The sequence below is a fragment of the Pseudohalocynthiibacter aestuariivivens genome (assembly GCF_018457175.1).
GTDB lineage: Bacteria > Pseudomonadota > Alphaproteobacteria > Rhodobacterales > Rhodobacteraceae > Pseudohalocynthiibacter > Pseudohalocynthiibacter aestuariivivens.
Genome location: NZ_JAGFNU010000002.1, coordinates 1 through 115,343, shown reverse-complemented (window position 1 = coordinate 115,343; position 115,343 = coordinate 1). Strand labels below are relative to the sequence as shown.

106 protein-coding genes and 1 pseudogene (1 of these 107 running past the window's edge) are annotated in these 115,343 nt (G+C 51.6%); 47 read left to right on the top strand and 60 right to left on the bottom strand.

The window, feature by feature from the left end; all coding sequences use genetic code 11:
• On the top strand, positions 1-1,082 hold the 3' portion of the coding sequence (locus tag J4E70_RS04430; protein ID WP_213887882.1) for a methyl-accepting chemotaxis protein. The gene continues 325 nt to the left of window position 1, outside the view; only the last 1,082 of its 1,407 coding nucleotides appear in the window; its start codon lies beyond the left edge, outside the window; it ends in the stop codon at positions 1,080-1,082.
• A 170-nt stretch (positions 1,083-1,252) separates the two neighbouring features.
• On the opposite strand, the gene J4E70_RS19505 is transcribed toward J4E70_RS04430, so the two are convergent.
• The 5 genes from J4E70_RS19505 to sciP all read right to left on the bottom strand — a co-directional run bounded on the left by J4E70_RS19505 (position 1,253) and on the right by sciP (position 6,889).
• Complete coding sequence (locus J4E70_RS19505; protein WP_281414279.1) at positions 1,253-1,375, bottom strand: hypothetical protein; 123 nt, start codon at positions 1,373-1,375, stop codon at positions 1,253-1,255.
• Between the two features lie 107 nt (positions 1,376-1,482).
• Positions 1,483-3,573, bottom strand: a complete 2,091-nt coding sequence (gene recG, locus J4E70_RS04425; protein WP_213887881.1) for an ATP-dependent DNA helicase RecG — start codon at positions 3,571-3,573, stop codon at positions 1,483-1,485.
• The gene (ligA, locus tag J4E70_RS04420) at positions 3,570-5,687 is read right to left on the bottom strand and encodes an NAD-dependent DNA ligase LigA (protein WP_213887880.1); all 2,118 of its coding nucleotides are present in this window, start codon (positions 5,685-5,687) and stop codon (positions 3,570-3,572) included. The genes recG and ligA overlap by 4 nt, the downstream gene beginning before the upstream one ends.
• A 116-nt stretch (positions 5,688-5,803) precedes the next feature.
• Positions 5,804-6,517, bottom strand: coding sequence for a response regulator transcription factor CtrA (gene ctrA, locus J4E70_RS04415; protein WP_213887879.1), 714 nt, complete (start codon positions 6,515-6,517; stop codon positions 5,804-5,806).
• 93 nt (positions 6,518-6,610) lie between these two features.
• Positions 6,611-6,889, bottom strand: coding sequence for a CtrA inhibitor SciP (gene sciP / locus J4E70_RS04410; protein ID WP_213887878.1), 279 nt, complete (start codon positions 6,887-6,889; stop codon positions 6,611-6,613).
• Between the two features lie 120 nt (positions 6,890-7,009).
• Between sciP and mnmA the strand changes: the two genes are divergently transcribed.
• Complete coding sequence (mnmA, locus tag J4E70_RS04405) at positions 7,010-8,158, top strand: tRNA 2-thiouridine(34) synthase MnmA (protein WP_213887877.1); 1,149 nt, start codon at positions 7,010-7,012, stop codon at positions 8,156-8,158.
• On the opposite strand, the gene lpxB is transcribed toward mnmA, so the two are convergent.
• From lpxB to pyrH, 12 genes are all read right to left on the bottom strand, one after another.
• Entirely contained in the window at positions 8,155-9,327 is a 1,173-nt protein-coding gene (gene lpxB / locus J4E70_RS04400) for a lipid-A-disaccharide synthase (RefSeq protein ID WP_213887876.1), read from the bottom strand. The genes mnmA and lpxB overlap by 4 nt on opposite strands.
• Positions 9,327-10,166: an LpxI family protein gene (locus J4E70_RS04395; RefSeq protein ID WP_213887875.1), complete on the bottom strand. Its 840-nt coding sequence runs from the start codon at positions 10,164-10,166 to the stop codon at positions 9,327-9,329. Before J4E70_RS04395 ends, lpxB begins: the two co-directional genes overlap by 1 nt.
• A 9-nt stretch (positions 10,167-10,175) precedes the next feature.
• A complete protein-coding gene (lpxA, locus tag J4E70_RS04390; RefSeq protein WP_213887874.1) occupies positions 10,176-10,973 on the bottom strand; it encodes an acyl-ACP--UDP-N-acetylglucosamine O-acyltransferase in 798 nt (265 codons plus the stop codon).
• Between the two features lie 2 nt (positions 10,974-10,975).
• Positions 10,976-11,434, bottom strand: a complete 459-nt coding sequence (gene fabZ / locus J4E70_RS04385; RefSeq protein ID WP_213887873.1) for a 3-hydroxyacyl-ACP dehydratase FabZ — start codon at positions 11,432-11,434, stop codon at positions 10,976-10,978.
• A 79-nt stretch (positions 11,435-11,513) separates the two neighbouring features.
• Entirely contained in the window at positions 11,514-12,077 is a 564-nt protein-coding gene (locus tag J4E70_RS04380; RefSeq protein ID WP_213887872.1) for an OmpH/Skp family outer membrane protein, read from the bottom strand.
• A 1-nt stretch (position 12,078) separates the two neighbouring features.
• Positions 12,079-14,418 (bottom strand): outer membrane protein assembly factor BamA, encoded by a 2,340-nt coding sequence (gene bamA, locus J4E70_RS04375; protein ID WP_213887871.1) that lies wholly within the window; start codon positions 14,416-14,418, stop codon positions 12,079-12,081.
• Positions 14,419-14,769: 351 nt separating this feature from the next.
• Positions 14,770-16,107, bottom strand: coding sequence for an RIP metalloprotease RseP (gene rseP / locus J4E70_RS04370; RefSeq protein ID WP_213887870.1), 1,338 nt, complete (start codon positions 16,105-16,107; stop codon positions 14,770-14,772).
• Positions 16,108-16,118: 11 nt separating this feature from the next.
• Complete coding sequence (gene dxr / locus J4E70_RS04365) at positions 16,119-17,291, bottom strand: 1-deoxy-D-xylulose-5-phosphate reductoisomerase (protein ID WP_213887869.1); 1,173 nt, start codon at positions 17,289-17,291, stop codon at positions 16,119-16,121.
• Positions 17,292-17,294: 3 nt separating this feature from the next.
• On the bottom strand, positions 17,295-18,080 hold the full coding sequence (locus J4E70_RS04360) for a phosphatidate cytidylyltransferase (RefSeq protein WP_213887868.1): 786 nt from the start codon (positions 18,078-18,080) through the stop codon (positions 17,295-17,297).
• Complete coding sequence (uppS, locus tag J4E70_RS04355; RefSeq protein WP_213887867.1) at positions 18,077-18,802, bottom strand: undecaprenyl pyrophosphate synthase; 726 nt, start codon at positions 18,800-18,802, stop codon at positions 18,077-18,079. The genes J4E70_RS04360 and uppS overlap by 4 nt, the downstream gene beginning before the upstream one ends.
• 31 nt (positions 18,803-18,833) lie before the next feature.
• Complete coding sequence (gene frr, locus J4E70_RS04350; protein ID WP_213887866.1) at positions 18,834-19,400, bottom strand: ribosome recycling factor; 567 nt, start codon at positions 19,398-19,400, stop codon at positions 18,834-18,836.
• 54 nt (positions 19,401-19,454) lie between these two features.
• On the bottom strand, positions 19,455-20,192 hold the full coding sequence (gene pyrH / locus J4E70_RS04345; RefSeq protein WP_213887865.1) for a UMP kinase: 738 nt from the start codon (positions 20,190-20,192) through the stop codon (positions 19,455-19,457).
• Positions 20,193-20,342: 150 nt separating this feature from the next.
• On the opposite strand from pyrH, the gene miaA reads away from it, so the two are divergent.
• The 6 genes from miaA (at position 20,343) to J4E70_RS04315 (ending at position 28,571) form a co-directional block, all read left to right on the top strand.
• Complete coding sequence (gene miaA, locus J4E70_RS04340) at positions 20,343-21,221, top strand: tRNA (adenosine(37)-N6)-dimethylallyltransferase MiaA (protein ID WP_213887864.1); 879 nt, start codon at positions 20,343-20,345, stop codon at positions 21,219-21,221.
• 128 nt (positions 21,222-21,349) lie between these two features.
• Positions 21,350-22,156, top strand: coding sequence for an AraC family transcriptional regulator (locus J4E70_RS04335; protein WP_246531610.1), 807 nt, complete (start codon positions 21,350-21,352; stop codon positions 22,154-22,156).
• Positions 22,157-22,411: 255 nt separating this feature from the next.
• Positions 22,412-24,076 (top strand): ABC transporter substrate-binding protein, encoded by a 1,665-nt coding sequence (locus tag J4E70_RS04330; RefSeq protein ID WP_213887863.1) that lies wholly within the window; start codon positions 22,412-22,414, stop codon positions 24,074-24,076.
• Between the two features lie 179 nt (positions 24,077-24,255).
• Positions 24,256-25,302, top strand: a complete 1,047-nt coding sequence (locus J4E70_RS04325; protein ID WP_213887862.1) for an ABC transporter permease — start codon at positions 24,256-24,258, stop codon at positions 25,300-25,302.
• A 12-nt stretch (positions 25,303-25,314) separates the two neighbouring features.
• On the top strand, positions 25,315-26,475 hold the full coding sequence (locus J4E70_RS04320; protein WP_213887861.1) for an ABC transporter permease: 1,161 nt from the start codon (positions 25,315-25,317) through the stop codon (positions 26,473-26,475).
• An 11-nt stretch (positions 26,476-26,486) separates the two neighbouring features.
• Complete coding sequence (locus tag J4E70_RS04315) at positions 26,487-28,571, top strand: dipeptide ABC transporter ATP-binding protein (protein ID WP_213887860.1); 2,085 nt, start codon at positions 26,487-26,489, stop codon at positions 28,569-28,571.
• A gap of 75 nt (positions 28,572-28,646) precedes the next feature.
• Here the strand turns inward: J4E70_RS04315 and J4E70_RS04310 are convergent, their stop codons facing one another.
• Entirely contained in the window at positions 28,647-29,237 is a 591-nt protein-coding gene (locus J4E70_RS04310; RefSeq protein ID WP_213887859.1) for a lytic transglycosylase domain-containing protein, read from the bottom strand.
• 137 nt (positions 29,238-29,374) lie between these two features.
• Between J4E70_RS04310 and ssb the strand changes: the two genes are divergently transcribed.
• Positions 29,375-29,869 (top strand): single-stranded DNA-binding protein, encoded by a 495-nt coding sequence (gene ssb / locus J4E70_RS04305; RefSeq protein WP_213887858.1) that lies wholly within the window; start codon positions 29,375-29,377, stop codon positions 29,867-29,869.
• Between the two features lie 84 nt (positions 29,870-29,953).
• On the opposite strand, the gene aroB is transcribed toward ssb, so the two are convergent.
• Together aroB and J4E70_RS04295 are read right to left on the bottom strand one after the other, a co-directional pair.
• Positions 29,954-31,066, bottom strand: coding sequence for a 3-dehydroquinate synthase (gene aroB, locus J4E70_RS04300; protein ID WP_213887857.1), 1,113 nt, complete (start codon positions 31,064-31,066; stop codon positions 29,954-29,956).
• Positions 31,059-31,613 (bottom strand): shikimate kinase, encoded by a 555-nt coding sequence (locus J4E70_RS04295; protein WP_213887856.1) that lies wholly within the window; start codon positions 31,611-31,613, stop codon positions 31,059-31,061. The genes aroB and J4E70_RS04295 overlap by 8 nt, the downstream gene beginning before the upstream one ends.
• 132 nt (positions 31,614-31,745) lie before the next feature.
• Here J4E70_RS04295 and J4E70_RS19500 point away from each other — a divergent pair, with 132 nt between their 5' ends.
• From J4E70_RS19500 to J4E70_RS04280, 4 genes are all read left to right on the top strand, one after another.
• The gene (locus J4E70_RS19500; protein ID WP_281414278.1) at positions 31,746-31,880 is read left to right on the top strand and encodes a hypothetical protein; all 135 of its coding nucleotides are present in this window, start codon (positions 31,746-31,748) and stop codon (positions 31,878-31,880) included.
• On the top strand, positions 31,870-33,414 hold the full coding sequence (locus J4E70_RS04290) for a hypothetical protein (RefSeq protein ID WP_213887855.1): 1,545 nt from the start codon (positions 31,870-31,872) through the stop codon (positions 33,412-33,414). Before J4E70_RS19500 ends, J4E70_RS04290 begins: the two co-directional genes overlap by 11 nt.
• Complete coding sequence (locus J4E70_RS04285; protein ID WP_213887854.1) at positions 33,415-34,341, top strand: tyrosine recombinase; 927 nt, start codon at positions 33,415-33,417, stop codon at positions 34,339-34,341. It abuts the gene before it with no gap.
• A 106-nt stretch (positions 34,342-34,447) separates the two neighbouring features.
• A complete protein-coding gene (locus J4E70_RS04280; RefSeq protein WP_213887853.1) occupies positions 34,448-35,755 on the top strand; it encodes an HlyC/CorC family transporter in 1,308 nt (435 codons plus the stop codon).
• 72 nt (positions 35,756-35,827) lie between these two features.
• Here the strand turns inward: J4E70_RS04280 and J4E70_RS04275 are convergent, their stop codons facing one another.
• Positions 35,828-37,369: a helicase HerA-like domain-containing protein gene (locus J4E70_RS04275; RefSeq protein WP_213887852.1), complete on the bottom strand. Its 1,542-nt coding sequence runs from the start codon at positions 37,367-37,369 to the stop codon at positions 35,828-35,830.
• A 413-nt stretch (positions 37,370-37,782) separates the two neighbouring features.
• Between J4E70_RS04275 and J4E70_RS04270 the strand changes: the two genes are divergently transcribed.
• On the top strand, positions 37,783-38,409 hold the full coding sequence (locus tag J4E70_RS04270; protein WP_213887851.1) for an invasion associated locus B family protein: 627 nt from the start codon (positions 37,783-37,785) through the stop codon (positions 38,407-38,409).
• 477 nt (positions 38,410-38,886) lie between these two features.
• On the opposite strand, the gene J4E70_RS04265 is transcribed toward J4E70_RS04270, so the two are convergent.
• The 4 genes from J4E70_RS04265 to J4E70_RS04250 are packed head-to-tail and all read right to left on the bottom strand — an operon-like array spanning position 38,887 to position 43,140.
• Positions 38,887-40,095, bottom strand: coding sequence for a beta-ketoacyl-[acyl-carrier-protein] synthase family protein (locus J4E70_RS04265; RefSeq protein WP_213887850.1), 1,209 nt, complete (start codon positions 40,093-40,095; stop codon positions 38,887-38,889).
• Positions 40,095-40,358 carry an acyl carrier protein gene (locus J4E70_RS04260; protein ID WP_213887849.1) on the bottom strand — a complete coding sequence of 88 codons (264 nt, stop codon included), beginning with the start codon at positions 40,356-40,358 and terminating at the stop codon, positions 40,095-40,097. The genes J4E70_RS04265 and J4E70_RS04260 overlap by 1 nt, the downstream gene beginning before the upstream one ends.
• A 26-nt stretch (positions 40,359-40,384) precedes the next feature.
• Positions 40,385-41,476 carry a UDP-3-O-(3-hydroxymyristoyl)glucosamine N-acyltransferase gene (lpxD, locus tag J4E70_RS04255; protein ID WP_213887848.1) on the bottom strand — a complete coding sequence of 364 codons (1,092 nt, stop codon included), beginning with the start codon at positions 41,474-41,476 and terminating at the stop codon, positions 40,385-40,387.
• Between the two features lie 47 nt (positions 41,477-41,523).
• Entirely contained in the window at positions 41,524-43,140 is a 1,617-nt protein-coding gene (locus J4E70_RS04250; RefSeq protein ID WP_213887847.1) for a L,D-transpeptidase family protein, read from the bottom strand.
• A 317-nt stretch (positions 43,141-43,457) separates the two neighbouring features.
• On the opposite strand from J4E70_RS04250, the gene mepK reads away from it, so the two are divergent.
• Complete coding sequence (mepK, locus tag J4E70_RS04245; protein WP_213887846.1) at positions 43,458-44,027, top strand: peptidoglycan L,D-endopeptidase MepK; 570 nt, start codon at positions 43,458-43,460, stop codon at positions 44,025-44,027.
• A 113-nt stretch (positions 44,028-44,140) separates the two neighbouring features.
• Here mepK and J4E70_RS04240 read toward each other — a convergent pair whose 3' ends face one another.
• Positions 44,141-47,161 (bottom strand): aminotransferase class III-fold pyridoxal phosphate-dependent enzyme, encoded by a 3,021-nt coding sequence (locus J4E70_RS04240; protein ID WP_213887845.1) that lies wholly within the window; start codon positions 47,159-47,161, stop codon positions 44,141-44,143.
• Between the two features lie 191 nt (positions 47,162-47,352).
• Between J4E70_RS04240 and J4E70_RS04235 the strand changes: the two genes are divergently transcribed.
• The 4 genes from J4E70_RS04235 to J4E70_RS04220 are packed head-to-tail and all read left to right on the top strand — an operon-like array spanning position 47,353 to position 50,548.
• Positions 47,353-48,525 carry an NAD(P)/FAD-dependent oxidoreductase gene (locus tag J4E70_RS04235; protein WP_246531609.1) on the top strand — a complete coding sequence of 391 codons (1,173 nt, stop codon included), beginning with the start codon at positions 47,353-47,355 and terminating at the stop codon, positions 48,523-48,525.
• Complete coding sequence (locus J4E70_RS04230) at positions 48,500-48,808, top strand: (2Fe-2S)-binding protein (RefSeq protein ID WP_247076795.1); 309 nt, start codon at positions 48,500-48,502, stop codon at positions 48,806-48,808. Before J4E70_RS04235 ends, J4E70_RS04230 begins: the two co-directional genes overlap by 26 nt.
• Entirely contained in the window at positions 48,801-50,204 is a 1,404-nt protein-coding gene (locus tag J4E70_RS04225; protein WP_213887843.1) for an NAD(P)/FAD-dependent oxidoreductase, read from the top strand. The genes J4E70_RS04230 and J4E70_RS04225 overlap by 8 nt, the downstream gene beginning before the upstream one ends.
• Complete coding sequence (locus J4E70_RS04220) at positions 50,204-50,548, top strand: RidA family protein (RefSeq protein ID WP_213887842.1); 345 nt, start codon at positions 50,204-50,206, stop codon at positions 50,546-50,548. Before J4E70_RS04225 ends, J4E70_RS04220 begins: the two co-directional genes overlap by 1 nt.
• 69 nt (positions 50,549-50,617) lie before the next feature.
• Here the strand turns inward: J4E70_RS04220 and J4E70_RS04215 are convergent, their stop codons facing one another.
• Positions 50,618-51,310, bottom strand: coding sequence for a winged helix-turn-helix transcriptional regulator (locus J4E70_RS04215; RefSeq protein ID WP_213887841.1), 693 nt, complete (start codon positions 51,308-51,310; stop codon positions 50,618-50,620).
• A gap of 158 nt (positions 51,311-51,468) precedes the next feature.
• Between J4E70_RS04215 and J4E70_RS04210 the strand changes: the two genes are divergently transcribed.
• Positions 51,469-51,795: a DUF1330 domain-containing protein gene (locus J4E70_RS04210; RefSeq protein WP_213887840.1), complete on the top strand. Its 327-nt coding sequence runs from the start codon at positions 51,469-51,471 to the stop codon at positions 51,793-51,795.
• A 189-nt stretch (positions 51,796-51,984) separates the two neighbouring features.
• Here J4E70_RS04210 and J4E70_RS04205 read toward each other — a convergent pair whose 3' ends face one another.
• On the bottom strand, positions 51,985-52,602 hold the full coding sequence (locus tag J4E70_RS04205) for a TetR/AcrR family transcriptional regulator (protein ID WP_213887839.1): 618 nt from the start codon (positions 52,600-52,602) through the stop codon (positions 51,985-51,987).
• 188 nt (positions 52,603-52,790) lie between these two features.
• Between J4E70_RS04205 and J4E70_RS04200 the strand changes: the two genes are divergently transcribed.
• Positions 52,791-53,750: a homocysteine S-methyltransferase family protein gene (locus tag J4E70_RS04200; protein ID WP_213887838.1), complete on the top strand. Its 960-nt coding sequence runs from the start codon at positions 52,791-52,793 to the stop codon at positions 53,748-53,750.
• Positions 53,751-53,805: 55 nt separating this feature from the next.
• Positions 53,806-54,384, top strand: a complete 579-nt coding sequence (locus J4E70_RS04195) for a GNAT family N-acetyltransferase (protein WP_213887837.1) — start codon at positions 53,806-53,808, stop codon at positions 54,382-54,384.
• Positions 54,385-54,520: 136 nt separating this feature from the next.
• Here J4E70_RS04195 and J4E70_RS04190 read toward each other — a convergent pair whose 3' ends face one another.
• From J4E70_RS04190 to J4E70_RS04175, 4 genes are all read right to left on the bottom strand, one after another.
• Complete coding sequence (locus tag J4E70_RS04190) at positions 54,521-55,759, bottom strand: saccharopine dehydrogenase family protein (protein ID WP_213887836.1); 1,239 nt, start codon at positions 55,757-55,759, stop codon at positions 54,521-54,523.
• A 39-nt stretch (positions 55,760-55,798) separates the two neighbouring features.
• A complete protein-coding gene (gene nspC / locus J4E70_RS04185; RefSeq protein ID WP_213887835.1) occupies positions 55,799-56,902 on the bottom strand; it encodes a carboxynorspermidine decarboxylase in 1,104 nt (367 codons plus the stop codon).
• Between the two features lie 90 nt (positions 56,903-56,992).
• Complete coding sequence (locus tag J4E70_RS04180) at positions 56,993-57,541, bottom strand: pseudouridine synthase (protein ID WP_213887834.1); 549 nt, start codon at positions 57,539-57,541, stop codon at positions 56,993-56,995.
• Between the two features lie 66 nt (positions 57,542-57,607).
• Positions 57,608-58,579 carry a LysR family transcriptional regulator gene (locus J4E70_RS04175; RefSeq protein ID WP_213887833.1) on the bottom strand — a complete coding sequence of 324 codons (972 nt, stop codon included), beginning with the start codon at positions 58,577-58,579 and terminating at the stop codon, positions 57,608-57,610.
• 120 nt (positions 58,580-58,699) lie between these two features.
• Between J4E70_RS04175 and J4E70_RS04170 the strand changes: the two genes are divergently transcribed.
• From J4E70_RS04170 to J4E70_RS04155, 4 genes are read left to right on the top strand one after another with little or no spacing between them, the layout of a single operon-like run.
• On the top strand, positions 58,700-60,259 hold the full coding sequence (locus J4E70_RS04170) for a trimethylamine methyltransferase family protein (protein ID WP_213887832.1): 1,560 nt from the start codon (positions 58,700-58,702) through the stop codon (positions 60,257-60,259).
• 1 nt (position 60,260) lies between these two features.
• Positions 60,261-62,660, top strand: a complete 2,400-nt coding sequence (locus J4E70_RS04165; RefSeq protein ID WP_213887831.1) for a GcvT family protein — start codon at positions 60,261-60,263, stop codon at positions 62,658-62,660.
• Positions 62,657-65,068: a GcvT family protein gene (locus tag J4E70_RS04160; protein ID WP_213887830.1), complete on the top strand. Its 2,412-nt coding sequence runs from the start codon at positions 62,657-62,659 to the stop codon at positions 65,066-65,068. Before J4E70_RS04165 ends, J4E70_RS04160 begins: the two co-directional genes overlap by 4 nt.
• Before the next feature lie 18 nt (positions 65,069-65,086).
• Positions 65,087-66,412 (top strand): aspartate aminotransferase family protein, encoded by a 1,326-nt coding sequence (locus J4E70_RS04155; RefSeq protein WP_213887829.1) that lies wholly within the window; start codon positions 65,087-65,089, stop codon positions 66,410-66,412.
• A gap of 7 nt (positions 66,413-66,419) precedes the next feature.
• On the opposite strand, the gene J4E70_RS04150 is transcribed toward J4E70_RS04155, so the two are convergent.
• The 9 genes from J4E70_RS04150 to iscR all read right to left on the bottom strand — a co-directional run bounded on the left by J4E70_RS04150 (position 66,420) and on the right by iscR (position 74,696).
• Positions 66,420-67,640 carry a cysteine desulfurase gene (locus tag J4E70_RS04150; protein ID WP_213887828.1) on the bottom strand — a complete coding sequence of 407 codons (1,221 nt, stop codon included), beginning with the start codon at positions 67,638-67,640 and terminating at the stop codon, positions 66,420-66,422.
• A gap of 2 nt (positions 67,641-67,642) precedes the next feature.
• Entirely contained in the window at positions 67,643-68,239 is a 597-nt protein-coding gene (locus J4E70_RS04145) for a hypothetical protein (RefSeq protein ID WP_213887827.1), read from the bottom strand.
• A 46-nt stretch (positions 68,240-68,285) separates the two neighbouring features.
• Positions 68,286-68,789 (bottom strand): YIP1 family protein, encoded by a 504-nt coding sequence (locus tag J4E70_RS04140; protein WP_213887826.1) that lies wholly within the window; start codon positions 68,787-68,789, stop codon positions 68,286-68,288.
• Between the two features lie 10 nt (positions 68,790-68,799).
• Positions 68,800-70,089: a Fe-S cluster assembly protein SufD gene (gene sufD, locus J4E70_RS04135; protein ID WP_213887825.1), complete on the bottom strand. Its 1,290-nt coding sequence runs from the start codon at positions 70,087-70,089 to the stop codon at positions 68,800-68,802.
• Positions 70,089-70,844: a Fe-S cluster assembly ATPase SufC gene (gene sufC, locus J4E70_RS04130; protein ID WP_213887824.1), complete on the bottom strand. Its 756-nt coding sequence runs from the start codon at positions 70,842-70,844 to the stop codon at positions 70,089-70,091. The genes sufD and sufC overlap by 1 nt, the downstream gene beginning before the upstream one ends.
• Positions 70,845-71,153: 309 nt before the next feature.
• The gene (locus tag J4E70_RS04125) at positions 71,154-71,573 is read right to left on the bottom strand and encodes a hypothetical protein (protein WP_213887823.1); all 420 of its coding nucleotides are present in this window, start codon (positions 71,571-71,573) and stop codon (positions 71,154-71,156) included.
• A 51-nt stretch (positions 71,574-71,624) separates the two neighbouring features.
• The gene (sufB, locus tag J4E70_RS04120; RefSeq protein ID WP_213887822.1) at positions 71,625-73,148 is read right to left on the bottom strand and encodes a Fe-S cluster assembly protein SufB; all 1,524 of its coding nucleotides are present in this window, start codon (positions 73,146-73,148) and stop codon (positions 71,625-71,627) included.
• A 46-nt stretch (positions 73,149-73,194) separates the two neighbouring features.
• Positions 73,195-74,238 carry a cysteine desulfurase family protein gene (locus J4E70_RS04115; RefSeq protein WP_213887821.1) on the bottom strand — a complete coding sequence of 348 codons (1,044 nt, stop codon included), beginning with the start codon at positions 74,236-74,238 and terminating at the stop codon, positions 73,195-73,197.
• A complete protein-coding gene (gene iscR, locus J4E70_RS04110; protein ID WP_213887820.1) occupies positions 74,235-74,696 on the bottom strand; it encodes a Fe-S cluster assembly transcriptional regulator IscR in 462 nt (153 codons plus the stop codon). Before iscR ends, J4E70_RS04115 begins: the two co-directional genes overlap by 4 nt.
• A 158-nt stretch (positions 74,697-74,854) precedes the next feature.
• Here iscR and J4E70_RS04105 point away from each other — a divergent pair, with 158 nt between their 5' ends.
• From J4E70_RS04105 to J4E70_RS04090, 4 genes are all read left to right on the top strand, one after another.
• Positions 74,855-75,508 (top strand): alpha/beta hydrolase, encoded by a 654-nt coding sequence (locus tag J4E70_RS04105; RefSeq protein ID WP_213887819.1) that lies wholly within the window; start codon positions 74,855-74,857, stop codon positions 75,506-75,508.
• A gap of 26 nt (positions 75,509-75,534) precedes the next feature.
• Positions 75,535-75,759 carry a hypothetical protein gene (locus J4E70_RS04100; protein WP_213887818.1) on the top strand — a complete coding sequence of 75 codons (225 nt, stop codon included), beginning with the start codon at positions 75,535-75,537 and terminating at the stop codon, positions 75,757-75,759.
• Positions 75,756-76,343 (top strand): HD domain-containing protein, encoded by a 588-nt coding sequence (locus J4E70_RS04095; RefSeq protein ID WP_213887817.1) that lies wholly within the window; start codon positions 75,756-75,758, stop codon positions 76,341-76,343. Before J4E70_RS04100 ends, J4E70_RS04095 begins: the two co-directional genes overlap by 4 nt.
• Before the next feature lie 108 nt (positions 76,344-76,451).
• On the top strand, positions 76,452-77,666 hold the full coding sequence (locus J4E70_RS04090; RefSeq protein WP_213887816.1) for an NADP-dependent isocitrate dehydrogenase: 1,215 nt from the start codon (positions 76,452-76,454) through the stop codon (positions 77,664-77,666).
• A 166-nt stretch (positions 77,667-77,832) separates the two neighbouring features.
• On the opposite strand, the gene J4E70_RS04085 is transcribed toward J4E70_RS04090, so the two are convergent.
• Entirely contained in the window at positions 77,833-78,039 is a 207-nt protein-coding gene (locus J4E70_RS04085) for a DUF6356 family protein (protein WP_213887815.1), read from the bottom strand.
• A 118-nt stretch (positions 78,040-78,157) separates the two neighbouring features.
• Between J4E70_RS04085 and J4E70_RS04080 the strand changes: the two genes are divergently transcribed.
• The 3 genes from J4E70_RS04080 to typA all read left to right on the top strand — a co-directional run bounded on the left by J4E70_RS04080 (position 78,158) and on the right by typA (position 80,892).
• A complete protein-coding gene (locus J4E70_RS04080; RefSeq protein WP_213887814.1) occupies positions 78,158-78,616 on the top strand; it encodes an Lrp/AsnC family transcriptional regulator in 459 nt (152 codons plus the stop codon).
• Positions 78,617-78,634: 18 nt separating this feature from the next.
• The gene (locus J4E70_RS04075; RefSeq protein ID WP_213887813.1) at positions 78,635-78,970 is read left to right on the top strand and encodes a DMT family transporter; all 336 of its coding nucleotides are present in this window, start codon (positions 78,635-78,637) and stop codon (positions 78,968-78,970) included.
• A 101-nt stretch (positions 78,971-79,071) separates the two neighbouring features.
• Complete coding sequence (gene typA / locus J4E70_RS04070; protein ID WP_213887812.1) at positions 79,072-80,892, top strand: translational GTPase TypA; 1,821 nt, start codon at positions 79,072-79,074, stop codon at positions 80,890-80,892.
• Positions 80,893-80,949: 57 nt separating this feature from the next.
• Here typA and J4E70_RS04065 read toward each other — a convergent pair whose 3' ends face one another.
• From J4E70_RS04065 to recA, 6 genes are all read right to left on the bottom strand, one after another.
• Positions 80,950-81,471, bottom strand: coding sequence for a peptide-methionine (R)-S-oxide reductase (locus J4E70_RS04065; protein ID WP_213887811.1), 522 nt, complete (start codon positions 81,469-81,471; stop codon positions 80,950-80,952).
• A 295-nt stretch (positions 81,472-81,766) separates the two neighbouring features.
• On the bottom strand, positions 81,767-82,159 hold the full coding sequence (locus J4E70_RS04060) for a DUF1348 family protein (protein ID WP_213887810.1): 393 nt from the start codon (positions 82,157-82,159) through the stop codon (positions 81,767-81,769).
• Positions 82,160-82,335: 176 nt separating this feature from the next.
• The gene (locus J4E70_RS04055) at positions 82,336-82,821 is read right to left on the bottom strand and encodes an MOSC domain-containing protein (protein ID WP_213887809.1); all 486 of its coding nucleotides are present in this window, start codon (positions 82,819-82,821) and stop codon (positions 82,336-82,338) included.
• Positions 82,822-82,847: 26 nt separating this feature from the next.
• Positions 82,848-83,132 (bottom strand): DUF1330 domain-containing protein, encoded by a 285-nt coding sequence (locus J4E70_RS04050; protein ID WP_213887808.1) that lies wholly within the window; start codon positions 83,130-83,132, stop codon positions 82,848-82,850.
• A gap of 1 nt (position 83,133) precedes the next feature.
• Entirely contained in the window at positions 83,134-85,791 is a 2,658-nt protein-coding gene (gene alaS / locus J4E70_RS04045) for an alanine--tRNA ligase (protein WP_213887807.1), read from the bottom strand.
• 126 nt (positions 85,792-85,917) lie between these two features.
• Entirely contained in the window at positions 85,918-86,985 is a 1,068-nt protein-coding gene (gene recA, locus J4E70_RS04040) for a recombinase RecA (protein ID WP_213888145.1), read from the bottom strand.
• 200 nt (positions 86,986-87,185) lie between these two features.
• On the opposite strand from recA, the gene J4E70_RS04035 reads away from it, so the two are divergent.
• Positions 87,186-87,806, top strand: coding sequence for a sulfotransferase family 2 domain-containing protein (locus tag J4E70_RS04035; RefSeq protein ID WP_213887806.1), 621 nt, complete (start codon positions 87,186-87,188; stop codon positions 87,804-87,806).
• 1 nt (position 87,807) lies between these two features.
• On the opposite strand, the gene J4E70_RS04030 is transcribed toward J4E70_RS04035, so the two are convergent.
• The 4 genes from J4E70_RS04030 to J4E70_RS04015 form a co-directional block, all read right to left on the bottom strand.
• Positions 87,808-89,766, bottom strand: coding sequence for an ATP-binding response regulator (locus J4E70_RS04030; RefSeq protein ID WP_213887805.1), 1,959 nt, complete (start codon positions 89,764-89,766; stop codon positions 87,808-87,810).
• Positions 89,767-90,215: 449 nt separating this feature from the next.
• A complete protein-coding gene (locus J4E70_RS04025; protein ID WP_213887804.1) occupies positions 90,216-91,406 on the bottom strand; it encodes an RsmB/NOP family class I SAM-dependent RNA methyltransferase in 1,191 nt (396 codons plus the stop codon).
• Between the two features lie 56 nt (positions 91,407-91,462).
• Positions 91,463-92,917 (bottom strand): IMP dehydrogenase, encoded by a 1,455-nt coding sequence (gene guaB / locus J4E70_RS04020; protein ID WP_213887803.1) that lies wholly within the window; start codon positions 92,915-92,917, stop codon positions 91,463-91,465.
• A gap of 138 nt (positions 92,918-93,055) precedes the next feature.
• Positions 93,056-93,832: an HpcH/HpaI aldolase family protein gene (locus J4E70_RS04015; protein ID WP_213887802.1), complete on the bottom strand. Its 777-nt coding sequence runs from the start codon at positions 93,830-93,832 to the stop codon at positions 93,056-93,058.
• A gap of 158 nt (positions 93,833-93,990) precedes the next feature.
• Here J4E70_RS04015 and J4E70_RS04010 point away from each other — a divergent pair, with 158 nt between their 5' ends.
• The 7 genes and pseudogenes from J4E70_RS04010 to J4E70_RS03985 all read left to right on the top strand — a co-directional run bounded on the left by J4E70_RS04010 (position 93,991) and on the right by J4E70_RS03985 (position 99,223).
• Positions 93,991-94,980, top strand: coding sequence for a glucokinase (locus tag J4E70_RS04010; protein WP_213887801.1), 990 nt, complete (start codon positions 93,991-93,993; stop codon positions 94,978-94,980).
• A 112-nt stretch (positions 94,981-95,092) separates the two neighbouring features.
• Positions 95,093-95,368 carry an STAS domain-containing protein gene (locus J4E70_RS04005; protein ID WP_213887800.1) on the top strand — a complete coding sequence of 92 codons (276 nt, stop codon included), beginning with the start codon at positions 95,093-95,095 and terminating at the stop codon, positions 95,366-95,368.
• A complete protein-coding gene (locus tag J4E70_RS04000; RefSeq protein WP_213887799.1) occupies positions 95,365-95,730 on the top strand; it encodes a response regulator in 366 nt (121 codons plus the stop codon). The genes J4E70_RS04005 and J4E70_RS04000 overlap by 4 nt, the downstream gene beginning before the upstream one ends.
• Before the next feature lie 8 nt (positions 95,731-95,738).
• Positions 95,739-97,892, top strand: coding sequence for a chemotaxis protein CheA (locus tag J4E70_RS03995; RefSeq protein WP_213887798.1), 2,154 nt, complete (start codon positions 95,739-95,741; stop codon positions 97,890-97,892).
• A 3-nt stretch (positions 97,893-97,895) separates the two neighbouring features.
• Positions 97,896-98,363, top strand: coding sequence for a chemotaxis protein CheW (locus J4E70_RS03990; protein ID WP_213887797.1), 468 nt, complete (start codon positions 97,896-97,898; stop codon positions 98,361-98,363).
• 23 nt (positions 98,364-98,386) lie between these two features.
• Positions 98,387-98,551, top strand: a pseudogene (locus J4E70_RS19680) (chemotaxis protein); the annotation flags it as partial.
• A 39-nt stretch (positions 98,552-98,590) separates the two neighbouring features.
• Positions 98,591-99,223 carry a CheR family methyltransferase gene (locus J4E70_RS03985; protein ID WP_246531608.1) on the top strand — a complete coding sequence of 211 codons (633 nt, stop codon included), beginning with the start codon at positions 98,591-98,593 and terminating at the stop codon, positions 99,221-99,223.
• Between the two features lie 267 nt (positions 99,224-99,490).
• Here the strand turns inward: J4E70_RS03985 and J4E70_RS03980 are convergent, their stop codons facing one another.
• Positions 99,491-101,650: a methyl-accepting chemotaxis protein gene (locus tag J4E70_RS03980; RefSeq protein ID WP_213887795.1), complete on the bottom strand. Its 2,160-nt coding sequence runs from the start codon at positions 101,648-101,650 to the stop codon at positions 99,491-99,493.
• A gap of 228 nt (positions 101,651-101,878) precedes the next feature.
• Between J4E70_RS03980 and J4E70_RS03975 the strand changes: the two genes are divergently transcribed.
• The 3 genes from J4E70_RS03975 to mmsB are packed head-to-tail and all read left to right on the top strand — an operon-like array spanning position 101,879 to position 104,938.
• A complete protein-coding gene (locus J4E70_RS03975; protein ID WP_213887794.1) occupies positions 101,879-103,024 on the top strand; it encodes an acyl-CoA dehydrogenase family protein in 1,146 nt (381 codons plus the stop codon).
• Positions 103,021-104,058: an enoyl-CoA hydratase/isomerase family protein gene (locus tag J4E70_RS03970; RefSeq protein WP_213887793.1), complete on the top strand. Its 1,038-nt coding sequence runs from the start codon at positions 103,021-103,023 to the stop codon at positions 104,056-104,058. Before J4E70_RS03975 ends, J4E70_RS03970 begins: the two co-directional genes overlap by 4 nt.
• Positions 104,059-104,062: 4 nt before the next feature.
• Positions 104,063-104,938, top strand: a complete 876-nt coding sequence (mmsB, locus tag J4E70_RS03965) for a 3-hydroxyisobutyrate dehydrogenase (protein ID WP_213887792.1) — start codon at positions 104,063-104,065, stop codon at positions 104,936-104,938.
• Positions 104,939-105,232: 294 nt separating this feature from the next.
• On the opposite strand, the gene J4E70_RS03960 is transcribed toward mmsB, so the two are convergent.
• From J4E70_RS03960 to J4E70_RS03950, 3 genes are all read right to left on the bottom strand, one after another.
• Positions 105,233-105,649: an Hsp20/alpha crystallin family protein gene (locus J4E70_RS03960; RefSeq protein WP_213887791.1), complete on the bottom strand. Its 417-nt coding sequence runs from the start codon at positions 105,647-105,649 to the stop codon at positions 105,233-105,235.
• Between the two features lie 167 nt (positions 105,650-105,816).
• Positions 105,817-106,689, bottom strand: a complete 873-nt coding sequence (locus J4E70_RS03955; protein WP_213887790.1) for a DMT family transporter — start codon at positions 106,687-106,689, stop codon at positions 105,817-105,819.
• Between the two features lie 199 nt (positions 106,690-106,888).
• On the bottom strand, positions 106,889-107,872 hold the full coding sequence (locus J4E70_RS03950) for a threonine ammonia-lyase (protein WP_246531607.1): 984 nt from the start codon (positions 107,870-107,872) through the stop codon (positions 106,889-106,891).
• A 228-nt stretch (positions 107,873-108,100) separates the two neighbouring features.
• On the opposite strand from J4E70_RS03950, the gene J4E70_RS19275 reads away from it, so the two are divergent.
• On the top strand, positions 108,101-108,244 hold the full coding sequence (locus J4E70_RS19275; RefSeq protein WP_246531606.1) for a hypothetical protein: 144 nt from the start codon (positions 108,101-108,103) through the stop codon (positions 108,242-108,244).
• A gap of 98 nt (positions 108,245-108,342) precedes the next feature.
• Positions 108,343-108,768, top strand: a complete 426-nt coding sequence (locus J4E70_RS19270) for an ureidoglycolate lyase (RefSeq protein WP_247076830.1) — start codon at positions 108,343-108,345, stop codon at positions 108,766-108,768.
• Here J4E70_RS19270 and J4E70_RS03940 read toward each other — a convergent pair.
• The 4 genes from J4E70_RS03940 to uvrA form a co-directional block, all read right to left on the bottom strand.
• Positions 108,765-109,400 (bottom strand): sulfotransferase family protein, encoded by a 636-nt coding sequence (locus tag J4E70_RS03940; protein WP_213887788.1) that lies wholly within the window; start codon positions 109,398-109,400, stop codon positions 108,765-108,767. The two genes, J4E70_RS19270 and J4E70_RS03940, sit on opposite strands and share 4 nt — an antisense overlap.
• Positions 109,401-109,546: 146 nt before the next feature.
• Positions 109,547-110,503, bottom strand: a complete 957-nt coding sequence (locus tag J4E70_RS03935) for an ornithine cyclodeaminase family protein (protein ID WP_213887787.1) — start codon at positions 110,501-110,503, stop codon at positions 109,547-109,549.
• The gene (locus J4E70_RS03930; protein ID WP_213887786.1) at positions 110,497-111,387 is read right to left on the bottom strand and encodes a PhzF family phenazine biosynthesis protein; all 891 of its coding nucleotides are present in this window, start codon (positions 111,385-111,387) and stop codon (positions 110,497-110,499) included. The genes J4E70_RS03935 and J4E70_RS03930 overlap by 7 nt, the downstream gene beginning before the upstream one ends.
• A 179-nt stretch (positions 111,388-111,566) precedes the next feature.
• A complete protein-coding gene (gene uvrA, locus J4E70_RS03925) occupies positions 111,567-114,449 on the bottom strand; it encodes an excinuclease ABC subunit UvrA (RefSeq protein ID WP_213887785.1) in 2,883 nt (960 codons plus the stop codon).
• A gap of 275 nt (positions 114,450-114,724) precedes the next feature.
• Between uvrA and J4E70_RS03920 the strand changes: the two genes are divergently transcribed.
• Positions 114,725-115,343 (top strand): IS110 family RNA-guided transposase (locus J4E70_RS03920; RefSeq protein ID WP_213887784.1); only part of this gene is annotated, 619 nt, incomplete at its 3' end.

Below are 115,343 nucleotides of genomic sequence, written 5' to 3'. Positions count from 1 at the left end.
AGTCTGTTGACCGGCAAATGCGGGAACTTTCAGGAACACTTAAGGCCGTCCAGTCCAACAACAATGAAATCACAGCAATTGCGCGGCAAGTGAACATTCTGGCAATTAATGCAAAAATCGAAGCTGTCCGCGCAGGTGATGCCGGACGGGGGTTTGCTGTTGTCGCAGAAGCGATCAACGAACTGTCTCAGGAAACAGCTTCTGCCGCTGATAAAATTACACAAAATATTAACGGTCTGTCCAAGCTCGTTACGCAAATCGGAGAGGAATCGTCCAATGCCTCATCGGATGCAAATTCTGTTCTTAAAGACGCAGAGGGAACAGACAAAGCTCTGATTTCTATTAGTGCTGGCGTCAAGTCGGTGCAGGAAGATTCGAAATTGATTTCCACCGGCGCGAACAGAGTGTATCGCGCAATTCATTCTTTTGAGCCTGAATTCACGACCGTCGCGACTGCAATTAAACTTAATGCAACCAACATAAATCTGGCACGAAATCGCGCAAATGCGCTGATCGATCAATCGGAAATGATTTTACAGAAAAGCGTTTCTTTAGGTGGTGCAACAGATGACACGCATTTCATTGAATTTGTGAAAAAAATGTCGCGTCGCGTCAGTACCGTTTTCGAAGAGGCGATCAAACACCGCCAATTAATCGAGAGTGATTTGTTCTCCAATTCCTATGAGCCGATACTTGGAACTGATCCTGTGCAATACAAAACTCTTTTTACACAGTTTTGCGACTTGGCATTATACGACCTCTTTGAAAACGCTCTTAGTTATAGTCCGAAAATCATATACTGCACTGCAATTGATCGGAACGGATATACGCCGACACACAACAAGAAGTTTTCGCAGCCGCAAGGAAATGACCCGGTCTGGAACATGGCAAACAGCCGAAACCGACAGATTTTCAATGATCGGGCAGGTCTGAAAGCCGGGAACAATCGTGAAGATTTTCTTCTTCAGGTTTATCGGCGTGACATGGGTGGCGGCGTCTTCAAACTGATGAAGGATCTATCCGCACCCATATCAGTAAATGGTAAACACTGGGGCGGGGTTCGCATGGCGTATACCGCATAAAAAAACCGCCGCGCTTCTTTATGAAGGCGGCGGCAGTCGGCGTATCTGAAAGGTCGGCCTCTCGTGGAGAGATGAGGTTTCTCCGGTGTGGAACAGGCAATGTCCATAGTAACGCATCGGATTTGGGGACAGGATGCGCGAGAAGCCGACAGCAGAACGCAGGCAGAAACTTAAATAAACCCAGGCAGGTAAAGCCCGACAAAAAGCATGACAACTAACGAAGCGGCCCCTGCTGCATCTTGCAGCAGTGTTGCAGAAGACCGATCAATCACCGTTTTTATGTCGTCTAACATGATTTACTCCTGCAATATTGATATGTGTTGCCACTTTGTTCTCAAATTTTAACCTGTTTGTAAAGAACTTTTAAAGAACATTTGTGAACAACGTGGCATTGAACAGGCTAACCAACTGAAATTAAACGAATTGATTTATCTTGTTCCATCAACCACAAAAGCACCCTTGCAGCCGTACCTCTTTCACTGTTCAGCGCAGGGTCGTCATTAAGCAGTTTTCGTGCGTCGGATTGCGCAAGCACCATTAGCCCGGTTTGTCGCTCAAGATCTGCAATCCGAAACTTCGGCAGACCTGACTGAGCAGTCCCGATGACATCTCCGGCACCGCGAATTGCAAGGTCTTCTTCAGCAATTTTGAACCCATCCTCCGTGTCGCGAAGGGTGGTCAAACGTCGCTCTGCCCCTTCTGACAGCGGCGCGTGATACATCAGTAGGCAGGTTGATTCAGCCGCCCCCCGGCCTACACGCCCACGCAACTGGTGCAATTGTGCGAGGCCGAAAATTTCTGCGCGCTCAATGACCATGATAGATGCGTTGGGAACATCGACTCCCACCTCGATCACAGTTGTCGCAACAAGAACCTGCGTTTGTCCGGCTGCAAACCGTGCCATCGCTTCATCTTTTTCAGCCGGCGGCATTTGCCCATGCACCAACCCGACTTTTCCTTCACCAAGTTGCGTGCGAAGCCTTTCAAACCGATCAGTGGCCGCCGTAAGATCAACAACCTCGCTCTCGGCGACCAAAGGACAAACCCAATAGGCCTGGCGTCCCGCCTCAATTGCGCCTCTCAGATGTTCCACGACCTCATCCAGGCGTGATGTGGAGACCATCGCGGTTTTGACCGGCGTTCGCCCCGGGGGTTTTTCGTCGAGAACCGAAACATCCATATCGCCGTATTGTGCCAACGCCAGGCTGCGCGGAATTGGCGTTGCCGTCATAACCAGAACATCAACGGCCTTGCCTTTTCCGCCCAACTCATAGCGCTGCCGTACGCCAAACCGGTGTTGCTCATCAATAACCGCAAGGCGAAGATCCTTAAATTCCACATCTTTCTGAAACACTGCGTGGGTTCCGACAAGAATATGTATCGCGCCCTTCGCCAAGGCTTCGAGTTTGGCGCGTCGTTCAGCCCCTTTGTCCCGACCGGTTAGAATTTCCAGCACGACACCAGCGTTTTCAGCCAAAGGCTGCAGCCCTTGCAGATGCTGGCGTGCAAGAATTTCTGTCGGGGCCATTAAAACGCCCTGCCCGCCCGCTTCAACCGCAACCAGCAACGCCATAAAAGCGACCAGCGTTTTGCCAGACCCAACATCACCCTGAAGAAGGCGATTCATTCGAAAGGGTGACGCCATGTTTTCCGAAATTTCCCGGATCGAACGGTCCTGTGCGTCCGTGGGTCTGTAAGGCAAAACGTTCAGCACCTTCGATTGCAGCGCCCCTGTCGCAACAGAGCATTTGCCTTTTAATTTCCGGGTCGCCGCGCGCGCCAAAGCAAGCGTAAGCTGATGCGCAAACAGCTCGTCATACGCCAACCTTTCGCGCGCTGGCGATTCAGAGGACAATTCTGCGGTAGATCGTGGATTATGTGCGGCATGGATTGCGCCGCCCCAATCCGGCCAGCCCTCGCGTGATTTCAACGCAGGATCGACCCACTCAGCAAGCACGGGCACCCGCTCCAAAGCAGACGCAACCGCCTTAAATATCAATTTTTGACTGATACCAGCAGTAAGCGGATAAACCGGTTCAAACTCAGGGATTTCATCAGCGTCGTTCAGGGGTAAAACGTGATCCGGGTGTACCATCTGCGCGATCGAGTCAAAAAGTTCTAACTTGCCTGAAACCAAACGGCGCTGGCCTGTTGGCAATAGCTTTTGCAAATAATTTTCATGTGCATGGAAAAAAACCAATTGGAATGAGGCTTCCTCATCTTCAACGGTGATGCGATAGGGCCGGCCCTTGGACGAAGGCGGGTGGTGCAACCCGACCTCGACTTCAACAGTGACCACTGAAGGCGTGACTGCGCCGCGAATGGTTGCGCGCCTTCGTCTGTCAACAACGCTGTAAGGCAATGTCAGCAAAAGATCGCGGGGCTTTTCTATGTCCATCTGTTCAAAGTGAGCGGCGGTTTTAGGGCCAACGCCAGCCAGGGTTTCAAGCCCTGCAAACAGCGGGAAAAGTATTTCAGGCCGGCCCCTCATGAGATCGTGATCAGCGCGAGCCAGGCATCTTCATCAATTGTCTCCACACCAAGGTCCGCAGCTTTTTTTGCCTTTGATCCAGCACCGGGGCCCGCAATGACAAGGTCTGTCTTGGCCGAAACAGAACCGGAAACCTTTGCGCCGAGCATTTCAGCGCGGGCCTTTGCCTCGGCACGTGACATTTTTTCAAGAGTTCCGGTAAAAACAACGGTTTTACCAGCAACCGGACTGTCAGATGCTTCCCTCGCAACGACATCTTCGACCTCAAGTTCTGCCACCAGACGGTCAATCGATGCGCGTTCCGCATCCTGTTGCAGGGTCGTAGTTAATGAGGTCGCAAGAACAGCGCCAACACCGTCAATTGCAATAAGGTCATCCCAGATCGCCCCATCCCCGATCTGTGCCTGCGAAAGTGTGGTGATGAAATTCACCCAACTGGTATAGTGATTTGCCAAAAGCTTTGACACCTGCTCACCCACGTGGCGAATACCTAGCGCAAAGATCAGGCGGTTCAAAGATATTTTACGCTTTTCATCAATCGCATCAAACAGCTTTAAGGCAGATTTTTGGCCCCACCCCTCGCGATTTTTCAGTTGCTGCAATCCTGAACTGAACCGCTCTTCCAACTTAAAGATGTCAGCGGGTTCTTTGATCCATCCGTCAGCGTAAAATTGTTCCACCTGCTTCGCACCAAGCCCTTCGATGTCAAATGCGGCCCGGCTGACAAAATGCTTTAGTTTCTCAACTGCCTGTGCGGGACAAATCACACCACCCGTGCAACGGCTGACAGCATCACCTTCTTCACGAATAGCGTCTGAGCCGCACTCTGGGCACACCTTTGGAAAGGCGAAAGGAACCGCACCTTTGGGCCGCTTGTTCAAATCCACGTCTGCCAGTTTGGGAATAACGTCGCCAGCCCTGTAGACCTGCACCCAATCTCCAATCCGGAAATCCCGACCTTCGCGAATTGGGTTTCCCTTGGCGTCGCGGCCTGCAATGTAGTCTTCGTTGTGAAGGGTCGCGTTCGAGACGACAACGCCGCCGACTGTCACAGGTTGTAACCGGGCTACCGGCGACAAGGCACCGGTTCTGCCGACCTGAATGTCAATTGCCTCGAGCCGCGTCCAGGCCAGTTCTGCAGGAAATTTATGCGCAATTGCCCACCGGGGTGTGGTAGAGCGAAAACCAAGACGCCCCTGCAGTGCAAGATCATTCACTTTGTAAACGACCCCGTCGATATCATACCCAAGCGTGGCGCGCTGTTCTTCGATCACGCGATACTGCGCGATTAACGCATCAGGGCTATCGCAAACGGTGGTGAGCGGGTTTGTTGACAACCCAAAATCGTTCAACTGCTGAACGGCCCCGATTTGCGTATCGGAAAGAGGGGCGGAAATTTCACCCCAGGCGTAAGCAAAAAACCGGAGCGGGCGTGACTTTGTGATCGATGCATCAAGCTGGCGCAAAGAGCCTGCCGCAGCGTTGCGCGGATTTGCAAAGGTTTTACCCCCGGCAGCAAGTTGACGTTGGTTCAGGTCCGCAAAGTCGTTGTGCGACATGTAAACTTCACCCCGAACTTCCAAAATATCCGGCGCATCGGCAATCTTTTGCGGGATATCCGCTATTGTTCGGGCATTCGCCGTGACGTTTTCGCCCGTTGTGCCATCACCCCGGGTCGCTGCCTGAACAAGTGCACCATTTTCATAGCGCAGCGATAGCGAAAGACCATCAATTTTCGGCTCTGCGGTGTAGGAAAGTGTATCGCTCTTGCTTAGGCCTAGATACTTTCTGACACGTTCATCAAATTGAAAAATATCGTTTTCATCAAAGGCATTGCCCAGAGAAAGCATAGCAACCGCATGCTCAACCTTGGCAAACCCATCTGCAACTTCAGCACCAATTTGTACGCTCGGACTGTCGGCGCGTTTCAGATGCGGGAACCTGGCTTCGATTTTTGCATTTCGAAGCTTTAACGCGTCATACTCCGCATCACTGATGCGCGGCGCATCCTTGGTGTGATAGTCCGTGTTTGCCTGAGCAAGAAGATCGGCCAGATGAGCGAGTTCTGTTTTAGCCTCAGCTTCGCTCAAATTTTCTACGGCTGTGTTTGCCATCTGCCCCTCTCTGCGATGTCTCCTTGCTTTGATAGGAGTGCGTTTAAGAGAGGTCCAGAGGGAGGTGGCGATTAGGTGATCTTTTTCGGCCTACCCAAATCCAGTGTCGCTAAAAATTAAGCGCTTAGCGCTACAGGCGTTTCAAGCTCAGCCGGATCCGGATCACGCAAAACATATCCCCTGCCCCAGACCGTTTGAATGTGGTTGTAGCCGCCTGTTGCTTCATTTAACTTTTTGCGAAGTTTACAGATGAATACATCAATGATCTTGAGTTCAGGCTCGTCCATGCCACCATAAAGATGATTGAGGAACATTTCTTTCGTGAGCGTCGTTCCCTTACGCAAAGACAGCAGTTCCAGCATCTGATATTCCTTGCCCGTCAGATGTACGGTTTTACCATCAACATCCACCATTTTCTCATCAAGGTTTACCGAAAAATACCCTGTTTTTATGATGGATTGTGAATGACCTTTTGACCGCCTGATGATCGCGTGAATCCGCGCGACGAGTTCTTCACGATGGAATGGTTTGGTCAGATAGTCATCAGCACCAAAGCCAAACCCTTTGATTTTGCTTTCTGTGTCGTCCGTTCCGGACAAAATGAGAATGGGTGTTTCAACCCGCGCCAAACGCATCTGGCGCAAGACTTCGTGCCCGTTCATGTCTGGTAGGTTTAGATCAAGCAAAATAAGATCGTAGTCATAGAGCTTTGCCAGATCGATCCCTTCTTCGCCCAAATCGGTGCAATAGACATTCAGATTGGCGTGCGTCAGCATCAGTTCAATGCTTTTTGACGTTGTTGGATCATCTTCTACGAGTAAAACGCGCATTTATTCTCTCCGCTTCAAATTCCTATTTCGCCGTATGATTGATCACTAATGGTTAATCACCCGTTACTGGTGTATTTTATTTACACACTCATCCTATGGTTGTCTATACTTTTGCACAGCTGTCGCCTTGAGCGCCTCTTCGCCATGCGAGAGAGATGCTTTTTCCCAGGCCTCATATTCTTCCGAAGAGAGGCCATACCGCTTTTTCGCTTCGGTGACGGTCATCAAACCGGACATCACCCCCTTCACCACGGCGGCTTTCCGGCTTGCGACCCACCTTCTCGTGTTTTCCGGCGGCAGGTCTGCGCGTGAGAAAATGGTTCCGTCGGGCAGTGTGACAGCGCGTGGCCCGTCGACTTTTTTAAGAAACATATTGAACCCCTCAGTCAGTAAGGGCTGCAGATTGAGCAATCAGGCTTAAAGAGAAATGAAGCAGCCCCTTGTTAGTCGTTCGCATTTTCATATATTCCGCTGCATAATCAGGAGCGCGTCATGCCACTCGACAACAAGAGCCAAGCATTGAATTCACTGGGGTTTGCAAAAACGCCCAGCGAAACACGTGTTGTTGTTGCAATGTCTGGCGGTGTCGACAGTTCTGTTGTGGCAGCACAGCTCGCGGAAGAAGGCTATGATGTTGTCGGGATTACGCTTCAGCTTTACGACCACGGCGCAGCGCTTGCCAAAAAAGGCGCGTGCTGTGCGGGCCGCGATATTCACGACGCAAGGCGTGTGGCAGAAGAGATGGGGTTTCCGCATTATGTGCTCGACTATGAAAATGTATTTCGCGATGCGGTGATTGATGAGTTCGCAGAAAGCTACCTTGGTGGCGCAACACCGGTGCCTTGCATTCGTTGTAATGAACGCGTGAAATTCAAAGATCTGCTGGAAACCGCCAAAGACCTTGAAGCTGATTGCATGGCCACCGGCCACTACATTCAGCGCATGGTCGGGGACACCGGGCCAGAGCTTCATTCTGCGGTGGACGCTGGCCGTGACCAAAGCTATTTTCTGTTCTCCACGACGGCTGAACAATTGTCTTATCTACGCTTCCCGCTTGGGCATCTTTCGTCCAAGGCGGAAACCCGTGCGCTCGCATCTAAATACGGGCTGAGCGTTGCTGACAAACCAGACAGTCAGGATATTTGCTTTGTGCCTGATGGCAACTACGCTGCAGTTATTGAAAAGCTGAGACCAGAGGCGGCAAGCCCCGGCGATATTGTCGATATGGACGGAAATGTTCTGGGCGGGCACAACGGGGTCATCCATTATACGATCGGGCAACGTCGTGGCCTTGGCATCGGAGGGCTTGAAGACCCGCTTTATGTCATCAAACTTGACGCCGATAGCCGCCAAGTTGTGGTTGGACCAAAAGAAGCGCTTTCAACCCGCATCATTCCGGTCCGTGAAATCAACTGGCTTGGCGACACCCCATTCGAAAGCAAGCCTGAATGGCATGTTGCTGTAAAAGTTCGATCAACCCGCCCACCACGCGACGCCATTATTCGGCCAATCTCTGCAACCGAAGCCGAAGTTGAACTTCTGGTGCCCGAAGAAGGTGTTTCGCCCGGACAAGCCTGCGTATTTTACGACACAGACAGCAGCCGCATTTTTGGCGGCGGCTGGATCTGGCGCGGTTGTTAGGCAGTGGGTCGGCTGCGAAGGCCATCAAGAACGGCTTTCGCAGCGCGCAGTCCCGGTGGTTCCGAGCCCTGCCCCAAGCGTTTCATCGTGAGCGCCATTGCCGCCTTTTGACTTTGGGGATTTTCAAGAACAGATAAGATACCTTTGGCAATATCCGTCGGTATGCATTCTGCGCCAATGAACTCCGGAATGTGGCGGGTTTCCGAGACAATATTAACCAGCGTGACCGTATCGATCATCAGCATTCTGTTCACAATCTGCCGGGTGATCCAGTTCATGTCATAGGCTATTACCATCGGCGTTTGTGACGCTGCAAGTTCCAGAGACACTGTTCCGGACGCGGCAAGCGCGATATCAGCGGCCCTGAAAGCCGCGCGCTTTTCATGTGCAGTCAATTCTTTGCTCTGATCACGAGGGTCCAGCAAAATTGGTTCGCCTGGCCAGCTACTGATCTGTTGCTTGACCAAAGCCACGACAGACCCGGCAGCAGGGACCACAATGCGAATGTCGGGGCGCGCTTTGAGAACGTTCTGTATCGCCTGACCGAACGGCTCCATTAAACGAGAAACCTCTCCCTGCCGCGAACCCGGCAAAGCAAGCAGCACGGTTTCATCCGCGCCAATCCCATATTTTTCACGAAACGCTTCTACGTCGGACGCATCGGCTTGCGGTTCGGCGACAACCGGATGCCCGACAAAATCGCACCGCATACCGTCAACTTCCATAAGCGGTTTTTCAAAAGGGAAAAGCGCAAGCACGTGATCAATTGTTCTTGCCATTTTTACCGCCCGCCCCGGCCGCCACGCCCAGACAGTCGGCGCAACGTAGTGAACTGTGCGAATGTCCCCTCCGGCCTTCACCAGTTTTGCCACCCTAAGACAAAAATCCGGACTATCGATTGTGATCAGCGCGTCGGGCGGGTCTGCCAGTACCGCATCCGCAGTTTGCCTGATCCGGCGTTTAAGTTGGAAATATCTCGGGGCGACTTCGGCAATTCCCATCACGCTTAGCTCTGCCATGGGAAACAGGCTGTCCAGACCTTCTGCCTGCATAAGCGGGCCACCAACTCCATGAAACTGCACCTCGGGAACAAGCATCTTCAATCCGGCCATAAGCGCCGCACCAAGCCTGTCGCCCGACGGCTCTCCTGCGACCAGAAAGAACCGCATCAGGCCGTTTCCGTTGTATTGTCGCGCACCCAAATGAACAAACCCGCTGCATTGGCTTTTTCAATGGCGACATCGGCTTCCATTATCATGACGCCGCCCGCCTCGAGGACCAACCCTCCCAAGCCCGCAGCTGAAACCGCGTCAATTGTTACCGGTCCAACTATCGGCAGATCAACACGCCTGTCCTGATCAGGCTTCGGCGCCTTAAAAAACACACCTGCCCCTTTTGAACGGTCGGGGCGTGCTAAAAACGGGGCGTTGGCCAACTGTGCCAGCATCCAGTCCGTTCCGGGGAGCGTCTCGCAAGCCAGAACCAGACCTTGCTGCACGACACAGCCCTGCCCAACATCGGCTGCCCCAAGTGCCGCCGTTACTTCTGCGGCGCGGGCTGCATCTGCTGTGTCTTTTTCATCAGGAACAACATTTGTGAGCACGCCGGTCGCAGGCAAAAGATCCGGCGAGACTTCATGCGCAGCTCTGATCGTAAAACCAGCATCTTCAAAGAGGCTCAGGACGACTCTCAAAATCGTGTCATCTCCACCCTGCATTGCAGCCAAGAACTTTGGCGCCAGCTTTAGTGTTTCCGGATCAAACGCTGTTGGATCGATTCTGGGTCGGTGTATTGCGCCAGCAAAAACGACCTCCTGAACTTTTTTGTCCTTCAGGGTAGCAAAGAAGCGCGCAAGTTGCTCGACACGGAACCGAATGACAGGCGCGCCGCAGGGGTTCTCAATTTCAAACCCTTCGATTTCGCAAAGGATATAATCCTTCCCGGCGAGCGTCAGTTTTTCAGATAAAGCGCCGGGCAAGCGACCAGTGCCCGCAATAATAGCCAGCATTTCTGCCCCCTAGCCTGGTGTCAGAAAAGAACGACCACTGTTGCCCAGAACAAACTTTACGATGTCCTGAACGTATTCACTATCGCTTTCATTCCCAAGGCGCTGCGCACGGTCCTGAAATGCGCCATCTCCCTGCGCGAGCATCTGGTAAGCAGCCCGCAATGCGGTGATATCTGCCCTGCTTACCCCTTTACGTTTCAAACCAACAAGGTTCAGCCCATCTAGTGCACCACGAGGACCCTGAACAAGACCATATGGGATGACGTCATTTGTTACCATGGTCACAGCGCCGATGATGGCACCCTTGCCGATCCTGACAAACTGATGAATTCCGGATAATCCTCCGATAATGACATCATCCTCGATGATGCAATGGCCGGCTAGTGCTGCCTGATTGGCCATGACGACCCGGTTTCCCACGATCGCGTCATGTCCGACATGTGCGCCTGTCATGAATAGGCAATCGTCGCCAACACGCGTAATACCCCCCCCGCCTTTGGTTCCGGTATTGAGCGTGGCCCCTTCACGGATACGGTTGCGCTTGCCCACGACGAGACGTGTTTCTTCACCGTCAAACTTTAGATCCTGAGGAACCTCTCCAACACAGGCAAAAGGGAAAATTTCTGTTTCATCACCAATTTCTGTTAAGCCGGTAAGCACGGCGTGGCTTTTAACGTGCACACGCGCCTTCAGGGTGACATTCGCACCGATCACGGAAAATGGCCCGACAACACAGCCCTCGCCAACGACTGCGCCGTCGTCGACAATTGCGCTGGAGTGAACCTCAGCGCTGGGATGTATTGCCATGTTTATTCCTCCAGCAAGTGAATCATTGCGGCAAATTCTGCGGTTGCGGCGACTTCATCACCGACTTTTGCAACGCCATTGAATTTCCAGATTTTAGTTCCAGCACGCTTAACCGTCACGTGAAGTTCCAGAACGTCCCCCGGAACGACCTTACGCCGAAATTTACAGGCGTCGACTGACATGAAATAGACCAACAAATCCTTGTCGATCAGATCAAGCGTGATTCCCACCAAAACCGCCGAGGTCTGCGCCATCGCCTCGATAATCATCACACCGGGCATAATTGGTGCACCCGGGAAATGCCCCTGAAAATGCGGCTCATTAAATGTGATGTTTTTGACACCGACTGCCGACTGACTGACTTCGATATCACGTACTTTGTCGATCAGCAAAAATGGATAACGATGCGGAATAATTCGCTGAATAATATCAAGATCAGCTTCTTTTAACTGCTCGGTCATTTATGAGGCCCCTTTCTTTGCGGGTAGATTATCGCCCATATCCTGACTAACAAGTCGGGCAGTTTCAGACAAGACAGAGCTATTCCTCAGGATTACTCTGCAAAGATGTTCCATCTCCGATTTCTGCATCGACGCGTTCGATTGCATCGTTTGTAATGTCTATACTTTCCGCAGCCAGAAATACCGCGCGCCGATCCAGAATCGCGACCGCACCCTTTTCACTGGTGATTTGGGCGAGTACGGGGATAACAGTACTGTAGAAGGTCTGACGCTCTTCGTCGCGACGGCGCGTCAAGGATCTCAATTTATCATCTTGTGCCCTGCGAATGCCCTGCACCTTCACATCAAATTCATCTGCAAGCAGACGAAATTCGTCCGCAGGCATTGTCGCACGACGTTCGGTCAGATCTTTTTCTTCAGCAGTCAGATCCCGGTCAATTGTTTGGTTCTCTGCTGCAAGTTCTGCTCCGTCGCGTTCAAACTCTGACTGAACGCGACCGCCATACCGCGATTCCAAATACAATCGTTCCGCGTCGATGGTCAGGAGAGCGCTTGAACTTCCACCGCTCTCTTGTGCGTTCGCCAATCCTGAACAAAGGAATAAAGCTATGGCACATGAAAAAATTGCGCGGACTAACACCATATTAGAAAGACGTTGAAACCGTCAGGTCAAAGCTTCGCTCTTCGTCATATGTTTCGCTTTTAAGCGCATTTGAAAAGTTGAAGCGAAGCGGCCCAAGTACTGTGTCCCAAAAGACTGAGAAGCCTACAACTGCGCGCAAATTGGCACTGTCATCTACAGGACCCAACGTTCCGGCGGTGTTATCCAACCCCCAGAGGCTGCCGACATCAAAGAAAACGCCACCGGTGATGCCGTATTCTTCGGGAATACCAAGCGGGAACTCCGCCTCAAAGCGTGCAACCGCGAAAAAATTACCTCCGAGTGCGTCTTGGTTCGTGGCGGTCAGATCGCGTGGGCCAACGCCATTCGCATCAAATCCGCGCATCCTGCGACTGGACAGAAAAAACCTGTCCGTAATTCGACTGTTTCCTGAGATCATGTTCAGCGCACCGCCTTCAAGCGTCGCGCGCAATGTGACTTCTTCTCGCAGAACATCTGCCTCAGCCCCCAGCAGCGCTGTAGTCTGGATATATTTTGCATCGCCGCCCAATCCGGCAAAGTTTTGTCCAAACTGGAAAATAATACCCGCATTGGGGTTTAGCCCTGTGCGCCTTGTGTCGTAGCTGTAGGAATAGCCTACAAAACTTGTAACTTCTGTACCCGCTTCTGCTAGCAGGATGGCAGAGGATGCAGCAGGATCCAACCCGAACAGCTCTTCGCTTGAAATACCATATCGAAGGGTTACACGACCGTTTTCGCTGACCGGAAAATTGAGCGACGGACTAAAGGAAATCGTTTTGGTATTGTATCGAGCATTTTCATTGTCAGTTGTTGAGTAACCAAGATTGAGACCAAATCTAAGGTCGCGCCCTAAAAGTGCTGGCTCAACAAAACCAATGTTGGCTTGGGCGCTGTCAGACGCCGTATTCACGTTGAAACTAAGTCTCTGCCCGCGCCCCAGAAAGTTTCGTTCCGAGAAACCAACCGCTACCGCGACACCAATATCACTCGAAAAGCTGGCTCCGAATGAAAGTGTTCCCGTTGGGGCTTCTTCCACATTTACATCAACGATGACCTGATCTTCAGAGGTCCCTTCACGTGCTTCAACTTCTGAGTTCTTGAAAAAACCAAGCGCGCGGATTCGAGAGGCCGATTCACGGATTTCCCGCGGGTTGAACGGATCACCCTCAACAATCCTGAACTGATTTCGAATAACCCTGTCCAAGGTCGTTGAATTGCCCTCAATATCGATCCGTTCCACAAAAATGCGCGGACCGCGCGAAAGATTAAACTCGACGTCAAGCGTCAGTTCACGATCATTGCGCGTTATCCGGGGTTCAACGCGAACGAAGTTCAGGCTGTTTCGCAGTGCCAGTCTCTCAAGACGTGCAATTGTGTTTTCAACAAGCGTCGGCGAATAGGTAACACCAGGGCGAATGCGAATTGCCTCAAAATACTCATCAGGATCGACCTCTTCCAGATCCGACGTCACGGTGATTTCGCCGAATTCAAAAGGCTGACCCTCGCGAACCGTGAAGGTCACGAAGAAAGCGTCACGACCACGGGCCAGTTCTGAGTTCACAGATAATGTTTCAAAATCGATATATCCACGAGACAGGTAAAAATCGCGCAAGACCTGCTTATCAAACTCGATCCGGTCAGCGATAAAAGTATCGCTTTTTACCAGCCCACGCAGCAAGCCTGCTTGTTTCGTTTCCAGAACCCGGCGCAAACGCCGGTCAGAATAGGCGCGGTTCCCCACGAAGCTGAGCCTGTCAATTTCGATAACCCGGCTTTCAGAAACCTCAAAAATCAGATCAACACGATTGTCGTCGCGGCGAATGATTCTAGGATCTACTGTTGTTGCGTAGCGCCCTAGCTGCCCATAAGCGGCGGTGATCGAGTCTGCGTCCAGTTCTGCGATAGTGGGGCTGTAAACACGACGAGGCTGCGACTGGATGATCGGCAGAAGATTTTCGTCTTTCAAGCGGCGGTTACCCTCGATACTGATTTGGTTGATCGTTGGGTATTCTCTGACGGTAATAACCAGACTACTGCCTTGCGGCGTTAAATCCACCGTTTCAAACAAGCCTGACCCCAGAATCCGCTGATAAGCGGCATTCAATTCGCCTTCTGAAACGCTTTCGCCCCGTTCGATTCCGGCATATGTGCGGATTGTAGCAGCTTCAATGCGCTGGTTTCCAATGACTTCAATCGTCGAAAAACGCTGTTGTGCCTGAGCTGACAACGGCGCCATCACTGAGGCCACTGAAAAGACACAAAACAAAACAAGCAAAGCGGCTCGTGTTAGAAGAAACACTCTTAAAACTGCAGTGCCGCGATCAACCAAAAAAGTCGTCATAAAACCCAACCCGAATAGACATCCCAAGTAGGTTCTGACTAACCCTTCTACCCCCCCTTGTCAAAAGGCATAAGCGCGCTTTTCGCCAGTTTGGCGAATGCGCGCAAATAACAAGTCTTGGCTTAAAAGGTTATGTTTTACAGAGAACCGATAAAAGCGCCTGCCATAAGCGCCCCGACAATGGTTGCTATGTATAAAATTCTATCCCAATTAAGGTCTACTAACAGGGACAGACCGCGGTATCCGCTTTGAATCGATTCCATCGCTTGATCCTCGTCAAACTTTCTGCTCTCTCAATTACCTAGCAACTAAATATGGCATCATTTTGACAGGCGGCTCTTCGCGTTCAATTCATTGACAAAAAACGTCATTTGAAATTGCGAATACCATGAGGGTTAGCAGCAAACTCAATCCGATCGCCATCAGGATACGCAACGCTTTTTCGTTCGGCGGTTTACCTGTAACGGCTTCGTACGCATAGAAAACAAGATGGCCCCCATCCAAAACCGGAATTGGAAACAGGTTTAACATTCCAATTGCCGTCGAAAGCACCGCAACAAACCAGACGAAGCTTTGTAGTCCCTGGCTTGCCATTGCGCCGGACGCCTGTGCGATTCCGATCGGACCTGAAATGTTGCACGAACTTATGGCGCCAATCGCCATATGATAAAGCCCCGAAAGGCTGGAACGAACGATGTAGTAGGTTTGTGTGACGCCACCCCATAGCGATGTGAAAACCCCGGCACGTTCGGTCTGGGGTTCAAAAAGCAATCCACCGGTTATTCCAATCAGCCAACGCGTTTCAAAACCGCCATCAGCCAAGGGTAAGTCGCGCCTGCGTGGGGTTAAAGTCAGATCAAACACATCCCCTTCCCGCCATATGTTCAATACGAGCGGCTTGCCGTCCGAAGCCCCGACAATTTCCTTTAGCTCCTCAAATGTCGCAATGCGCGCGCTATCGACCGATAGAATAACATCCCCGACTTCAAGACCTGCATCCATTGCTGCGGATTGCGGCTGAAGGGTCACAACAGCAGGCGGGTATGGATATGGCGCAATCACCGTTACCCTCTCTCCATCTCGCAGAACTTCGTATTCAAGCTCTGGCTCGTTGGGCAACGCTTCGACCAACGTGTCAAATTCTTCGAGAGGCGGTGTTTCAATTCCCGCGATCGACAAAATCTGGTCGCCAACCTTCAGGGCTTCTGTCTGCACCGGATGCGCCCGAAGCTGCCCGATTGTCAGCGGTTCAATCGCTACACCCTGATAAGCAAAAACAGACGCAAATATAAGAAAAGACAATATAAAATTAAAAACCGGACCTGCTGCAACCGTTGCGGACCGTGCCCAGAGCGGCGCGCCGTGCATCGTATGTCTGCGCTCTTCGTCAGACATAGCCTCTATAGCGTCACCATCCTTGCCGGACGCGGCACCAGAATCACCCAAAAACTTGACATACCCGCCAAAAGGCAAAGCCGCGATCTGCCAGCGGGTGCCGTCTTTGTCGTGCCGGGACCAAAGAACAGGTCCAAACCCCAGCGAAAAAACTTCTGCATGAATCCCGCACCAACGGCCAACGATGTAATGACCATATTCGTGAATCGCGACGATGACTGACAGAGCGACAACAAATGCAATAACCGTAAAAACAAAGCCACCAAATGATGGCAAAAGCCCAATAATATCCACGTATCTACCTTCTATGCCTGCAGTCTGCGAATGGCTTCACTGGCCCGCTTACGTGCGAGATGGTCCACTTGGCGCACGTTATCAAGTGAAATCTCGGCTTTTATAAGGCTTTGGTCGGAACAAAGCTGTGATAAAACGTCTTCCACAATCGTAGCCATTTGCAAAAACCCGAGTGCGCCTGCGATGAAACCGTCAAGTGCTTCTTCCTTCGCGGCAGTAAAAATTGCGCCAGACAATCCGCCAATTTTCATGACTTCACTGGCGAGTCTCAGCGCGGGATAACGCACTGGTTCAGGTTCTTTGAACCGCAACATACCAATTTGTGCAAGATCAAGCCGCTCAACCGGCAGATGGGCCCGCTCAGGCCAATGGAGCGCGTAACCAATAGCGTGGCGCATGTCTGCGGGCCCGACATGAGCCATGATTGCGCCGTCACAAAATCCGACCAAGGCGTGAATAAGTGATTCCGGATGTATAATTACTTCAATTTTTTCAGGATCAAACCCAAAATATTCTTTAGTTTCTATTACTTCCATAGCTTTATTAAACATCGTCGCACTGTCAATGGTGATCCGCTGACCCATCGCCCAATTTGGGTGGGTCGATGCCTGTTCCAGCGTGGCACCCGCAAGCTGCTCTACCGGCCAATCTCTGAAAGCACCGCCTGAAGCAGTTATTATAACACGCTCAACGTTTGAAATTTCTTCCCCGACAAGCGCCTGAAACACAGCAGAATGCTCGCTGTCCACCGGCAGAACCGTTGCGCCATGTTTCTTTGCTTCGCTCATTAACAACGGCCCGGCTGTGACCAGGCTTTCCTTGTTTGCAAGCGCCAGTGTTGCCCCCTGTTTCAGGGCTTGTAGCCCGGGCGGCAAACCCGCCGCTCCAACAATAGCAGACATTACCCAATCAGCCGGTCGGTCTGCGGCCTCTACAATTGCGGCTTCTCCCGCGGCAACATCCACGCCACTGCCGTAAAGTGCATCACGAAGATCACCCAGCAGTTCGGTATAGGCTGTGACTGCAATATCGGCGTTAAGGGCACGCGCGTCTTGCGCAAGTTGAGCGATATTGCGGCCACCCGTTAAGGCGACCACGTTATAGCGTTCCGGTGCACGCCGTATCAGGTCTATCGTGTTTTGCCCGATTGAGCCTGTCGCGCCAAGAATGGATACTTTTCTCATGAATCACTGTATCGCAGGTGTAAGTTCGATAAAAAGACGCAGAACAATCAGACACAGCGATGCGCCGATCATTCCATCAAACCGGTCAAACACACCACCATGACCTGGAATAATTGCCGAGCTGTCTTTGACACCGGTTCTTCGTTTCAAAGCGCTTTGCGCGATATCACCAATTTGCGAGCTAAAAGACAGCAAGATGCTCATGATGATAATGCCGGACCACATATTTGTGTAGAAAACAAAGACCGCGCTTACCAAAGCAGCGGCAACCCATCCTGCCACTGCGCCTGACCATGTTTTCTTTGGGCTATATCTGGGCCAAAATTTCGGACCACCGATGATACGGCCTGCGAAATACCCCGCGACGTCCGTTGCAACGACCAAAAGAACAAGCCACAACATCCAAATAGCACCAAGGTCTTCTCTAAGTGCAATAAACCCGTATCCAGCAAACAAAATCGAGGCGCAGTAGATTACAAAGCGCACATTATCCTTTTTTAGCAAACTTACCCCAACGAGACATGCCGCCAACAAGACAGGTAATGCATAGAAAACAGGTGCCATCGCAGCAAGGACTGTCGATACAAAACCAAGCATTCCGGTTTGGAATAGCGCCGCACCTGCGTTTGGTGCAATCATACGCGCCAATTCCCAAAGCATCAGCCCACAAGCGACAGCTATAAGCGCGATGAACCACCAGCCGCCTGCCCAAACAGCCGAAAGGCCGACCACTGCCATCACCACACCAGAGGCAACCCGCGGTGCAAGATCGCTCCACTTCCCACTCATCCGGGAACGGCCCCGAACCGCCGTTGGCGGCCCCCATAGCTTATCAGGACTTTCGCAAAAACGTCCGGTGTGAAATCGGGCCAGAGCGTATCAATAAACTCGTACTCGGAATATGCAGATTGCCAGAGAAGGAAGTTCGATATACGGGCTTCGCCGCTGGTTCGTATTACAAGATCAGGATCAGGTAAAACATAAGTATCCAAATACTTTGGAAGCGTTTCTTCATTTACTTCTTCGGGCTTCAACCGGCCTGACGCCACATCATAAGCAAGACGTTTTGTGGCGCGCGCGACCTCGTCACGACCACCATAGTTCAACGCAATCGTCAGATGCACCCTGTCGTTGTCAGATGTCAGAAGTTCCAGTTCGTCCATCATCGCCGTCAGTTTTGCGTCAAGCCGCACCCTGTCACCAATAAAGCGCACGCGAACACCACGTTTCAACAGCGCCTGCGCTTCTTTTGTTATGTAGCGCCGGAACAGCGACATAAGTCCCGAGACCTCGGACTGCGTTCTTTTCCAGTTTTCCGTCGAGAAGGCAAAAATCGTAAGATATTTCACGCCGAGATCGGGACAGGATTCCACGATTTCACGAACACGTCTTGCCCCGGCCTGATGACCAAAAAGCCTGGGGCGGCCCCGTTTGGACGCCCATCGTCCGTTTCCGTCCATGATTATCGCAACATGGCGCGGACGATTTTCTTCGCTTTCATTTGTGGCCACCGAGCGCCCCCTTTTAGTGAAAATCGCAAGTTCAGACCTGCATGATTTCCTCTTGTTTCAGTTCGAGAGCGTTGTCCACATTGACGATGGCCGCGTCGGTCAGTGACTGCACCTCATCAGACCAGATTTTGTTGTCATCTTCGCTCATGCCTGCCGCTTTAGCTTTTTTAAGCTGATCCATGCCGTCACGGCGAACATTGCGAACAGAAATGCGCGCCTGTTCAGCGTATTGCGCCGCAACTTTGGTCAATTCGCGGCGCCGTTCTTCGTTAAGTTCTGGGATCGGCAGCATGATGATCGTCCCGTTGAGCTGTGGATTAATGCCCAGACCGCTTTCGCGAATGGCTTTTTCCACCGCACCCACCATGGACTTGTCCCAAACGTTGATCGTCACCATACGCGATTCAGGCACGTTAACCGTTCCAACCTGATTGATGGGTGTTCTCTGCCCGTAAGCTTCTACCATAATCGGCTCCAGCATTGAGGCCGATGCCCGCCCTGTCCGAAGCGACGCAAACTCTGTTTTCAAAGATGCCAACGCACCGTTCATACGGCGTTCAAGGTCATCCAGGTCAATCTCAAGATCTTCATCCGACATGTTTTACTCTTCTTTATTCCAAGGAATTTTGGTCAGAATATTACTTATATATCGTCAATCGTGAACCGTTGTATAGGTCCCTTGCCCGGCAAGAATTCCTTTGAAACCACCAGGCTCGTCGAGCGAAAACACGATTATCGGCAGATTGTTATCCCTTGCGAGCGCGATCGCCGAAGCATCCATTACGCCCAGATGTTTTTGCAGAACCTCGTCATAGGTCACACGATCATAGCGTTTGGCATCGCTAAACTTAACCGGGTCCTTGTCGTAGACCCCATCAACTTTCGTACCTTTGAAAATTGCCTCGCAACGCATTTCGCTGGCCCGCAATGTCGCTGCGGTATCCGTGGTAAAATAGGGGTTACCGGTACCTGCCGCAAAAATGCAGACACGTTTCTTTTCTAGGTGACGTACAGCACGGCGACGGATGTAAGGCTCACAAACCTGATCCATTGGGATGGCGCTGACAACCCGCGTAAAGACACCAAGCCCTTCCAGTGCAGATTGCATCGCAAGCGCGTTCATCACCGTTGCAAGCATACCCATGTAGTCTGCTGTGGTGCGTTCCATCCCCTGTGCGGACCCTTGCAAACCACGGAAAATATTGCCGCCTCCGATAACCATGCAGATCTCAACGCCAAGGTTGTGAACCGACTGCACTTCACGCGCGATTCGTTCAACCGTCGGCGGATGAAGCCCATATCCAAGGTCCCCCATCAGCGCCTCGCCGGATATTTTGAGCATAACCCGCTTAAACGCAACTTCCGGTTGGTTTGTATCCTCGTCGGCCATCGTGTATCCCCTACCGGCTGTTTACTTTATCTGGCGCGCAAACTGTAGCAAAACCGCGTTAGGTTCAACGGGGAAGAGACAAGGAATTTGCTCAATGCACATTGTAAACTCTTTTCGTTCCGCTGAAACGTCGATGTGCAATACGCTACGATGAACAAACTGCCTGATATCTCACCCGAGCTTCCGGTTCTCATCGCCGGTCCAACAGCAGCAGGCAAATCTGCGCTGGCCTTGAAGATCGCGGAAAAAAGCAGCGGCATGATTGTCAATGCTGACGCGCTTCAGGTTTATGATGGCTGGCGGATTCTAACTGCGCGCCCTTCTGCGAAAGAAGAGGCACAAGCACAGCATCATCTTTACGGTCACGTATCTTATAAGCACGATTATTCCGTTGGGCATTGGTTGCGTGACGTAGCCGCTTTGTTAATAGCATCCGATCAGCGCCCGATCATCGTTGGTGGGACCGGCCTTTATTTTCGCGCGATGACCGAAGGGCTGGCTGAAATTCCAAACATTTCACAATCTGTCCGCAAGGAAGCTGACGCACTGCTGGAAACTCTTGGTCTGCCTTCGTTGTTAAACACGCTCGATGAAAAAACACGCCAGCGTATCGACACAAGAAATCCGGCACGAGTTCAGCGCGCGTGGGAAGTTTTGCGCGAAACGGGGAAAGGCCTGGCGGACTGGCAGGATGAGACGCCTCCGCCGATTCTACCTCTTAGAAAAACGTTCCCGATCATTATTGACGCCGAGCGTGAATGGCTGAATGACCGCATTGCACAGAGATTTGACGCGATGATTGAAGCGGGCGCTTTGGAAGAGGCCCGATCGATGCTGGCAGACTGGGACCCCGCGCGCCTTTCATCAAAGGCAATCGGCGCACCGGAATTAATAGCCCATCTTAGTCGCAAGCTTGATCTGGACGTGGCAATCGAAAATGCGAAAACCGCATCACGCCAATATGCAAAACGTCAGCGCACGTGGTTTCGCGCCCGTATGACCAACTGGCACCCTTATCCGTTGCCGTAATTTAGCGACACTTAAACGCAATGATTCGCTCAATTCGGTGAATTCTGTGTTTTTTCTTTAGTTTGCCTTAATTTGGGTCATTATCGACGCTAATTAGAAAAAATATGCAACGCGACCCGGGCAGTCTCATGATTATGAATCCTATTCCAACACAGTCATCCGAAATCAGGGTGACCCCAATCCCGCGCATGACGCAGGGAGGACGCTGGCGTGTCGAGGCGATGCGCAGTTACACGTCCGATTTACTTTTGTGGTTCACTCGCGGACAGGGCCGCATAACTGTTTCGGGCCGAACGCGAGGATTTGGGGCACATAACGCCGTGTTTATTCCTGCCGGCACAATGCATGGGTTTGAGATAACTTCTCAAGTATTCGGAACGGCAGCATTTTTTCCAAGAAGTTTAAATTTGGCTTTTCCACAAGAACCTCTGCACCTTCGCATACGCGATGCTGCACCACAGGGTGATCTGACATTAATCCTTGAAAACCTTCAGCGTGAACTTGACGGAGACCGCCCTAAAAAAGAACGCGCGGCCGAGAATTACGCTGGCCTGTTCTCAGTTTGGCTTGATCGCGCAAAGCTGCAGTACCCACAAAACGAACGTAAATCAGAAAAAGCAGATCAACTGGTTGCACGATATTCGACCATGATCGAAGAACAATTCAGGTCTGGACGAACCGTTTCTGAATATGCGCAGGCGCTCGGCATTACGCCAACCCATCTGTCCAGAATTTGCAACAAAAGCTGTGGGCGTTCCGCTTCCGCTTTGCTTGCAGACAGAATTCTATACGAGGCGCGGCGCCTGCTCCGTGAAACCAAATTACCGGTTCAGCAAGTCGCAGCCCAGCTTGGTTTTACATCTGCGGCCTATTTTTCCCGGGCCTTTCAGAATCATACTGGTAAAACACCATCCGATTTTCGGCGAGGCGCCTAGAATAAAAACAAATTTCCAGCGATTGTATACATTTGCACTCTGAAAGATGCATGAATACGACCCGTGTCTGTCGTTTTTTTCCCTTAAAGTGACGATAGTAGCCGTTGACCTGTGGCCGATTGTAGTGCCGAATGGGTCCGTGAATTATTTGCGCCACGTGATGTCTGCTCTTGCCGACCTAAAATCAGAAAGCCGCCGTCTCACAACGGCGGACTGGCGCGTTATAAAAAATCCATGTGTCACAGGGAGAAAAAGATGACGCACTCTACCATTAACGGTAAACCCATGCACCCGGCCGTCCGGATGTACGCAGAAGAATGTAAGGCCGGTAAACTAAGTCGCCGCGAATTCCTTGCTCAGGCATGTTCGCTTGGCGTGGCCTCGGCCGCAGCTTACGGTTTGATCGGCGTTGCTGCGCCGACCGAAGCAAATGCAACCCCAGCAATGGGTGGTACTTTACGAATGCAACAGGAGGTGCGTGCGCTGAAAGACACTCGCACCGCGGACTGGTCGCAGATAGCCAACGCGACACGTGGTCATTTGGAATACCTAGTGGAATACAACCGCGATGGTACGATCCGTGGAATGCTGTTGGAAAGCTGGGCAGTCAACGACGACGCTACCGAGTATACTCTGAACGTTCGTCAAGGCGTCAAGTGGAACAATGGCGATGATTTCACCGCCGAAGACGTTGCACGCAATATCACACGCTGGTGCGAAAGAGATGCCGAAGGCAACTCTATGGCGGGCCGTATGGCAACACTGATTGACGAAGCAACTGGCCTAGCCCTTGAAGGCGCTATTGAGGTCGTGGATACCCATACCGTCAAACTGAACCTGCCTGCACCGGATGTGACTATCATTGCCGGTATGTCCGATTATCCAGGCGCCATCGTTCACAGTAGCTACACACCTGAAGAAACCCAAAATGCGGTTGGTACAGGTCCATATCTGCTTACTGAACTAGAAGTTGGCGTGAAATGGGTGATGGAGCGAAATACCAACCACACATGGTGGGGCACGGACGTTTACGGTGGTCCATACCTAGACCGGATTGAAAGTATCGACTACGGCACAGACCCATCGGCATGGATTGCAGCCGCTGAATCTGAAGAAGTCGACATGTTCTATGAAACTGTCGGTGACTATGTCGATATTATGGACGGAGTTGGCTGGACACAATCCAATGCAGTTACTGCTGCGACGATTGTTATTCGCCCAAATCAGCTTGCGGAAGTCGATGGCGTTAAACCATACGCTGATGCGCGCGTACGTCGTGCACTGGCGATGGCTGTTGACAACTCTGTCTGCCTCGAACTTGGGTATGCAGGCCGCGGTGTTACTGCTGAAAACCACCATGTTTGCCCGATTCATCCGGAATACGCGGATATCGGCAAGCCAGTTCATGATCCCGCCGGTGCGCTTGCGCTGATGGAAGAGGCCGGAATGGCCGACTATGAGCATGAATTGCTGTCAATCGACGATGACTGGCGCAAAAACACCACCGACGCCGTTGCAGCGCAGTTGCGCGATGCTGGTATCAAGGTCAGGCGGACAATTCTGCCAGGTTCAACGTTCTGGAACGACTGGGTAAAATATCCGTTCAGCTCTACAAACTGGAACCAGCGTCCGCTGGGCATTCAGATTCTCGCGCTCGCGTATCGCTCGGGAATGGCTTGGAATGAGTGGGGCTTTGCGAATGCCGAATTCGACGAACTGGTCACCAATGCGCTTGCAGTTGCGGACGCTGACAAGCGCCGCGAACTGATGGTTCGGATTGAAGAGATCATGTGGGAACAAGGCGTTACCATTCAACCTTACTGGCGGTCGCTATATCGCCACCACGCCGAGAACGTCATTGGCGCAGAAATGCACCCCTTGTTTGAAATCCACGTCTACAAACTGGGACTTGCAGCCTGATATTACGACTAGGGGGGGGCCGGCTCAGGCCCCCTTTTTCCACCGGAAACAGCATCCGGGGCGAATAAGTTTGGGAAACTCAACATAAGCCAAATGAATTTGCGAACCGTGATGCGCTTAACACGGCAAACGCAGAGAAAAAAATAATAAAATTCTGCTGAATAACGACGGGGAAACGAATGGGACTGTTCATCTTACGCCGATTAGGGGTCATGCTCCTTACGGCACTCTGCCTCACATTTATCGTCTTCTTTCTGACGAACCTTTATCCAAACCTTGAAAAGCTCGCCAAGACGCAGGGAAACATGCGTATGAGCGATGAACAAGTCACGTCCTGGCTTGCCAGCCGCGGTTACTTACAGCCGACTGTTGTGAAATATGGCCAATGGCTTGGTGTCTTGCCTGGCTTCACATTTGTGAACAAAGACGGTGTTGAAACGGGCCGGTGCTTCAAGTCTGGTGTGCCAGCCGAAGAAACACCGAGTTTTTGCGGCGTGATACAGGGCGACTGGGGAGAATCCACAGTTTTCAAAGATGGCGTTGCTGGAATCGTGGGCAAAAGGCTTGGGCTTACCGGTAAGCTGATGTTCTGGGTTATGGTCCTGATGGTTCCCGCAGCTTTGACGGTAGGCGTTTTAGCCGGGATGCGCGAAGGGTCCAAGATGGACCGCACCCTATCCACCTTCTCAATCGCGAGCACTGCGACACCTGAATATGTGTCAGGTGTCATATTTATCGCGATCTTTGCCTCCTCGGCCGTTGGACTAAAGTGGTTCAAGGGTACGGCAACCTCTGCAATGGATGATATTACTTTCGCAAACTTCACGCTTCCGGTTCTTACAATCGCGCTCTACGGTATGGGCTATATCGCACGGATGACACGCGCCAGTATGACCGAAGTTATGACGGCGCAGTATATCCGAACGGCGCGCCTGAAGGGCGTTACCTTTAAGAACATTGTTCTGAAGCACGCTCTGAGAAACGCGCTGATCGCGCCGTTTACGGTGATAATGCTGCAATTCCCATGGCTGCTGAACGGCGTGGTGATCGTTGAGACCCTGTTTAACTACAAGGGCTTTGGTTGGACGCTGGTACAGGCGGCCGGCAACAATGACATTGAGCTGCTGCTTGGATGTTCTGTCGTCGCTGTCGCCGTGGTTCTGGTAACGCAGCTGATAAGTGACATCGGCTACGTCTATCTTAACCCACGCATCCGTATCTCTTGAGGGGACTGAACAATGGAACCACTATCCTGGGGCCTGATTATTGCCCAGATCTTCATTCAGTTCATTCCTGTATGGATTGCACTGTTTCTAACCTTTGCCCTTTCAATCAGCTACAAACGTCGACTGGGGCTTTACGGAAAACTCTTTGACAGCCCGATCGGGATGATAGGCTTCGCCATCGTCATGTTCTGGGTCTTCACGGCTGTGTTCGCCGATTTGATCATTACACATGATCCTATTGGCCAGATTTCAGGCATGAAAAATAAAGTTCCGGGCACACCTGTACCTGAAGGTGCTGCTGGGTATCTTCATTATCTCTTGGGTGGTGACAACCTCGCACGTGATGTCTTTAGCCGGGTTGTGATGGGTGCGCGGCGCGTTCTGCAAATTGCACCAGCAGCAACCTTGTTTGCCTTTATGGTCGGTATAACGCTTGGCCTGCCTGCCGGATACTTCGGCGGACGGCTAGACACGATCTTGTCGTTTCTTGCGAACCTCGTTCTCGCTTTTCCGGTCATCCTGTTGTTCTACCTTCTCGTGACACGCGAGATCGTCGAAACGGGCATTCCAATGTATCTGGCTGCGGTTCTGTTTGCCTTCCCGATCATCTTCATGCTGATCCTCTGGCAAAGTCGTTACTTCACGCAGCCCGCTACACGAAACTGGCTGGTCTCGATAACACTTGTCATTGGTGTCTGGGCCTATCTTGGTCTGGCATTTAATGCCGATCCTTTCGGGGTCTGGGGAATGGACCCGAACCTGCTGAACGTTTTTGTTTCAGTGGTCTTCGTCAACTCGCCCACAGTGTTCCGGATCGTGCGTGGTCTCGTGCTTGATATCCAGACTCGCGACTACGTGGCTGCAGCCCAGACACGGGGTGAAGGCCCATGGTACATCATGCTTTGGGAAATCCTGCCAAATGCCCGGGGTCCGCTGATCGTCGATTTCTGTCTGCGCATTGGCTACACCACGATCCTTCTGGGGACATTGGGTTTCTTCGGACTTGGTGTAAGCCCGGAAAGCCCGGACTGGGGGTCAACGATCAACGATGGGCGCAAGCTGTTGTCGGTCTATCTGCACCCTGCCCTGCCTCCGGCTCTGGCTTTGATGAGCCTGGTGCTGGGTTTGAACCTGCTGGCCGATGGCCTGCGTGAAGAATCGCTGAAAGACTAGGGAGAGAAATCATGACAAAATCGGATTATGACGGCCCTGTTCTGGAGATAGACAAACTCTCGATCAGCTTTTTCACACGGCTTCATGAAATTCCCGCGGTGATGGATTTCTCTGTCTCCGTGCAACCCGGCGAAGCCGTCGGGTTGGTCGGGGAATCGGGTTGCGGCAAATCAACAGTGGCGCTTGGGGTCATGCAGGACCTTGGCGTTAACGGAAGCGTTGTCGGCGGCACGATCAAGTTCAAAGGCCGCGATCTGGCCGAAATGAGCCCGGACGAATTACGCGACATCCGGGGCAATGAAATCGCGATGATCTATCAGGAGCCGATGGCCAGCCTGAACCCTGCAATGCGGATCGGTAACCAACTTATGGAAGTGCCGATGATCCACGAAGGGGCGTCGGCCGAAGACGCTTATCAACTGGCGCTTGAGGTGGTGACAGATGTTAAGCTGCCGGATCCAAAGCGAATACTTAACAGTTATCCACACCAGCTTTCCGGGGGGCAGCAGCAACGTATCGTCATCGCGATGGCGCTGATGTCCAAACCCGCATTGTTGATCCTGGACGAGCCCACAACAGCGCTTGATGTGACCGTTGAGGCCGGGATTGTCGCTCTGGTCAGAGACCTTGGTAAAAAATACGGCACGTCTATGCTGTTCATCAGCCACAACCTTGGCTTGATTTTGGAAACCTGTGATCGGTTATGCGTGATGTATTCCGGCGAAGCTGTCGAACGTGGCTCTATAAAAGATGTGTTCGACGAAATGCAGCATCCTTATACACAGGCGCTTTTCCGGTCCATTCCACTACCGGGCGCGGACAAGAACGCACGGCCATTGGTGGCCATTCCCGGCAACTTTCCTTTACCGCACGAACGCCCAGATGGATGCAACTTCGGACCGCGGTGCGACTACTTCGAACCCGGTCGCTGCAACGAAGGCTACATAAAAATGGAGCCGGTCAAAGGGAATGATCGTCACGAGTCGCGGTGTTTGAAGTTCAAGGAAATCGACTGGAACGCACCTATCACCTTGGCTGACAAAAAGGAAAAAGCACCAATAGGTGATGTTGTTCTTAAGATCGACAACCTCAAAAAATATTATGAGGTTGCCGCAAACGCGCTGTTTGGTGGTGGAAACAAAAAAGTTGTTAAAGCAAACGAAACCTTAAGCTTTGAGGCACGCGAATCTGAGACACTTGCAATCGTCGGTGAATCTGGCTGTGGCAAATCTACCCTGGCTAAAGTTCTGATGGGGTTGGAAACCGCGACGGATGGCAAGATTTCGTTGAACAACATTGAAATTCAGAGCACGCCAATAGAAGAGCGCGACACTAAGACGATCTCTTCTGTTCAGATGGTTTTTCAAAACCCATTTGATACGCTGAATCCGTCGATGACCGTCGGACGGCAAATAATAAGAGCTCTGGAAATCTTCGGAATCGGTGCAAACGAGGCCGAGCGGCGCGAACGCATGCTACATTTGCTCGACCTTGTGAAATTGCCACGCGCCTTTGGTGAACGCATGCCAAGGCAGCTATCCGGCGGGCAGAAGCAACGTGTTGGTATTGCCCGCGCCTTCGCTGGCGATGCCCAGATTGTTGTAGCGGATGAACCTGTATCAGCGCTTGACGTGTCGGTGCAGGCGGCAGTCACCGATCTGTTGATGGATATTCAGCGAGAGAACAAAACTACGCTGCTTTTCATCAGCCATGACTTGTCGATTGTTCGCTATCTGTCAGACCGCGTCCTTGTGATGTATCTGGGTCATGTGGTCGAAATGGGCACGACGGATCAGGTGTTCTCACCACCCTACCACCCCTATACAGAAGCGCTTTTGTCAGCGGTTCCAATTGCCGATACCTCGATCATTAAGAAACATATCGTTCTCGATGGGGATATCCCGTCAGCAATGGACCCGCCTTCGGGGTGCCCGTTCCAGACACGTTGCCGCTGGAAAGATCAGGTGCCGGGCGGTCTGTGCGACAAAGACGTGCCAAAAGTTAAATATCTGGAAAGTGGACACCAGGTTAAATGCCACTTATCAGATGATGTTCTTGCGACGATGGAACCGGTTATCAAAATCGCCGCCGAATAATCTAGACTATTAAACCGAAAGGCTGGGGAAATTCCCCGGCCTTTTTCTATTCAATATCAAAATCTGAAGCTGGTATTAACTTCCCAAAATACGGCGCACATAGTTTCGTGTTTCGCGATACGGGGGAACACCGCCGTGGCGCGTAACGGCTTGTGGCCCAGCGTTGTATGCTGCCAGGGCAAGCCGCCATGAACGAAATGTTTCGTATTGCGCACGCAGATACCTAGCACCGCCTTCAAGGTTTTCCGACGGAATACGTGGGTTGACCCCCAAAGTTCGCGCTGTGGCTGGCATCAACTGAGCAAGCCCAATTGCACCCTTGTGCGATCTCGCATTCGCGTTCCAGCCGGATTCTTGCTGTACAAGTCTCAGAAACAGGTTCTCAGGTATCCCGTGGCGCCGCGCCGCTGCACGTGCCAATGCGATGTAAGGCCCGCTGTAATTCCCACTATAGTTTGGAACGTTGTAGCGCGACGGAGTATTGACCGATCGCGGCTGCAACCTGACTGAATTCGCGTATTGCGACCGAGAGCGGTTATCAAGCACTCTTGTCTGAGAGCTAAAAAGCGCGGTTCTTGAAGACGACGAAAAAGTCAGCCCCTCAGTCATCCCGACTGATGGTGCGCTGATCGACAAAGAAAACAACACAACAAATAGACGTTTCATTACGGACCCCCATCCACGGATCGGTAATATAACGATTTTTATCTATTCTGCCAGCTTTTCAATAATTCCGGTTTTCTTTCGTGTGGCAGGGTGGTGTAAGTTCTTTTGAGTTCAAACCAGATTCGAAGGAGCGACCAATGGCAGGTTCGGTAAATAAAGTGATCCTAATAGGTAATCTTGGCCAGGATCCGGAAGTGCGGACCTTTCAGAATGGCGGCAAGGTTTGCAACTTGCGCATCGCAACTTCGGAAAATTGGAAAGACAAAAACACTGGCGAGCGTCGTGAGCGTACGGAGTGGCATACTGTTGCGATTTTCAACGAAGGGCTGGTGCGCGTAGCAGAGCAATATCTGCGCAAGGGCAGCAAGATCTATATTGAAGGTCAGTTGCAAACGCGCAAGTGGCAAGACCAATCCGGTAATGACCGTTATTCAACCGAAGTTGTGCTTCAGGGCTTTGGTTCCACGCTCGTTATGTTGGACGGTCGCAGTGACAACCAAGGTGGCAGTGGTCAGTCCGGCGGCTATGGTGGCGGTCAATCTGGCGGTAACCAGTCCGGTGGTGGAAGCTTTGGCAGCGGGCCAACAGGTGGCGGCGCAGCAGGCGATATAGACGACGAAATTCCGTTCTAAACAACACCGTATTAGGCGATTTAAAACCACCCCTTTGGATAAAACGGGGTGGTTTTTCGTTCTTGTTAAAAGGAATGAAGAAAATTAGCGCATTGCCAATGCTTCACTCAGAACTGTTTTAACAATATCCAGATCGACGTCAGACGTTACAAAGGCATCGCCAATAGCGCGCGCCATCACAAATTTTATTTGCCCATCGACCACTTTCTTGTCCTGCCTCATCAACGCGATCAGCGCTTCCGCATCCGGCAGAGCGCCCTTAATATCTGCAAGATCTGTCTTCATTCCCATCGTTTTCAGATGCGCGCGGACGCGACTTGGGCTTTCCTGTGAACAAAACCCCATTCGAGCGGAAACCTCAAAAGCCAAAGCACAGCCAACGGCAACGCCTTCGCCATGGAAAAGCCGGTCGGAATACCCCGTTGCCGCCTCCAGCGCATGACAAAACGTATGCCCCAGATTCAGCAAAGCGCGATCACCCAATTCTGTTTCATCCCGCTCGACGATATCTGCTTTCATTTCACAAGAGCGTTTCACCGCATAGGCGCGCGCTTCCATGTCACCGGATGCAAGAGCCGGGCCATTCTTCTCAAGCCATTCAAAGAACGCCTCGTCCCCTAACATCCCATATTTGGCAACTTCGCCGTAACCTGCCAGAAAATCACGTGGCGTAAGCGTGCCGAGAACTTCAATATCAGCCAAAACCAGTGTTGGTTGATGGAATGCCCCAATCAGGTTTTTCCCTTGTGGCGCGTTGATCCCGGTTTTACCCCCAACCGAACTGTCGACCTGTGCCAGCAGCGATGTAGGGATTTGAACAAACCGGACTCCCCGGCGCAGAACCGCCGCAGCAAATCCAGCAAGGTCACCAATGACGCCACCACCAAAAGCAACGACGACATCACGCCGTTCGATCTTTTGTTCAAGCAACCATTCAACAGATCTCTCAAAATGTGGCCAGGACTTAGTCGCTTCGCCCGCAGGAAGCGTCAGTGCAACCATGTCAACACCACTGGCTGTAAGTCCTGTGCGCAAGGCCTCAAGATGTTTCGCCGCAACGTTTTCATCCGTCAGCACAGCGACCCTTGGTCGATCCAGATAGGCCGAAATCTCGGCTCCGGCATTTACGATCAAACCTGTACCGATCTTAATGTCATATGACCGCTCGGCCAGATTAACGCGCAACGTTTCATGCATTTCTATTGATCTCCAAAACATCGGGTCGCGCGTGTAGCGCTTTGATAACAGTCTCTGCCATCTCTTCGATTGAAAAATTCGGGTTGGCATCGACAATAATATCCGCTCGTCCATAAAGCGGCACACGGGCCTCATAAATCTCGGAAAGTGTTTTAAATGGGTCAGACGTTTTTAAAAGCGGACGGGTCGTCTTGTGACGCACGCGGTTCCACAACAAATCCAGATCCGCCCGAAGCCAGACCGACACCCCATGTTCGCGAATGATCACACGGTTGCGTTGCGCTAGAAACGCGCCTCCTCCGGTCGAGAGAATGCAGCTTTCTTCAAGCAGCAGCCGGTTGATAACTTGCGTTTCTTTTTCACGAAAAAATTCTTCGCCGTCACGTTCAAAAATCTCGGCGATGGTCATATTGGCCGCAATTTCGATTTGCTCGTCTGAATCCAGAAACGGCACACCCAGTTTTACGGCCACCGATTTACCGACCGCAGTCTTGCCTGCCCCCATCATGCCAACCAGCACAACGGACTTTAATAATCGGTCACCCATACCGGCACAGTCCCGCCTACTTAAAAAATCAACTCCTGAATGGCGTGATCTTGCTCAAAAGGCTATATATATAATTCATGAGGCCGCCGAAAGCGTGGTCCATTGAAAAAATGTGGGCAGAGGACAAAAACCATGGGGCGATTTTTCAAAGCCGTTGTTTTTTTAGGTGTAGCAGGAATTGTTGCGCTGGTGAGTTTTGCCTATCTGGGTGATTTGTCGCCTATTCAAAGAGATGTAAGCGACACGGTGACGCTGGATGAGGAATAAAAATGCCTTCGCTTTGGCGGGGGTTTTGCTGTTTATTAACGGTCAGGCAATGGCCGAGGCGCCGCTTTCGGTCATCGATTGGCTGTCAGAATCAGTTGCGCTGCCATCTCACTTGGACGCTGATGGGGTGCCCTTTGGTGAAGAAGCTGCGACAGAAAGCGCGTCAATCGAAGTCATCACCAGTCAGCCATTGGATGCGCCCAACCCGGATGCTGTTGGGCTATTGCCCTCCTCGGTGACAGGTCTTCCAAATAACTTGTGGGAATCCAGCAGCAGCGCAGCCCTTGTTCGTCTGATAAGACAGGGATCTACCGAGACTTTACCAGCGATCGCTGAACTTAACCGCAGTCTCTTGCTTGCGGAAGCTTCAGCACCAAATGATGCAGACGGGTCCGGAGCTTTACTGCTGGCGCGTGTTGACCAGTTGTTGGAACTCGGCGCTCTTGATGACGCGCAAGCCTTGCTTGAACGCGCCGGACCGACAACACCGGAACTGTTTCGCCGTTGGTTTGACGTTGCATTGTTGACGGGTACAGAAAATCTGGCCTGTGATGCGTTGCGCAGCAACGGCGATATCGCACCGACCTACCAGGCACGCATTTTCTGTCTGGCGCGGAACGGCGATTGGAATGCAGCCGCCCTGACGCTGAATTCTGCCGAGGCCTTGGGATATGTCGCGCCTGATGAATATGACCTGATTGCCAGGTTCCTCGACCCTGAACTGTTTGAAGGCGAGCCCCCCCTTTCAACGCCATCACGTCCAAGCCCGCTTGTTTTTCGGATGCTGGAAGCGATCGGAGAACCAATTTCCAGCAGTACATTACCGCGTGCCTTTGCGCAGGCAGATCTACGGCCAAGTTCTGGCTGGAAAGCCCGGCTCGAGGCTGCAGAACGATTGGCACGCGTCGGCGCGATACCCGCCAATCAATTACTCGGAATATATACCGAGCGATCACCAGCTGCGTCGGGCGGAGTTTGGAACAGGGTTGATGCCCTGCAACGGTTCGATCTAGCCGTCAGAAACCGTGATGCTGAGGCGATTGATCAGATACTGCCAGTGATCTGGCGTGAAATGCAGCGCGTTGGATTGGAACGGCCATTTGCAAAATTATATGCAAATGAGTTGGACGGTATTTCGCTGGCTGGGCGTTCCGCAGGTCTCGCCTTTCATCTGGGCTTGCTGTCTGACAGCTATGAAACGCTCTCGCGTGCATATTCCCCGATCAACGATGAAGACAAGTTCCTGAGTGCCCTAGCAACAGGTGCGCCAGCGTCAGCCCCTGCGCCTTCTGCAATGGCAGAAGCGATACGCGATGGGTTTGACAGCGGAGAGCTGTCTGATGATTTGTCCCGCAAGCTGGCCGATAACCGATTGGGAGAGGCCATCCTAATTGCCAACCAAATGTTCAATGAAGGGGCAGCAGGCGATCTTGAAAAAGTAAGCCGTGCGTTAAGGTTCTACCGCGCAGTCGGGCTTGAGGATATTGCCCGCAAAGCAGCCCTGCAGCTTATGCTGATGGAACGGCACGGATAAATGGAGCGTTGGATATCCACTTTTCTAGAGGCGCAAGCCGCCGAACTGAATTCAGCGCGCAACACGCAAGAAGCGTATGGCCGTGACCTATTGAATTTCGCCGACTGGCTCAGAAACCGTAAGCTTGATTTTGCATCTGCGGAACGTGCTGATATAGAAGCCTACCTCATATCCTGCGATGCAGAAGGTTTGGCACGCGCCACAAGGGCACGGCGTTTGTCTTCGATTAAACAAATTTACCGCTTCGCTTTTGAAGAAGCCTGGCGCACTGACAATCCCGCGTTACAAATCAAGGGGCCAGGCAAAGACAAACGCCTGCCTAAAACCCTGTCTGAGGCGGAAGTTGATGGGATGCTTTTGGCCGCAGGCGAAGTCGGTCAGAGCAACGACGAAAAGCTTCGCAACACATGCCTCATGCAGATTTTATACGCGACAGGCCTGCGTGTCAGCGAACTTGTCTCATTGCCGGTCAGTGCAGTGCGCGGAGACCCAAAACTGATCCTGGTTCGTGGGAAAGGTGACAAAGAGCGGATGGTCCCGCTTTCCCCGCCTGCACGGCAGGCAACACAGGACTGGGTTTTTGTACGGGACGAGGCCGAAAAACTCGCCCAAAAAAACGGAAAACCGGTGTCACGGTTTCTCTTTCCGGCGCGCGGCAAAGACGGCCATATGACGCGTCAGCGGTTTTTCGTTCTGATTAAGGAAATCGCGGCCCATTCGGGACTTTCGCCAGAAAAAGTAACGCCTCACACATTGCGTCACGCCTTTGCAACGCATCTTCTGGCCAGAGGCGCAGACCTGCGTTCGATCCAGACACTGTTGGGCCACGCTGACCTCGCAACTACTGAGATCTATACGCATGTTCTTGATGAACGCCTGAAAGCTTTGGTTCTGGAAAATCATCCTTTGGCCACCGACGACGAATGAACCCGGTTCCAATTGACGCCTGTCTGAACCCGTCAACCCGCTTGAATAGAAACGCCTGAGTCCCCATAACAAACGAAACCATCTGACGCGGAAAAATCGGAATAAAATGCCCAGTACTGAAACATTTATGGATACGACTTTCTGGACGACAGCAGGCGCAATTGTTGCCCTGCTTCTTTTGTCTGGTTTTTTCTCGGGTTCGGAAACCGCGCTGACGGCTGCGTCACGCGGAAAGCTTCGCGCACAGGCTGATAAGGGGTCAAAGGGTGCTGAATGTGCGCTGAACGTGACCGAAGATAATGAGCGCCTGATCGGGGCGGTTCTGCTTGGGAACAACCTTGTAAATATTCTGGCGACGTCACTTGCGACCGCCTTGTTCACCCGTTCTTTCGGTGAAAGCGGCGTTGCGCTTGCAACACTGGTCATGACGGTTCTGGTTCTGGTTTTCGCAGAAGTGCTGCCCAAAACCTACGCAATCACAAACCCGGAAGTCGCGGCTGCGCGGGTATCTCCTGTGATCAGAATTGTAATTTTGGTTCTATCGCCAATTGTGTCGTCCGTGCGTGCAGTCGTGCGTATCATTCTGAGTATGTTTGGGGTCAAAACAGATCCTGACAGCCATATTCTGGCGTTACGTGAAGAAATTGCAGGTGCAATTTCACTTGGCCATTCCGAAGGATCTGTTCAGAAAGAAGACCGTGACCGTCTGCTCGGTGCGCTGGACCTTGGGGACCGAACGGTCGAAGAGATCATGTTGCATCGCTCTGAGATTGAAATGATCAATGTCGAAGAAGAGGCCGAGCAAATACTTTCGCAATGCCTGCAATCGCCCCATACGCGTTTGCCGATCTACAAGGGTGATCCGGATAATATAGTTGGAGTTGTACATTCGAAAAACCTTTTGCGCGCAATGGACCGTTTGATCCGTGGGCCTGAAGCATCTGAAGAAGCGCTCAAAGATTTCAAAGTGCTTGATGTTGCGATGAAACCCTATTTCATACCGGAAACAGCGACACTCGATGACCAGATGCGCCAGTTCCTACGCCGTCATACGCATTTTGCGCTGGTCGTAGATGAATATGGTGCGCTTCAGGGGTTGATTACGCTTGAGGACATCCTTGAAGAAATCGTCGGTGAAATTACTGACGAATTCGACAGTGAGGATGGCCCTCCTATGAAGCGCCTGGAGGATGGACAAATTCTTGTTGACGGTGCGACAACAATTCGCGATCTCAAAAGGGCTACAGACTGGCAATTGCCTGATGAAGAGGCAAACACGATCGCAGGACTTGTGATACACGAAGCACAGATGATCCCGTCACAGGGCCAGGTATTCAGCTTTCATGGTTTTCGTTTCGAAATTGTGACGCGCAAAGCAAACCGGATCACAAAACTGAAAATCCGGCCGCTCTAGGTTTTTTGCAAGTTTCAAGTTCCCCGCTAAACACCTCAGGCAGGGATATTCAGAGGTTTCGAAGGAAACGGGTTAGCGCCCTTTGAACAATGTGCCAAAGATACCGCGCACGATACGACGGCCCGTGGTCCCTTTGAGTTCCTTTATCACGACTTTACTCAGTGATTCCACAAAGCCATCTGGCTCTCTTCTGCGGCTCGAAGTCGAACGTTCGACGCGCGTTCCGGAATAACGCCGCCCTGCCTTATGTTCGCGCTCCGCTTCTTCGGCTTCTTCTTCTAGTCGTTCTGCCTCTTCCGCTTCTTTTGCGGCGCGCGCAGCACGCTCTTTCAGCATTTCGTAGGCTGACTCTCGGTCTTTGGCCGTGTCGTATTTCCCGGCAACCGGAGACTCAGCCATGACAAGACGGCGCAACTCGGCGCTTATGGGTCCCAGTTGAGAAGATGGTGGGCGTACCAGCGTACGTTCCACGACCCCTGGTGCGCCTTTCTTTTCAAGTGTTGAGGTTACGGCCTCGCCAACACCTACCTCGCGGATTGCCTGTTCCGTATCGAACCTTGAGTTGTCGCGGTATGTCTCCGCAGCGTGGCGCAATGCCTTTCGATCTTTCGCGGTAAAGGCGCGAAGCGCATGCTGGATACGATTGCCCAACTGGCCGAGGATATTCTCTGGCACATCCTGCGGATTTTGCGTGACGAAATAAACACCAACGCCTTTTGAACGGATCAGGCGTGCCACCTGTTCGACTTTCGTCACCAGAGCCTTGGGCGCGTCATCAAACAAAAGATGCGCCTCATCAAAGAAAAACACGAGCTTTGGTTTGTCGGGGTCACCAACTTCCGGGAGTTCTTCAAACAACTCAGACAGCAACCAAAGCAGGAAGGTTGCATAAAGGCGCGGAGCCCCCATTAGGGCAGCGGAAGTCAGAATATTAATGCGCCCGCGGCCTGCGTCGTCCACCGTCATCATGTCATTCAGGTCCAGCGCTGGTTCGCCGAAAATTAGGGCGCCACCCTGGTTTTCGAGAACCAGCAAACGACGCTGAATAGCCCCGATCGAGGCGACAGAAACGTTCCCGTATTGCAATGACAGGGATTTGTTGTTTTCGCCAACCCAGATAAGCAGCGCTTGTAGGTCTTTGAGGTCTAGAAGAGGTAAACCCTGCTCATCCGAAACACGAAACGCAATGTTGAGCACACCTTCCTGCGCCTCTGTCAGTTCAAGCAATCGACCGATCAACAGCGGCCCCATTTCAGCGACCGTCGTTCGAATGGGATGACCTTCCTCGCCGAAAAGATCCCAGAACGTCGTTGGGAAAGATTTGTAACTGTAATCGTCAAAGCCGATGGTCTTAGCACGGCTCATGAAAGCATCGTGCAATTTGAACTCGGCAGAGCCGGGGGCTGCGAGACCGGAAAGATCGCCTTTCACATCCGAAAGGAACACAGGAACCCCGGCATCAGAAAACCCTTCGGCAAGGATTTGCAGTGTCACCGTTTTACCAGTGCCGGTCGCGCCAGCAATAAGCCCGTGCCGATTGGCGTATTTCAACAATACGCCCTGGTCGATTGCGTAATCTTCGCCACCGCCGCCTAAATATACCCTGTTGTCCACCCGCACGATTCCCCGTTTTTAAAAAGCACATACAATAGAAACACAATGTTAACCTTTTACTGCCAGTCTATCCACTGTCCGACAAGTGCTGCATTTAGCACGGATATTCCTTCATCCCGAATGACTGGTCGCACCATCGTGTGCGACCCTTTTTTTCAGTTCAGGCAACATGGTGTAGTTTGAATTTTTACTGTTGACCGAAAACAGCAAAGAACATACGGTTTGGCCAATAATAAGTCGGCCAGTCCGACGGGGAGAAGTCTTTGGAAAAAGGGTCGTTTCGCGACCCTTTTTTTCCGGGCGGACGAAGTGGCGGGTTTTTGCAAACTTTAAGGCAAACCTTTAGAATTAAGCCTGACTCTCGCAAATTCACATGATAAACGCTTTGCAGAAATTGGAATGATGGAAACCAAATGACTGATTTGATGAAAACGCTTGCGTTGTTCGGCCTGATGGCCGTTGCAAGCCCAGCCTTTGCTCAGGAAACCACAACTGAAACGGAAGCGGCCACTGAAGAAGTAACTGAACAAGCAACCTCAGAAACCGTACCGGCGCTTGATTTGGGTGAAGAAGTCACTGAAGAAAATCAGGTTGGACAGCTTTACGTAAAAGAAACCTTTGGGGATTGGACCGTTCGTTGTGTGCGTGCGGAAGAAGGGCCAGAGCCTTGCCAGATTAACCAAACGCTGGTGAGCGCGGAAGATTTGCCAGTTGCAGAGATCAGCCTCTATCCATTGCCAGAAGGTCAGCAAGCGGCAGCGGGTGCAACAATTGTGACACCACTTCTGACGCTGCTTACAGAACAGATCACGATCAAAGTGGATAATGGAACAGCTAAAAAATATTCTTTCAGCTGGTGTGAGAGCAACGGGTGCTATGCACGTGTTGGCTTTACTGCCGAAGACATTGCCGCATTCAAACGCGGCGCAAGTGCCACGATGAGCATCGTGCCAGTTGCCGCACCTGACCAGCGTGTAACGGTTCAGATTTCTTTGACCGGGTTTACAGCAGGTTACGACTCTTTAACAGTCGCCAACTAAAAGCAATTCCAGAAAAATTTAAAAAGCCGCCCCTTTAGGGGCGGCTTTTCTTTTGCGCCTATCCCATTTCGTGTTGCACGGTCATGCGAACCGGGCGTGGGGTGTTTCAGAATAGACCAATGTCATTCTTGGACTCGCCTGAAATGGCCTGAAGCACATCCCAGTGTTCAACAATTTTTCCCACGTCTTCAAATCGGAAAATATCGATATCGGCATTGTCGTCGCTGCCGGGCTAAAGCTGATGACTATGAAGAACAACGAAATCCCTCTCTACGATTGTCCTTTTAAAGTGCGTTAGGTTTGTTCATTTCAGAATTTTCGCTCATTTCATTTCCCTCATGCCAAGCATCTAGTTTATCAAGCTTTGATCAATTAACTGTTTAGATTGAACGCAATTTTTCTACGATTAATTATTGCAACTGGGATCGTCTAAGAAAGAACGGTACGATTTCATGCTACGCTTTACTTATAATGCTATTAAGATTTTCGCAGTGCGATCACAGCATTTAGCCCGCCGAAAGCAAATGCATTGGAGATGGCCACATCTACAACTGCCTCACGCGCCTCATTTGGTACGACATCAAGCGCGCATTCCGGGTCAGGTTCCTCGTAGCCAATGGTTGGTGCTACGACGCCTTCTCGCAATGCCATAATGCATGCCAAAAGTTCGACCGCTCCAGTTCCGCCAATCAAATGACCGTGCATGGATTTTGTGGATGAAATCATCAGTTTGTCGGCGTGGTGCCCAAAGACATCTGCAACAGCCGCGCATTCGGTCTTGTCATTTGCTGCGGTTCCCGTGCCATGGGCGTTGATATAAGCAACATCTTCGGGGTTAAGCCCTGCGTCCTTTATTGCGCCAGCGATTGCACGGGCAGCACCTTGTTTGGAGGGCATAACAATATCTGCAGCGTCCGATGACATGGCAAAGCCAACCACTTCTGCTAAAATTTCGGCCCCTCTGGCTTTCGCGTGTTCATATTCCTCGAACACGAAAACCGCCGCACCTTCGCCCTGCACCATGCCATTGCGGTTGGCACTGAAAGGGCGGCAGGCATCGCGCGACATAACCCTTAACCCTTCCCAGGCTTTCACCCCGCCAAAACACAGCATCGACTCTGAACCACCGGTGACCATGACTTTGCACATTCCGGAACGAATAAACAGAAAGGCCTGCCCCATGGCGTGGTTTGACGAGGCACAGGCCGTGGCAACCGTAAAGCTTGGCCCTTTAAGATTATGCTCGATTGAAACATGGCTGGCAGCTGCGTTGTTCATCAGCTTTGGGACGACAAAGGGATGAACCCTGTTCTTACCCTCTTCGTACACGGCACGGTAGTTATCATCCCAGGTATTTACACCGCCGCCAGCTGTTCCAAGAACAACACCGGACGACTGGGCAAGTTCGCCATCAAAACTAAGCCCCGATTGCGTGATCGCCTCATTCGCGGCCAGCAAAGTAAACTGAGTAAATCTGTCGTACAGTGCTATTTTCTGGCGGTTGAAGTGGCTTTCTGGTGCGTAATCGTGGACCTGCCCGCCAATGCGGATCGACAAACGTTCAACATCGCGAAACTCGAGCGGGCCGATCCCGCATTTCCCTTCGCGCATGGACTGCAAGGTATCCTCAACATTCGTTCCAAGTGCATTGATTGTGCCCTGCCCGGTTATGACAACTCGGTGCATCAGGCCTGCTCTGAAACCAGACCTTCGACTGCTTTTACAATCGAGGCCACAGACGAAATATCAAATTCGCTTTCCGTCGGATTGTTGGCGTTAAAAGGGACTTGAATGTCAAAAGCCTCTTCAATCGCAAATATGCTTTCAACCAGACCCAGGCTGTCTATTCCGAGATCTTCAAGCGTTGAGTCTAGACCAACATCAGACACGTCCAGAACAGCCTGTTCAGCTATGATTTTAAAGATTTTTTCTTTAACACTATCGGACATGAGGCCTCGCAATCAACTAGGGTTGTCTAGTCCTTCTCACCGTTTTTTGAAACAGATTTTTGAAGTTCCGAAAATTGGCGCATGAGCCGTGGCAAACGTCGCAGTGCTTTTTGAATTTCGATCTGACTTTCCATTTTCATGGCTGGCGATCCAAGCAGAACACGTCCGGCAGGGGCATTGCTGAAAATTTTCGTCGCGCCGCCTGCAACAACATCGTCGCCGACGAAAATATTGTCACTGACACCAACCTGCCCACCCAGAATTACGCGGTTGCCGATGCGGGCAGACCCCGCAACGCCAACCAGACCGCACAAAAGACAATCTTCGCCGATTTGGACGTTGTGACCGACCTGTACCAGATTATCGATCTTGGTGCCGCGCCCGATACGTGTGGCCCGAATTGTTCCGCGATCCAATGTAGAGTTAGAGCCAACCTCCACGTCATCGCCGATCTCTACATTTCCCAGCGAATAGATCCGAGTCCAGCTTTGTTGGTTGATGTCGCCCTGATCACCAAGATTCTCGCGCACCTTTTCAACGCTGGATTTTTCCGGCGTTACGAAGGAAAAACCGTCTCCTCCGATCGTTGCATTGGCTTGCGCGATAAAACGATCACCAATCGAAACGAATGGCCCGATCCGGACACCCGCGTGAAGCAGGATGTCGGAGCCAAGTGACGACCCTTTCGCTATCGAGACGTGGCTTGCGATACGCGCGTTATCGCCAATTTTCACGAGATGCCCGATAACAACAAAGGCGCCGATAGTCGCGTTTTTACCAATCTCAGCGGTCGGATCAATGACAGCCGTCGAATGAATGCCCGGCTCAATATCTGGGCCTTGATCCATCAATTTTGTCAGGCTCGACATTGCATAACGGGGTCTAGCAACGATAATTGCGGCCTTCAGCCCAAGTGCTTGCCAGTCCGCACCGTCCCACAATACTGCAACCTGTGCGGAACCATTTATCAACGTGTCCCCGTAATCCGGGTTCATGGCTAAAGCCAGAGCTGTCGGGCTGGCATCTGCAGGTTCGGCCGCATGTGTGACAGAGAGATCAACATCACCAACGGCTTTTGCCCCCAGCGCTGCTGCAATTTCTTTTACAGTGAAACCCATCTCATTCCCCTTCGGTGCGAACGGTCAATTCGCTGTTGGGGTAAGATTTAACTACGAACGGCGCGGAGTGCCACCCCAGCCTGTGACAAGGCGTTCCAGATTCGACGATCCCGCCCATAAATGTCACGACGAAACTGAGTTCTGCCCCGCGCCTGGGTAAATGCGGTTCTGTAAATCAGATGCACTTGTATCGGCACCTCAAGCGGGACAACGGTTTCGCGACCAGTCGCGAGGCGCTCTTGAAAAAAGGCTTCCGGGTTTGAAACCTGACGCGCAAGAAGCGCATAAGCAAAATCAAAGGGGTCGTTCAGACGAATGCAACCGTGGCTGAAATCACGAACTTCACGCGCAAACAGATTTTTCGCTGGTGTATCGTGCAAGTAAATATTGTGCGGGTTCGGAAACATAAATTTCACCAACCCAAGCGCATTCCGACGGCTTGGCGGTTGTTTAATATCAAATGGAAAATTGTGTGTGTCGAACTGAGTGAAATCAATACTCGCGCGATCCACAAGTTGCCCACGAACATCTGTAATACGCATATGCCCTGCTGCATTCGGATCACGCTGCAGCAAAGGAAGATATTCCTCTGTCGCAATTGAGCGAGGCACATTCCAAGTCGGATTAATAACCATGTGCTCCATCACATCGGAAAATTCTGGCGAGCGGCGGTCTGACTGGTTTTTGCCAACCACGGACCGTGTGCTGAATGTAACCCTACCGTTATCAACGATCTTTGCCGTGAAATCGGTCAGGTTTACCAGAACGTGACGGTCCCCTCTGTCGCGGTTCAGCCACCGTTCACGCTCCATGGCGACGATGACGGATTGCAGGCGGTTCTCAACGCCCACATTCAGTTGCTGAATTGTAGCCTGTCCCGCAACACCGTCCGGTGTCAGACCATGTGCAAGCTGAAACTGCTGAACTGCTTGCTGGATCGCGGCGTCGTATGTTTGGGTCGCACTGCGACGCATGTACCCCATTGCAATCAAACGATTGCGTAATATGACGACCAGATTGCCACTATCGCCCGGCTCCAGTTTGCGCGCAGCTACGTCGGGACCCCAACCACCCCGGCCAAGCAGACGCTCAAACCGGAGCTTTTCAGCCATCAATCGGTTGTATTCTGGCGTTTTAGGTGTCAAAGCCCGAAAAACACCGTTAGGCGATCTGCTTGCCAAAGTTCGCAGCAGGGTCAATCTGTTAACACGCGGAACGACACGAACAATGCCTTCGTCAACGCGGGACGGCACAAGAATACCTGTTTGAATATCGCGTGCATATTGCAGGAACTTGCGGCTGAGATCCACTTCAAGCTGCCCACGCGCACGCGGCGTATTTGCAGCCCTTAGCGCCGCACGTATTTCAGTGGGGTCGTACCTGCGAACAGGCAACGCATGGTCGCCGGCGTTTTCCAAAGCAGATAGAAAAGCACGACGAAGCTGGGCATCCCGCCCTGCCCGACCTGTCCAGATCGGATCATAACTTCTTGTTCTGTAAAACTCTGCAATTTCAATGTCACCTGACGCAGCTTCTGCAACTGCTTGCTTAAAAGCAGTCACCTGTGCGTGCGCAGGTACAGTCAACCCCAGACTGACAATAATCAGTGCAAACAGGGCGCTCCACACGTTTAAAAATGCTTGGCGTGGTACAAACGATGTCATAAAATTTCCTATGGTCGGCGCAAAATCATGCATACATGCATATAAGCGTGAATTTTCGGGGAACTAGGTATCAGAGTCCATTCACTTTTGCGAGTAAGCCCCCGTATTTCCACAGGGTGTGCACGAAAAGCAACTCTTTCCAATTAAGTGGGAAACAGTGAGTTTCAGCGAATTCTTGCCGATTTTACTTGATTCGGTCGCTCTTTGGTAAAGAGCACTTGGTCACCGATTCGACTTATGCCATAACGCACGGGATAGCGCGCGACGGGAAGCCGTAACTTAAGCGGCGTAAAGCACGGTGGGACAGGCTAAAATAAATGACTAGTAAGACGGATTCACAGTTCACACGACGTGGAATTTTAGGGGCGTTCGCAGCAACAGCCCTTGTAGCAGCGCCAACATATTCAAAAGCAGCTGGGTTTCTCAGAGGTGGTGGCGATATTCGCCGCATCAGAATGTACTCTGGCCGAACCGGCGAAAACATAGACATGATCTATTGGGTTGACGGCGAATACGTTCGCGAAGCCCTGACCGAAATCAACTATTTCATGCGCGACTGGCGGCAGGATCAGGCCACAACAATCGACCCGCGTACCATCGACATCATGGCAGCCTCTCACAGTCTGCTTGACGCGAATGAGCCTTATATGATGCTCTCCGGCTACCGCACGCCGCAAACCAATGCATTGTTGCGCTCGCGGTCACGTGGTGTTGCGCGTAACTCGCTTCACATGCAGGGTAAAGCTGCTGACTTGCGGCTATCTTCGCGCAGCGTTGGCCAGATATTCAGTGCAGCGAAATCTTGCAACGCAGGTGGCGTTGGCCGCTACTCAAGATCTAATTTTGTTCATATGGATTGCGGGGATATCCGTAATTGGGGAAGCTGACCGAACGCGTCTTTTCCTAGGACAAAAAGATAAAGCGCCTGCTTTTTGCGGCGCTTTTTTATTTGAAATATTTCTCTTGCTCCGAGCGGAGACGAAGACACCAACAAACTACATCAGCAAGGTGAGAAACACTCAAGCTCGCTCAGACATCCACTCAATTTTTCCAAAATCATATCGACATCCCCTTCCTCAATTGTCAGAGGCGGTCTGATTTTTAGAATGTTATCGTGGGGACCTTCTGTACCAATCAGAACGCGGTGCTCGCGCATTCTGTTCAGAACGTAATCCGCAGCATCCGTCGCAGGCGCAAGGCTTTCGCGATCCTGAACAAGTTCGACACCGACAAACAAACCAAACCCACGTACATCGCCTATTAAGTTGTGCTTTTTCTGAAGGCTGCGAAGGCCGTCCAAAAGCCGACCTCCCATTAGGCGCGCATTTTCCTGAAGCCCTTCATCGTCAACGATATCAAGAACCTCTTTTCCAGTGCGGCAAGATAACGTTGAGCCGCCGAAGGTCGAAAAATATTCTATGCCATTTGAAAAGCTCCTGGCGATCTCTGCCGTTGTCACAACCACGCCAATCGGATGACCGTTTCCAATGGGCTTACCCAAAACAATGATGTCTGGTTTCGCGCATTGTTGCTCAATTGCATAGTAATAATCCCCAAGTCGCCCAAGTCCGGTCTGCACCTCGTCGGCGATGCAGACACCGCCCGCTGCACGAATTTTCGAGTAAACTTTTGCCAGATACCCTTTGGGTGGGATGATCTGGCCGCCAACACTTGGAAAGGTTTCTGCGATAAATCCGGCGAGCTTGCCACCCCGCGCCGCGATTTCATCAAGAGCGTCATCAACCAAAGCAGCATATTTCCCGGCCCGGTCCGGATCATCCCGACGAAAACGGCCACGGTAGTCATCGGCAACTTCAACCAGATGTACCCAGTCCTGCTGCCCTACCCCGCCCGGTTTGTTGAATTTGTAAGCAGACAGGTCAATCGCACCGGTCGTATTGCCGTGATAGCCGTGATCGGGCGTTATCATATCCTTGCCACCCGAATGCGCACGCGCAAGGCGCAATGCAAGCTCGTTTGCTTCAGACCCTGAATTGACGAAAAAGCAGATGCTCAGGTGATCCGGCATCTTAGAGAGCACTTTGTCAGCAAATTCTGTCTGCGCGGGATGCAGGTAACGTGTGTTCGAATTCATCCTCTTTAGCTGGTCAGCAGCAACGGCCTGTATCCTTGGGTGCGCATGGCCGACATGAGGGACGTTATTATAGGCATCAAGATACGGACGACCCATTTCGTCAAACAGATTATGACGCCAACCACGTAGAAACATCACCGGGTTTTCGTAGCTCAGCTTCAAATTCCCGCCAAAATGTACCCGCCGCTTTTCAAGGACAGTTTCCATTTCAACCGGTTGATAGGCTGTTTTCGCATCTGGAATATTCAGCAAAGCAGCCGGGTTTGGGCACAGTTCTTGCCACAGATAAAGTTCATCCGGGTCTGCGACCCCGGGCCAGTCGTCGCCCATTCCGTCAGTCGTCAGCGCCAGTTGAAAATGAACATGTGGCGACCAGCCACCGTTTTGCGCCGGCGTACCAAGTTTGCAAAAGGCTTCTCCCTTTTTCAGGGTCTGACCGATTTTAAGCGTGGTCGTGACTTCCGGATCCAGATGGCCATAAAGCGTATAGAATATATCGCCGTCCGGTGTTTTGTGGCTCAGTATGACAACACCGCCGTAGTCAAGATGCATGTTCCTGTTCTCAACAACGGCAACGGTTGCCTCCATCGGCGCGTGAAGGGATCTGCCAGCAGGTGCAAAGGCATCCACGGCGATGTGAACCGTTCGTCTGTTTGACGCCTTCCAAGGTCCTTTCCGGAACACGTCGGCCGTGTAGATCAATCTGGGCTCTGCATAGTAACCCAACCATATCCGTCCCTGATCTTCAAACTCCTGCCCGACAAGTGCCGCTTCTTGTGGTGACAGATCAAACGGGTTTCGCGGTGTGGTCGAAGCAGCAACAGAAAGCGAGCCCATCGGTGCATCTGCAAGGTCCTCACCCATGATGGGCGCAAAATTTCCGCGCTCTGCGTTCAGGAACGCATGGATACGAGGTGCGGCATCTGTCACCGGGAACCCGCAGGCACAACGTAACCTCGCCCTCATTAACCCAGCGTCGATCTTCTGCCCTTCCAGAAACCGCCACGCCGGGGCCTGCGAGATTGTGACATATGGGTCATCCGGTGTCTGCTCAGCCATAAGGGTCGAATTTACAACGCTCACAGCCAGGCGCATTCTGAGCAGTGGGTAAATCATGTCTATTTCAGCAGCGCTGATCGGATGAACGCTGTGGTATCCGGCGACAAGCGCTGCAAGCGCATTTTCAGGTTCCTCGTGGTCCAGCACAACATAGGCACCTGCAATTGCAATCTCGCAAACACGAGGTGCCGTGACCATATCGCCGAGATCTATCAATCCCGATACTTCGTGCATGCCGGTCAAAGAGCCGCGCACCAGAATATTGTAGTCGTTAATGTCATTGTGAATCGCATGCTTTGGTAAGGCTGCCAGTTCAGGTTCCAGCGCCTCAAAATCAGAAATGACTTCAGATACCATTGCTTTACGGCCTGGATTTGTAAGCACCGTAATCTTTGGCCTGATCCAGCCAGCCTTTGTCAGGTTCCATTTGAAATCCCGTTCAAGATAGGGGTGTGCGAACTGTTCAAGCGCCTTATCCAGCAGCCCGATTTGTCTGCCCAGGAACTCTATCAATGAAAGCGAGTGCGGCTTGAAATCCGCATAACTGACACCATCAAGCGCAGTCATCACCCAGATATGACGCATTACCCCTGCCGCGTCCGGCATCGATGCGTAGCCCCGCCCATCAGGTATCGGAACAAGAAAGGGAGCCGGAAAACCCGGTGCAAATTTTTTGATCTGGTGCAGCGCCTTGCACTGCATATCGACCAGTTGTACGTCACAGCCCACATGCATGACTTTTAGAATGTGGTTTTTCCCATCGTCACCTTTTGCGAAAAAGTTCAGATCATATTCACCATTCAGGCGTGTAAGCTCAGCTGAAATTCCATAGATAGACTTCAAAACATCTTGCCAGTATGCGCGCATCTTTTCTGATCCAAATGATGTAAGATACCCTACGACTATGCTTAATTGAGTGAACCTTCCAGTGAATACAATGAAAACATTCATGACTGTTTCGAATGTCTGAAGGACTGAAACGGCACCAAGTAAAAATCAGCCTCCTTCCAAACACCATGTCGGCAATCCTTGACAAAGGATGCAAATAAAAGAGTTAAATGTCTGATAGATTTGATGCGTCAACCCGCATCGCCGAGTCGGCAACAACATCCTTACCGGACCTGGGGGCCATGGAAGCAGACTACGCAATAATCGGCGGCAGCATTGTCGGCCTTTCAATCGCTTGGGGGCTGCTGAAACGGGGGCGGCGCGTTCTTGTGCTGGACGGGGATGACGGTAGCTTTCGCGCGTCACGCGGAAACTTTGGCCTTGTCTGGGTTCAGGGAAAAGGCCTGAAGCAACCCGCATATGCACGTTGGACGCAAAAATCCGCAGCTGCTTGGGCGGATTTTTCAGCGGAGTTGGGCGAGTCAACAGGCTACAACCTCGCGCTTCAGCAGGCTGGAGGCTATGACTTCTATTTTGATGAGGAAAGCCTTGAGCAAAGGGTAGCTGAATTTGAAACCCTTAAAAAAGAGCTTGGCGGTGACTACCCCTTTGAGGTTCTGCGCCACAACGAACTCAAACGCGAAGAGCCCAACATCGGCCCGCGCGTTGCGGGCGCGATTCTTCATCATCAGGATGGGCATTTGAATCCGCTTCGGCTTTTGAAGTCTCTGGCTGACGATGTGCGCCGTATGGGCGGAACCGTAAAATGCGGGGTCCCGGTGAAACGCATATCAAAGCGGGATCTTTTTGAGATCGAAGCCGAAGACGGCACGATTTACGCAGCTCCGAAATTTGTCCTTTCTGCCGGGCTTGGTGCTATGGATCTTGGACCCCAGCTTGGTTTCTCTGCTCCGATCCGTCCGCAAAGGGGCCAGGTGCTGATCACGGAAAAACTGCCGAAAATGATGAACCGCCCGTCCGGAATAATCCGCCAGGTGGACGAAGGCAGTGTGCAGATCGGCGACAGCAAGGAAGAAGTCGGTCTCGATGATCGGGTGACGCTGGAAACAGCATCCGCAATCGCAGCGCGCGCCGTTGCAGTTTACCCGGATCTGGCGAAAGCCAAACTTGTACGAAGCTGGGGGGCATTACGCATAATGTCACCCGACGGTTTTCCGATCTATCAGGAATCCTCAACCACGCCCGGTGCATTTCTTGTAACATGTCACAGCGGTATAACGCTGGCGGCCGCACATGCGCGTTACCTTCCCGCTTGGCTGGACGGGTCTGATCAGGCCCCAAATCTGGAGGTGTTCAGTGAACAACGCTTCGCCATTTCATAACATTTCCCCTTCTGATGACCTCGTAACTGTTACCTTCGACGGTATTGAATACATCTTGCCCGATGGTGCAAATCTTGCTGCTTCCTTATTGGAAGCCGGTTTGCGGTATTTTCGCAATACGCCTGTCTCAGGCGCGCCACGCGGGCCTTTTTGCATGATGGGTGCCTGCTACGACTGTCTGGTTGAAATCGACGGCGAAACCCGGCAAGCCTGCATGACCGAAGTGACTTCCGGTCTGAAAATAGAACGCGCGCATCGCGACAAGGGTCTTGAAAATGACTGAGGTTGATCTGGTTATCGTTGGTGCCGGTCCAGCCGGAATGAGTGCCGCAGTAACCGCTGCAGAAATCGGCCTGTCTGTTCTACTGCTCGACGAGCAACCCGCAGCCGGAGGCCAGATTTACCGAAACGTTGCAAAGGCTGACGAGACACGCGGCGATATCCTTGGAAAAGACTACACCTATGGGTTGGAGCTGGTGACGGCCATGCGAAGTGCTTCCATTACCCATGTTACGGATGCAACAGTTTGGAAAATTGGCGAAGACGGGACGGTTGCGTATTCCGTAAACGGAAAAGCCAGCCTGGTCCAAGGTCGAAAAGTCATTCTTGCAACGGGTGCCCTGGAACGGCCTGTGCCGATCCCCGGATGGACATTGCCTGGCGTTATGACAGCTGGTGCTGCCCAAATATTGCTGAAGCAATCTGGCCTTGTTGCAGAGCGCGCCGTGATTTGCGGTTCGGGCCCGTTAATCTATCTGATCGCGCAACAAATGATCCGCGCAGGAAAGCCTCCACTGGCGATCATTGAGACGCAGACAAAAAGTGATTTGCTAAACGCCATGCGACACCTGCCCCACGCACTGCGCGGCTGGCGTTACCTGATGAAAGGCGCAAAGCTATTAAGCGAAATCAAACGCGCAGGCGTGATGCGCGTTACAGGCGCAGAGAACCTAGAGATCGAAGGTGATACCGAAGTTCGGGCGATTGCATTTACCCATCGTGGGCAAACCACGCGCATTCAATGCAATTTGGTTTTGCTACATCAGGGCGTTGTGCCCAATACGCAAGCGACTCGCTCATTGCGGCTTGAGCATGCGTGGAGTTCAGCGCAGCGCTGCTTTCATCCCATTACAAACGAATGGGGCCTCTCAAGCCTTGAGACGGTTTATGTTGCGGGTGACGGAGCGGGCATAGGTGGCGCAAAAGCCGCTGAACAGGCTGGCGCAATCAGCGCGTTACACGTCGCCTTTGCCCTTGGGTTTATAACAAAGGCAGACCGCGATAAGAGGGCTGCGCCAATACTGCGCCTGCAATCTGCTGAACTTGCATTACGACCCTTTCTGGACAGGGCATATCCGCCATCAGATCAGGTCCTAAAACCCGCCGACGATACCGTGATTTGTAGGTGCGAAGAAGTCACCGCAGGTGATATCCGCGCCTACGCGCGGCTGGGATGCACAGGGCCTAATCAGGCCAAGGCGTTTGGACGTAGCGGTATGGGCCCCTGTCAGGGACGTTACTGTGGATTGACTGTAACTGAACTGCTATCCCAAGAAACAGGTACAACACCTGATGCTGTTGGATCATATCACATCCGCCCACCTTTGAAACCAATCACGCTGGGCGAACTTGCCACTCTGGAACAAACTTTAACAGACGAAACCAAAGGACTGATTTAATGATAAAACGGATCGAAACTGGCACGCGGATGAGCAAAGTCGTTATACACAATGACGTGGCCTATCTTTGTGGGCAAGTGGGGAGCGGTACGACAGTAACCGAGCAGACAAAGGATTGCCTTGCACGGGTAGACGCATTGCTGGAACAGGTCGGATCCTCGCGTGAACACATGCTTCAGGCCATTGTCTGGATGTCTGATATGGCGGATGTAGCCGAGATGAATGCCGTCTGGGACGCTTGGGTTCCACAAGGGCACGCGCCTGCCCGCGCCTGCGAGGAAGCGAAACTTGTAAGCGAAAGCCTGAAAGTCGAAGTTATCGTAACTGCGGCTATTCCCAGTTAAAGCAGACAAAAACTGAGGCGCGGAAGAACGGCATTTAGAACCTCTATTTCCGCGCCCTTCTCAACAGCTTCAAGCCACCAGTTTCTTTTGTTTTGAAAACGGGCTGAGGCCAAGCCAGACTTGCATGGTTTCCGCAACTTCGCGTGAACCAAGCAGCTCTATCTTTTCACTTTCGCTTTTCACCGTGCCAAGCCCCATCCAGATCGCGGTCATCGTTCTCAAGTCTGTGGTGACGTAAAGGTCGATTTCAAACCCCGGATCAGACCAGCATAAATCAACGTCGCCTTCGCGTTCGATAACAAGCCACCAATCCCGTTTACTTGAAGGAAGATCAGAATACAGAAATTTCACCACTGTTCGCTGATCTGGCAAAGGCGACGGGTTGAGGTTGCGGCGCATGTCCCACATCAAAAGCGAAGGATCGAGGTTTTTCAAAGACAAGGATGACTCGACCCATTTCTGACCCCAAACTCCCAGTGCCTCGACAACAGATCGCAAGTCTTTGCCAGCCTCGGTCAGGTGATATTCAAAGACGCCCCGTTCTCCGCGGCAAGGTCGGCGCACGATAATATTTGCAACTTCAAGTTCTTTTAAGCGGGTCGACAAGAGCGACGGTGACATTTTCGGAACCCCGCGCCTGAGATCATTGAACCGCGTCGTTCCAGCGACAAGCTCTCGCATCAAAACCATTGTCCACCTTGTACAAAGTATCTCTGATGCCATCGCAACCGGGCAGAACTGCTTGTAGCCAGCATTTGTCATCAACGCCTCCTTCATTCTTTCACCAGAGTATAATAGAGAACTCAGGCGCTCTAGTTCAGAAACTGTACTCGTCGATTCAGACTTTGAACTAGATATCGCTCGCTTACTGTTCCACTATCCTGAAACAAGCGAACAAAAAAACAAAAGGGAGACAAACGATGAGCGTGTATCTTATTGCAGAGGTCAAAGTAACAGACGACAGTTGGGTGTCCGACTATGTTACCAATGTTCACGACCTTGTTGAAAAGCACGGTGGCAAATATTTGTCCCGAAGCGGCAATATCGAAACGCTGGAAGGGGAAGACAAGGATGCAACGTTGATTGCGATTCTGGAATTTCCGACAAAAGACGCATTGCTGGGTTTCGCAAATGACCCCGCTTATGCGCCATATGGCTCTGCCCGTCAGGCAGGTAGCATAAGTAATTTTCACATGATTGATGATACCGACCTTGCAGGAACTATTCCGTATCTTCCCGCTGGCTGAAAATACGTGAAACAACAGGCAGTCTAAGCTTACTTGCAACAACTTTCTTTTCCCCGAAACAGCGGAATGGCAACAGTATTCGTTTGGGCGTCCTCAATACTGTAGTTCCCTGTTTCGGGAACATCTTTCTAAATCAGATTTAGCCGAGAAACGGCTTGCCTCAGCTATTCAGGCCAGATTCTGACCGGATCAGTTGCGCGTCGGTGAAAACAATAGCTTGATGTAAGAGCGAAGCAACATGACCTGCCTCGGCAACACACCCGGGTCGCGCAACGCTTTGGACATGATGATACCGCCCTCAACGGTGTTCGAGACCATGTCAGCCAGATCATCCAGATCCACACTATCTCTGGCAGGGTATATTTCAGTGATCTCATCGAATGTGTCGCGAAATCGTTTGCGCCAGACAAGGGTTGTCTCGCGGGTCAGATCCCTGATTTCCTGATCGAACAGACGTTCCTGATAACAATAGGTCGCAACAAGACATCCGGGGTGGCCACTTGATAGATCTTCCATCATCTCTGCGAAAAGTTTCAGACCAATAAGGAATGAATGCAGAGGGTCGTCATGCAATTCGCGCGACCGGTTGAAAAGATCATCAAGTATGAATTCTTCTTTTTCGATGTACCGAACCAACAAGGCACGCGCGAGATGGTTCTTGTCTTTGAAATGATAGAAAAAGCCACTTTTTGTAATTTCAGCTGCAGCAATAATTTCGTCGATTGAGGTTGCTCCAAAGCCTTTTTCAAGGACAGCTACCTCGGCGATGCCAAGTAGCCTCTCTCTTGTTTCACTTCCCTTTGCCAACGTAATCGCTCCGATTTTACTGTACCGTAAGTACAGTTTTTAGGTGGTTTGGAAATCTATGGACGTATAGTAAGGCATAACACGTTGATAAACTACGTAATTTTTTTCTGAATTTTTAGAACTTTAACTCTACTAGTTTCATCGCCTCTCAAATTGGATGTTCCCCCAATCAAAACGGAGGAACTGAAATGACAACCCCAAAATACCGAAAGAACCTTCCGCTGCTTGATGGGCGGCGGTTCCTGACTGACGGTGGACTTGAAACCGTTCTTATTTTCAACGAAGGGTTTGAATTGCCCTTGTTCGCGGCGTTTACGCTGCTGAAAGACCAGAAAGGTGTCGCCGCGATAAAGCGTTACTTCGCAAAATTTTGCGATATCGCCAGAACAAATGGGACTGGATTTATTCTCGACACTCCTACGTGGCGGGCAAGCAAACGCTGGGCGGACGAACTGGGATATTCAGATGTCGCGCTTAGGGCAGCGCACGAAGACGCGGTTACATTAATGAACGAAATCCGAGACGCAAACGAAACTGAAACGACTCCCTACATTGTGAACGGCGTCGTTGGTCCGAATGATGATGGTTACAACCCGAACAGTTTTATGACAGCAAAGGAAGCCGAAAACTATCACGCGACCCAGATCGCCTATCTCGATTCTTCTGGTGTCGATATGATTACCGCACTCACCATGACCTATGTGGAAGAGGCTATAGGTATCGCTAAAGCCGCCCGGGCCAGAAACATCCCCTGTGTGATTTCCTTTACGGTTGAAACTGACGGGCGCCTGCCCTCGGGTCAGACCCTGAAGGACGCCATTCAACAGGTCGACATTGAAACAGACAATGCGCCGATCTACTTCATGATCAACTGCGCACACCCCGACCATTTTGTGGACGCCATCGCGAACAATGAAAGTTGGCTCGAGCGTATTCGCGGAGTACGGGCGAATGCATCCCGCATGAGTCACGAAGAACTGGACAACTCTGAGGAGTTGGATAACGGCGACCCGCAGGAATTGGGGAATGATGTTGTCGGATTGACGGAGTTATTGCCTAATCTGACCGTCTTTGGTGGCTGCTGTGGCACTGACCACAGACATATCGAAGCAATGGCGCGATCTTGCAGACATGAACACGCCGCCTGAAGGAAGATAACCGCCCTCTCATTGACGCAGATATGAGAGGGCGGCGGAGGACAATATGGAAACCATAACGCAAAGAATACGCCCCGCCCGCCCGGAAGACGGAATGCACCTTGCCCATCTGATCAATTTCGCAGGCGAAGGTATGCCTTACCATTTTTGGTCAAAACTCGAGGAACCCGGTCAGGACCCGTGGGAGATTGGCGAGGCACGGGCGCAAAGGTCGGACGGAAGCTTCAGCTACAAAAATGCATTTGTCATCTCCGTTGATAACAGCGTTGCAGCCTGTCTGATCACCTACTCAATTGGTGATGAGCCTGACGAGATAACGCCGGATACCCCGACCATGTTCGTCCCACTTATTGAGTTGGAGAACCTCGCGCTATCCACACAGTACGTCAGTGTTTTGGCTGCATTTCCTGAATACCGCGGAAAAGGATTTGGCTCTGAACTCTTAAAACAAGCCGAAGCCGCGTGCACTAACGACCAGATGAGCATCATCGTGTCAGACGCAAACAAAGGTGCACGCCGCCTGTATGAAAAACACGGGTACAAACCCACTGCCTCGCGTCCAATCGTTAAGGAAGACTGGAAGAACCCGGGTGAAAACTGGATTCTGATGAAAAAGACGCTATAAAAAAGCAGCGTCTGAGGAAAGTTGGAGAAACGAAGTTCGATCGACACATCGTCAAAGAGGTGTCGGTCGAACTTTCTCTGTTTTTTTGGTTTAAACGCCATATCGCCAAACACATTTGGCAAACCCAAAACACTTTTTAGAAACTCAGCAAGCGATCGCCTTTTTCGTCACGGATATGCGTAGGCAAACCCAGAGTATCAAGTTGTTTTAAGAAAGGTTTCGGAGGAAGTTCCTCTATGTTCGCCATTTTTTTCACGTCCCATTCACCAGTTGCGATCAGCATTGCTGCGGCAACGGCCGGCACACCTGCCGTGTAGGAAATACCTTGACTTCCAACCTCGGCATAGGCATCTGCGTGATCTGCAACGTTATAGATGAACACTTCGCGCGCAGCACCCTGCCATTCACCCTTCACAATATCCCCAATACAGGTTTTACCCGTGTATTCGGGCGCGAGAGAGGCCGGATCAGGCAACAAAGCCTTGACCACTTTCAGCGGTACAACCTCTACGCCTTCTGCCGTAACAACGGGTTTTTCCGAAAGCAATCCAAGGTTCTTCAAGACCGTGAAAACGGTAATGTAACGTTCTCCAAACCCCATCCAGAACCGCACATTCGGCACATCAAGGTTTTGCGAGATTGAGTGGACTTCATCATGGCCTGTCATGTAGGCGCGCTGGGTGCCAACAACCGGCAGATCCCAGTCTTTGCCAATTTCAAACATCTTGTTTGAAACCCATTTGCTGCCCTGCCAGGACCAAACTTCGCCCGTGAATTCGCGAAAGTTGATTTCCGGGTCAAAATTTGTGGCAAACCACTGACCGTGGCTGCCAGCGTTGATATCAATGATGTCAATCTCATCAATCCGGTCAAAATATTCGTCAGCCGCAAGTTTTGCATAGGCATTCACCACACCGGGGTCAAAACCAGCCCCCAGAATGGCAGTCACGCCTGCTTTTTCGCATTCCTCGCGACGCTTCCATTCGTAGTTGGCGTACCAAGGTGGTGTTTCGCAGATTTTAGCTGGGTCTTCGTGGATTGCGGTGTCGATATAAGCTGCACCGGTTTCAATACAGGCAGTCATGACCGTCATGTTCAAAAAAGCAGAGCCAACGTTGATAACGATCGTTGCATCGGTTGAACGAATGAGCTCGGCAACGGCCCCGGAATCCATTGCGTCCACTTGATGCGCCTCAAACACACCGGGTGTTTTCATAGCATCTTTATCGTTCACGCTGTCGATGATCATTTTGCATTTAGAAAGGGTTCTTGACGCGATATGCAAATCACCAAACAGGTCATTATTTTGCGCGCATTTATGCGCAACAACCTGCGCAACACCACCTGCACCAACGATAAGGACATTCCGTTTCATGTCGCATTCACCCCTTTCAAGTTTCAACAAATAGACCTGCTAAGACAGGCTGGCTGCGTAATCATCGTAGGCGAACTCTTTAACAAGACGAATTTCGCCGCCTGGTTCTTTCACGACGATTGATGGCATCTGAACGCCATTGAACCAGTTTTTCTTGACCATTGTGTAACCCGCAGCATCCTGAATCGAAATTCGGTCGCCAACTTTCAAAGGCTCGGGAAACGCGAATTCACCGAAAATGTCCCCGGCCAGACAGGACTTGCCGCAAATCATATAGCGGTGATCACCCTCGTTCGGCAGGATTTTCGCTTGTTCCCGGTAAATCAAAAGGTCGAGCATGTGTGCTTCAATCGAGCTGTCGACGACGGCAAGGTGCTTTCCGTTAAAAAGCGTGTCCAGAACGCTCACCTCAAGTGTCGCCGCCCCTGTAATCGCCGCTTCGCCAGGCTCAAGATAAACCTGAACTCCAAACCTTTCCGAAAAGGCTTTTAGTCGGGCCGAGAGCTTTTCAACCGGGTATCCATCACCCGTAAAGTGAATGCCGCCCCCGAGGCTGACCCATGAAACCTCTGCAAGCAATGAGCCAGAATCGGTTTCAATATTGCTCAGCATTGCATCGAACAGATCAAAATCTGCATTCTCGCAATTGCAATGAATCATGAAACCGCTGATGCGGCTAATCACCTTTTCGATACGCTCTGCGTCCCATTCACCCAAACGGCTGAATGGGCGTGCTGGATCCGCAAGATCAAAATCAGACGAGCTTACCCGAGGGTTTAGACGAAGACCCCGTTCAATACCCGCTGCTTTTTTTTCAAAACGCTCTAGCTGGTTGATTGAATTGAAGATGATTTTGTCAGCGTAACCGATAACTTCGTCAATTTCACCGTCGCTATAGGCCACACTATAGGCGTGAGTCTCACCCCCAAAATTTTCACGCCCCAACCGCACCTCAAAAAGCGACGATGATGTTGTGCCATCCATATGCGGGCGCATAGCATCAAAAACTGACCAGGTTGCAAAGCATTTCAGGGCGAGCAGCGCCTTTGCCCCGGAAATCGAACGCAGCTTCGCAATCGTTTCCATGTTTCGAGCCAGCTTCGCTTTATCGATCAGGTAATAGGGAGTCTGAAGTTCATTCACGGCATTAACCTTAGGGCAGCTTTAGATCGGCGCAGCTACAGATTCTGCGAAAACTGTTCAAGATAAAGTTTGCAGCATGAGCTTAAAAGTTTAGCCTTCACGCCATTTGCCCAACTCTATCCCATCCAGCGTCCATTCACCAACGCGGTATCGGATAAGCCTGAGCGTCGGAAACCCGATTGCAGCGGTCATACGGCGAACCTGTCGGTTCTTCCCCTCTGAGATCGTTATTTCCAGCCAACTGTCTCGCACCGTCTTTCGGTAACGTACCGCCGGATTTCGTCGCCAAAGATTGGGAGGTTCAATAATTCGATTAACTTCGGCTGGTAACGTTCTGCCATCTTTCAACAAAACACCTTTGCGAAGCTCATCCAGCTTCTCATCACCTGGTTCACTTTCAACCTGCACCCAATAGGTTTTCGATGTTTTGTGTTTTGGATCACTGATTTTGTGCTGAAGCCTGCCGTCATCTGTCAAAACCAGCAGGCCTTCACTGTCTTTATCGAGCCGACCCGCCGCATAAACCCCCGGCACGTCAATAAATTCTGACAATGTTCTTCGCGCAGACCCAACCGTACCCGCATCTGTAAACTGCGAAAGCACACCAAAAGGTTTGTTAAACAGAATTATCTTTCCCATGGCACAAATCTTTGGACGAAGTCAGCGACTGCTGCAACCGGCTCGGTTCGAAAATGATTAGTACCGCTATTCATCAGACAAAATTTCAACGGCATTCAGGCCGGTTTGCCCCATCTGTCGCTCGATCTGCGTTATCAGTATGCGTTTTGACGTTTCAGCAAACCTGTTTGGCAAAGCGCCAAGTTCTTTGCTGCGCGCAAGCAACGTAATGGTACGTGAGATGCCAGCAATTGGCAGAGGTCTGATATTAAGGGGCATTCGTTCGACAAAACCATCAATCAGCAAGCTTGGCGTCAACAAGGTGCATCCCATACCACGTGCAACGCAGGCCGTCACCATGCTTGAACGATCCGCCTGAATAACCCGTGGCGCCTGCAGTTTCAAACGGCGTAAATGCTGCTCTGTCCGCCGACCAATGCTTGTTGTGCTTGCAAAGCGGACAAGCGGTAGTCTCTTGAATATTTCTTCCAGGTTTGACGTTGGACCGTCGTAAGACTTTGGCAATACAAGCAAAAAGGATTCCTTCAGGATCGAATGCCGCTCCAAACCATCCATGTCGTACAGGGGGTTTGAGGTTATGACGAGGTCAACTTGCTTGGTGCGTAACAAGCCTGCGTGATCCGTTTCCTGACCTGCGTAGACCGTCATGTCGTCAACTTTAAATTCGTCCTTCGCAAGCGCAACAAGGTCGGGTGTTAGGGTTGTCGCGGTGGATGCCAGCATACCAACGCGCAGCCTGCTGATTGGGCGTGCACCTTGGTGGCGCATGTCGGTAACAAGATCTTCTACTTCATTCAGAACCCGAAGCGTGTGACGATGAAACAATTCGCCCGCCTGCGTCAGTTTTACTGGTCGAACAGTACGATCTAGAAGCGTCACGCCAAAGGTGGTTTCCAATGTTCGCAAGTGCTGTGACGCGGCTGATTGTGTGATTCCAAGCAATTTCGCCGCGATTGTAACCTGTCCGGTTTCAGCAATGGCAACAAAGACCTCCATCGCCTTTATCAGGTTGTTATCAAAGGAAATTCGACTCACCATAGAAATTCATCCCGGCTAGATCGCTAATACGCACTAGTAGATTAACTAATGTTGTTAATCCGTATTTGCAATTTGCAGAGAGAAAATTCAAACATTTGCCAATGACAGTGAGGCTAACAGGTGAACACTCAACCCCCTGACCCACGAGAAAAGAAACGCCGTTCCGGTGGTCGAAACGGTCACGCCGCAAGCTTGGGCCGAACAACAGAAAAGCGCGCGCCATTCATTGTTCGAAAGATCGGGTGTTTTGAGATTCTGAGCGATGAAGGGCTTTCGCTTATAGAACATAACGCTGATTTGCTTTTGCAGCAGACTGGCATGGAATTTCACGATGACGCCGAAATATTGCAGATATTTCAGGATGCGGGCTGTGATGTCGAAGGGACGCGCGTCCGGTTTGAACCCGGTTTTTGCCGCAAGACCATTCAGGCAACCGCCCCGTCCGAATTTACACAACATGCGCGCAATCCCGAAAACTCCGTCAGAATGGGTGGGCGAAATACGGTATTATGCCCGTCATGGGGGCCGCCCTTTGTGCATGATCTTGACCAAGGGCGCCACTATGCAACGCATGATGATTTCACGCGGCTGGTAAAACTTCACCACACAATTCCCTACCTGCACCATTCAGGCGGTGTCGTATGTGAACCCGTCGATTTGCCCGCCAACAAACGCCATCTCGATATGCTTTATGCCCATATCCGCTGGTCAGACCGGGCGTTTATGGGCGCTTTCATCGGGGCAGAGCGTGCGGGTCATGCGCTTGATATGGCGCGTATTGTTTTTGGCAAAGAATTCGTTGCCAATAATCCGGTCCTTTACTGCGTGTCCAACACCAACGCGCCACTGGTGATGGATGCCAATATGTCCGGGGCTTTGAAAACTTATGCCCGCGCGGGCCAGCCGGTTGCCTGCACGCCGTGGGTCCTTGCCGGTGCGATGAGCCCCTGCACCGTCGCAGGAACGCTGACCCAGGTTCTGGCCGAAGCATTAGCTTCTCTTTGCCTTGTGCAACTTATCAATCCCGGTGCGCCCTGCCTGATGGGCAGCTTTGCCTCTACCCTTTCGATGCAGAATGGCGCGCCCACCTTTGGCACACCCGAGGCTGGTCAAATGGTTCTGGCCGCCGGGCAACTTGCGCGACGCCTTGGGGTACCACTTCATACGGTTGGCACCCTTTCGGCCTCAAAGCTGCCTGACGGCCAATCACAGCAAGAGGCAACATGGGGTCTTATGATGTCTATGTTCGCAGGTGCCAATGTCATCAACCACGCGACGGGCTGGTTGGAAGGCGGGCTTGTGACCAGCTTTGAGAAAACCATGCTCGACGCAGATCTTTGCGGCAAGGTGGCCCGGTTTTTCGACGGAATTGATCTGAGCGAAAATGCACAGGCCATGGCCGCTATTGCGGCAACCGGACCAGGCGCACATTTCCTGGGTTCTGAACACACGCAAGAAAACTTCAGAACCGCATTGTTCCGCCCGGATACACCAGACAACAATTCCTACGAGCAATGGGTTGCAGACGGTGAATTGGATGCAGCAACGCGCGCCAACACGCTCTGGAAACAACGGCTGGAAGGCTATCAAGACCCCGGCCTTGACCCAGCCATAGACGAGGCCCTGCAAACCTACATCGCGAAGCGAAAAGCCGAAAAACCAGATGTGAATTACTACTGAGATGGGGCGGGTTATCATCATAGGCGGCGGTGCCATTGGTCTCAGCCTTGCCTATCATCTGGGCAAGCGGGGGGCAGATGATGTGCTTTTGCTGGAGCGCAATCAGTTAACCTCCGGCACTAGCTGGCATGCTGCTGGCATTGTTGGCCCATTGCGGGCCACACCCAACATGACAAAGCTTGCGATGTATGCAGGCGAGCTGTTTCCGAAACTTGAAGAAGAAACCGGGCTAAGTACAGGATACCGCGAAACCGGTGGATATTGGCTGGCCCGTGTACCAGAACGCATGGATGAGTTGCATAGGATTGCGGCATTGGGCCGTCTTTTTGGGCTGCATCCGAAAATCATTACCCCCAATGACGTTGCGAGCGCCCTGCCCGACATAAAAACCACTGGCCTGATCGGCGGCATGTCGGTGGCCGAAGACGCAAGCGTGAACCCGGTTGACCTGTGCATGGCCTATGCGCGCGCTGCGAAAACAATGGGCGTGGAAATTCGCGAAAACACCGAAGTGGCCGCGCTTGTTTGCAACGGCGCGCAGGTAAAAGGCGTGCGGCTCGCTGATGGCGGAATCATAGAGGCCGACCAAGTCGCGCTTTGTGCAGGCGCATGGTCAAAAAAACTGGCGGATGCCGCTGGTGTCGCCCTGCCCCTGCAAGCGGTCGAGCATATGTATGTTGTGACAGAACCGATGCCCGACCTTGCTCAACCTTTTCCAGTACTACGTGATCTTGATACAGGCATCTACATCAAGGGCGACGCAGGCAAGCTTGTCATCGGTGGGTTTGAGCCAAACGCAAAGTGCTGGGACGCCTATGGCCCCGAGGGCAACCGCCCGTTTCTTGAGATGGCAGAGGACTGGGATCAGTTTACCCCTTTCATGGAGGCGGCCCTTGCCTTGGTTCCCGCGCTGGAAACTACCGGCATTCAGCATTTCATGAACGGCCCGGAAAGCTTTACCGCCGACACGCGACCCTTAATCGGAGAAACGCCAGAAATCGACGGGCTGTTCGTCGCTGCGGGAATGAATTCGGTTGGCATCATGTCCTCAGCGGGCATTGGCCGGGTACTCGCGGACTGGATGGTCGACAAAACCGCACCCATGGAGTTGTGGGAGGTCGATATCGCACGCGTTGACCCCAAAACATCGCAGCCTTCACACATGAAGGACAGGATGAAAGAGGCGGTTTCAGACCTGTTCAAACTGCACTGGCCCTATAAACAACCCAAAGCCGGACGCGGCCTGCGCAAATCTGCTCTGCATGACCACTGGGCCAAAGCGGGTGCTGTCTTTGGGCTGACGGCTGGTTGGGAACGCGGGCTTTGGTACGCGAAAGATGAAACCGAACGAAACCTCCCGTACTCCGTCGGCGCGCAACCTTGGCAGAAGATCTTAGAACGCGAAGCGCCGGTGTTACGCCACGGGACTGCGCTGCTGGATCTGTCGCCCTTTGGTAAATTCGACGTAAGCGGCAAAGACGCTGTGGCGTTCTTGAACTGGATTGCAGCAGGGCAAATAGATGTCTCGGTTGGTCGCGCCATCTACACCCCGCTGATGAACGCGAAAGGCGGTATTGAAGGTGATGTCACAATAACCCGGCTTGCTAAAGATTTGTTCCGTATCACCTCGGGGGCTGCAACCCGCAGCAAAGACATGGCTTACTTGCGCCGCGCCGCAAACGGGTATGAGGTAACAATCAACGACAGAACTGAGCAGGAAGTTGTCCTTGGCGTCATGGGTGCCGGGTCGCGGCAACTTCTGCAAAACCAATCACCTGATGATTGGAATAACTTCCCGTTCTCCACTGCACGCGCTGTCACGCTTTCCGGCATTCCCTGCCGCGCAACACGCATCAGTTTTCTGGGTGAACTTGGTTGGGAGCTTGGCATTCCCGTGCCAAATGCAGGCACGGTTTTCGACGCGCTGATCCGCGACGGGGCCCAGCCAATGGGGCACTATGCCCTGGATGCCTGCCGCATTGAAAAGGGGTTCAAACATTGGGGCCATGATCTTGGGCCAGAGATTAGCCCGCTTGAAGCCGGGCTTGGCTTTACGATTGACTGGACGAAGGCATTTTTGGGTAAGGACGTTCTTGAGGCTCAAAAGGCGCAGGGCTTGACAAAAAAGCTGGTTCTGCTGCACGTCAAAGGTTCGCCGTTGCTCCTGCATGATGAACCCATATGGGAAAATGGCCGCGTCGTGGGGCTGACAACCTCGGGCGCGATTGGGACACGAACCGGGCTTAACCTTGCGTTCGGGCTGATCGAAACAAAAGCTGGTGAACCCCTCTCCGCAACATGTCGTCGTCAGTTCACGATTGAGGTGGCAGGAAAACACTATCCCGCCAAAGCACTTCTTAAACCGCCCTATGATCCATCGGGCGAAAGGATGCGCGCATGACTAACGCACAGGTTTTGATTATTGGCGGTGGCGTGATGGGTGTTTCGCTCATGTATCACCTGACCAAAGCGGGCTGGAAAGATGTCGTACTTGTGGAAAAGAACGATCTCACCCATGGCTCCACCTGGCACGCAGCGGGGCTTTGCACTCATTTCGCGCACAACGCAACAATTCAGGAATTGCGTGCAACATCTGTAAGGCTCTACCGTGATACGCTGCCCCAGGAAACCGGACAGGACGTTGGGTTTCACCCGTCTGGTGCTATGAGAATTACCCGAAACCCGGACCGAATGGATGAATTTGCACATGTCGCAGGGCTGTCGAAGTTTACAAGGTATGAACTGGAAATTCTGACACCCGGGCGGATCGCAGAGTTGCATCCACTTGCCAATCTCGACGGTCTGCTTGGCGGGATATACGAACCTGACGACGGCCATGTGGACCCAACGCTTGCTACCAACGCGATGGCACGTATAGCGACGCAAAACGGTGGCGCAATACAGCGCTACAACCCCGTGCTGTCCATCCGGCGTGAGGGTGACGTTTGGCGCATTGAGACCCAGAAGGGCGCGATCAACGTGCGCCACATTGTGAATGCCGCCGGAACATGGGGCTGGGAAATTGGTCACATGATGGGACTGAACATTCCTTCGGTTCCAATGCTGCACCAATACCTTGTCACAGACACAGTTCCCGAAGTGGCAGACCGCATTGCAGCGGGTAAAATGGAACTTCCTATTATCCGCGATCCCGAAGAAAGCTGGTACGTCCGGCAAGAACGCGACGGGCTGATCCTCGGCCCCTATGAGAGCGAAGCACAGCCATGGTCTGTTGATGGTGTCCCGCCAGATTTTGGTGCTAATTTGATGCCGCCAGACTTTGATCGGGTTGAACACATCATTGAGGCGGCGATGGCGCGAATCCCTGCCCTTGGCGATGGCGGTGTGAAATCTGTCGTCAATGGCCCAATCACCTTTACCCCCGATGCCAACCCGCTGATCGGCCCCGCGCATGGGTTGCAAAACGCGTGGTTGCTAACCGGCTCTTCCATGGGTGTTATGGAGGGTGGCGGCGCAGGTTGGTTCCTTGCGCATTGGATGACACATGGCGCACCCCCCATGGACGCGCTCGCCGTTGACAGCCGGCGTTTTGGCAAATGGGCGGACCGTGACTATCGCGTCGCTAAAGCCGTTGAATGCTTTGGTCTGCAGTTCGGCGTGCATTACCCCTATGAAGAACGCCCTGCCGCCCGAAACAAACGCCTGTCCCCGATCCACGATGAAATGCTGGAACGCGGCGCGGTGATGGGTGCGGCTTACGGCTGGGAACGGCCAAATTGGTTCTCGGATAAAACGGGTGACACGGCGACCCATAGCTTCAGGCGACCGAATTGGTTTGAGCATGTGGCGCGCGAGATCGATACCGTGACAAACCATGTTGGTCTGGCTGATTTGTCTGTTTTTTCCAAGTTTGAGGTCAATGGCCCGGATACACGAGAGTTTATCGATACGGTCGGCGCAAACACGGCACCCAAGCCGGGCCGGATCGGGCTGACACATGCGTTGACCCCTGCCGGGGGGACGCGTTCAGAATTCACAGTGGCCATGCTCACAGATGACCATGCCTACCTAACGTCTGCTGCTGCGGCCGAGGAAATGGACTGGGATTTGCTGAAGGAACACGCGGTTGGTTTCAATGTTGCTGTCAGCAATGTCACCGAAGACCGGGGCGTCTTGGGGCTGATGGGGCCAAAATCCCGTGCAACCTTGGCAAAACTGACGGATCAGAACCTTGATGACGGTTTTCCATGGCTCAGTTCAAAGATCATTCAGATTGCCGGAAAAACCGTTTTAGCCTTGCGCATGTCTTATGTCGGTGAATTGGGGTGGGAATTGCACGCGGCAAGATCAGACTTAAGAGATATCTTTCTCGCAATTGAAACCGCGGGAAAAGAACATTCGCTTGGCTTTTACGGGGCTTATGCTGCCAACTCCATGCGCCTTGAAAAAGGGTATCGCGGCTGGGGGGCTGATCTCACAACAGAACGCACACCAGTTGAAACCGGTGTCGGGTTTCTGGTGAAGCCCGAGGGGCACGAATTTACCGGGCGCGAGGCGTTGAAAGCACGAATGTCACGCGACAACCGATGGGAAATGGTCTTGCTGGAGCTAGAAACCCAAGAGGTTGATCCGTTTTATGCCCACCCTGTTTTTCATAATGGCAAGGCAGTTGGCATCATAACCTCGGGTGGTTTCGGACACCGCACCGGTATGGCTCTGGCGCTGGCCTACCTTCGCATCCGAGGATTGCGAGATGATCTGACCGTCGAAATCCTTGGCAAGCCCTGCAAGGCGACGGTTCTTTCGACGCCACCCTATGATCCTGATAACCTGCGCTTAAGGGCCTGATCCTTTCGGAGAGACACGATGAACGATGAAACCCACCTGAACATAGACTGGTCAACCGAAGCAACGGCGGCCCGGCGCGACACCTACTACGCGGCCTCACAGCAAAAATTTGTACCTTTCAAAGACCCTATCGTCTTTAAGAAAGGGTCGATGCAATACCTTTGGGATGCCGAAGGAAATAAGTACACTGACCTTCTGGGCATGAATGTCTGCATTTCGGTGGGCCATTCGCATCCACGCGTCGTGTCGGCTGCGATGGAACAGGCGCAGGAACTGACTCATTGCACGACGATGTTTCATCATCCCGTTCCCGCTCATTTTGCCGAGGAATTTGCTGCAACAATGCCAAAAGGAAAAGATGACAACATCGAATGGGTGGTGCATTTCACCAATTCAGGTTCCGAAGCAGTTGATCTCGCGATGGCAGTTGCGCGCACCTTTACGGGAAATCTTGACCTACTTGCGCTCCGCTCCGGATATCATGGGCCAACGTCGGGTGCACAGTCGATCACCGGAATCGCAAATTTCCGCCATCCTGGCATGTCAGGCAACGTTGCCTTTGTGCCTGAACCAAACCAGTACCGGGGCATCTTTGGCAAAGGTGCCGATCCTTATCTGGATGAAATCGATCAGACCATCAGAGCGGCAACGACAGGCCGTGTTGCCGGAATATTCGTTGAATCCGTGCAGGGATATGGCGGTATCATCGAAATGCCCAAAGGATACATGTCAGGTGCGGCAGAACGCGTGCGGGCCGCTGGCGGCCTGTACATAGCGGATGAGGTGCAATCAGGGTTTGGCCGCACCGGCGACAACATGTGGGGCTTTGAGGCCGACGGCGTGATCCCCGATATCGTGGTCATGGCCAAGGGCATTGGCAATGGCTTCCCGCTTGGGGCCGTTGTTACGCAGAAACACATCGCAGCGCCGATGGCTGAAAAATTCATGTTCCACACCTATGGGGCCAATCCAACCTGTTGTGCCGCTGGCCGGGCCGTATTGGCCGTAATTCGCGACGAAAAACTACAACCTAATGCAAAGAACGTCGGGAACGCCTTGCTGGCACGTCTTAAAGACCTGCAAGACAAGCACAAGGCGATTGGCGATGTGCGCGGTCGGGGCCTGATGCTCGCCATTGAAATGGTGAAGGACCGGAAAACTAAAGAGCCGGACCCAGAGACGACGGCTGCCGTATTTGAAAACTGCCGCGAATCCGGGCTTATCCTGTCAAAATCCGGCCAGTATCAATCCGTGCTGCGGATGGTGCCGCCGCTTTGCCTGTCGATGGACGACGTCGACACGGTTGCAAACGGGTTAGACCGGGCCTTTAGTGCGCTTCGCTAGGAGCGGTTCAACCCAAGAGATCGTGGCATAGTTCCAGCGCGTCGACCAATACGTCGACTTCTTCCTTGGTATTATACAAACCGAATGACGCACGCGCTGTCGCCGGAACACCAAGGTGTTCCATCAGCGGTTGGGCACAGTGATGCCCTGCCCGCACAGCGATTCCTTTTTTGTCCAGCACAGTTGAAATATCATGAGCGTGGGCCGTGCCATCCAGCGTGAAGGAAAAGATTGCGCCTTTGCCTGCGGATTTTCCCTGAACGCTTAGCCAGTTCAGCCCATCAAGGCGCGAACGCGCATAGTCTCGGAGCGTGCGTTCATGCGCGGCAACATCCTCCATCCCGAGGTTCATCATGTATTCAAGTGCGGCACCAAACCCGATTGTCTGAACGATACCGGGTGTTCCTGCCTCAAACATCATCGGTGGGTCGTTATAGCTGACAGCATCCTTGCTGACCTCGCGGATCATATCACCGCCTCCCATGAAGGGGCGCATTTCAGCCATTCGTTCCTTACGGATGTAGATTGCGCCTGACCCTGATGGACCGTAGAGTTTATGCCCCGTAATCGCATAGAAATCGCACCCGATATCCTGAACGTTTACGGGTGAATGAACAGAGGCTTGAGAGCCGTCAACTAGAACCGGCACGCCTTTTGCCCGCGCACCTTCGCAAATCGATTTAACGTCAACAATTGTACCCAGCACGTTTGACATATGCGTCACAGCAACCAGCTTGGTCTTTGGTCCGATCGCATCCAGAATTTTTTGCGGATCAAGATCACCGTTCGCATCAACATCGACCCACTTCAGCACCACACCCTGACGTTCACGCAGAAAATGCCAGGGTACGATGTTGGCATGGTGCTCCATCACGCTCAGAACAATTTCGTCACCCGCTTCCATACGGGGCATAGCCCAGCCGTATGCGACGGTATTGATCCCCTCGGTCGTACCGGAGTTCAGTACAATCTCCCGCTCATCACCCGCATTCAGAAAGCGTGCGATGGTTCCGCGGACGGCCTCATATTGTTCCGTCATCAGATTGGACAGAAAATGCAGCCCGCGATGCACGTTGGAATAGTTTTCAGCGTAACTTTGTGTGATTGCGTCAATAACCACCTGCGGTTTTTGGGCAGACGCACCGTTATCTAAATAGACCAACGGCTTACCGTTCACCTGACGTGACAGTATCGGAAAATCACGGCGAATAGAGGCAACATCATACATGTTTACGTACCGATCACTGGGCTCACGCCCATCAGGTTAAGGATAACGATGATCGGTATCGCGGCGATCAGCGCGGACAAAAGAACAAGCCCAAGTGTTTTTCCGAGAGACATTCCGCCATGCGCTTCGGCGACAAAATTAAGCATCAGCCAGAACAGATAAAAATAAGTCGCATAGAGCACCATCTGCCCAACCCCCGGGCTGATCAAATAGGCGACAATGCCCGCCACCATCAGAACGATTTCAAAAACGCGCAACCAGATATCTGCCAGCAGGATATCAAAAAAATTGCCCGTGCCACCAAAGGCATTTCCGAGACGCGCGATAACGAAATCAATTAAAATCCGCACAACAAGTGTAAAGAAAACAAGAATAAATGGGCTGGGCAGGACAAGTGGGTTACCTTGCAAATCCGTGACAACAGGCGTCACCATCTCGTGTACGTAATTCAGCAAGGTCGCAACGATAACGCTTATTCCAAGCGCTAACCACAGAGTTTGCCGATTTAGCCCAAGCAACAAAACCCGGCGCATCCCGTCTTTGGGACGTTTAAGCGACAGGCGCAGGGAATCCAGCAGTTCAGTTGTAATTGGGGTCATGTCGCTCTCACTACGTGCTGGTTTACTTTGTTGTTACTCATCATATTCAGCGGTTGGCGTCTCTGGGTGCAAGTCCGCGTGCAACACCAATTGCGACCGTTGTAAAGAACAAAAACCCAAGTCCGGCCATCAGGTTCATCAACTGAAGTTGCATACCAGCCCCGACAAGACCCTCTGTTAACCCTCGCAAAAGCATCAGAGGAGTCGTTACAAGAAGAGCCCAAAATAATGCAAGTCGAACGCGCACCCCGGAGAGCCCGGTTCCTGCAAGTCGCAGTATCAGCCACAAAAGCGCAGACAGCGCATAAAGCACAATTGGCGCAAGGAGGACCGCACCCAGAAAGGACCCATAAGCAAGGCTCGCCAGATTACCGTTCTCCGGAGCCAGATGTGCACTGCGTTGCAACCCTGGAAGCGTCGCAACAAACAGAATAATGCAGGCGCTGATGAGGTAGCCAAGAGCAAGGGGTTCATCATCCCCCTCAATCCGGCGCTCTGCCACAAGACGCGGACGCACATAAGACCGGAAGATATCACGAGTGACAGACATCTTGCTTCCCTTACCCGCGTCGCCTTACAAGCCAGCCCTCAAGTCGAGCTGTCAGATCTTCAGAAATCTCTTCGTTTTCAATTTCGTCAATTGCTTCTGCAAGAAAGGCTTTTACCAAAAGGTCCTGGGCTTCTGTTTCCGGAACACCACGCGATTTAAGATAAAACAAGGCTTCTTCGTCAATCGCACCAGTTGTTGACCCGTGCGAACACGCAACATCATCAGCATAGATTTCGAGCTCTGGTTTAGCTAGAAACTGGCTGTCGCCATCTAAAAGCAAAGCTTGGCTGATCTGATAACCGTCTGTTTTCTGAGCCCCTGCTTTCACAAGAATTTTGCCCTGGAAAACGCCTGTCGCGCCATTTCGCAGCACTTTCTTAAAGACCTGCCTGCTTTCGCAATTTACGGCGTCATGTGTGATGAAAATCGTATCGTCATGGTGAAAATCACCATCCCCCAATGCAGCGCCTGCAACATGGGCAACGGAATCGTCACCTATCATTTCAAGGACAACTTCGTTTCGGGTTAGAACGCCGTTGGCCGTGAGGGTGAAAGATTTAAACGTGCTTTCCGCCCCAAGCCGCCCAAACAAATGGGTGACTGCGCGACGTTCATGATCTCTGCCCTGCGCACGAACATGATGGAAGGCAGCGCCGTCACAAACTTCAACTTCCATAACCTTATTGAAGCGCGCTGCGGCTGGACCATTCTCTAGCACGGTCAGTTCAGCACCGGGTTCAACCTTGATTACGTGATGCAACAATACGTCTGAATCATCTGATCCATGGTTATAAATCAAAGAAATCGGTCTGGCGGCCTTCTTCGTCACATGAATAATGAGGCCATCAGTTGCAAAGGCAGTGTTCATTGCCGCAAGCGGGCGCTGAACGGGGGTCTGACCGTTTGTCTCTAGCTTCCCATAAAGCTCTTTCGCCCAGTGAATATCGCTTTCAGCTGCGTGTTCCAGTCGTTCGATCTTTACACCGGCCATAGCCAGATCATCTGATGCCTCGGGGTCAAAAACGCCGTCAACAAAAACAATCTTCAGCCGATCGATCGCATCAAATACTGGCGGTTCATCCTTCGGATCGAAGACCGCTGCGCGGGGGACTTCGGATGAAGTCAGCGTGTCTGGACGCGTGAACTTCCAGTACTCGTCACGACGCGTGGGCAAACCCATATCCTGCAACCGAGCGAGCGCAGATTTGCGCGCTGCTGTCGCCCAACTCCCACCTTCCGGCAGGGAACAACCTTCCAGCCTTGCCGTCGTTGCATCTTCTTTTGTCTGGCGCAGCGCCATCACGCAACCTCCGCCAAAATATCAGCGTACCCATTGTGTTCAACTTCCAGCGCCAATTCAGGCCCGCCGGTTTTCACAATGCGGCCATCTGCCATGATGTGGACGACATCAGGTTTAATATGATCCAGAAGCCTTTGATAATGCGTGATAACCAGAAACGAACGCCCCTCGTCACGCAGGGCATTCACACCTTCTGCCACAAGTTTCATTGCATCAACATCAAGACCTGAATCGGTTTCATCGAGAATGCACATTTTAGGCTCAAGCATCGCCATTTGCAGAATTTCATTGCGCTTCTTTTCGCCGCCCGAAAACCCGACGTTCACGGGCCGCTTCAGCATGTCCGCGTCGATCTTTAAGGTCTTGGCTTTTGCCCGGATAAACTTCAGAAAATCTGCCGCACTCATCTCTTCTTCACCGCGCGCCTTGCGTTGGGCATTCACCGCGGTCCTTAGGAACGTCATGTTCCCAACGCCCGGAATTTCCACGGGATATTGAAAAGCAAGAAACAGGCCAGCCGCGGCGCGTTCTTCAGGCTCCATTTCCAGTATGTCTTCACCGTTTAGCGTAACGGTGCCCTCAGTCACTTCGTAACCGTCACGTCCTGACAGAACATAAGAGGTCGTTGATTTTCCAGACCCATTCGGTCCCATAATAGCGTGCACTTCACCCGCACCAATCGACAAGGAAACGCCTTTAAGGATGACCTTGTCTTCCTCTTCAAGTTTGACGTGCAGATTATTGATTTCTAACATTTTAAACTCTTCTTCACCATCTGCGCCAAGCGACGCTTTGCTTTAACTTTTGTGGCCGCGAGGGCCGATCATTCCGTTCCAGAAAGGGTCTTATCGAACATTCGCAGCCTTACTTGCGCCCTTCAAGAACGGTTTGGGCAAACAGGCTGCCCAGAAAACCAGATGTCCCAGCCCCTAACAGAAGCGCTGTTACAGTCATTGTCGGAAGTACGATGTTCAGTAAAAATCGCAAAAACCGTACAAAACCCACCTGTGAGCAATGCTGCAATAATCGAAATCCTTTTGCCATTTTCCAACAACCGTATCACCTTACAATACCGTGGGCATTAGCCCGGAAACCGCAGCAACGGCGGTTCCGAACAAGAACCCCAGCATCATCCTTCTCAATCCTGTTCGACCTGTCATAAGTGTCAAAGCAAGAATTCCAAGAACGAGGGCAACCACAACCGATAACAATCCAAACCCTGCAGTTCCCGCCAGAACGTTAATCATCTCGGGAGACTGCTCCCATTCCGCCATAATCAGATCGTAGTTCGCGTTGGCAAAATTCACGCAACTGATCGCAATGAACCCCCACAACGCGCCCAAAAAAGCCCAGCCAATATTCATTAGTGAAAATGCCGGGTTTTCTTCGATGTTCTGAGCGACCAAAACAGGTTCAGAAACAGGCGAACCTACATTATTCTTGTGTTCTATCCTTCGAAGACGGTCCTGAAATGATTCAGACAAGGGATTTACCCTCGCTTCTAGAACCGTTCTGACAACTCAACACCCTAGCCATTAGCCCACTGAACCTTCTAAGGAAATCGCGACAAGCGCTTGGGCTTCAAGCGCGAATTCCATCGGCAAGGCCTGTAGAACGTCTTTGACAAAACCGTTTACAACAAGCGCCACGGCCTCTTCTTCGTCCATTCCGCGCTGGCGGCAGTAAAACAGCTGTTCATCATCAACTTTGGACGTCGTTGCCTCGTGTTCAACCCGACTGCTGTTGTTCCTTACTTCGATATAAGGAACGGTATGCGCACCGCATTTGTCACCAATCAGCAGAGAGTCACATTGCGTGTAGTTCCGGCTGTCCTTTGCCTTGGGGTGCATCGAAACCAGCCCGCGGTAGGTGTTCTGCGCCTTCCCGGCACTGATCCCTTTTGAAACGATCCTGGATTTTGTCTTCTTTCCAAGGTGGATCATTTTGGTGCCGGTATCGGCCTGCTGCATATTGTTGGCGATCGCGATAGAGTAAAACTCTCCTTGGCTTTCGTTGCCACGGAGGATGCAGGAAGGATACTTCCATGTCACGGCAGACCCGGTTTCAACCTGTGTCCACATCACTTTGGACCGGTCCCCGCGACAATCCGCGCGTTTGGTGACAAAGTTGTAGATGCCGCCAACGCCGTTTTCGTCACCGGGGTACCAGTTTTGAACGGTGGAGTATTTAACTTCGGCGTCTTCTTCGATGATGATTTCAACCACGGCGGCATGAAGCTGTGCGACATCGCGTTTCGGTGCTGTGCAGCCTTCCAGGTAACTCACGTAGCTGCCTTTATCAGCAATGATCAGGGTACGTTCAAATTGCCCTGTGTTTTCCGCGTTAATGCGGAAATATGTACTCAGCTCCATCGGGCAACGAACGCCCGGCGGCACATAAACGAATGAACCATCTGAAAACACTGCAGAATTCAGTGTGGCATAGAAGTTGTCAGATGCCGGAACCACCGTTCCAAGGTACTTTTTAACCAGTTCCGGGTGCTCGCGGATTGCCTCTGAAATCGAACAAAAGATGACACCGGCTTTTTTCAGTTCTTCCTGAAACGTTGTTCCAACGGAAACGGAATCAAACACCGCATCGACAGCAACTTTGCGCCCCTCGGCCGGGGCACCCTCAGCCCCTTCCACACCCGCCAAAATCATCTGTTCTTTCAGTGGTATTCCCAGCTTCGCATAAGTTGCGAGCAGCTTGGGATCTACATCGTCAAGAGATTTTGGCTTCACTTCCATACTTTTCGGGCGGGCGTAGTAGTAGATATCCTGAAAGTCGATTGTCGGATAGCTGACCATTGCCCACGTCGGTTCTTCCATCTGTTCCCAACGGGCAAAGGCAGACAAACGCCACTCCGTCATCCATTCCGGTTCTTCATTTTTACCAGAGATCAAACGAACGATATCGGTGTTCACGCCTTTTGGCGCGTATTCCATTTCGATATCTGTTTCCCAGCCGTACTTATACTTTCCGGACAAAGATTGCACCGCTTCTACAGTTTCCTGATCGACGCCTTCTTTTACGTCTACATCCTCAAAGACAGCCATAATCTTACCCGTTCTCTTTAACTTTCATAGGCTTAACGCCCGATCCTCAAGCAGCGCGTGCGCGGAATTTCTGGTAATGCGCCGCCCATGTATCTGCAAAGCGCAATACGTCATCCTCGCTGGTCGTTGGCCCAAGGGACACCCGGATCGCTGATCCTGCAGTTTCCTTGTCATAGCCCATCGCCAACAGCACTGGGCTTGCCTTGACCTTACCGGATGAACAGGCCGACCCCGCCGAAACGGCAAAGCCTGCAAGGTCCATCTGCATCACCTGTGTCTCACTTTTCCATCCCGGAACAGCGAAGCAAGAGGTGTTTGGAAGTCGTTTCGCGCCTTTCCCGACAAAAATAGTACATTTTACAGATTCTGCCAGTTCTTTTTCTAGAATGTTTCTAAGTTTCTCGACCCGATCCCACATTCCATCGGCCAAATCGCGCGTTGCAGCTTCGGCTGCGGCACCAAATCCAGCGATCCCAATCAGGTTTTCGGTACCGGACCGACGCCCCATTTCCTGACCGCCACCTTTAATTTGTGATGGTAAATCAACGCCCTGCCGCAGCACAACAGCCCCAACACCCTTTGGGCCACCCAGTTTATGCGCAGAGACAAGTGCCATTTCGGCCCCGCACCAACTGAAGGCAAACGGAAGTTTGCCGAAAATCTGGGTCGCGTCTGTGACTGCGAGCCCCTCAGGTAGTTCCTGCAGAATTCCGGTTTCGCTGTTCGCCGCCTGAAGCGTCGATGACACAGGATCTGTCACCTCGACCGCCCCGTCCGCACTGACGTTCAGGGTGGGGTTAATCCAGCTTGCAACGGCGTCATGTTCAACGAGCGCTCCGTTCAGGTTACGACCGGCAAGCGCAAGCGCGGCGCCTTCCGTTGAACCAGAGGTAAAGACAATATCCGCCCCCAAAGCACCGAAAGCTTCGGCGACCTGCGCGCGCGCACGCTCAACAATCGCTTTTGCGGCGCGGCCTTCTGCGTGCACGGACGACGGATTGCCGAACACATCCATCGCCGCAATCATGGCTGCGCGTGCTTCGGGGCGAAGCGGCGTTGTCGCGTTCCAATCCAAATAAGTGCGGGTCAACTTTCATCAACCACTTCAAACAAATTTGGTACCGCAGGACATGGCGTAAGGTCGTTCTTCACAACATCAGAAAGACGGGTCTGATGCAAAAATACATAGACATGCGCTGACAACCCTTCCCAAAGCCGGTTGGTAAGCGATTGCGCCCTTGAACCAGACACAGCGCCCGATGCCCCCGCCCCCGTGTGCATCGCCGAAACGGTTTCATCAACTGCGGCCAAAACATCCACAACTCTTATTTCCGAGGGTGCGTGCGCAAGCCTGTACCCACCACCCGGCCCGCGGACCGATTCTACCAGATCTGCACGGCGCAGCTTTACGAACAATTGCTCCAGATAGGGCAGCGACACGTCCTGGCGTTTGGATATTTCGGCAAGCGAAACCAGTGATCCTTTGGGCTGAAGTGCCAGATCAGCGAGCGCAACCATTGCATATCGGCCTTTTGTGCTGAGTTTCATTGGTCTTTCCCTGCAAAAACATTGACGTGCGGCTGTTGTGGCCTTAACTCCGTAACAGCCATCCGGCATACCCGTCGGAATTTAGAATTGTTCTAATGTAGTCGAGTGATTTCGTCAAGAATACCGCCTGCTTAGCAAAAAGAGAGACAAGGACAGCAATGCCCGAGGTTATATTCCCGGGGCCGGAAGGCCGCCTTGAAGGACGCTACCACCCGCAAAAAGAAAAAGACGCACCAATTGCGATCATTTTGCATCCGCACCCGCAGTTTGGTGGCACGATGAACAATCGCGTCGTCTATAATCTGCACTACACCTTCTACAATATGGGGTTCACCGTTTTGCGGTTTAACTTCCGGGGTGTCGGCAGGTCACAGGGCGAGTATGACCAAGGTATTGGCGAATTGTCAGATGCGGCGTCTGCGCTCGACTATCTGCAATCGATGAACCAGAACTCAAAGCACTGCTGGGTTGCCGGATTTAGCTTTGGTGCCTGGATTGGCATGCAGTTGCTGATGCGCCGGCCAGAGATCACCGGATTTATTTCGGTTTCCCCGCCCGCAAACATGTATGACTTCAGCTTTCTCGCACCCTGCCCGGCGTCTGGTCTGATTATCAACGGCACCAACGACCGGGTTGCACCGCCGCAGGATACGCACACGCTTGTTGAAAAACTACACGAGCAAAAAGGCATCACGGTTACCCATCAGGAAATCGAAGGGTCCGGACATTTCTTTGAAGACCCTCATATGGACACGATGCTTAGCTCGGTTGATGCCTATGTCCGGCGCCGGCTGACCGAAACAACACGCTAACTTACAAAGCCAGGGGTTTTATAACGATGGGCATTGTAGAAGATCTTGCAGATGAGCTCGCAGTAGATGCGCTTGCAACCTCTGAACGTCTGGAGAACGAAAAAATCATTCTTGAGGTTTCAGAAATACTGGGCGCAAGTTCGACCACTGCTCAAGAAGCTTATTTGACGGCAATTCGTGTGCGCCGCGCAGAAGCAAGAGCGCGTAAATATCTTGAAGAATGCCGAACGAAAGCCGCAAAAGCGCAATGACAACGCGCCTGACGCAGCAGTTCGCCTTTCTTCAGGAAATTGACAAACTCAAGGGTATTCTTCGCGCGACAGCTATTAACGACGGCTCCCGCCCGGAAAATTCTGGCGAACACAGTTGGCACATTGCCATGTATGCGATGGTTCTGGCCGATCAAGCGGGCTCTGAAGTCGATATCACCCGTGTTATCAAAATGCTGCTGATCCACGATATCGTCGAAATCGACGCCGGTGATGCGCCGATACATTCGCAGTTCGATACTGCCGATCAAGACGCAAAAGAACAGCGAGCGGCTGATCGGATTTTCAACTTGTTGCCCGAAGATCAGTCAAAGGAGTTTCGCGCGCTTTGGGATGAGTTTGAAGCTGCAATCACCCCTGACGCAATTTTCGGCAAAGCGATTGATCGTGTTCAGCCGCTTCTGCTTAATCTTGCGAATGATGGGAGCAGTTGGAAGCAATACGACGTTAGGCTTGCGCAAATTGATAGCCGTATAGGCGAAAAGGTTAACAAGGGCGCACCCTGGGTCTGGGCCTATATACGCGAGAAGATCAAGCCATGGTTCGCTGCGCGCGGTCTTGACTAGAACCGGCTTGCGACATTTACGTATACAATCGTATACCGTCTTCCCTTGCTGAAGAATTTAGCGTAGAAGACGCGGGAATTTGATTCACTTAGCAAAGAGGCCAACCCCATGACCAAGATCAAGGTGGAGAATCCCGTCGTCGAACTCGACGGAGACGAAATGACCCGCATCATCTGGGATTTTATCAAAAAGAAACTGATCCTTCCTTATCTGGATTTAGATCTGCTCTATTACGATCTCGGCATGGAAGTGCGCGATGAAACGAACGACCAGATCACCATCGACGCCGCCGAAAAAATCAAAGAAGTCGGTGTTGGTGTAAAATGTGCAACCATCACACCGGATGAAGCGCGCGTTGAAGAATTTGGTCTGAAACAGATGTGGCGCAGCCCCAACGGAACCATCCGCAACATCCTTGGTGGTGTTGTGTTCCGCGCACCAATTATCTGTTCCAATGTCCCGCGGCTTGTTCCCGGCTGGACCCAACCGATTGTTATCGGTCGCCACGCCTTTGGTGACCAGTATAAAGCAACAGATTTCCTGATGCCCGGCCCCGGAAAGCTTACAATGAAATTTGTTGGCGAAGACGGAACAGTGATCGAGAAAGAAGTGTATGACGCGCCATCCTCTGGTGTGGCTATGGGTATGTACAATCTTGATAGCTCTATTATCGATTTCGCTCGCGCCTCTATGAACTACGGCCTGAAGCTTGGCTGGCCAGTTTACCTGTCGACGAAGAACACGATCCTGAAGGCCTATGACGGCCGCTTTAAGGACCTTTTCCAGAAAGTCTTTGACGAAGAGTTCGCTGGCAAATTCGAAAAAGCAGGCATCACTTATGAGCATCGCCTGATCGATGACATGGTCGCCGCTGCAATGAAGTGGTCCGGTGGCTTTGTTTGGGCCTGTAAAAACTACGATGGCGACGTTCAGTCAGACACAGTTGCGCAGGGCTTTGGCTCGCTTGGCCTGATGACCAGCCAGTTGATGACCCCGGATGGAAAGGTTGTTGAGGCAGAGGCCGCCCACGGCACCGTGACCCGCCACTACCGTCAGCACCAAAAGGGCGAGGCAACGTCAACAAACTCCATAGCATCGATCTATGCTTGGACAGGTGGCCTGAAGCACCGTGCTAAACTGGATAGCAATGACCAGTTGATGCGGTTTGCTGAAACGCTGGAAAAAGTCGTTGTTGATACCGTTGAAAGCGGCTTCATGACCAAAGACCTTGCTCTGCTTGTTGGACCAAACCAGAAATGGCTGACAACCGAAGGCTTCCTGGAAAAAGTTGATGAAAACCTGAATGCCGCTTTAGCGGGTTAATATTTCATTCGAGAGACAAAGAAAGGGCGGGGTGCGTATGCGACCCGCCCTTTCCCGTATCCATGCATAAATTCTGCTTTGATTCCATATTGATGTGAGTGGTGGCAATCAAAACAATCAGCCGGATACTCCCCCTCCCAGAGTCGTCTCTAATGGTGCAGGGTTGTTACTTTCCGCGATTGTGCGTGCGCGCATATATTTCAGCGACCATCCGGCTTGCGGTTTTTTCGAACATGCATGGAATAACCGCATGCACCATCGCCGCAAAGCCAGCAGCAAGAAGTCTCAGTGAAAAGCCCGACGCAAATCGCGCATGCTCGAGGTAAGTTTCTTCTACGCTTCGCGGATGCTCTAGAAAAACTTTGGTAATCATTTCAATTCCCTTCTTGGTCCTGTTCAAACCGAGATTAAAACAAACCGGTTGTGAATTTTTCCCATCTTTCTACGGTTTCTGCTTTTTTAGGTGAAATTTTCCCAATATGATTCACCTTATGGCTATCATTGATGAAACAGACCGCAAAATATTAAAAGAATTGCAACGTGACGCCTCTTTGGGGCTCGAGTCGCTCGGGGAAAAGGTGCATCTTTCGCGAAACGCCTGTTGGCGCCGGATCAAAGCGCTGGAAGATTCCGGTGTTATTCGGGGCCGCGTCGCGTTGCTTGAACCAGGCAAGGTCGGGCTTGGTTTGACCGTCTTCATGTTTATCCGAACCAGTTCTCACGATGCGAACTGGCTGACCAAATTCGCACGTGCGACAAGTGATATGCCGGAAGTTTTAAGCGCGTACCGCATGACAGGTGATCTGGACTATCTGATCCGCGCCCGCGTCAGCGACGTCGCCGGATATGACCAACTTTATCAGAGATTGATAAACAAGATTGATATGTCGGACGTTTCTGCAAGTTTTGTCATGGAAGAATTAAAAGAAACGACTGAACTGCCCTTGTAAGCAACGAAAGAGACAACAATGCCAATTCATTATGTTTATCTGATACTTGCAGTCATGGCCGAAACGATTGGAACAACAGCCCTTCAGGCAAGCCATCAGTTTTCCCGGCTCATTCCATCAATCATTGTTGTTGTTGGCTACGGTATTTCCTTTTACCTGCTGGCGCTGACTCTCAAATCTATGCCAGTCGGCATTGTTTATGCGATATGGTCGGCCCTTGGCATCGTCTTTATCGCAGCAATCGGTTTTCTGGCGTTTGGCCAGAAACTCGATTTTGCCGCTATTCTGGGGATCGGCTTTATACTGCTTGGTATTCTGGTCATTCACCTCTTTTCGAATTCTGCGACACATTAAACGCTATATTCTGGCGCAATCGCCGGGATTTGTGCTTTAGGGCTGGTCTTTTCTGCGCCTGCACGGTACGCCGCGCGCGAACAGGACAAGGCTACCTTCCAATGGAACTTCGCAATATCGCCATCATCGCGCACGTTGACCATGGCAAAACCACGCTTGTAGATGAGCTGCTGAAACAGTCAGGCACCTACCGTGAAAACCAGGCGACCACGGAACGCGCAATGGACAGCAATGATCTGGAGCGTGAGCGCGGTATTACCATCCTTGCGAAGGCAACGTCCGTTGAATGGAAAGGCACCCGGATCAACATCGTGGATACCCCTGGCCACGCCGACTTTGGTGGCGAAGTTGAGCGTATTCTTTCGATGGTTGACGGTGTTGTATTGCTGGTCGATGCGGCCGAAGGCCCAATGCCCCAAACCAAATTCGTCACGTCCAAGGCGCTTGCGCTGGGGCTGCGGCCGATTGTTGTTCTTAACAAAGTAGACAAACCCGATGCCGAACCTGATCGCGCATTGGACGAATGTTTTGATCTGTTCGCCAACCTTGGTGCAGACGACAACCAGCTTGATTTCCCGGCGATGTATGCATCGGGTCGGTCTGGCTGGGCGGACATGGAGCTGGACGGTCCACGCAAAGATTTGAGCGCGCTTTTTGATCTGGTGATAGAGCACGTCCCGCCTCCCGCGCAGGTTGCCCGTCGGGACGAACCGTTCAGGATGTTAGCAACAACACTGGGCGCCGATCCCTTTATTGGGCGAATTCTGACAGGACGTGTTGAATCCGGCACCTTGAAGGCAGGCGAAAGTATCAAATCGCTGACGCGCGACGGCGAACTTATTGAAAATTTCCGTGTCTCAAAAATTCTGGCCTTTCGCGGTTTGGGCCAACAGGCAATCGATTTGGCCGAAGCCGGCGACATCGTAACAATTGCTGGCATGTCCAAAGCAACGGTTGCAGATTCTCTGGTGGCCCCATCGGTCAACACAGCGCTACCCGCCCAACCGATTGACCCACCCACAATTTCCGTGACATTCGGCATCAACGACAGCCCGCTGGCGGGACGTGAAGGTAAAAAAGTGCAGAGCCGCGTCATCCGCGAGCGTCTGATGAAGGAAGCCGAGTCTAACGTGGCAATTCATGTGACAGACACCCCCGGCGGTGACGCCTTCGAAGTGGCGGGCCGTGGTGAGTTGCAGATGGGAGTTCTTATCGAAAACATGCGGCGCGAAGGATTCGAGCTTTCGATCTCTCGCCCACAGGTTTTGTTCAGAGAAGAAGATGGTCAAAGGCTAGAGCCCATCGAAGAAGTCACAATTGACGTCGATGATGAGTATTCCGGCGCTGTGATTGAAAAAATAACCGGTGTGCGCAAAGGTGAACTTGCTGAGATGAAACCTGCGGGCGCTGGCAAGACGCGGATCATTGCACATGTCCCGTCCCGCGGGCTTATTGGCTATCACGGCGAATTTCTGACAGACACACGCGGAACCGGCGTTTTGAACCGGGTGTTCCATGAATGGGCCCCTCACAAGGGTGCAATTCCGGGTCGGCGCGCAGGTGTTTTGATTTCGATGGAAAATGGTGTGTCCGTCGCCTATGCGCTATTCAACCTTGAAGATCGCGGTAAAATGTTCATTGGCGCGCAGGAAACCATTTATCAGGGAATGATCATTGGCGAGCATTCGCGCGAGAATGATCTGGAAGTGAACCCCCTTAAAGGTAAAAAGCTGACAAACGTTCGTGCTTCGGGCACGGACGAGGCAGTACGCCTCACCACACCTGTGCGTTATTCTCTGGAAGAGGCGATTGCCTATATCGACAACGACGAACTCGTCGAAGTCACGCCAAACGCTATCCGGATGCGCAAACGCTACCTCGACCCACACGAACGCAAACGCCAATCCCGCGCAGCGGGCTAGGGTCGACGTAAAGCGTCGGAAGACTGCTATAAGTCCGAAGAGTTCGTGATCGTATGCTCAGGCTTGCGCGAAACGAAGAGACGCACCATTGATGCAGTGAAGCAATTGGTCTCGAACATTTACGATATGGCCAAGGTGGCTGCCGCATCTGCGGCAGTGCGCTTCTATCATGGCATCTTGGGACATTGCGCTCGTATCATAAGAGGGATTGTCATCAATGCTGGTCAGGACAGCATTGGGACGCGAGTGTTTAAAGAAAACCCAACCGAGATCAAGAACCACTTTCCAGGATGATTCATAGAGCGTCAGGCCACAACCTTTGCATTTATAGGTACCTCGAGGCATTCGGCGGCTATACTGGCTGCTGTTTGGGTTCTCGGTTCCGCCGCGTCGCAGGATTCTGAATTCTGATCTGCTAAGCAGCGCGCGCCATTCCGCCCGGGTGCGGGTGACTTCGTAGGTAAATCCTCCGGAAGCTGACGAAGCCGTTGCCAATGAAGGTCCAGACGCTGGTACGAGAGCAACAGCGGAAATCGCGCTCGCTTTCAAAAACGTCCGCCGCTTAATAAGATTGCTCATAGTTTTCTTCCTTTTCAAAAATAATCAATTTTCTTGATCTTTGCTTTCCATCCTTAAGACCGTACTTTCAGCAGCCTACATGGAAAAGATGCACTCACCCCCTGATTAGTTACATAGTGCACATATAAATGTGGTGCATCAATTCGTGATTTTGATCTGCGGTTGTGGCCAAGTTTACGGCAGGGCAAGCCCCAAAAATTAAAACCAGCTTGGCTAACGACCGCTACGAGCCCAACATGGCCCTGTATAGCGATGGCTCTTTTCTAAGTAGTTTCCGGAACGCCGCTAGCACGAGTTATCCAGCAATTTGCCGATTGTAATCTTCAACATCATACCAGCCGAGGGATTTTGTAACTTGCAGGTTATCGTCCAAGTCCCATTCTTCCCATCCACCAAAGCGGACCAGGTTTCCGGTTTCTACGTGACGACCTTCGAAGGTCCAAGCATAGACAATGTGATGGTCTGCAGCCAAAACGGTATCGCAGGTGAGCTTTAAATCCGGAAACTCCGACATGAATCCGCTTGCCATCTCCGTTATTTCGGCTCGCGAAGTCATTGGGTCGCTGCGGTTCATGGCAAAACTAGTTTGTGCTGAATATCTTTGTGCAACCTTACCTGCTGAAGATGAGCTCCAGGCCGCACAATGCGCATCTGCCAGCTTTCTCGCGTCTTCAAGAGAAGGGAACATGTCACACTCCAATCCATAGTCTAGCTTGAATTTTTGTCATTCCAGCATGGAATTATTTTCCAAAATAAGTCAAATGATGAACTTGCCGTTCTAATCTAGTGAAAAATCTCGTTTGCCAGCTTTGTCCGGAAAAAGGTATTCGCGACATTTGGATTTAATAGGGGCAAAGCTTGGTGTTAGGTTTTCAAGTTTGTTTTTTCGGCTCGATCCACGGAAACCGGTTTCACAAGATCTCCAACTTGTATCTGGCCTTCGGTCAAAACCTCGGCTGTCCAGCCACCATGTCCGCGCATTGCATTGTAACCTCCTGTCCCAAGTTCTGTCTCCATCCGCGAACAGGGGGCGCAGGGTCCGGTGATCTGTAAAATAGTCGTTCCAATCTCAATCGTTGCGCCGCGAAGTGCAGACAAGTTGATACCGCTTACCACGAGGTTCCTTCGCAACCTTTCCGGGGTTACTTCGGTCGCGCCAGAGAGGGCAGCGATAACCGGCAAATGCTCTGCCTGAATAAGGGTAACAGCGCGTTTCCCCGGGCTTGGGTGGCGATCACCAACCAAACCAGAAAACGTTACTTCTGCGGTGCCTGCTGCAGTCATGGCTTCGCGGCGGGCGGGACGCAGCCCGATCCAATCCAAACGGCCAGCAGCCGCATGGATCGTCATCAACTGACGCAGTGGGGAAAGGCTGCTCAAACTTCTTCTACGATGACCAGATCCCGTTCTGCTGCGCCCCGCGCATGACTGAGCGCCTCTTGGTACTGCGGCGAATTATAACAAGCTTCGGCATCTTCAAGGCTCGGGAAACGCGCTACAACATTACGTGCGCGGTCATTTCCCTCTAGCTGCTTGTAACGTCCCGCACGGGCCAGAAACACGCCACCATGTGCAGTAATCGCACCTGTCGCGAGAGCAGCGTATTTTCCGTAAGATTCTTCGTCGGTGACATGCACATTTGCGATCCAGAGTGCGCCCATTTTAGTTCTCCAATATCTGTTCAGCTGCTTTTATAGCAGCGTCTGCTTGTCCGAAATCTGAACCACCGCCCTGTGCCATGTCAGGCCGGCCGCCTCCGCCTTTGCCACCAAGTGCGGCGACAGCGGCTTTCACGATATCAACTGCGGACACCGTGCTAGTCAGATCATCTGTGACACCCGCCGCGACTGCAACCTTTCCACCGGTATCGGCAATCAAAAGTACGGCACCTGACCCGATCCGGGCTTTGTGGTCGTCAATCAATGGGGGTAGGTCCTTGCCCCTTACACCACTTAACGTTTGCGCCAGAAACGCAACGCCGCCTACGTCACGGGTTTCCGGCGCAACGTCCGCCCCCCCTGACATCGCAAGTTCGCGGCGCAATTGGGCAACTTCGTTTTGCAGGGCTTTGCGTTCGTCCATCAATGCTTTGACACGGTCACCCACCTCAGCGGGTTGTGCCTTTAACATCAGGGAAACTTCAGAAAGCAGTTTTTCCTGCTCAGAAAGGTGGCGCAGCGCGGCCTCTCCGGTCAGCGCCTCAATCCGGCGCACCCCGGCGGAAGATGCTGAATCACCAAGCAGTGCAAACACGCCGATATCCCCGGTTTGGCGGACATGTGTGCCACCGCAAAGTTCAATCGAATAGGTTTCGCCATTAGTCCCTTTCTCGGACTTCGCATCGTGACCCATCGAAACAACCCGCACCTCGTCACCGTATTTTTCGCCAAACAGCGCTTGCGCCCCAAGGGCGCGCGCGTCATCCGGCGTCATGATACGGGTTTCGACCTTGGTGTTTTGACGGATGTAGGCATTCACGTCTTCTTCAACTTTTGACAGTTGTCCTGATGTCAACGCCTTGGCGTGGCTGAAATCGAACCGCAGCCGATCTTCTGCATTCAAAGACCCGCGCTGAGACACATGGTTCCCCAGCGTTTCGCGCAGAGCTTCGTGCAGCAGGTGGGTTGCCGAATGGTTCGCACGTATCGCGGAGCGGCGATCATGATCAACAACAAGTTCGGCGCCTGTACCCGTGACCAAAGTGCCCTCTGTCACCTCGGCGAAATGAATAAAGACTCCTGCGGTTTTACGTGTGTCGATTATTTTCGCTTTGCCGGTATCAGATTTCAAAAAGCCCTGGTCGCCAACCTGACCACCGCTTTCCCCATAAAACGGTGTCTGGTTCACGACAACCTGAATGCTGGCGCCTTTCGCGGATTCTTCGACGCACTTACCGTCCTTTATAAGCGCTAGAATCTGGCCTTCGGCAACCTCGGTCTCGTATCCTAGGAATTCCGTAACCCCATGCTTATCTGCGAGGTCATACCAGATGGTGGCATCCGCCGCTTCACCAGAGCCGGTCCAGGCCGCACGTGCCTTTGCTTTCTGGGCTTCCATAGCAATGGTGAACCCATCAGTGTCAACCGCCCTGCCCTTTTCGCGCAACGCATCCTGCGTCAGATCGAGCGGAAAACCATAGGTGTCATAGAGTTTGAAAGCGGATTCACCGGGCAACGCTGCATCATCGGGCAGCTTTTCCAATTCGTCGTCAAGCAAACGCAAACCGCGGTCCAGCGTCTGCCGGAACCGGGTTTCTTCATTTTTCAGTGTTTCTTCTATCAAAACCTGTGCGCGTCCAAGCTCTGGGAACGCAGCACCCATTTGCGTCACAAGCGCTGGCACCAAGCGGTGCATCACTGGGTCTTTCGACCCCAGCAAATGCGCATGGCGCATCGCGCGGCGCATGATACGACGCAACACATACCCACGGCCTTCGTTGCTGGGCATTACACCATCGGCAATTAGAAAAGACGTCGATCGCAGGTGATCTGCGATAACCCGGTGGTGGACATTTTTATCACCATAGGGGTCCTGGCTTGTTGCGTGGGCAGACGCTTCGATCAACGCCTTAAACAAGTCCGTGTCATAGTTGTCATGACTGCCCTGAAGCAATGCGCCTATACGTTCCAGCCCCATGCCGGTATCGATTGACGGTTTTGGCAGGTCTTCACGGTGGCCATCTTCAAATTGCTCATACTGCATGAAAACGAGGTTCCAGATTTCGATGAACCTGTCGCCGTCCTCTTCTGCACTACCCGGAGGACCGCCCCAGATGTGATCGCCGTGATCAAAGAAAATCTCTGTGCAGGGGCCGCAGGGGCCGGTTGGTCCCATCGACCAGAAGTTGTCATTTGTCGCAATGCGGATAATGCGCTCGTCCGGAAGACCCGCATGCTTTTTCCAGATATTCGCAGCCTCGTCATCCGTGTGATATACGGTGACCAGCAGTTTATCCTTGTCGATGCCAAACTCTTTTGTGATCAGATCCCATGCAAATGGGATAGCGTCTGCCTTGAAGTAATCGCCAAAGCTGAAGTTCCCCAACATTTCAAAAAATGTGTGATGGCGCGCCGTGTAGCCAACATTATCGAGGTCGTTGTGCTTTCCGCCAGCCCGCACGCATTTTTGACTTGTGGCGGCGCGTGTAAAGTCACGATGTTCAACGCCCGTAAACACGTTCTTGAACTGCACCATGCCAGAGTTCGTGAACATCAATGTGGGGTCATTGCGCGGCACCAAAGGAGAGCTGTCGACCACAGCGTGCCCATTGGATTTGAAATAGTCTAAGAAGGTCGAGCGGATATCATTCAGGCTCGGCATTATCGTGGCTCACTTGCGCTAAATTCTAAGTCCCGCCCGGTTTAGCCCCACAGGCAAACGCTGTCCACAGCAAGTAAAAAGGGCCAGGGTTTTTCTGCCCCGGCCCTTTCAAAAAGAAACGTTAGTTTACGCTTCCAAAATGTCTTCGTCTGTGGCTTCCGGGGGCATTTCAAACTCAAGCCCGTGCGCTGCGCGAATCTTATCTTCGATTTCATAGGCGACCCGCTTGTTCTCTTTTAGGTAGGTCTTCGCATTTTCGCGCCCCTGCCCGATCCGCTCGTCCCCGTAAGAATACCAGGCCCCGGATTTTTCAACGACTCCGGCTATCACGCCAAGATCAAGAAGCTCACCATTTTTTGAAATGCCCTCCCCATAAACAATGTCAAATTCGACTTGTTTAAACGGCGGAGCCACCTTGTTTTTAACAACTTTCACACGGGTCGCATTACCGACAATTTCATCCCGGTCTTTCACTGCGCCAATACGGCGGATATCAAGGCGCACAGAGCTATAGAATTTAAGCGCGTTGCCCCCCGTTGTCGTCTCCGGGCTGCCGAACATAACACCAATTTTCATCCTGATCTGGTTAATGAAAATGACCATGCAGTTGGAGCGGGAGATTGAACTCGTCAGTTTGCGCATCGCCTGGCTCATGAGACGGGCATGTACGCCAACGCTGGAATCGCCCATGTCCCCTTCAAGTTCGGATTTTGGGGTGAGTGCAGCGACAGAATCGACGACCACCATGTTCACAGCCCCTGATCTGACCAGCGTATCCGTGATCTCAAGTGCCTGTTCGCCTGTGTCCGGCTGCGAAATAAGCAATTCATCGATATCAACACCCAGTTTGCGGGCATAAAGCGGGTCAAGTGCGTGTTCCGCATCAACGAAGGCGCAAATGCCGCCGGTTTTCTGCATCTCTGCAACACAATGCAGGGTGAGTGTTGTTTTTCCGGATGATTCAGGACCATAAATTTCAATGACCCTGCCTTTCGGCAGCCCGCCGATACCTAAAGCAATATCAAGGCCCAGAGAACCTGTGGAACTCGACTCGATCTCCTGTACAGCGCCTTCCTGACCGAGCTTCATGATCGAGCCCTTGCCAAATTGGCGTTCTATCTGCGCCAAAGCTGAATCGAGCGCTTTTTGTTTATCTGCGTCGCGTTTGTTTGTCATATCGAGTATATCTGCCATCGCCATTTTAAGCTTCCTTATTCCACACCCTTGTACGGGCGGCAATCATTGCTCTTGTTCACCTCTTGTTCCGATTCCTTATGGGACCAAAAGGAGAACATTTCAACAAAATTATTTCTTTATCCACTTTTGATTGCGAAGATTAACAGGTAGTTTACTCTTCAGAACTATTTACAGCGGTGACTGAGAGTGAGAGTGAAATGCTGATATTCTGGAGTAAGAAGCTTGCTTTTCTCGCCGTTCCGAAAACGGGGACAACATCTATCGAAGCGTCTTTGTGTCTTAAGGCAGATATCGTTTTACGAAATCCACCGCGACTAAAACATATGACTGCACGCATGTTTGAAAAAAAGTTTGCTCCTGCAACATCCGGCGAGGATGTGATCAAATTCGAAACCGTCGCTGTTATGCGCGAACCCGTTGACTGGTTGGCCAGTTGGTACCGGTATCGAAAACGCCCCCAGTTGGCGGGAAAGCCTGCGAGCACGGAAGGAGTAAGTTTTGACACATTTATTGAATCTTACCTTTCGGATGAAAGGCCCATCTACGCGGATATCGGTTCGCAGTTCAAATTTATGACCGACAAGGATGGAAACGTCCTTGTGGATCATATCTTTGACTACGCCCACTTCAGCCAACTTATTGCTTTTCTTGAAAACAAGTTGGATCTCTCTCTGGAACTGGGACACGCAAACAAGTCTCCGAAGGAAGAAATGTCTTTATCTCCTGCGCTTTTGTTCGAGTTAAAAAGACTTTATAACAAAGACTTCGAGCTTTATGCTAAAGTCCGAGTGCAGGCGTTAAAATCCGCCCACCCCTAGTTTAGTGAATTTGCTTTCGTACCGTTTGAGTAAGGTCCTTTAAAGAAAACGGCTTAGGTAGAAAGATTGAATTTGGAATCTTTTTCTGCCCCTCTTCAAACGCTTCTTCCGCGTAGCCGGAAACAAAAACGACTTTGACATCCGGCCGATCGCGCAAAGCCTGCCTGACCCAACTGGGCCCATCCAGACCTGGCATGACCACATCTGTAACAAATACATCGACATCAAGACTGGGATCCTCAAGTGTTTTAAGGGCTACTTCAGCGCTATCTGCCTCGATAACCGTGTATCCCCCTAATCTCAGGGCACGCGACGCAAAGGCACGTACCGGCGCCTCGTCTTCAACCAAAAGCACAACACCTTCCCCTTCTTCGTTCTCAGTTTCTTTCGAGTGTGAAAGGACTTTCTGCGCTTCGTTAACTTCTGATGTTTGATAGCAAGGAAGATAGATTGTAAAAACAGTTCCGCGGGCGACCACGCTGTCAACAAAGATGAAACCACCCGTCTGTTTCACAATTCCATAAGCCATTGAAAGCCCTAACCCCGTGCCTTCGCCTGTTTTTTTTGTGGTGTAAAAGGGTTCAAAGATCTTTGTCAGCTTGTCGGCTGCGATCCCGATTCCAGTATCGAAAACGCGAACTGTCACGTAGTCACCAACGGGAACCTCTGCCCGGTCGCGCCGCAGAGGGCCCTTCAATGTTTCGACCTTTGTTTCTATTCTGATCTCTCCACCATCGTGCATGGCGTCACGCGCATTCACGACCAAATTCATCAAAACCTGTTCCAATTGCCTCTTGTCTGCCCGTATCGGTGGTAGATCGGGATCATGAATAAGTTTGAGCAGGACTTTCTCACCGACCAACCTATCGAGTAAATGTGTCAAATCACACAAAATCTCGCGTAAGTTCAGCACCTCGGGCTGCAAATTCTGCTTTCTCGAAAACGCGAGCAGTTGCCCGACCAAGCTGGCAGCACGATGAGCGTTTTGATTGATTTGGGTTAAGTCACTAAAATCAGGATCCCCCTTTTTGTGTCTTAGTAGTAACAAATCACAATGCCCGGTGATCGCGGTCAGCAGATTGTTGAAATCATGTGCGACCCCGCCAGCGAGTTGGCCGATCGCCTGCATTTTCTGGCTTTGTACAAACTGAGCCTCAAGAGTCTTCAACTCTGTGGCATCCGTCAGAACAGCTATCAGGACTGGTGTTTCGCCCTGAGTTATTTGGCTTAGCGTGATTTGAAGAAATACTTCTTTTTCTGGTTTTCGCGCCCGAATAACTTCGGATTTCTTATGACCTCGGCCTTGAAATGCATCTTCCAGCCAGTCGCGAACAGAACGGCCAAGACCTTCAACAAGCTCTGAAACCGACGTTCCGGGTAAAAGCGGGTCGGCTAATAGATTTCTTGCCAATCTGTTAGCCGCAAGAATATTGCCGTCTCGCCCGATTTTCAGCATTGGCACAGGAAGTTCATCAAAGCTTGGTAAACTTAACCGCGATTGTTCGCTCATTTCATTTTCAGGAATGAAATAAATTTCCCTACGTCCGCCAGAACCAGAAATTTCAGTTATCAACCGGGTGATCTTGCCGTTCTTGGTTGCGATTTCATGCTTGGTTCCCGTTCGAAGCGGGAGCTGCGTAAATATACGATCAAGCGTCTTGACGCGCTCCCCCAAAACAAGCCTCATTTCTTTGTTCATAAACAGGACTGTTCCGGTTTTTGATGCCGTCAGCATCGGCAGACTTACTGTGTCCGCAGACTGGTCCTTCGGAACGAGATTACCAAAATGTTCAATACGCCAAAGAAAAGCATCGCCGGATAATTGCTGTACAGAAATACGAGACCAATCCCGTTTGGTTAAAATGTCTTCCTGAGCCGAGCCTCTGGACATGGCTTTCTTTTTCAGACGACGAATGACCGTTTCAGGATGAGCAAAAAGACCGCTTAGAGATTGTGACATCGTCTGGCCAGGTTGTACTGCGCGGCCACCGCTCGCGGCGAAGTTTTTATATTTAACGACCCCTTTGCCATCAGAAAAAAAGCACTGTGCGCTATCTCGTCCACAAATCGCTTCGACGTAACGAAGGTATTTACTCTCAAAACTCGCCCGGGCTGCAACAAACACGCCTAGTGATAAGACCACTAATCCGAGGACTATGGCACTCCCAAATAGAAAAATCCGAAAATCAGACTGTGGTAAAGAGTTTATGAGAACGAACAGTGCCGATGCAACTCCGGCACTCAAAAACGCGCCCAATTTTCGTCGGGTTAGCAATCTGGTCTCAAAGTTCGTCGTAAATTCCGGATGTTTCACGCAAAGGCCCTTAATCGATTCATGGCCTCGCTATTTCGTCGCGAAAATCTTAAACGCTGCTTAATTTTTGCTGCTGGAAAAGAAATAAAAAAACTTTAGATCGTTTTCTTTGAAATTTTTCTTTTTAGAATAGCAAGATAGAAACCATCACAACCTTCAATAGGCGTCAGCTTCGTTTCGCTAGCCAGATGCCAATCGGAGTTGTTTTCAAGGAATTTATTGATCTGGTCTCTGTTTTCTTCGTTCAGCAAAGAACAGGTAGCAAATGCTAACGTGCCGTCTTGTCCAACGTATGTTGCAGCTTTTTGCAGAATCTCGTCTTGAACCCAGATAAGATCTTCAAGGCGATCTTTCGTTAAATTCCATTTCGCGTCGGGGCTTCGTCGCCAGGCTCCACTCCCCGAACAGGGAACATCGCAAAGAACAACATCGAAAGGTGCGGCGGCGGAAGCATCATCGCTGCTTAAGATTTTGACACGAACACCCGCGCGTTTCGCACGCGTTGGCAGATCAGCCATTCGGGATGGGTCAACATCATGTGCAAAGAAAACAGCTTTTTCCCGCGCTGCCATTGCAAGCGTTTTGCCCCCGCCACCTGCACAATAGTCAAGAACACGCTGCCCGGCTGCAACCGGAATTTGATCCATAATATGCTGCGATCCGGCGTCCTGAAGTTCTACCAACCCATCGCGGAAAGCAGAAGAATTCAAGATTTTTCTTGGGTTTTCCACAACTTCCAAAGCGGTTTCAGACAAAGCGTGTGGCTTTGTTGTGATCCCGTCTTTTAACAACGTTTCCAAAGCCCCTTCGCGCGAGGTTTTCCGTAAATTAACCCTGAGGAATACAGGAGCTCGAAATTTGAGAGCGCCGCAAACGGATTCGAACATTTCGCCAAGGCTATTGCGCAGCATGGGTGCCAGCCATTCTGGACAATCAAGCCTTACCAACTCTGACAGATCAGAAAGGTTGCCACTTGCTGCTTGTTCTTCGGGTGTAAGTGATGATGGCGCGTAACCTTCGCCGTTGAAAATTTGTGCGGGATCGAGATTGTTTGCCCGCAAAGCGCCAATCATGGCGCCGCGTCCGTTTTCAGCCCCGCCAAGCGTCGTATAAGACTTTCGATTGCGAAGGGCGTCAAAGACATGGTCGCGAACGGCGGCACGATCTCCCGATCCTGCAAAACGGCTGCGACGTGCCCAGTTGATCAGGGATTTCTCTGCGGGATTGCCGGCAAAAACCTGATCCAGAACATCAATGGCAGCGGCGATACGCGCAGCGGGAGTCATGCTGCACAACCATTCGCATTTTTCACATCACTATCGGGACGTAACATTCTGATACTTCACATAGCTCTGTAGTTCGGGCTTTCACGGGTAATCTGAACATCATGAACGTGACTTTCTTTAAGACCAGCACCCGTGATCCGCACAAACTGTGACTTCGTCCGCATATCTTCGACCGTTCCATTCCCCGTGTAGCCCATCGCGGCCCTCAGGCCACCTACAAGCTGATGAATAACTGCGTTTGCAGTCCCCTTGTATGGCACCTGCCCTTCAATACCTTCCGGAACCAGTTTGTCACTGGCGGCATCTTTCTGGAAATAGCGATCAGCAGATCCACGCGCCATTGCGCCAAGGCTGCCCATGCCCCGGTACGACTTGAAAGACCGACCTTGATAAAGGATGACTTCGCCCGGGCTTTCATCTGTACCGGCGATCATCGAGCCAACCATTGCGCAAGATGCACCCGCAGCAATTGCTTTTGCGAAATCGCCAGAGAACTTAATACCGCCATCCGCAATAATCGGAGTGCTGGTGTCGCTTGCGCCTGCGGCAGAATCCATGATGGCTGTAAGCTGCGGAACACCCACACCGGCAACCATGCGGGTCGTACAGATCGAGCCGGGCCCAATACCGACTTTCACGGCGTCTGCACCCGCACCGATAAGCGCCCGCGTCGCTTCCGCAGTGGCAACGTTACCTGCAACGATCTGAACCTGATTAGACAGGGTTTTTGCCCGCTCTACAGCGAGTGCCACACCCTCGGAATGGCCATGTGCGGTGTCGATCACCACCATGTCTGCACCCGCGTCTATCAGCGCCTGTGTGCGTTCAAAACCCGCGTCCCCGACAGTTGAGGCTGCTGCGACCCGAAGGCGGCCCAAATCATCCTTGCAAGCATGTGGGTTCAATACCGCCTGTTCAGTATCTTTCAAGGTAAGCAACCCCGTGAGCTTGCCCTGACCATCTGTTACAAGCAGCTTTTCAATCCGGCGCGCCTGCATCAGGCTTTTAGCTTCTTCCAGTTCCGCGGGTTCCTGCAACATCGCGAGATTGTCGGATGTCATCATGACAGAAACTGGCGTTTTTTCATCCGTTGCAAAGCGCATATCCCGGTTGGTCACAATGCCAACAACGCGTCCGTCACCGTCCACGACAGGAAACCCGGTTATACGGTAGCGTTCCATCAGTTGTTTTGCATCAGCCAGTGTCTGATCCGCGGTCAGCGTTATCGGATTAAAGACAATACCGCTTTCAAACCGTTTCACCCGGCGCACCTGGCGCGCCTGTTCTTCGATATCGAGGTTGCGGTGAATCACGCCGATACCACCTGCCTGCGCCATCGCAATGGCCATGCGCGCCTCGGTAACCGTGTCCATTGCGGAAGACAGAAGTGGGATATTCATCCGGATCGACCGGGTCACATAGGTGCTTGTGTCAGCCGTAGACGGCAATACATTGCTTGCGGCCGGGACCAGTAGAACATCGTCGAAGGTAAGTGCCTCGCGAATCTCCATGGGGGTTCTCCTAGGATGCTTCGTTTGACGCGTCCCTATTACATGTCTTTGCCGTATGGAAAACCCCAATTCGTTCAGCAACGCGCTTTCAGTCACAGATTAACGGTCAAATACCGCTGGAAATTAGTTAAGCCTTGCTTACTTAATCTGTTCTTGTGCATGGCGCGCAAGAGCGCGAACCGATGACGCAAACGTTGCAACGTCGCCCCCGACACCCAGAAAGGTTACACCCAAAGCTTTGTAGTACCCTATCTGATCTGGGTTGAAAGTGATCGTCCCCACGGCCTTGCCAGCCGCCAGGATGCGCGAGACAGAATATTCGATTGCTGTAACGACCTCGGGCGCATCGGGTTGCCCCGGGTACCCCATATCCGCCGACAAATCAGCAGGCCCGATGAAGACGACATCGACGCCTTCCGTCGCCGCGATAGCATCAATATTTTCGATCGCTTTTCGGCTTTCTGCCTGAACCATCAGACAGATCTGTTCGTTTGCGCTGGCAACATAGTCTGAATCAGCACCATACCCGGTGGCACGCGCTTGTATTGCCCCCATGCCGCGGTTTCCTTCTGGCGGGTAACGGACTGCGCGCGCCATCTCTGCCGCCTCTTCCGCTGTATCAATCAACGGAACCAACAGCGACTGAACCCCGATATCCAAAGCACGTTTTAACAACCAGTCTTGCCCAGAGGTCACACGCATTACGGCCTGTGCAGGCGCACCATTCATTGCCTGAAGCTGTGACATCGCGCTTTTGTCTGAGTTAGGGTTGTGTTCCGCATCGATCAAACACCAGTCAAAACCTGCTCTTGACGCTATCTCTGCAACCGTCGCAGACCCAAAGCCCATCCAGAGGCCTACTTGCATTTTTCCATTTGCGAGGTTCTCTTTCAGAATATTGCGCGGTGCGGCCATATTATATCCTTTCCGAATAATTTGGCGGAGTATCAACCTCTTTAAACCTCAAAGTCTAACCTTTTCTCGCAAAGCCGCTGACCCTATGCCAAATACCAAAAATTGACCAAACTAGCTAAAATTCGTGCTAACGCTTCCCCAGGTAACGAGAGCAATTGATGGCCAAACACTCTGTAACAAATCGGCATTTGGTTGCTGACATCGGCGGTACAAACACACGAATCGCGCAAGCGGAAGGGTCTGTTCTGATTTCCGGCACTATGGAGCGATTCAGGAACAATGAATATTCCTGCTTTGATAACGTGCTACGAGAGTACTTGGCGACGCACACTGGTGTCAGATTTGAAAGCCTATGCTTCGCCCTTGCAGGCCCTGTCTGGAATGGCTGCGGAACACTGACCAATCTAAACTGGAAAATCGACACGCGTCGTATCTGTGAAGATTTTGGAATACGCGAGGCGTTTTTGCTGAATGACCTCGAGGTACAGGGCCACGCAATTGATCATCTTGAGCATGAAGCGATTTCAACGATTTTTCCTTCACAACGCGGGAACGCCGCGATCAATAGAAATAGTGCAAAGCTGGTTGTTGGGCTCGGCACCGGCTTTAATACTGCAACAGTTCAAGAAACTAAATCTGGCCCGCTCATCTTGTCATCAGAATCTGGCCATATGGGGCTAAATTTAACCACCCCAACCGCGCGCGCACTGATACAGCATTTGGAAAAAGATATTAATTTCGTCGCTTGCGAAGATGTGCTGTCCGGGCGCGGAATAGAACGCGTTTTTCAGTGGCTTTCTAACGGTGTAAGGACGGCACCCATCCTTTCTGCACCAGAAATAGTGCTAGCCGCAGACAATGGTGACGAAAAAGCAAAAGAGACGATCAGAAGCGTTTGCAAAATTTTGGGGGCAACCGTTGGTGATCTCGCCTTAACGCATCTTCCGTTTGGCGGAATATTTCTGGTTGGCAGCGTCGCGCGTGCTTTGTCGCCGTATCTTGCCGAAATGGGCTTTGACGAATGTTTTCGCGCGAAAGGCCGTTTTTCTGATTTCATGGACGAATTCTCTGTATCCGTGATGGACGATGACTTTGCAGGCCTGAAAGGGTGCGCTGTATTTCTTGGGCAATCTCAGGGAAGAGCCTGAATTTCTTCATACGTAAGCGAATGTTAACGCACGCGCCTTAGACCGTTCTGAAACGGCTTAAGGAAAGGTACATTTTGCGAACGTGTTTAGCTTCTCTACGACGGGCATTCTCATGACCCTTCGTATCGAATTACAGCCCAAACTGGATTTGCGCGCGGCAAACTCGCTTGTGGACGCGTTGCGCCATGCAGCAGGCGCCGATGTAATTCTTGATGCGTCAAAAGTTTCGCATCTTGGAACACTTTGCCTTCAAGCGCTAATAGCGGCAGCAAAAGATCACAAAACTGAAGGCACAAAATTTGTCCTCGAGCGTGCGAGCGATACGTTCATCAATCATCTGGCGATCTTTGGGTTTTCAATCGAAACATTTGCAGAGGATGCAGCATGAGCCTTAATATTCTTGCCGTTGATGACAGCCGAACGATGCGCGATATGTTGAACCTCGCGTTGGGCCAAGCCGGTTTCACCACCCATCTTGCCGAAGACGGCGAGCACGGGCTCGAGGTTTTGACACAGCTTTCGCCCGACGCCATCATAACAGATATTAACATGCCCAATCTTGATGGTTTTGGCTTTATTGACGCGGTTCGAAAACAACAAAAACATCGCGGTATACCCATTCTCGTTCTTACAACCGAAAGCGCACCCGAGCTCAGAGCGCGGGCGCGCAAAGCAGGTGCAACGGGATGGATTGTTAAGCCATTTGATCCAACAAAACTTGTTCAGGCCATAACCAAAGTCGCCGGTTAGGACAAAAGATGTCAGCTTCCATAGCAGAAATACGCGACTCTTTTTTTCAGGAGTGCATTAGTCATCTGGAAGCGTTGCAAGATGGCCTATCCGAAATCGAAAATGGCACTGAAAACGAAGAGACCATTCATGAAGTGTTCCGTGCCGTTCACTCCATAAAGGGCGGCGCTGCCGCTTTCGACATCGTTACCCTGGTTAAACTTGCGCACCGTTTTGAAACCGCGCTCGAAGCGGTGCGGAGCAAACAGGCGGCCCCGGATAAAAAAGCGGTAAAACTGTTTCTTCGTCCGTGTGATTTGCTTGGAGATTTGCTACGGCTGGCCGGAACAAAAAATTCGGAAGAGCCAGAAGGGTTTCGTACCTGCCTTTCAGAGCTCGATGCATACATTCAGAACAACGCTGAATCCCCGGTAAAATCAAAATCTACAGAGAACGCTGCTTCAAACGCACAGGATAGAGAAAGCACATCAGTCGGGATCCAGCAGGCAGAGCCAATATTCGACATTTTCTTCGAACCAAACTCGGAAATATTTCCATCCGGAAACGAGCCTTTATATGTATTGAAGTCGTTGTATGAGCTTGGACATGTTACCGTGACGTGTGACACCGCGAAAATACCTTGCCTTTCAGATTTAAATCCAGAAAACAGCTACTTAAGCTGGAAGGCAGAGCTGCTAACCACCTGCGATTTAGCCGAGGTCAAAGAAGTATTTGATTTTGTCGAAGACCTTTGTGTACTGAATATTTCCGAACGGCAACAAGCGCATTCGCATACCCGAAATCTCGATCTAACGAGCAATAGAGTAACGGAGTCCGATAGCAACGCAGAGCAGCAGCCAGCCGAGCCTTTTCAGATCACGCAACCGGATGCATCAGGCCGTCAAAGTTCAGCGAAAGCATCTGTAGAGAAAGCACGTTTTGAAAGCCGTCCTCCCGAAGAAATCGCCGCACCGGCAGCGAAACCAACGGTCCGCGTCGATCTGGATCGTGTCGACCTTTTAGTCAATCAGATCGGGGAACTGGTCATCAATCAGGCCGTTCTCGCACAAAGCATAGCCACCACAAGCCTTAACACAGACGCAAGCATATTTGCAGCACTAGAGGATTTTTCACAACTTGCCAGCGACCTTCAGGACAGTGTTATGATGATACGCGCGCAGCCTGTAAAAACACTCTTTCAACGTATGGCACGTGTTGTTCGGGAAACATCAAGAACGACGCAAAAAGACGTGCGTCTGTTGACGGAAGGTGAATCTACTGAAATTGACAAAACAGTTATTGAAGGGCTATTTGATCCTCTAACGCATATTATCAGGAACGCGATAGATCATGGGATCGAATGTCCCGCCGAAAGGTCTGAATACGGCAAACCAGAAATCGGGGAAATCCATCTCACTGCACGCCACAAATCGGGCCGTGTTACGATAGAAATTTCGGATGATGGCCGCGGCATAAACCGCTCGGAAATTCTGCGAAAAGCAAAAGAAACCGGTTTGGTTGATCAAAGCGCCAAACTTTCCATCTCAGAAGTCGACAATTTGCTGTTTCTACCCGGTTTTTCGTCCTCGAACAGTATATCAAACGTTTCCGGCCGAGGTGTTGGTTTGGATATCGTGCGAAATTCAATCGCGGCGATGGGCGGGCGGATTTTCGTGACAACAACCGAAATGAAGGGAACAGTTTTTAAGATTGACCTTCCACTAACACTCGCGGTCCAAGATGGTCTCGTTGTCGAGGTGAGCCACAACACACATGTGATACCTCTCAGCAATATCGTCGAAACGCTGATTTTGAAAAATTCTGATATCCATCTGTTCGGTAGCTCAACAAAAATGATCAAAATACGCGAAAAATTTCTTCCGATCATCGACCTCGGAGCGGCTCTCGGATATCGCAAACGGAAATCACATTTTGATGGGTGTAACGTTCTTCTCATTGCTCAGGAAGAAAGCTATTTTGCGCTGATTGTTGACGCAATTATTGAGCAGCGCCAAGTCGTTATTAAAGCACTACAGAACAACATCGGTGCGTGCCCTGGCGTCTCTGGGGCAACAATTCTTGGAGACGGTAAAATTGCCCTCATCCTTGATCCGATTGACATCGTGAAAACCACAGCGCCTCAAAATCGATTTCGTAAAGAAGAGTATTCTCTAGCAGGTTAAAAAATGCACGAAACAAACGAACTGGATAGACCAGCCGATTCCGAGCTTTTATCTTTCTGGGTCAACGGCCAGGAATACACTATTGACGTCATGTTCGTGCGCGAACTTCGAGGTTGGTCAAAATCAACACCGTTGCCCCACGCGCCAGATTTTGTTCACGGCGTTATCAATCTTCGCGGGAATATATTAACCGTACTGGATCTCGCATGCAGGCTTGGACTTCGACCCATCAATGCGACCGAGCGCAATGTAATCATTGTTGCTGAAATACAGGGCAAAATTGTTGGGCTGTTGGTTGATCGTGTTTCAGATATTTTTTCCATACCAACAAACAGCCAACAGGCCTTGCCGGATATCGGCTCAGGTTCAGGTCAAAGGTTTGTAACCGCGATTCTCACCATAGAGGATCGTCTGATTAGGGTGCTTGATCTGAAAGCCATTGTAAACGTCGACGCTGCAAATGCGGCATAAGCTAAATCGAGAGAGCCTTTATTTTGATCGCCCCAATCTTGACTGACAGGGATTTTCAGGCAATTTCAAATCTTGCTCTGACAAGTGCCGGACTCTCATTCTCAAAGGAAAAACGTCCAATGATTCGAAGCCGCCTGGCCAATCGAATCCGTGTATTGCAACTCTCAAGCTTTTCAGAATACTGCGACATTCTAAGACAAAAAAACGCTGTCAGGGAACGTCAGCACATGATTTCCGCGCTCACAACAAACGTGACGCGGTTTTTTCGGGAACCACACCATTTCGATCTTCTGCGCCAAAAAGTTCTTCCGCCTTTGGTTGCGAGTTTAAGGAAAGGCGAAAGCGTCAGAATATGGTCCGCAGGATGTTCAAAAGGACAAGAAGCCTATTCTATCGGTATGACTTTGCTGGATCTTGCGCCCGACGCCGCTTCTTTGGATGTAAAGATTCTCGCTACAGATATCGATCCAAATGTTGTCAGAACTGGCCACAATGGATGTTACCAGATCCCGGAAATGGCAGAAATAAGTTCTGGACAACGCTTAAAATATTTCAAGTATCACGATCCACCATCGATCAACGAGATGACAGTTCGAAACAGACTCAGAAGAATAGTCCGCTTTCGAGAGCTAAATTTGATCAACAACTGGCCGATGAAAAAGCACTTTGATGTAATTTTCTGCCGGAACGTCCTTATCTATTTTGATGCGCACGCACGGCTCTGCTTGTTGCCACGCTTTGAGGCGGCAAACACGGCTGACGGCTGGCTGTTTCTGGGGCACGCAGAGAAACTGCCAGCCGGGTCACAAACGACCTATGAAAGTGCCGGGGTGACAGCCTATCGTCGATACAGCGTTTAAGTTTTCTTTCTTCACCGGAGACGATGAAATGCGCAACTGCACTTCACATACCAAATGAAAAACCTGTTTGGAATGCTTGAGACAATTCAGTAACGACGCCATGATATCTGTGAGTATCACCTTTTCAATCTTTGCGAACCCATGAGCAAACACAAGACCTTTGAGAACGAACTGAGGTTTAAATTTGCTTTTTTGTAGGTTTGAAAAGGCTCCGAAGAGAGTTTTGATGTTAAAACTCTTTCCAATCCTGAGTGTCCGGTTCGCGATCTAGTTCGTAAGCGACATTCTCCGCAACAACAGCGGAACCGGAATTTTGTGATAGCATTTTGCTTGTTGCATCAATCCTCGAATGTATCGACTGCCCATTAAAGGCGGGGCAATGATGTTTGACATGTGCCTTTGTGTTTTAAAGAGAGACAGCGTTTGCGTTAGGTTTTCAGCTTCGCACGTCAAAGAATGGCTCGCTGCAGTCGTCTGTTCAAACATTGCCGCATTATGCTGCGTAACCTGATCCAGTTCATTTACAGCCGTATTTATTTCAACCAGTCCAATAGACTGTTCTTTTGCTGAAACCACGATTTCGTTAACATGCATCGAAATATCGCTGACAGAGTGAATTATCTGCTCAAGCGATTTCCCGGTTTGACCAACGAGTTCCACACCCTGTTTAACATGTTGTCCGCTTTCTGAAATCAACTGGTTGATTTCCCGCGCTGCCTCTGACGACCGTTGTGCAAGCGCCCGAACTTCTGATGCAACAACCGCAAACCCACGCCCCGCATTACCGGCACGCGCGGCTTCAACCCCTGCGTTCAATGCCAGAAGGTTGGTCTGAAATGCGATGTCATCAATCACACTTGTAATTCTGGAAATCTGACCCGAAGACGTTTCGATTTTTCCCATAGCATCAACTGTTTGCGCAACAATCAGACTGCTGGCCTCCGCGTTGGTTTTGGCATCAATAACAACCTGGTTGGCCTGTTCCGCTCCCTCCGCAGCGGACCGCACACTTGAAGTCAACTGATCCAGGGCAGCCGCTGTCTCTTCGAGTGTTGCCGCCTGCTTTTCCGCCCGTCGAGAAAGATCATCGGAAGCACTGGTTATTTCAGAAGCTTCACCTCTGATTGATGTTGCATTTTCAGCAACGCGCAGGGTTGCATCCCGCAGTTTCATTACGGCAAGGTTAAAATCTTCTCTAAGCTGCTCATAATTTTCGGAAAAGGCCTTTTCAATTTCAGCAGTAAGATCACCATCGGAAAGCGCTTTCAGGCCCACCCTCAATGCCTCCACCACTTCCAACTGAGCGTGCTCCATATCGGCGCGCTCTCCCTCTGACTGACGCATTAGTGTCTGCGCTTCGGTCACATCGTTTCCAATAAGAAGAATTCGAACAGGTTTTTTGTCGCTGTCCACGACCGAACAAAACACACCCTCGATCAAACCGGCCTTCCCGTCAGGTGGGTTTACCTCAAACCGTCCAAATACCGATCTCCCCGAAAGCAACACATCCCAAAACGATTCACCCTCTTTCAGGCAAACCTGCTCTGCTGTTATGATCCTGTCCTGAGGCAACCCGATGATAGATTGCTCCGAAACAGAAACCATCGACAAAAATTTTGCATTTACACCAAGAAACGCGCCGGTCAGGTCAAACTCCGCCCTCGCCTGATGTGTTTCCAGCGCATTCAGTATCGCGCGACTTGTTAGCGACTTAGACGCATCGCGCCATTCAACCACCCAACCGACCTGCATTCCGTCAGCGTTTGTAATTTTGTCGATGGTATATCCATACCGGTTCTCAGTAAATTTTGTGCTACCACAGAACGGCAAAGATTCGGCTTTTGTTGCGGCGCGTTGTAGCTCAGATAAATCGCCCAGGAAAAACCCCGTGTTATCCGCATTCGAAAAAGATTGGCCCGTTTTCTGTGCCTCGATCGCAGACCTGTCCTTGCTGCTTTCAAGCAGACGGGTCGCAGCTTTGTTTTGACCCGCGATATTAAACTCATTGTCCAAAATCATCAGCGCCGCTGACGTATGCTCAAACGCTGCACCTATTATAAAACTGTCCACAGCAGCTTTTTCCGGATTCGTTGGTTTCTGGTGCTGATCTTTCAAAGCCCGTATGATTTCGCCCACTCCGTCTTTCCGGCCCAGCCCCTTTGGTGTAGCGCTAAGATCGGAAAGGTCGCTGATTTGCATCGCATTAATGTACCCAAAAAACTGATTCAGAAAGCGCCGTAAAAAAACCGCAGCAGCACAAAAGCAGACCGTTAACGTAATAGCAGCCGCAACGAGTAAATAAAAAACCACGTTCCCGGGTACCGCCACGTAAGTCGCGGCTCCAACCCCAGCCAGCACAAAACAGATCATAAGCAAAATCATCAACGGGAATTTTCCAGGTATTCTGATAGTGTTGAGAACTTTCATAAAATCTCTCCAAAGGTGCGATCGCAATGCTGAGGCAACCAAGTAAGCGGCTTCACCCAGATCAATGAAGGCAAGGAATGAAGAATCGTTTAAAGTTGCAGAACCAGACGTTGTTTTTAGCGCAGAATGAGCTTGCCCCATCAGGGTGGTCATTCCTGCCTTGCAAAATTCTTGCAATAATTGGTAATTAAACAAACGTTCAATTTTAGCTGACAGGAGGGCCAGACATTGGATTTTTCCCTGAGTGAAGAACAAAGCGCAATTTTTGACATGGCTGAGGCCTTCGGTGCAGAGCATATCGCCCCGTTCGCGCGAGACTGGGAAAAAGCTGAGTCCATTCCCAAAGACATTTGGCCAAAACTGGCAGAGCTTGGCTTTGGTGGCCTATATGTAAGCGAAGAAAACGGCGGCTCCGGCCTCTCGCGCCTGGACGCTACACTTGTGTTTGAGGCATTGTCGATGGCTTGCCCGGCAACCGCCGCCTTTCTATCGATCCACAATATGTGCGCAGCCATGATCGACAAGTTCGCAAGCCCTGCCTTACAGGAAAAATATCTGGCCAGCGCGACCAGTATGGAGACATTTTTTGCCTATTGTCTGACAGAACCCGGTTCCGGTTCAGATGCCGCTGCCTTGAAAACAAGAGCCGAAAAAACCGAACAGGGGTACAGCCTGACAGGCACAAAAGCCTTCATTTCTGGGGCCGGTTATGCAGATGCCTATATCGTAATGTCGCGAACTGGTGGTGAAGGTCCTAAAGGTATCTCGGCAATTGTCATTGATGACGGCCTGGAAGGTCTGAGTTTCGGCGGTTTGGAAGACAAGATGGGTTGGCGTGCCCAACCCACCCGTCAGGTCCAAATGGATAACTGCATCGTCCCATCAGCCAATCTGATCGGTGAAGAAGGCTGCGGTTTTTCTTATGCAATGGCGGGGCTTGATGGTGGGCGACTCAATATTTCTGCCTGCAGCCTCGGGGCTGCACAGGCTGCCCTCAATGCGACTTTGACATATATGGGAGAGCGAAAAGCCTTTGGACGCTCAATTGACCAGTTCCAGGCCCTCCAATTTCGTATTGCCGATCTTGAGATTGAACTGCAGGCGGCGCGCGTGTTCTTACGCCAGGCGGCGTGGAAGCTGGACAATAACGCGCCAGATGCAACGAAATTCTGTGCAATGGCAAAACGCTTTGTCACGGAAACTGGTTCAAAGGTTGTAAACCAATGCCTGCAACTTCATGGTGGCTATGGTTATCTCGCCGACTACGGCATCGAAAAACTGGTGCGTGATCTGCGTGTGCATGAAATTCTGGAAGGCACCAATGAAGTTATGCGCCTGATCGTTTCGCGCCAGATGCTTGCGGATCGCGGTTGATGGACATCAATATCCGCAAAGAAGGCGTTGTTGGGCGCATCACCCTGAACCGCCCCAAAGCACTGAACGCGCTTAGCTATGGCATGTGCCTGAAAATAGAAAAAGCACTGGATAGCTGGAAAGACGACGCGTCAATCAAGTTGCTTCTGATTGATGCCGAAGGAGATCGCGCCTTTTGCGCGGGTGGCGACATAACAGAAATGTATAACACCGGCAAAAATGGTGATTTTGACTATGGTCGAAAATTTTGGCGCGATGAATATCGCATGAACGCCAAGATGTTTGAATTTCCTAAACCTGTCGTAAGTTTGATGCAGGGCTTCACCATGGGGGGTGGAGTAGGCGTCGGGTGCCATGCGTCGCATAGGGTTGTTTGTGACAGCAGCCAGATCGCGATGCCAGAGGTCGGCATTGGTCTTATCCCCGATGTAGGTGGTTCTTTGATACTGGCGCGCGCACCGGGACGGTTGGGCGAATACCTTGGCACAACCGCAGCACGGCTTGGCCCTGCAGATGCGATTTATGCTGGATTTTCTGATTATTACATTCCGGAAAATGAATGGCCCGCGCTGATCGCCAAGCTTGTAGAGTCCGGGGACCCTCAGGCTGTTGACACCCTTGCAATGATAGCGCCGGAAAGCACCTTCGCTAAACAAAAAACGGAAATTGACAAACATTTTGCAGGTGAATCGCTTTCGGATATCGCCCGGTCTCTGACTGCATCGGAAGATGCGTTTTCGGATGAGACCCTTAAAGCACTTAACCGGAATGCGCCTCTTTCCATGGCATGCGCGGTTGAGATCATTCATCGCGTCCGTGGGCTCGACACCATTCGCGCCGCTTTAGAACAGGAATACAGATTTACGCACCGTGCTATGGAACACGCTGATTTTCTGGAAGGCATCCGCGCGCAAATCATTGACAAAGATCGCAATCCTCAGTGGAAGCACAAAGATTTGCAGTCCGTTCCGCTGATTGATGTTACGAGCATGCTATTGCCCGTCAAAGACGTGGCGTTGGAATTTGGGGAGTGAAAAAATGAAAATCGGTTTTATCGGACTTGGAAATATGGGTGCGCCCATGGCGCTGAACCTGGCAGCCGCTGGCCATGACGTATCGGGTTTCGATCTGACCGCCCCCTGCCCCGAAGGCGTTAAGAAAGCCGCAAGCGGTGCCGAAGCTGCAAAGGGTGCTGACGTAGTGCTCACCATGTTGCCTAACGGCGCGATCTTGCGCGCTGTCGCGGCAGAGATCATTCCGGCAATGTCGGTTGGGTCTGTCTTACTGGACTGTTCCACCGTTGATGTCGAAAGCGCGCGCGCCGTTGCCGAACAAGCCGAAGCTACCCAGTTGATGGCCGTCGATGCGCCTGTTTCAGGGGGTATCGGGGGCGCGGCCGCCGGCACGCTTACCTTCATGGCAGGCGGAACCGAGGCAGGTTTTGCCAAAGTGAACCCTCTTTTCGACATTATGGGGCAAAAGGCCGTTCACTGTGGTGCATCTGGCGCGGGCCAGGCCGCAAAAATCTGCAACAACATGATCCTTGGCGTCACGATGATTGCCACGTGCGAGGCCTTTTCCCTTGCCGACAAACTGGGGCTTGATCGTCAAAAAATGTTTGATGTTGTCTCCACGTCTTCCGGTTACAGCTGGACCATGAACGCCTATTGCCCGGCACCGGGTGTCGGGCCACAATCACCTGCGGACAATGACTATAAACCGGGCTTTGCTTCCGAATTGATGCTGAAAGACCTGCGGCTAAGTCAGCAAGCAGCCGAAGCTTCTGACGCCGACACGCCAATGGGTAAAGCGGCGACAGAACTTTATGCAAAGTTCGTCGAAGAAGAAGGTGGTCAGGGTACCGATTTCTCCGCAATGCTGCCCCGGTTCGAAAAACGCGCACGCAGCGGCTGATGCAATTTACCAGCTAAATTGCGGTTTCAGTAGCTCGAAGAGGAGGAGTCTCCGCCACCATTCGTACTGCTATCTTGCGGGTCAGCAGCTAGCTGAGTAGCGCAAGCGCATAAAAACCTACGACTAAGAGCCCACGCAGAAAATTCTTTATGAATTTATCCCCTTAAAGGTTACCTTGATTTATTTGAAACTGCTGTCGAGGCACAGCTGGTCTGTGTATGCAAAAGCCTTGATTAGAAATTGAAACCTATTAGTAGGTTTAAGAAAACTGACCTTATGACCGAAGGTAAATCCTTAACCGCGTTTGATTTCGACTTTCTTGGACGTTTCTGATTCGGGTGCGGCTTTTGGCACTGTGATTGTCAGAACACCGTCCTTGAGGTCTGCATCAACACCGCTCTCGTCTGCATCAGGTGGCATGCGAAAACTGCGCGAAAAAGAGCCATACTGGCGTTCGCTAAAGTACCAGCTATCGCTTTTTTCCTCGCGGGACATTTTCTTTTCGCCTTTGACGGTCACAACACCGTTGTCGACGCTTAAATCAATGTCTTTTTCATCAACGCCCGGCAGCTCCAACGCGATGGTATAGGCGTCTTCGCTCTTTGAAGCTTCTGCTGCTGGTGCAAGCCATTCGGAAAGCCGCGTGCCCATGTTCTGGAACGGTTGGTAAAGTGAGGGCCAAAGCCCTGTCGTGTGAGATTTCTCGACCATTGGGTTCCCCGCATTTTGAAAATTTATGCTTTAGACCCTGCGCCAACTCTCTGTTTTCCGCATTGACTATTCTCAATTGGGAGCAATACTGCCGCCGCCAAGGATTTCAAACGGAGTTCGTCCCCTCGATCACAACCGACATCCCGAAACAGAAAACGAAATGGAACCTAAACAGCGACCTGTGCAAGACGACGTTCGCGCATAAACGTGAACAGGCCCGTTCCGATTACAATCGTCGCGCCCAGCAACATCAGAAGATCCGGACGTTCATCAAAAACCAGAACACCTGCCAAAAGAGAAAACAATAGCCGAGCATAACGAAACGGCGTTACGACAGCCGCATCACCAATACGCGTCGCTGCGACAATTCCATAGTAGCCCAAGACACCAAAGATCACGCCGCCTATAAATAGATAGGTTTCTGTTCGCGTCACGGGCACGAGATCATCCGAACTGATCAGTAACAAAACGACACCCGCAATAATCAGTGACGAAAAGGCCTGAAACGAAACAACGGTTGAAGCGATATTCATTGGAACACGGCGTGTAATAAGGTCCCGGATTGTTACCCCTATAACCGCGATTAGGACAAAAAGAACAGATGGGTCAAACCCTGAAAACCCTGGCCTGATGATAAGCAATACCCCAAGAAAACCAACGATAATCGCAGCCCATCGGCGCCAGCCAACGCGCTCTCCCAAAAACAATGCAGCCCCCATTGTTATGACCAAGGGCGTAACCTGAAATACAGCAGCAACCGTTGAAATTGGCACAAGCGATAGCGACGTCACGAAAGCAACGGCTGCAACTGCCTCGGCACTTGCCCTTGCAAAAGTCGCACGAGACCAGACATGGCTGGCAAAAATACTGTGGCCTTTCGCATGCGCCAGCAACGCAAAAATCGTTGCACTAAACACTCCAAGCGTGATCAGAATCTGACCCGTTGAAATCGTGCTGGAAAGCTGCTTCACAAACAAATCTTCCAGCGTGAATCCAGCCATAGCGACAATCATCAACAAAATGCCGTTCAGGTTGTTCATTTGTTTTTCCTAAAGAAACAGAGCAATCAAAATGGGCTCTGCGGAGTCTGCACACGCCCCGCACGAAGAACTGAAATCGCAGAGGTGTGCAAGCGAAATCCGGGTGGAAAAATTGAGATTATTGGCCCGCACCAAAAAAGTGTTGAAAAAAGGTTGGATTACGCAAACCAATATACAAGCGTTACCTTTGTCTCTTTCGCTAACGGGCTGTCAGCGCTCGAAACCTTTCCAGACCAATATTGGACCCACATGCCAAAAGCCCTACTCTCTGCCCCTCGCACTGTTCGCGCAGGGGGCCGAGCGCGCCAGCCAGCGACGCGGCACAGGCTGGTTCTGGCATAAGTTTCAAAGTCTGAGACATCAGCGTCATTGCCTCCCTCAGATCATCGTCACGAACACGAACAACCTCATCAACATATTTTTGGGCTAGCCCGAATGAATATGGAAGTGCGGTCGGCGACCCAAGACTGTCTGCGATGGTATCAACCTTATCAATAGACTGTGGCATACCCGCCTGCAGACTTCGGTATAATGCATCGGCGCCGAACGGCTCCACGCCGTAGACGGTAATCTCTGGGTTCAAAAGTTTAAAGGCAGCGCTCATCCCACTGATCAATCCCCCACCCCCGACAGGAAGGATGACGGCATCAAGATCATTTGCATCCTCGAAAAACTCCTTGGCGCAGGTCGCCGCGCCAAGCGTCATCGAAATTCCTTCAAACGGATGAATCTTAATGCGGTTTTCCTGCGTTTCGATCTCTTCCATCGCTGCGAAGGCCGCAGCAATATCATCGCACAAAACGACATCGGCCCTAAGGTTTTCGCACGCCTCAATGCGAAACGGATCCGCCGTGCGCGGTATCGCAATTTTTGCGCTTACCCCTGCTGCCCGCGCCGCCCAGGACACAGCAAGCCCATGATTGCCACCGCTTGCAGCAACCACTCCGGACTTTCGCTGGTCTTCAGAAAGGGCATCGATCGAAAGATAGGCACCCCGGGCTTTGAATGACCCCGCTTTCTGGAACAGTTCCAGCTTCATCGTGACCGTGCTGGCATGGGGTAGCTTTTCCTCAAGCCCCGACTGCCGAACATCTAGGACTGGTGTTCGAATTATTTTTCCCGCCAGCTTCGCCTCTGCAAGCGAAATTGCGTCAAGGTCTACGATTTCGGATGAGTTCGCCAATATGATGTCCTTGTCGGTTGCTTGGTTTAAACATGCCGCTGGCCGTAATCGCATATACCCCGTGTAATGCGCTAATAATCACTGAACTTGAATGCACCCGTACTGGCAATACCAAAAGCAAGAGTAAGGATATTTCGTGTGATGACCTTCAGAACAACGACGCTGCCAATTGCTTAAGTTGATCCAATGCTTCAGCCTTCGTCAGGTAACATGGTGAGGAACCCCAAAATGAACGCACCAGAATATATCTTTGATGCAAAAGAAAAACCTTCACTGCCATGGCACGAAGTTCCGCTGATACGCGCGACCGAGGACACCGTTAAGGACTATGGATATCTTGTCGATGACCCCAGGGTTTTGAAATTGAAATAACGCGCTGGCCCGCGCAGGGATGGCGGCCGGTAGATGAGGGCACCGGCGACGAGGGCGGATGGGTCGAAGGTGTCTTTTCCGGCGAATGGAAGGGTGACGTGCTTTATGGATCAAACGAAGCGGTCAAGGGCAACTATGTGTTGGGATGGTCGACTGATCCGCAAAACGCCTTAACCGAACGGCAGACGGTCCCGCGCGATCAGGTTCTCTTGTGGCACATGAACTATCACCCGGATGGCGGGCAGTTGTTCTTCCCTCTCGACAAAAAACCGTTCAACGTTCCGGTCGCCTTACCGGGGGATGACCTGAAGCCTGAAAAAGTTGTGGCCTTTTGGTGTGACGGATCCCGTGGCCTTTATATCCACGCCAACATCTGGCACGAAGGCATTTTCCCTACTGACAACAGTCAGCGATTTGTCGACAGGCAAGGCAAGGTCCATGCCCGTGTCAGCTGCGATATCGGTGAAGAATTTGGTGTCTACCTCGCATGCCCGTTGCGCGCCGACAAAATTCAGGATGCTTAGTCTGGCTCTCCGCCAACTCTTTCCCAGAATTCGTTTAATTCATTGAGGTGTGGAAACGGTCCATCCGGAACAGGAACTTCGAGGAAATTACACAAAGGGTCCCATCCTTGGGCCACATCAAAAACCAAAAGCCGATCTGCAGGAAGAGCAGCCTGCACATCCAGGGCACGTTTGCGAAATGCTGCCAAGGCCATTTCACGATCCATGAACTGGCCGTTGAATGTCGTTTTTCCGATAAATTCGCTTGCAGCATCCAACATATCACGGACGTGCGGCGGCAATTCCATCCTCTCATAAACTGTTAACAGCTTACCGATTGTAGTAGAGAAACTTTTCCACCACGAATCCTCGGGGCGAACGCTATGTATGACCTTTGCATCGGGAAACGTTTCGGATAGTTCACGCCAGATGTGCGAACCCGGCCAGTCGATCTGGGAATTGTAACCTGCAAAAAACTTATGCCAATCAATGCGTTCCCCGGCCACAAATGCTTGCCAAACCGGGACTTGGTTGGGGTTGTTAAATACTTCTTCCATATGGTGGCACGGCCCAAACCCAAGCTGTTCCAGCGCTTCTTTGAGCGATCTTGTTCCGGTACGGCCAAACCCCGACCCGATGATTTTAAGTGACATGATAAACCCCCCATTTCTTTCAGACGCTGTCTAAATTGATACGCAAGAATAGTCCCTAAAAATCAAATTGCATAACAATTTGAAAATTCCGAAACTTGGAGGCAGTCCATGGGTCTTGAACGAATGTTTCTTGGGAAACTTCAGATTTAAAATCCGAGCTTGCCAGAAATAACCGCGACGGTAGCTAAATCCTGCACACCAAGCCCAACGAGGCTAGCGATTGTTATGTCATCGTCAGATTTTCTTCCGTTGCGTTTTTGCGAAATGATCTGGCCGAGCTCCGCAATAGACCCCTCGCCGCACTCTGTCAGATATCCGCTATTGTGCAGGTTCCCGTAAACATGCGCGGCATCAACAGCGTCTACTGCAACCACATTTGCGCGTCTGAAACAGTTGATATCCAGTTCTTGCTTCGTCGTATCGTCGGCACCAACAGACATGACGTGTTGGCCCGGAACGAGCCATTTCCCCTGCAGTATGGGGTTTCTTGCAGCGGTTGCTGTGACGACAATATCAACCTGTCGTACCGCGGTTTCCAATTCTGTACAGGAACGAATAGAAAGGGCAGGATGTTCATGCAAAAGCCTTTCACGCAATCTCGCAACCTTCTCAGCGTTTCGCCCCCAAAGCAGAACTTCGGAGATATCCCTTACAGTCAAAACCGCCTGTGCCTGTAGATATGCCTGCGTACCAGTGCCTGTGATCAAGATTCTTTTCGAGTTCGGACGGGCCAGCAGATCTGTCGCAACTGCCCCGGCGGCGGCTGTCCGAAAATCAGATATCACATGGTCATCGCGCAAGATCGCCAGTGGTTTGCAAGTGGAACTGTCAAACACGGCAATCAGGCCGGAAGACGCTGGCAATCCCTGGTCAGCGAGCACCTCTGACCAACCAGCCATTTTCACGGTGAAATAGGGTACATTCTCGATAACTGCGGATTTGACGTGAATGTCTGATTTGTCCGTCGGATGCAGCACTGCAATTGGCGCCTGAACCCTCCCTTCGGACAGATCAATAAAGACTTGCCGCATTGGCCCAATCAATGCGGCAATTGAAAGCAGAGGCCTGATGTCTGACGCCTCAAACACGGGTAGTGCTAACATGGCAATACCTCAAGCTGACCCGTTCCGACAAAAGCGACAGGCCCTCCGACATGAACGCTGGTTACGTCTTCAGGATCGCCAAATGCCGTCACCTCAATTTTGCTCGGGCGTCCCATATAGTGACCTTGCTTTAATAAAAAAGCTTCCCCGTCTCTGACAATGCGATGTTTCAGAGCGTAGGCCCCGACAACACCAGCGGCACTTCCTGTTGCGACATCCTCAACCACACCATCGTTGTTCCAATGACGCCCCTCAAAGGTTTCGGGATTGAACAAATACGCAAATTCTGCGCCATGAGCGCGCAGCTTTTCTTCGAGATCAGGAACGACTATTTTTGCGCGGTCCAAATTCCGACGAACAGGAATTACAAGGTATTTCAACCCGGTCGAGATGACTTCCATAGGCAGGTTGGCAAAGTCAGCTTCCAAAAGGTTAAACGCTTCAGAAAACTCGGCGCGCATTGCATCTGGAATTCGGCCTAAAAACTCTGGCCGCCCCTGATGAAGAACAGCGGAGTATTCCCCTTCCCGCAATTTTGTCTGTACCTGGACTTTACGGTCACCTGTCAGCTTGAAGGTCCAGGTTACATCATCTGCCGAGGCAGATTGACGATGCAAGGTGCAGGCTGCCCCTATAATTGGATGCCCTGCAAAAGGCAGCTCTTCAAACAGGTCAAATACCCGGGCTTGATAGACGTAATGATCCTCTGTCGGATTGAGAAAAATGGACTCGAAATGGCGAAGCTCTTGCGTAATCGAGAGCATTTCCCTGTCGTCAAGTTCGTGACTCTCTGGAAAGACAGCGAGGCTGTTACCGGAATAAGGTGTCTCTGTGAAAACGTCACAATGGACGAATTTCAATGGCGCGCGCGTGTTTGATGGCATGGTCAATCCACATTTATCTTTATCTATATTGCATAATATCTATGTAGAATAACTCAAAACGTCAAGGAGAGGATACGACACCTCATGTGCCCCATCTTTTAATCGACTCCGCCCACGGTACGAAAGCGGGTTTAAACTTTCCGCCTCCGGCGGGGATATTTTAAGGAAAAAGAAAGCGTTTACTCTGCCGCCAAATTCTTGACCTTCTTTGGGGCCAGAATGTCTTTCAGGTAGTGACCGGTATAGCTTCGCTCATTCTTTGCAATATCTTCAGGCGTTCCGGTCGCGACGATTTCGCCACCGCCATCGCCGCCTTCGGGGCCGATATCCAGAATCCAGTCAGCCGTTTTAACAACGTCCAGATTATGTTCAATGACGATCATCGAGTTCCCCTGCTCTACCAGTTCATGCAGGACTTCGAGAAGTTTCTTCACGTCTTCAAAATGCAAACCAGTTGTCGGTTCATCCAGAATATAGAGCGTCCGGCCAGTAGACCGCTTTGCGAGCTCTTTGGACAGTTTCACACGTTGTGCTTCACCACCTGACAGAGTTGTCGCTTGTTGGCCGACCTTGATGTAGCCCAGTCCGACCCGTGCAAGCGCAACCATCTTGTCCCGAATACTTGGCACGGCTTTAAAAAACTCTTGTGCATCTTCAACAGTCATATCAAGAACGTCGGCTATGCTCTTGCCTTTAAATTTTATTTCCAGAGTTTCCCTGTTGTACCGAGCACCCTGGCATGTCTCGCATGTCACGTAGACATCGGGCAGAAAATGCATTTCTATCTTGATGAGCCCATCACCCTGACAAGCCTCGCACCGTCCGCCTTTAACGTTGAAGCTAAAGCGCCCGGGCTTGTAGCCGCGCGTCTTTGATTCTGGCAGCCCTGCAAACCAGTCACGAATCGGGGTGAAGGCACCGGTATAAGTTGCAGGGTTTGATCGAGGGGTGCGCCCGATGGGGCGCTGGTCAATGTCGATCACCTTATCGAGGTGCTCTAACCCTTTGATTGTTTCACAGGGCGCTGGGGTCTGGCGCGCGCCGTTAAGGCGCATGGAGGCGGTTTTGAACAAGGTTTCGATTGTCAGCGTCGATTTCCCGCCACCGGAAACGCCTGTTACGCAGATAAACTTACCGAGCGGGAATTCAGCGGTCACCTCTTTAAGGTTATTTCCCGTGGCCTTTACGACTTTGATTTTCTTGCCATTTCCCTTGCGTCTTTTGGCTGGAATACCAATTTCTCGCGCGCCGGAAAGATACTGGCCGGTAAGCGAGGTCGCGTTTGCAACGATGTCAGCAGGTGTTCCCTCTGCAACCACACGCCCCCCGTGCACACCCGCGCCGGGCCCAATGTCGAAGACATAGTCCGCCTCTCGGATCGCTTCTTCGTCATGTTCTACGACGATCACGGTATTTCCCTGATCACGCAGGTTTTTAAGCGTTTGCAACAAGCGGCCATTGTCGCGCTGGTGCAAACCGATTGACGGTTCATCCAGCACATAAAGGACGCCTGTCAGCCCAGAGCCGATCTGGCTTGCCAAGCGTATCCTTTGGCTTTCCCCCCCGGAAAGCGTGCCGGAGTTGCGCGCCAATGTCAGGTATTCAAGTCCAACATTGTTCAGGAATCCGAGCCGTTCGCGAATTTCTTTCAGAATGGCGCGTGCAATTTCGTTTTTCTGCACACCCAGCTTATCAGGGACAATCTTGCACCAATCAAACGCTTCGCGAATCGACATCTGAACAACCTCACCCGCGTGCAGCCCGGCGATTTTGACCGCCAGCGCCTCTGGCCGGAGACGGTAGCCACCACATTCACCGCAAGGCCGGTTGTTCTGGTAGCGTTCGAATTCTTCCCTGATCCAGTTTGAATCCGTTTCGCGATAGCGGCGTTCCATATTTGGAATGACGCCTTCAAAGCTGCGCATAACTTCGTAAACACGTCCGCCTTCGTCGTAGCGAAATTTGATTTCGTCTTCGCCGGACCCATAGAGAAACACCTGTTGAACATGCGGTGGCAGACTTTTCCAGGGCGTGTTTTTGTCAAACTCGTAGTGTCGCGCGATCGCCTCTATCGTTTGCAGGAAATAGGGGGATTTGCCTTTGCGCCAAGGCGCAAGTGCACCATCGTACAGCTTTAGCGCCGCGTCCGGAACGACCAGTCGTTCGTCAAAAAACAGCTCTACCCCAAGACCATCGCAAGACGGGCATGCGCCGAACGGGGCGTTAAAGGAAAACAGCCGGGGCTCAATTTCTGAAATCGTGAAGCCCGAGACCGGACAGGCGAATTTTTCCGAAAACGTAATGCGTTCAGGCACTTCTGGTTCGTCTTCATCTGCACTGGGCACGATTTCGAGAACCGCTATTCCATCTGCCAGATCCAGCGCGGTGCGGAAACTGTCAGCAAGCCTGGTTCCCAGACCGCCACGAATGACAAGGCGATCAACGACAACATCAATGTCGTGGCGGAACTTTTTGTCAAGCGTTGGCGGCTCGTCCAACTCATAAAACGTACCGTCGACCTTTATGCGCTGGAACCCCTGTTTGCGCAGTTCCAGAAACTCTTTGCGGTACTCGCCTTTGCGGTCACGCACGATAGGTGCCAGAAGATAAGCGCGCGTGCCTTCTTCCATCGTCATGACACGGTCGACCATGTCCTGAACCTGCTGCGCCTCTATCGGCAATCCCGTGGCCGGGCTGTAAGGGGTGCCGACACGCGCGAACAGCAACCTCATATAGTCGTATATTTCGGTCACGGTCCCGACGGTGGAGCGTGGGTTTTTAGAGGTGGTTTTTTGTTCAATCGAAATCGCCGGGCTTAGCCCGCTGATGTGGTCAACATCCGGCTTTTCCATCATGTTGAGGAACTGACGCGCGTAAGCTGACAGGCTTTCAACGTAACGACGCTGGCCTTCAGCATAGATCGTGTCAAACGCCAGCGATGACTTGCCAGAACCCGAAAGCCCGGTAATCACAACCAGTTCGTCGCGCGGAATATCGACATCGATCGATTTCAGATTGTGTTCACGTGCTCCGCGCACTTCGATCTTTTTCAGATCCGCCATAGCAGCCCTCATTCATCGGTCATTAATAGATAGGGCACCGGAAGTGAGTCTCCAATCAAAAAATGAGAACAAAGATGGAACTCTTGAAGTTTTATGGAAATACCTACCTACAAGGCCTTCTGAGGAACCGAGCAATCAAACTGCGGGAAGGAACTGTAATTCCGTTAGCCGCTAATTGTCTGCTATGCGGATGGGGTGGATGGCTCCTGCATCATCTGGCGTCACAATGCGCCATAGTGCAGTTGTCTTGAACTGCTTATGAGAGGAGCCACCCAATGGAAGTTACAACAATTGGCCTAGATTTGGCTAAGAATGTTTTTCAAATTCACGGTATCAATGATCAAGGTGAGGTTGCATTCAATCGGGCTCTTAGAAGGGTACAGGTTCTGCCATTCTTTGAACGCCTTGAACCTTGTTTGATCGGTATTGAAGCTTGTGGCACCAGCCACCATTGGGCGCGTGAACTGATCAGACTCGGTCATCACGTGAAACTGATCCCACCAACGTATGTGAAGCCCTACGTCAAGCGTGGTAAATCAGATGCCGTTGATGCAGCCGCTATTTGCGAGGCGGTCACCCGACCAACTATGCGGTTTGTTGAAGTGAAGACGCCGGAACAGCAGGCGATCCTTGCTGTTCACCGCACGCGCGACTTGATCGTGCGACAGCGTACTCAGACCATCAATATGCTGCGGGCACAATTGGCAGAGTTTGGGGTCATCCTGCCCCAAGGCGTTTATCACGTGCTGCAATTTGCCAAAGACTGTGCGAATGGAGACCTGCCTGAACTGCCAACGGATGCAGAAGAGGTCATCTTCGATCTTTGCGATCAGCTGTTGTTCCTACATACGAAGATTTTGCGCCATTCGCGGCATATGACGCAGATTGCCAAGC

Bases quoted from the DNA above. Each gene is read 5' to 3' on its own strand.
- J4E70_RS19505 (WP_281414279.1), bottom strand. From the start codon at position 1,375: ATGTTAGACGACATAAAAACGGTGATTGATCGGTCTTCTGCAACACTG.
- recG (WP_213887881.1), bottom strand. From the start codon at position 3,573: ATGAGGGGCCGGCCTGAAATACTTTTCCCGCTGTTTGCAGGGCTTGAA.
- ligA (WP_213887880.1), bottom strand. From the start codon at position 5,687: ATGGCAAACACAGCCGTAGAAAATTTGAGCGAAGCTGAGGCTAAAACA.
- ctrA (WP_213887879.1), bottom strand. From the start codon at position 6,517: ATGCGCGTTTTACTCGTAGAAGATGATCCAACAACGTCAAAAAGCATT.
- sciP (WP_213887878.1), bottom strand. From the start codon at position 6,889: ATGTTTCTTAAAAAAGTCGACGGGCCACGCGCTGTCACACTGCCCGAC.
- mnmA (WP_213887877.1), top strand. From the start codon at position 7,010: ATGCCACTCGACAACAAGAGCCAAGCATTGAATTCACTGGGGTTTGCA.
- lpxB (WP_213887876.1), bottom strand. From the start codon at position 9,327: ATGCGGTTCTTTCTGGTCGCAGGAGAGCCGTCGGGCGACAGGCTTGGT.
- J4E70_RS04395 (WP_213887875.1), bottom strand. From the start codon at position 10,166: ATGCTGGCTATTATTGCGGGCACTGGTCGCTTGCCCGGCGCTTTATCT.
- lpxA (WP_213887874.1), bottom strand. From the start codon at position 10,973: ATGGCAATACATCCCAGCGCTGAGGTTCACTCCAGCGCAATTGTCGAC.
- fabZ (WP_213887873.1), bottom strand. From the start codon at position 11,434: ATGACCGAGCAGTTAAAAGAAGCTGATCTTGATATTATTCAGCGAATT.
- J4E70_RS04380 (WP_213887872.1), bottom strand. From the start codon at position 12,077: ATGGTGTTAGTCCGCGCAATTTTTTCATGTGCCATAGCTTTATTCCTT.
- bamA (WP_213887871.1), bottom strand. From the start codon at position 14,418: ATGACGACTTTTTTGGTTGATCGCGGCACTGCAGTTTTAAGAGTGTTT.
- dxr (WP_213887869.1), bottom strand. From the start codon at position 17,291: ATGAGAAAAGTATCCATTCTTGGCGCGACAGGCTCAATCGGGCAAAAC.
- J4E70_RS04360 (WP_213887868.1), bottom strand. From the start codon at position 18,080: ATGAGTGGGAAGTGGAGCGATCTTGCACCGCGGGTTGCCTCTGGTGTG.
- frr (WP_213887866.1), bottom strand. From the start codon at position 19,400: ATGTCGGATGAAGATCTTGAGATTGACCTGGATGACCTTGAACGCCGT.
- pyrH (WP_213887865.1), bottom strand. From the start codon at position 20,192: ATGGCCGACGAGGATACAAACCAACCGGAAGTTGCGTTTAAGCGGGTT.
- miaA (WP_213887864.1), top strand. From the start codon at position 20,343: ATGAACAAACTGCCTGATATCTCACCCGAGCTTCCGGTTCTCATCGCC.
- J4E70_RS04335 (WP_246531610.1), top strand. From the start codon at position 21,350: ATGATTATGAATCCTATTCCAACACAGTCATCCGAAATCAGGGTGACC.
- J4E70_RS04330 (WP_213887863.1), top strand. From the start codon at position 22,412: ATGACGCACTCTACCATTAACGGTAAACCCATGCACCCGGCCGTCCGG.
- J4E70_RS04325 (WP_213887862.1), top strand. From the start codon at position 24,256: ATGGGACTGTTCATCTTACGCCGATTAGGGGTCATGCTCCTTACGGCA.
- J4E70_RS04320 (WP_213887861.1), top strand. From the start codon at position 25,315: ATGGAACCACTATCCTGGGGCCTGATTATTGCCCAGATCTTCATTCAG.
- J4E70_RS04315 (WP_213887860.1), top strand. From the start codon at position 26,487: ATGACAAAATCGGATTATGACGGCCCTGTTCTGGAGATAGACAAACTC.
- J4E70_RS04310 (WP_213887859.1), bottom strand. From the start codon at position 29,237: ATGAAACGTCTATTTGTTGTGTTGTTTTCTTTGTCGATCAGCGCACCA.
- ssb (WP_213887858.1), top strand. From the start codon at position 29,375: ATGGCAGGTTCGGTAAATAAAGTGATCCTAATAGGTAATCTTGGCCAG.
- aroB (WP_213887857.1), bottom strand. From the start codon at position 31,066: ATGCATGAAACGTTGCGCGTTAATCTGGCCGAGCGGTCATATGACATT.
- J4E70_RS04295 (WP_213887856.1), bottom strand. From the start codon at position 31,613: ATGGGTGACCGATTATTAAAGTCCGTTGTGCTGGTTGGCATGATGGGG.
- J4E70_RS19500 (WP_281414278.1), top strand. From the start codon at position 31,746: ATGGGGCGATTTTTCAAAGCCGTTGTTTTTTTAGGTGTAGCAGGAATT.
- J4E70_RS04290 (WP_213887855.1), top strand. From the start codon at position 31,870: ATGAGGAATAAAAATGCCTTCGCTTTGGCGGGGGTTTTGCTGTTTATT.
- J4E70_RS04285 (WP_213887854.1), top strand. From the start codon at position 33,415: ATGGAGCGTTGGATATCCACTTTTCTAGAGGCGCAAGCCGCCGAACTG.
- J4E70_RS04280 (WP_213887853.1), top strand. From the start codon at position 34,448: ATGCCCAGTACTGAAACATTTATGGATACGACTTTCTGGACGACAGCA.
- J4E70_RS04270 (WP_213887851.1), top strand. From the start codon at position 37,783: ATGACTGATTTGATGAAAACGCTTGCGTTGTTCGGCCTGATGGCCGTT.
- J4E70_RS04265 (WP_213887850.1), bottom strand. From the start codon at position 40,095: ATGCACCGAGTTGTCATAACCGGGCAGGGCACAATCAATGCACTTGGA.
- J4E70_RS04260 (WP_213887849.1), bottom strand. From the start codon at position 40,358: ATGTCCGATAGTGTTAAAGAAAAAATCTTTAAAATCATAGCTGAACAG.
- lpxD (WP_213887848.1), bottom strand. From the start codon at position 41,476: ATGGGTTTCACTGTAAAAGAAATTGCAGCAGCGCTGGGGGCAAAAGCC.
- J4E70_RS04250 (WP_213887847.1), bottom strand. From the start codon at position 43,140: ATGACATCGTTTGTACCACGCCAAGCATTTTTAAACGTGTGGAGCGCC.
- mepK (WP_213887846.1), top strand. From the start codon at position 43,458: ATGACTAGTAAGACGGATTCACAGTTCACACGACGTGGAATTTTAGGG.
- J4E70_RS04240 (WP_213887845.1), bottom strand. From the start codon at position 47,161: ATGCGCGCATACTGGCAAGATGTTTTGAAGTCTATCTATGGAATTTCA.
- J4E70_RS04235 (WP_246531609.1), top strand. From the start codon at position 47,353: ATGTCTGATAGATTTGATGCGTCAACCCGCATCGCCGAGTCGGCAACA.
- J4E70_RS04225 (WP_213887843.1), top strand. From the start codon at position 48,801: ATGACTGAGGTTGATCTGGTTATCGTTGGTGCCGGTCCAGCCGGAATG.
- J4E70_RS04220 (WP_213887842.1), top strand. From the start codon at position 50,204: ATGATAAAACGGATCGAAACTGGCACGCGGATGAGCAAAGTCGTTATA.
- J4E70_RS04215 (WP_213887841.1), bottom strand. From the start codon at position 51,310: ATGACAAATGCTGGCTACAAGCAGTTCTGCCCGGTTGCGATGGCATCA.
- J4E70_RS04210 (WP_213887840.1), top strand. From the start codon at position 51,469: ATGAGCGTGTATCTTATTGCAGAGGTCAAAGTAACAGACGACAGTTGG.
- J4E70_RS04200 (WP_213887838.1), top strand. From the start codon at position 52,791: ATGACAACCCCAAAATACCGAAAGAACCTTCCGCTGCTTGATGGGCGG.
- J4E70_RS04195 (WP_213887837.1), top strand. From the start codon at position 53,806: ATGGAAACCATAACGCAAAGAATACGCCCCGCCCGCCCGGAAGACGGA.
- J4E70_RS04190 (WP_213887836.1), bottom strand. From the start codon at position 55,759: ATGAAACGGAATGTCCTTATCGTTGGTGCAGGTGGTGTTGCGCAGGTT.
- J4E70_RS04180 (WP_213887834.1), bottom strand. From the start codon at position 57,541: ATGGGAAAGATAATTCTGTTTAACAAACCTTTTGGTGTGCTTTCGCAG.
- J4E70_RS04175 (WP_213887833.1), bottom strand. From the start codon at position 58,579: ATGGTGAGTCGAATTTCCTTTGATAACAACCTGATAAAGGCGATGGAG.
- J4E70_RS04165 (WP_213887831.1), top strand. From the start codon at position 60,261: ATGGGGCGGGTTATCATCATAGGCGGCGGTGCCATTGGTCTCAGCCTT.
- J4E70_RS04160 (WP_213887830.1), top strand. From the start codon at position 62,657: ATGACTAACGCACAGGTTTTGATTATTGGCGGTGGCGTGATGGGTGTT.
- J4E70_RS04155 (WP_213887829.1), top strand. From the start codon at position 65,087: ATGAACGATGAAACCCACCTGAACATAGACTGGTCAACCGAAGCAACG.
- J4E70_RS04150 (WP_213887828.1), bottom strand. From the start codon at position 67,640: ATGTATGATGTTGCCTCTATTCGCCGTGATTTTCCGATACTGTCACGT.
- J4E70_RS04145 (WP_213887827.1), bottom strand. From the start codon at position 68,239: ATGACCCCAATTACAACTGAACTGCTGGATTCCCTGCGCCTGTCGCTT.
- J4E70_RS04140 (WP_213887826.1), bottom strand. From the start codon at position 68,789: ATGTCTGTCACTCGTGATATCTTCCGGTCTTATGTGCGTCCGCGTCTT.
- sufD (WP_213887825.1), bottom strand. From the start codon at position 70,089: ATGGCGCTGCGCCAGACAAAAGAAGATGCAACGACGGCAAGGCTGGAA.
- sufC (WP_213887824.1), bottom strand. From the start codon at position 70,844: ATGTTAGAAATCAATAATCTGCACGTCAAACTTGAAGAGGAAGACAAG.
- sufB (WP_213887822.1), bottom strand. From the start codon at position 73,148: ATGGCTGTCTTTGAGGATGTAGACGTAAAAGAAGGCGTCGATCAGGAA.
- iscR (WP_213887820.1), bottom strand. From the start codon at position 74,696: ATGAAACTCAGCACAAAAGGCCGATATGCAATGGTTGCGCTCGCTGAT.
- J4E70_RS04105 (WP_213887819.1), top strand. From the start codon at position 74,855: ATGCCCGAGGTTATATTCCCGGGGCCGGAAGGCCGCCTTGAAGGACGC.
- J4E70_RS04100 (WP_213887818.1), top strand. From the start codon at position 75,535: ATGGGCATTGTAGAAGATCTTGCAGATGAGCTCGCAGTAGATGCGCTT.
- J4E70_RS04095 (WP_213887817.1), top strand. From the start codon at position 75,756: ATGACAACGCGCCTGACGCAGCAGTTCGCCTTTCTTCAGGAAATTGAC.
- J4E70_RS04090 (WP_213887816.1), top strand. From the start codon at position 76,452: ATGACCAAGATCAAGGTGGAGAATCCCGTCGTCGAACTCGACGGAGAC.
- J4E70_RS04085 (WP_213887815.1), bottom strand. From the start codon at position 78,039: ATGATTACCAAAGTTTTTCTAGAGCATCCGCGAAGCGTAGAAGAAACT.
- J4E70_RS04080 (WP_213887814.1), top strand. From the start codon at position 78,158: ATGGCTATCATTGATGAAACAGACCGCAAAATATTAAAAGAATTGCAA.
- J4E70_RS04075 (WP_213887813.1), top strand. From the start codon at position 78,635: ATGCCAATTCATTATGTTTATCTGATACTTGCAGTCATGGCCGAAACG.
- typA (WP_213887812.1), top strand. From the start codon at position 79,072: ATGGAACTTCGCAATATCGCCATCATCGCGCACGTTGACCATGGCAAA.
- J4E70_RS04065 (WP_213887811.1), bottom strand. From the start codon at position 81,471: ATGAGCAATCTTATTAAGCGGCGGACGTTTTTGAAAGCGAGCGCGATT.
- J4E70_RS04060 (WP_213887810.1), bottom strand. From the start codon at position 82,159: ATGTTCCCTTCTCTTGAAGACGCGAGAAAGCTGGCAGATGCGCATTGT.
- J4E70_RS04055 (WP_213887809.1), bottom strand. From the start codon at position 82,821: ATGACGATCCATGCGGCTGCTGGCCGTTTGGATTGGATCGGGCTGCGT.
- J4E70_RS04050 (WP_213887808.1), bottom strand. From the start codon at position 83,132: ATGGGCGCACTCTGGATCGCAAATGTGCATGTCACCGACGAAGAATCT.
- alaS (WP_213887807.1), bottom strand. From the start codon at position 85,791: ATGCCGAGCCTGAATGATATCCGCTCGACCTTCTTAGACTATTTCAAA.
- recA (WP_213888145.1), bottom strand. From the start codon at position 86,985: ATGGCAGATATACTCGATATGACAAACAAACGCGACGCAGATAAACAA.
- J4E70_RS04035 (WP_213887806.1), top strand. From the start codon at position 87,186: ATGCTGATATTCTGGAGTAAGAAGCTTGCTTTTCTCGCCGTTCCGAAA.
- J4E70_RS04030 (WP_213887805.1), bottom strand. From the start codon at position 89,766: ATGTCACAATCTCTAAGCGGTCTTTTTGCTCATCCTGAAACGGTCATT.
- J4E70_RS04025 (WP_213887804.1), bottom strand. From the start codon at position 91,406: ATGACTCCCGCTGCGCGTATCGCCGCTGCCATTGATGTTCTGGATCAG.
- guaB (WP_213887803.1), bottom strand. From the start codon at position 92,917: ATGGAGATTCGCGAGGCACTTACCTTCGACGATGTTCTACTGGTCCCG.
- J4E70_RS04015 (WP_213887802.1), bottom strand. From the start codon at position 93,832: ATGGCCGCACCGCGCAATATTCTGAAAGAGAACCTCGCAAATGGAAAA.
- J4E70_RS04010 (WP_213887801.1), top strand. From the start codon at position 93,991: ATGGCCAAACACTCTGTAACAAATCGGCATTTGGTTGCTGACATCGGC.
- J4E70_RS04005 (WP_213887800.1), top strand. From the start codon at position 95,093: ATGACCCTTCGTATCGAATTACAGCCCAAACTGGATTTGCGCGCGGCA.
- J4E70_RS04000 (WP_213887799.1), top strand. From the start codon at position 95,365: ATGAGCCTTAATATTCTTGCCGTTGATGACAGCCGAACGATGCGCGAT.
- J4E70_RS03995 (WP_213887798.1), top strand. From the start codon at position 95,739: ATGTCAGCTTCCATAGCAGAAATACGCGACTCTTTTTTTCAGGAGTGC.
- J4E70_RS03990 (WP_213887797.1), top strand. From the start codon at position 97,896: ATGCACGAAACAAACGAACTGGATAGACCAGCCGATTCCGAGCTTTTA.
- J4E70_RS03985 (WP_246531608.1), top strand. From the start codon at position 98,591: ATGATTTCCGCGCTCACAACAAACGTGACGCGGTTTTTTCGGGAACCA.
- J4E70_RS03980 (WP_213887795.1), bottom strand. From the start codon at position 101,650: ATGAAAGTTCTCAACACTATCAGAATACCTGGAAAATTCCCGTTGATG.
- mmsB (WP_213887792.1), top strand. From the start codon at position 104,063: ATGAAAATCGGTTTTATCGGACTTGGAAATATGGGTGCGCCCATGGCG.
- J4E70_RS03960 (WP_213887791.1), bottom strand. From the start codon at position 105,649: ATGGTCGAGAAATCTCACACGACAGGGCTTTGGCCCTCACTTTACCAA.
- J4E70_RS03955 (WP_213887790.1), bottom strand. From the start codon at position 106,689: ATGAACAACCTGAACGGCATTTTGTTGATGATTGTCGCTATGGCTGGA.
- J4E70_RS19275 (WP_246531606.1), top strand. From the start codon at position 108,101: ATGAACGCACCAGAATATATCTTTGATGCAAAAGAAAAACCTTCACTG.
- J4E70_RS03940 (WP_213887788.1), bottom strand. From the start codon at position 109,400: ATGTCACTTAAAATCATCGGGTCGGGGTTTGGCCGTACCGGAACAAGA.
- J4E70_RS03935 (WP_213887787.1), bottom strand. From the start codon at position 110,503: ATGTTAGCACTACCCGTGTTTGAGGCGTCAGACATCAGGCCTCTGCTT.
- J4E70_RS03930 (WP_213887786.1), bottom strand. From the start codon at position 111,387: ATGCCATCAAACACGCGCGCGCCATTGAAATTCGTCCATTGTGACGTT.
- uvrA (WP_213887785.1), bottom strand. From the start codon at position 114,449: ATGGCGGATCTGAAAAAGATCGAAGTGCGCGGAGCACGTGAACACAAT.